Annotated in this window: 112 protein-coding genes, 4 tRNA genes, 1 pseudogene and 3 riboswitches (2 of these 120 cut by a window edge); of the genes and pseudogenes, 51 read left to right on the top strand and 66 right to left on the bottom strand. The window is 73.1% G+C overall.

Annotated features, from left to right (window positions below):
* From CPE01_RS05600 to CPE01_RS05590, 3 genes are all read right to left on the bottom strand, one after another.
* Positions 1 to 246 carry the 5' portion of an outer membrane protein assembly factor BamB family protein gene (locus CPE01_RS05600; RefSeq protein WP_146805656.1) on the bottom strand. The gene continues 1236 nt to the left of window position 1, outside the view, so the window shows 246 of its 1482 coding nt (coding positions 1–246); its start codon is at positions 244 to 246; its stop codon lies off the left edge, out of view.
* A 45-nt stretch (positions 247 to 291) separates the two neighbouring features.
* Positions 292 to 798: an NUDIX hydrolase gene (locus CPE01_RS05595; protein WP_146805655.1), complete on the bottom strand. Its 507-nt coding sequence runs from the start codon at positions 796 to 798 to the stop codon at positions 292 to 294.
* Between the two features lie 68 nt (positions 799 to 866).
* A complete protein-coding gene (locus CPE01_RS05590; RefSeq protein WP_146805654.1) occupies positions 867 to 1388 on the bottom strand; it encodes a peptidoglycan-binding domain-containing protein in 522 nt (173 codons plus the stop codon).
* A 318-nt stretch (positions 1389 to 1706) separates the two neighbouring features.
* On the opposite strand from CPE01_RS05590, the gene CPE01_RS05585 reads away from it, so the two are divergent.
* Entirely contained in the window at positions 1707 to 4970 is a 3264-nt protein-coding gene (locus CPE01_RS05585) for a glycoside hydrolase family 48 protein (protein ID WP_146805653.1), read from the top strand.
* Positions 4971 to 5122: 152 nt separating this feature from the next.
* On the opposite strand, the gene CPE01_RS05580 is transcribed toward CPE01_RS05585, so the two are convergent.
* The 4 genes from CPE01_RS05580 to CPE01_RS05565 form a co-directional block, all read right to left on the bottom strand.
* On the bottom strand, positions 5123 to 5386 hold the full coding sequence (locus tag CPE01_RS05580; RefSeq protein WP_146805652.1) for a GlsB/YeaQ/YmgE family stress response membrane protein: 264 nt from the start codon (positions 5384 to 5386) through the stop codon (positions 5123 to 5125).
* A 105-nt stretch (positions 5387 to 5491) separates the two neighbouring features.
* A complete protein-coding gene (locus tag CPE01_RS05575) occupies positions 5492 to 6325 on the bottom strand; it encodes an aldo/keto reductase (protein WP_146805651.1) in 834 nt (277 codons plus the stop codon).
* A gap of 87 nt (positions 6326 to 6412) precedes the next feature.
* Entirely contained in the window at positions 6413 to 7894 is a 1482-nt protein-coding gene (locus CPE01_RS05570) for a glycosyltransferase family 39 protein (RefSeq protein ID WP_146805650.1), read from the bottom strand.
* A 227-nt stretch (positions 7895 to 8121) separates the two neighbouring features.
* The gene (locus tag CPE01_RS05565; protein WP_146805649.1) at positions 8122 to 8727 is read right to left on the bottom strand and encodes a class I SAM-dependent methyltransferase; all 606 of its coding nucleotides are present in this window, start codon (positions 8725 to 8727) and stop codon (positions 8122 to 8124) included.
* Positions 8728 to 9063: 336 nt separating this feature from the next.
* On the opposite strand from CPE01_RS05565, the gene CPE01_RS05560 reads away from it, so the two are divergent.
* Both CPE01_RS05560 and CPE01_RS16695 read left to right on the top strand, forming a co-directional pair.
* On the top strand, positions 9064 to 9318 hold the full coding sequence (locus tag CPE01_RS05560) for a hypothetical protein (protein WP_146805648.1): 255 nt from the start codon (positions 9064 to 9066) through the stop codon (positions 9316 to 9318).
* Between the two features lie 460 nt (positions 9319 to 9778).
* Entirely contained in the window at positions 9779 to 9922 is a 144-nt protein-coding gene (locus CPE01_RS16695; protein WP_246783761.1) for an N-acetyltransferase, read from the top strand.
* A gap of 194 nt (positions 9923 to 10116) precedes the next feature.
* Here CPE01_RS16695 and CPE01_RS05550 read toward each other — a convergent pair whose 3' ends face one another.
* Positions 10117 to 11655, bottom strand: a complete 1539-nt coding sequence (locus CPE01_RS05550) for a non-reducing end alpha-L-arabinofuranosidase family hydrolase (protein WP_146805647.1) — start codon at positions 11653 to 11655, stop codon at positions 10117 to 10119.
* 343 nt (positions 11656 to 11998) lie between these two features.
* On the opposite strand from CPE01_RS05550, the gene CPE01_RS16375 reads away from it, so the two are divergent.
* The 10 genes and pseudogenes from CPE01_RS16375 to CPE01_RS05505 all read left to right on the top strand — a co-directional run bounded on the left by CPE01_RS16375 (position 11999) and on the right by CPE01_RS05505 (position 16853).
* Complete coding sequence (locus CPE01_RS16375) at positions 11999 to 12175, top strand: hypothetical protein (RefSeq protein ID WP_186811419.1); 177 nt, start codon at positions 11999 to 12001, stop codon at positions 12173 to 12175.
* Positions 12176 to 12304: 129 nt separating this feature from the next.
* Positions 12305 to 12886 carry an ArsR/SmtB family transcription factor gene (locus CPE01_RS05545; protein ID WP_146805646.1) on the top strand — a complete coding sequence of 194 codons (582 nt, stop codon included), beginning with the start codon at positions 12305 to 12307 and terminating at the stop codon, positions 12884 to 12886.
* Complete coding sequence (locus tag CPE01_RS05540) at positions 12883 to 13674, top strand: SRPBCC family protein (protein WP_146805645.1); 792 nt, start codon at positions 12883 to 12885, stop codon at positions 13672 to 13674. The genes CPE01_RS05545 and CPE01_RS05540 overlap by 4 nt, the downstream gene beginning before the upstream one ends.
* Positions 13675 to 14365: 691 nt before the next feature.
* Positions 14366 to 14572: an Lsr2 family DNA-binding protein gene (locus CPE01_RS16690; protein WP_307723676.1), complete on the top strand. Its 207-nt coding sequence runs from the start codon at positions 14366 to 14368 to the stop codon at positions 14570 to 14572.
* Positions 14573 to 14833: 261 nt separating this feature from the next.
* A complete protein-coding gene (locus CPE01_RS05530) occupies positions 14834 to 15121 on the top strand; it encodes a transposase (RefSeq protein WP_186811418.1) in 288 nt (95 codons plus the stop codon).
* Positions 15118 to 15411, top strand: a pseudogene (locus tag CPE01_RS17005) (IS3 family transposase); the annotation flags it as partial. The gene CPE01_RS05530 and the pseudogene CPE01_RS17005, both read left to right, overlap by 4 nt.
* Positions 15297 to 15992: an IS3 family transposase gene (locus tag CPE01_RS05520; RefSeq protein WP_146805643.1), complete on the top strand. Its 696-nt coding sequence runs from the start codon at positions 15297 to 15299 to the stop codon at positions 15990 to 15992. The pseudogene CPE01_RS17005 and the gene CPE01_RS05520, both read left to right, overlap by 115 nt.
* Positions 15989 to 16162 (top strand): helix-turn-helix domain-containing protein, encoded by a 174-nt coding sequence (locus CPE01_RS17000; protein ID WP_146805642.1) that lies wholly within the window; start codon positions 15989 to 15991, stop codon positions 16160 to 16162. The genes CPE01_RS05520 and CPE01_RS17000 overlap by 4 nt, the downstream gene beginning before the upstream one ends.
* Positions 16159 to 16476, top strand: coding sequence for a hypothetical protein (locus CPE01_RS05510; protein ID WP_146805641.1), 318 nt, complete (start codon positions 16159 to 16161; stop codon positions 16474 to 16476). The genes CPE01_RS17000 and CPE01_RS05510 overlap by 4 nt, the downstream gene beginning before the upstream one ends.
* A 41-nt stretch (positions 16477 to 16517) precedes the next feature.
* Positions 16518 to 16853, top strand: a complete 336-nt coding sequence (locus tag CPE01_RS05505) for a hypothetical protein (protein ID WP_146805640.1) — start codon at positions 16518 to 16520, stop codon at positions 16851 to 16853.
* On the opposite strand, the gene CPE01_RS05500 is transcribed toward CPE01_RS05505, so the two are convergent.
* On the bottom strand, positions 16844 to 17287 hold the full coding sequence (locus CPE01_RS05500; RefSeq protein WP_146805739.1) for a very short patch repair endonuclease: 444 nt from the start codon (positions 17285 to 17287) through the stop codon (positions 16844 to 16846). The genes CPE01_RS05505 and CPE01_RS05500 overlap by 10 nt on opposite strands.
* A gap of 89 nt (positions 17288 to 17376) precedes the next feature.
* On the opposite strand from CPE01_RS05500, the gene CPE01_RS05495 reads away from it, so the two are divergent.
* Positions 17377 to 18576: an HNH endonuclease gene (locus tag CPE01_RS05495; protein WP_146805639.1), complete on the top strand. Its 1200-nt coding sequence runs from the start codon at positions 17377 to 17379 to the stop codon at positions 18574 to 18576.
* Here CPE01_RS05495 and CPE01_RS05490 read toward each other — a convergent pair whose 3' ends face one another.
* On the bottom strand, positions 18577 to 19548 hold the full coding sequence (locus tag CPE01_RS05490; protein ID WP_146805638.1) for a DNA cytosine methyltransferase: 972 nt from the start codon (positions 19546 to 19548) through the stop codon (positions 18577 to 18579).
* A gap of 347 nt (positions 19549 to 19895) precedes the next feature.
* Here CPE01_RS05490 and CPE01_RS05485 point away from each other — a divergent pair, with 347 nt between their 5' ends.
* The gene (locus CPE01_RS05485) at positions 19896 to 20867 is read left to right on the top strand and encodes an IS481 family transposase (protein WP_146805637.1); all 972 of its coding nucleotides are present in this window, start codon (positions 19896 to 19898) and stop codon (positions 20865 to 20867) included.
* 98 nt (positions 20868 to 20965) lie between these two features.
* On the opposite strand, the gene CPE01_RS05480 is transcribed toward CPE01_RS05485, so the two are convergent.
* From CPE01_RS05480 to CPE01_RS05465, 4 genes are all read right to left on the bottom strand, one after another.
* A tRNA-Lys gene (locus CPE01_RS05480) sits at positions 20966 to 21041 on the bottom strand.
* Between the two features lie 90 nt (positions 21042 to 21131).
* Positions 21132 to 21608 carry a heme-degrading domain-containing protein gene (locus tag CPE01_RS05475; protein ID WP_146805636.1) on the bottom strand — a complete coding sequence of 159 codons (477 nt, stop codon included), beginning with the start codon at positions 21606 to 21608 and terminating at the stop codon, positions 21132 to 21134.
* A gap of 48 nt (positions 21609 to 21656) precedes the next feature.
* A complete protein-coding gene (trhA, locus tag CPE01_RS05470; RefSeq protein WP_146805635.1) occupies positions 21657 to 22376 on the bottom strand; it encodes a PAQR family membrane homeostasis protein TrhA in 720 nt (239 codons plus the stop codon).
* Positions 22377 to 22466: 90 nt separating this feature from the next.
* A complete protein-coding gene (locus tag CPE01_RS05465) occupies positions 22467 to 22925 on the bottom strand; it encodes a nitroreductase/quinone reductase family protein (protein WP_146805634.1) in 459 nt (152 codons plus the stop codon).
* Positions 22926 to 23134: 209 nt separating this feature from the next.
* On the opposite strand from CPE01_RS05465, the gene CPE01_RS05460 reads away from it, so the two are divergent.
* Together CPE01_RS05460 and CPE01_RS05455 are read left to right on the top strand one after the other, a co-directional pair.
* Positions 23135 to 24553, top strand: a complete 1419-nt coding sequence (locus CPE01_RS05460) for an endo-1,4-beta-xylanase (RefSeq protein ID WP_146805633.1) — start codon at positions 23135 to 23137, stop codon at positions 24551 to 24553.
* A 143-nt stretch (positions 24554 to 24696) separates the two neighbouring features.
* Entirely contained in the window at positions 24697 to 25311 is a 615-nt protein-coding gene (locus CPE01_RS05455) for a dihydrofolate reductase family protein (RefSeq protein WP_146805632.1), read from the top strand.
* A 3-nt stretch (positions 25312 to 25314) separates the two neighbouring features.
* Here the strand turns inward: CPE01_RS05455 and CPE01_RS05450 are convergent, their stop codons facing one another.
* Together CPE01_RS05450 and CPE01_RS05445 are read right to left on the bottom strand one after the other, a co-directional pair.
* Positions 25315 to 25827 carry a GNAT family N-acetyltransferase gene (locus tag CPE01_RS05450; protein WP_222592870.1) on the bottom strand — a complete coding sequence of 171 codons (513 nt, stop codon included), beginning with the start codon at positions 25825 to 25827 and terminating at the stop codon, positions 25315 to 25317.
* Entirely contained in the window at positions 25824 to 26195 is a 372-nt protein-coding gene (locus CPE01_RS05445) for an ArsR/SmtB family transcription factor (RefSeq protein ID WP_146805631.1), read from the bottom strand. Before CPE01_RS05445 ends, CPE01_RS05450 begins: the two co-directional genes overlap by 4 nt.
* Before the next feature lie 88 nt (positions 26196 to 26283).
* Here CPE01_RS05445 and arsM point away from each other — a divergent pair, with 88 nt between their 5' ends.
* Together arsM and CPE01_RS05435 are read left to right on the top strand one after the other, a co-directional pair.
* Positions 26284 to 27045, top strand: a complete 762-nt coding sequence (gene arsM, locus CPE01_RS05440) for an arsenite methyltransferase (protein WP_146805630.1) — start codon at positions 26284 to 26286, stop codon at positions 27043 to 27045.
* Entirely contained in the window at positions 27045 to 27245 is a 201-nt protein-coding gene (locus CPE01_RS05435) for a hypothetical protein (RefSeq protein ID WP_146805629.1), read from the top strand. The genes arsM and CPE01_RS05435 overlap by 1 nt, the downstream gene beginning before the upstream one ends.
* Before the next feature lie 45 nt (positions 27246 to 27290).
* Here the strand turns inward: CPE01_RS05435 and CPE01_RS05430 are convergent, their stop codons facing one another.
* Positions 27291 to 27740: an arsenate reductase ArsC gene (locus tag CPE01_RS05430; RefSeq protein WP_146805628.1), complete on the bottom strand. Its 450-nt coding sequence runs from the start codon at positions 27738 to 27740 to the stop codon at positions 27291 to 27293.
* Positions 27741 to 27856: 116 nt separating this feature from the next.
* Between CPE01_RS05430 and CPE01_RS05425 the strand changes: the two genes are divergently transcribed.
* Positions 27857 to 30016, top strand: coding sequence for an acyltransferase family protein (locus CPE01_RS05425; RefSeq protein WP_186811416.1), 2160 nt, complete (start codon positions 27857 to 27859; stop codon positions 30014 to 30016).
* Positions 30017 to 30028: 12 nt separating this feature from the next.
* Here the strand turns inward: CPE01_RS05425 and CPE01_RS05420 are convergent, their stop codons facing one another.
* Complete coding sequence (locus CPE01_RS05420; RefSeq protein ID WP_186811415.1) at positions 30029 to 31735, bottom strand: FG-GAP-like repeat-containing protein; 1707 nt, start codon at positions 31733 to 31735, stop codon at positions 30029 to 30031.
* Between the two features lie 180 nt (positions 31736 to 31915).
* Positions 31916 to 33538, bottom strand: a complete 1623-nt coding sequence (locus CPE01_RS05415) for a methyl-accepting chemotaxis protein (RefSeq protein ID WP_146805625.1) — start codon at positions 33536 to 33538, stop codon at positions 31916 to 31918.
* Between the two features lie 107 nt (positions 33539 to 33645).
* Here CPE01_RS05415 and CPE01_RS05410 point away from each other — a divergent pair, with 107 nt between their 5' ends.
* The 3 genes from CPE01_RS05410 (at position 33646) to CPE01_RS05400 (ending at position 36167) form a co-directional block, all read left to right on the top strand.
* A complete protein-coding gene (locus tag CPE01_RS05410; protein ID WP_146805624.1) occupies positions 33646 to 34191 on the top strand; it encodes a GNAT family N-acetyltransferase in 546 nt (181 codons plus the stop codon).
* A 90-nt stretch (positions 34192 to 34281) separates the two neighbouring features.
* Positions 34282 to 35436 carry a ScyD/ScyE family protein gene (locus CPE01_RS05405; RefSeq protein WP_146805623.1) on the top strand — a complete coding sequence of 385 codons (1155 nt, stop codon included), beginning with the start codon at positions 34282 to 34284 and terminating at the stop codon, positions 35434 to 35436.
* Positions 35437 to 35561: 125 nt separating this feature from the next.
* Positions 35562 to 36167: a sugar O-acetyltransferase gene (locus tag CPE01_RS05400; RefSeq protein ID WP_146805622.1), complete on the top strand. Its 606-nt coding sequence runs from the start codon at positions 35562 to 35564 to the stop codon at positions 36165 to 36167.
* Between the two features lie 154 nt (positions 36168 to 36321).
* Here the strand turns inward: CPE01_RS05400 and CPE01_RS05395 are convergent, their stop codons facing one another.
* From CPE01_RS05395 to CPE01_RS05380, 4 genes are all read right to left on the bottom strand, one after another.
* Positions 36322 to 36987 carry a DoxX family protein gene (locus CPE01_RS05395; RefSeq protein WP_246783760.1) on the bottom strand — a complete coding sequence of 222 codons (666 nt, stop codon included), beginning with the start codon at positions 36985 to 36987 and terminating at the stop codon, positions 36322 to 36324.
* Positions 36988 to 37225: 238 nt separating this feature from the next.
* Entirely contained in the window at positions 37226 to 38323 is a 1098-nt protein-coding gene (locus CPE01_RS05390) for a peptidoglycan DD-metalloendopeptidase family protein (RefSeq protein WP_146805621.1), read from the bottom strand.
* Positions 38324 to 38538: 215 nt separating this feature from the next.
* Entirely contained in the window at positions 38539 to 39666 is a 1128-nt protein-coding gene (locus CPE01_RS05385) for a DNA glycosylase AlkZ-like family protein (protein ID WP_146805620.1), read from the bottom strand.
* A gap of 43 nt (positions 39667 to 39709) precedes the next feature.
* Positions 39710 to 40924, bottom strand: coding sequence for a winged helix DNA-binding domain-containing protein (locus tag CPE01_RS05380; RefSeq protein ID WP_146805619.1), 1215 nt, complete (start codon positions 40922 to 40924; stop codon positions 39710 to 39712).
* Positions 40925 to 41310: 386 nt separating this feature from the next.
* On the opposite strand from CPE01_RS05380, the gene galE reads away from it, so the two are divergent.
* Positions 41311 to 42270 carry a UDP-glucose 4-epimerase GalE gene (galE, locus tag CPE01_RS05375; protein ID WP_146805618.1) on the top strand — a complete coding sequence of 320 codons (960 nt, stop codon included), beginning with the start codon at positions 41311 to 41313 and terminating at the stop codon, positions 42268 to 42270.
* An 804-nt stretch (positions 42271 to 43074) separates the two neighbouring features.
* Here the strand turns inward: galE and CPE01_RS05370 are convergent.
* Positions 43075 to 43980 (bottom strand): LLM class flavin-dependent oxidoreductase, encoded by a 906-nt coding sequence (locus CPE01_RS05370; protein ID WP_146805617.1) that lies wholly within the window; start codon positions 43978 to 43980, stop codon positions 43075 to 43077.
* A 436-nt stretch (positions 43981 to 44416) separates the two neighbouring features.
* On the bottom strand, positions 44417 to 44761 hold the full coding sequence (locus tag CPE01_RS05365) for a metallopeptidase family protein (protein WP_186811428.1): 345 nt from the start codon (positions 44759 to 44761) through the stop codon (positions 44417 to 44419).
* Positions 44762 to 44922: 161 nt separating this feature from the next.
* On the opposite strand from CPE01_RS05365, the gene CPE01_RS05360 reads away from it, so the two are divergent.
* From CPE01_RS05360 to CPE01_RS05335, 6 genes are all read left to right on the top strand, one after another.
* A tRNA-Glu gene (locus tag CPE01_RS05360) sits at positions 44923 to 44995 on the top strand.
* Between the two features lie 42 nt (positions 44996 to 45037).
* A tRNA-Asp gene (locus CPE01_RS05355) sits at positions 45038 to 45111 on the top strand.
* Positions 45112 to 45162: 51 nt separating this feature from the next.
* Positions 45163 to 45235, top strand: a tRNA-Phe gene (locus tag CPE01_RS05350).
* Between the two features lie 154 nt (positions 45236 to 45389).
* Positions 45390 to 45827: a phage holin family protein gene (locus CPE01_RS05345; RefSeq protein ID WP_146805615.1), complete on the top strand. Its 438-nt coding sequence runs from the start codon at positions 45390 to 45392 to the stop codon at positions 45825 to 45827.
* Between the two features lie 87 nt (positions 45828 to 45914).
* Entirely contained in the window at positions 45915 to 46313 is a 399-nt protein-coding gene (locus CPE01_RS05340; protein ID WP_146805614.1) for a phage holin family protein, read from the top strand.
* An 88-nt stretch (positions 46314 to 46401) separates the two neighbouring features.
* Entirely contained in the window at positions 46402 to 46704 is a 303-nt protein-coding gene (locus CPE01_RS05335) for a DUF3618 domain-containing protein (protein WP_146805613.1), read from the top strand.
* A 219-nt stretch (positions 46705 to 46923) separates the two neighbouring features.
* On the opposite strand, the gene CPE01_RS05330 is transcribed toward CPE01_RS05335, so the two are convergent.
* On the bottom strand, positions 46924 to 47130 hold the full coding sequence (locus CPE01_RS05330) for a BldC family transcriptional regulator (RefSeq protein WP_146805612.1): 207 nt from the start codon (positions 47128 to 47130) through the stop codon (positions 46924 to 46926).
* Positions 47131 to 47722: 592 nt separating this feature from the next.
* On the opposite strand from CPE01_RS05330, the gene CPE01_RS05325 reads away from it, so the two are divergent.
* Entirely contained in the window at positions 47723 to 47923 is a 201-nt protein-coding gene (locus CPE01_RS05325; RefSeq protein WP_146805611.1) for a DUF3073 domain-containing protein, read from the top strand.
* A gap of 315 nt (positions 47924 to 48238) precedes the next feature.
* On the opposite strand, the gene purM is transcribed toward CPE01_RS05325, so the two are convergent.
* From purM to gdhA, 9 genes are all read right to left on the bottom strand, one after another.
* Positions 48239 to 49390: a phosphoribosylformylglycinamidine cyclo-ligase gene (purM, locus tag CPE01_RS05320; RefSeq protein ID WP_146805610.1), complete on the bottom strand. Its 1152-nt coding sequence runs from the start codon at positions 49388 to 49390 to the stop codon at positions 48239 to 48241.
* Between the two features lie 110 nt (positions 49391 to 49500).
* Entirely contained in the window at positions 49501 to 51048 is a 1548-nt protein-coding gene (gene purF, locus CPE01_RS05315) for an amidophosphoribosyltransferase (protein ID WP_146805609.1), read from the bottom strand.
* A 60-nt stretch (positions 51049 to 51108) separates the two neighbouring features.
* Entirely contained in the window at positions 51109 to 52479 is a 1371-nt protein-coding gene (locus CPE01_RS05310; RefSeq protein WP_146805608.1) for a glycoside hydrolase family 6 protein, read from the bottom strand.
* Positions 52480 to 52722: 243 nt separating this feature from the next.
* Positions 52723 to 53289 (bottom strand): hypothetical protein, encoded by a 567-nt coding sequence (locus tag CPE01_RS16685; RefSeq protein WP_246783759.1) that lies wholly within the window; start codon positions 53287 to 53289, stop codon positions 52723 to 52725.
* Between the two features lie 64 nt (positions 53290 to 53353).
* Positions 53354 to 55276: an oxidoreductase gene (locus CPE01_RS05300; RefSeq protein WP_146805607.1), complete on the bottom strand. Its 1923-nt coding sequence runs from the start codon at positions 55274 to 55276 to the stop codon at positions 53354 to 53356.
* A gap of 185 nt (positions 55277 to 55461) precedes the next feature.
* Positions 55462 to 55833 carry a sterol carrier family protein gene (locus CPE01_RS05295; RefSeq protein ID WP_146805606.1) on the bottom strand — a complete coding sequence of 124 codons (372 nt, stop codon included), beginning with the start codon at positions 55831 to 55833 and terminating at the stop codon, positions 55462 to 55464.
* Between the two features lie 152 nt (positions 55834 to 55985).
* Positions 55986 to 57086 (bottom strand): ribosome small subunit-dependent GTPase A, encoded by a 1101-nt coding sequence (gene rsgA / locus CPE01_RS05290; protein WP_146805605.1) that lies wholly within the window; start codon positions 57084 to 57086, stop codon positions 55986 to 55988.
* A gap of 165 nt (positions 57087 to 57251) precedes the next feature.
* The gene (locus CPE01_RS05285; protein WP_246783757.1) at positions 57252 to 58283 is read right to left on the bottom strand and encodes a glycoside hydrolase family 6 protein; all 1032 of its coding nucleotides are present in this window, start codon (positions 58281 to 58283) and stop codon (positions 57252 to 57254) included.
* 140 nt (positions 58284 to 58423) lie between these two features.
* Positions 58424 to 59758, bottom strand: a complete 1335-nt coding sequence (gdhA, locus tag CPE01_RS05280) for an NADP-specific glutamate dehydrogenase (RefSeq protein WP_146805604.1) — start codon at positions 59756 to 59758, stop codon at positions 58424 to 58426.
* 195 nt (positions 59759 to 59953) lie between these two features.
* On the opposite strand from gdhA, the gene CPE01_RS05275 reads away from it, so the two are divergent.
* The 3 genes from CPE01_RS05275 (at position 59954) to CPE01_RS05265 (ending at position 62665) form a co-directional block, all read left to right on the top strand.
* Positions 59954 to 60763, top strand: coding sequence for a hypothetical protein (locus CPE01_RS05275; protein ID WP_146805603.1), 810 nt, complete (start codon positions 59954 to 59956; stop codon positions 60761 to 60763).
* The gene (locus tag CPE01_RS05270) at positions 60760 to 61722 is read left to right on the top strand and encodes a hypothetical protein (RefSeq protein WP_146805602.1); all 963 of its coding nucleotides are present in this window, start codon (positions 60760 to 60762) and stop codon (positions 61720 to 61722) included. Before CPE01_RS05275 ends, CPE01_RS05270 begins: the two co-directional genes overlap by 4 nt.
* A 42-nt stretch (positions 61723 to 61764) precedes the next feature.
* Positions 61765 to 61872: riboswitch (SAM riboswitch) on the top strand.
* Positions 61873 to 61897: 25 nt separating this feature from the next.
* Positions 61898 to 62665, top strand: coding sequence for an NAD(P)H-dependent oxidoreductase (locus tag CPE01_RS05265; RefSeq protein WP_146805601.1), 768 nt, complete (start codon positions 61898 to 61900; stop codon positions 62663 to 62665).
* Positions 62666 to 62834: 169 nt separating this feature from the next.
* Here the strand turns inward: CPE01_RS05265 and nhaA are convergent, their stop codons facing one another.
* Entirely contained in the window at positions 62835 to 64136 is a 1302-nt protein-coding gene (gene nhaA, locus CPE01_RS05260) for a Na+/H+ antiporter NhaA (RefSeq protein WP_146805600.1), read from the bottom strand.
* Between the two features lie 132 nt (positions 64137 to 64268).
* Positions 64269 to 66614: a phosphoribosylformylglycinamidine synthase subunit PurL gene (gene purL, locus CPE01_RS05255; protein ID WP_146805599.1), complete on the bottom strand. Its 2346-nt coding sequence runs from the start codon at positions 66612 to 66614 to the stop codon at positions 64269 to 64271.
* 451 nt (positions 66615 to 67065) lie between these two features.
* Between purL and CPE01_RS05250 the strand changes: the two genes are divergently transcribed.
* On the top strand, positions 67066 to 68007 hold the full coding sequence (locus CPE01_RS05250; protein WP_146805598.1) for a hypothetical protein: 942 nt from the start codon (positions 67066 to 67068) through the stop codon (positions 68005 to 68007).
* A 255-nt stretch (positions 68008 to 68262) separates the two neighbouring features.
* Here the strand turns inward: CPE01_RS05250 and CPE01_RS05245 are convergent, their stop codons facing one another.
* Together CPE01_RS05245 and CPE01_RS05240 are read right to left on the bottom strand one after the other, a co-directional pair.
* Positions 68263 to 68538 carry a type II toxin-antitoxin system RelE family toxin gene (locus tag CPE01_RS05245; RefSeq protein WP_146805597.1) on the bottom strand — a complete coding sequence of 92 codons (276 nt, stop codon included), beginning with the start codon at positions 68536 to 68538 and terminating at the stop codon, positions 68263 to 68265.
* On the bottom strand, positions 68535 to 68810 hold the full coding sequence (locus tag CPE01_RS05240; RefSeq protein ID WP_146805596.1) for a type II toxin-antitoxin system Phd/YefM family antitoxin: 276 nt from the start codon (positions 68808 to 68810) through the stop codon (positions 68535 to 68537). Before CPE01_RS05240 ends, CPE01_RS05245 begins: the two co-directional genes overlap by 4 nt.
* Positions 68811 to 68967: 157 nt before the next feature.
* Between CPE01_RS05240 and CPE01_RS16370 the strand changes: the two genes are divergently transcribed.
* Complete coding sequence (locus CPE01_RS16370) at positions 68968 to 69813, top strand: DUF2599 domain-containing protein (protein WP_222592869.1); 846 nt, start codon at positions 68968 to 68970, stop codon at positions 69811 to 69813.
* A 24-nt stretch (positions 69814 to 69837) separates the two neighbouring features.
* Here CPE01_RS16370 and CPE01_RS05230 read toward each other — a convergent pair whose 3' ends face one another.
* From CPE01_RS05230 to CPE01_RS05215, 4 genes are all read right to left on the bottom strand, one after another.
* Positions 69838 to 70548: a DUF1361 domain-containing protein gene (locus tag CPE01_RS05230; protein ID WP_146805595.1), complete on the bottom strand. Its 711-nt coding sequence runs from the start codon at positions 70546 to 70548 to the stop codon at positions 69838 to 69840.
* A 34-nt stretch (positions 70549 to 70582) separates the two neighbouring features.
* Positions 70583 to 70819 (bottom strand): LapA family protein, encoded by a 237-nt coding sequence (locus CPE01_RS05225; RefSeq protein ID WP_146805594.1) that lies wholly within the window; start codon positions 70817 to 70819, stop codon positions 70583 to 70585.
* Positions 70820 to 70977: 158 nt separating this feature from the next.
* A complete protein-coding gene (locus CPE01_RS05220; protein WP_146805593.1) occupies positions 70978 to 73032 on the bottom strand; it encodes an acyl-CoA dehydrogenase family protein in 2055 nt (684 codons plus the stop codon).
* Between the two features lie 13 nt (positions 73033 to 73045).
* Positions 73046 to 73945, bottom strand: a complete 900-nt coding sequence (locus CPE01_RS05215; protein WP_371861983.1) for a TetR/AcrR family transcriptional regulator — start codon at positions 73943 to 73945, stop codon at positions 73046 to 73048.
* Between the two features lie 109 nt (positions 73946 to 74054).
* Here CPE01_RS05215 and CPE01_RS05210 point away from each other — a divergent pair, with 109 nt between their 5' ends.
* From CPE01_RS05210 to CPE01_RS05200, 3 genes are read left to right on the top strand one after another with little or no spacing between them, the layout of a single operon-like run.
* Entirely contained in the window at positions 74055 to 75380 is a 1326-nt protein-coding gene (locus CPE01_RS05210) for an acetyl-CoA C-acetyltransferase (protein ID WP_146805592.1), read from the top strand.
* 2 nt (positions 75381 to 75382) lie between these two features.
* On the top strand, positions 75383 to 76777 hold the full coding sequence (locus CPE01_RS05205; protein WP_146805591.1) for a 3-oxoacyl-ACP reductase: 1395 nt from the start codon (positions 75383 to 75385) through the stop codon (positions 76775 to 76777).
* Positions 76774 to 77661: a MaoC/PaaZ C-terminal domain-containing protein gene (locus tag CPE01_RS05200; RefSeq protein ID WP_146805590.1), complete on the top strand. Its 888-nt coding sequence runs from the start codon at positions 76774 to 76776 to the stop codon at positions 77659 to 77661. Before CPE01_RS05205 ends, CPE01_RS05200 begins: the two co-directional genes overlap by 4 nt.
* An 8-nt stretch (positions 77662 to 77669) precedes the next feature.
* Here the strand turns inward: CPE01_RS05200 and CPE01_RS16965 are convergent, their stop codons facing one another.
* A complete protein-coding gene (locus tag CPE01_RS16965) occupies positions 77670 to 78890 on the bottom strand; it encodes a GNAT family N-acetyltransferase (RefSeq protein ID WP_186811414.1) in 1221 nt (406 codons plus the stop codon).
* A gap of 76 nt (positions 78891 to 78966) precedes the next feature.
* Between CPE01_RS16965 and CPE01_RS05185 the strand changes: the two genes are divergently transcribed.
* Complete coding sequence (locus CPE01_RS05185) at positions 78967 to 79554, top strand: pentapeptide repeat-containing protein (protein ID WP_146805589.1); 588 nt, start codon at positions 78967 to 78969, stop codon at positions 79552 to 79554.
* 25 nt (positions 79555 to 79579) lie between these two features.
* Here CPE01_RS05185 and CPE01_RS05180 read toward each other — a convergent pair whose 3' ends face one another.
* Positions 79580 to 80116 carry a TetR/AcrR family transcriptional regulator gene (locus tag CPE01_RS05180; RefSeq protein WP_146805588.1) on the bottom strand — a complete coding sequence of 179 codons (537 nt, stop codon included), beginning with the start codon at positions 80114 to 80116 and terminating at the stop codon, positions 79580 to 79582.
* An 87-nt stretch (positions 80117 to 80203) separates the two neighbouring features.
* Between CPE01_RS05180 and CPE01_RS05175 the strand changes: the two genes are divergently transcribed.
* Entirely contained in the window at positions 80204 to 80665 is a 462-nt protein-coding gene (locus tag CPE01_RS05175) for a DUF2867 domain-containing protein (protein WP_146805587.1), read from the top strand.
* 2 nt (positions 80666 to 80667) lie between these two features.
* Here CPE01_RS05175 and CPE01_RS05170 read toward each other — a convergent pair whose 3' ends face one another.
* A complete protein-coding gene (locus CPE01_RS05170) occupies positions 80668 to 82095 on the bottom strand; it encodes an aminotransferase class V-fold PLP-dependent enzyme (protein WP_146805586.1) in 1428 nt (475 codons plus the stop codon).
* Between the two features lie 37 nt (positions 82096 to 82132).
* Positions 82133 to 82246, bottom strand: a riboswitch (SAM riboswitch).
* Between the two features lie 119 nt (positions 82247 to 82365).
* Positions 82366 to 82481: riboswitch (SAM riboswitch) on the top strand.
* Between the two features lie 5 nt (positions 82482 to 82486).
* On the opposite strand from CPE01_RS05170, the gene CPE01_RS05165 reads away from it, so the two are divergent.
* Positions 82487 to 82900 carry a rhodanese-like domain-containing protein gene (locus CPE01_RS05165; RefSeq protein ID WP_146805585.1) on the top strand — a complete coding sequence of 138 codons (414 nt, stop codon included), beginning with the start codon at positions 82487 to 82489 and terminating at the stop codon, positions 82898 to 82900.
* Positions 82897 to 84150, top strand: a complete 1254-nt coding sequence (locus tag CPE01_RS05160) for an O-succinylhomoserine sulfhydrylase (protein WP_246783756.1) — start codon at positions 82897 to 82899, stop codon at positions 84148 to 84150. Before CPE01_RS05165 ends, CPE01_RS05160 begins: the two co-directional genes overlap by 4 nt.
* A 30-nt stretch (positions 84151 to 84180) precedes the next feature.
* On the opposite strand, the gene CPE01_RS05155 is transcribed toward CPE01_RS05160, so the two are convergent.
* The 10 genes from CPE01_RS05155 to CPE01_RS05110 form a co-directional block, all read right to left on the bottom strand.
* Positions 84181 to 84720 (bottom strand): LLM class flavin-dependent oxidoreductase, encoded by a 540-nt coding sequence (locus tag CPE01_RS05155; protein WP_146805584.1) that lies wholly within the window; start codon positions 84718 to 84720, stop codon positions 84181 to 84183.
* Between the two features lie 294 nt (positions 84721 to 85014).
* A complete protein-coding gene (locus tag CPE01_RS05150; RefSeq protein WP_146805583.1) occupies positions 85015 to 86010 on the bottom strand; it encodes a GNAT family N-acetyltransferase in 996 nt (331 codons plus the stop codon).
* A gap of 2 nt (positions 86011 to 86012) precedes the next feature.
* Positions 86013 to 86708 carry a phosphoribosylformylglycinamidine synthase subunit PurQ gene (purQ, locus tag CPE01_RS05145; protein ID WP_146805582.1) on the bottom strand — a complete coding sequence of 232 codons (696 nt, stop codon included), beginning with the start codon at positions 86706 to 86708 and terminating at the stop codon, positions 86013 to 86015.
* A complete protein-coding gene (gene purS, locus CPE01_RS05140) occupies positions 86705 to 86968 on the bottom strand; it encodes a phosphoribosylformylglycinamidine synthase subunit PurS (protein ID WP_146805581.1) in 264 nt (87 codons plus the stop codon). Before purS ends, purQ begins: the two co-directional genes overlap by 4 nt.
* A 127-nt stretch (positions 86969 to 87095) precedes the next feature.
* Complete coding sequence (locus CPE01_RS05135) at positions 87096 to 88253, bottom strand: hypothetical protein (RefSeq protein ID WP_146805580.1); 1158 nt, start codon at positions 88251 to 88253, stop codon at positions 87096 to 87098.
* Positions 88253 to 88576, bottom strand: coding sequence for a PadR family transcriptional regulator (locus CPE01_RS05130; protein ID WP_146805579.1), 324 nt, complete (start codon positions 88574 to 88576; stop codon positions 88253 to 88255). Before CPE01_RS05130 ends, CPE01_RS05135 begins: the two co-directional genes overlap by 1 nt.
* Positions 88577 to 88658: 82 nt before the next feature.
* Complete coding sequence (locus tag CPE01_RS05125; protein WP_146805578.1) at positions 88659 to 90131, bottom strand: amidohydrolase; 1473 nt, start codon at positions 90129 to 90131, stop codon at positions 88659 to 88661.
* Positions 90132 to 90159: 28 nt separating this feature from the next.
* Positions 90160 to 91092 carry a phosphoribosylaminoimidazolesuccinocarboxamide synthase gene (locus CPE01_RS05120; protein ID WP_146805577.1) on the bottom strand — a complete coding sequence of 311 codons (933 nt, stop codon included), beginning with the start codon at positions 91090 to 91092 and terminating at the stop codon, positions 90160 to 90162.
* A gap of 226 nt (positions 91093 to 91318) precedes the next feature.
* Complete coding sequence (gene purD / locus CPE01_RS05115; RefSeq protein WP_146805576.1) at positions 91319 to 92581, bottom strand: phosphoribosylamine--glycine ligase; 1263 nt, start codon at positions 92579 to 92581, stop codon at positions 91319 to 91321.
* A 93-nt stretch (positions 92582 to 92674) separates the two neighbouring features.
* Complete coding sequence (locus CPE01_RS05110; protein WP_146805575.1) at positions 92675 to 93367, bottom strand: ArsR/SmtB family transcription factor; 693 nt, start codon at positions 93365 to 93367, stop codon at positions 92675 to 92677.
* Positions 93368 to 93455: 88 nt separating this feature from the next.
* On the opposite strand from CPE01_RS05110, the gene CPE01_RS05105 reads away from it, so the two are divergent.
* Positions 93456 to 94820 carry an MFS transporter gene (locus tag CPE01_RS05105; RefSeq protein WP_146805574.1) on the top strand — a complete coding sequence of 455 codons (1365 nt, stop codon included), beginning with the start codon at positions 93456 to 93458 and terminating at the stop codon, positions 94818 to 94820.
* 79 nt (positions 94821 to 94899) lie between these two features.
* On the opposite strand, the gene CPE01_RS05100 is transcribed toward CPE01_RS05105, so the two are convergent.
* Positions 94900 to 96186 carry an adenylosuccinate synthase gene (locus CPE01_RS05100; protein WP_146805573.1) on the bottom strand — a complete coding sequence of 429 codons (1287 nt, stop codon included), beginning with the start codon at positions 96184 to 96186 and terminating at the stop codon, positions 94900 to 94902.
* 193 nt (positions 96187 to 96379) lie between these two features.
* Entirely contained in the window at positions 96380 to 96808 is a 429-nt protein-coding gene (locus tag CPE01_RS05095) for a DUF3151 domain-containing protein (RefSeq protein ID WP_146805572.1), read from the bottom strand.
* Positions 96809 to 97005: 197 nt separating this feature from the next.
* Here CPE01_RS05095 and CPE01_RS05090 point away from each other — a divergent pair, with 197 nt between their 5' ends.
* Entirely contained in the window at positions 97006 to 97365 is a 360-nt protein-coding gene (locus CPE01_RS05090; protein WP_146805571.1) for an STAS domain-containing protein, read from the top strand.
* Between the two features lie 121 nt (positions 97366 to 97486).
* On the opposite strand, the gene CPE01_RS05085 is transcribed toward CPE01_RS05090, so the two are convergent.
* On the bottom strand, positions 97487 to 99682 hold the full coding sequence (locus CPE01_RS05085; protein ID WP_246783755.1) for an ATP-binding SpoIIE family protein phosphatase: 2196 nt from the start codon (positions 99680 to 99682) through the stop codon (positions 97487 to 97489).
* A gap of 172 nt (positions 99683 to 99854) precedes the next feature.
* Here CPE01_RS05085 and CPE01_RS05080 point away from each other — a divergent pair, with 172 nt between their 5' ends.
* A complete protein-coding gene (locus tag CPE01_RS05080; protein ID WP_246783754.1) occupies positions 99855 to 100187 on the top strand; it encodes an STAS domain-containing protein in 333 nt (110 codons plus the stop codon).
* A gap of 143 nt (positions 100188 to 100330) precedes the next feature.
* On the opposite strand, the gene fbaA is transcribed toward CPE01_RS05080, so the two are convergent.
* Both fbaA and CPE01_RS05070 read right to left on the bottom strand, forming a co-directional pair.
* Positions 100331 to 101353, bottom strand: a complete 1023-nt coding sequence (gene fbaA, locus CPE01_RS05075) for a class II fructose-bisphosphate aldolase (protein ID WP_146805570.1) — start codon at positions 101351 to 101353, stop codon at positions 100331 to 100333.
* Positions 101354 to 101521: 168 nt separating this feature from the next.
* Positions 101522 to 102163, bottom strand: coding sequence for a TrmH family RNA methyltransferase (locus CPE01_RS05070; RefSeq protein WP_146805569.1), 642 nt, complete (start codon positions 102161 to 102163; stop codon positions 101522 to 101524).
* Between the two features lie 170 nt (positions 102164 to 102333).
* On the opposite strand from CPE01_RS05070, the gene CPE01_RS05065 reads away from it, so the two are divergent.
* Genes CPE01_RS05065 through CPE01_RS05055 form a run of 3 tightly spaced genes read left to right on the top strand, consistent with a single transcriptional unit; the run spans position 102334 to position 104829 of the window.
* Positions 102334 to 103071 carry a VTT domain-containing protein gene (locus CPE01_RS05065; protein WP_146805568.1) on the top strand — a complete coding sequence of 246 codons (738 nt, stop codon included), beginning with the start codon at positions 102334 to 102336 and terminating at the stop codon, positions 103069 to 103071.
* Positions 103068 to 103844, top strand: coding sequence for an HAD-IIA family hydrolase (locus tag CPE01_RS05060; protein WP_146805567.1), 777 nt, complete (start codon positions 103068 to 103070; stop codon positions 103842 to 103844). The genes CPE01_RS05065 and CPE01_RS05060 overlap by 4 nt, the downstream gene beginning before the upstream one ends.
* Before the next feature lie 52 nt (positions 103845 to 103896).
* Positions 103897 to 104829, top strand: coding sequence for a YwiC-like family protein (locus CPE01_RS05055; protein WP_146805566.1), 933 nt, complete (start codon positions 103897 to 103899; stop codon positions 104827 to 104829).
* Between the two features lie 118 nt (positions 104830 to 104947).
* Here the strand turns inward: CPE01_RS05055 and CPE01_RS05050 are convergent, their stop codons facing one another.
* From CPE01_RS05050 to CPE01_RS05030, 5 genes are read right to left on the bottom strand one after another with little or no spacing between them, the layout of a single operon-like run.
* Positions 104948 to 105517, bottom strand: a complete 570-nt coding sequence (locus CPE01_RS05050; protein ID WP_146805565.1) for a LemA family protein — start codon at positions 105515 to 105517, stop codon at positions 104948 to 104950.
* A gap of 30 nt (positions 105518 to 105547) precedes the next feature.
* A complete protein-coding gene (locus CPE01_RS05045; protein WP_146805564.1) occupies positions 105548 to 106291 on the bottom strand; it encodes a hypothetical protein in 744 nt (247 codons plus the stop codon).
* Entirely contained in the window at positions 106284 to 107132 is an 849-nt protein-coding gene (locus CPE01_RS05040) for a hypothetical protein (protein WP_146805563.1), read from the bottom strand. The genes CPE01_RS05045 and CPE01_RS05040 overlap by 8 nt, the downstream gene beginning before the upstream one ends.
* 24 nt (positions 107133 to 107156) lie before the next feature.
* The gene (pyrE, locus tag CPE01_RS05035; RefSeq protein ID WP_146805562.1) at positions 107157 to 107735 is read right to left on the bottom strand and encodes an orotate phosphoribosyltransferase; all 579 of its coding nucleotides are present in this window, start codon (positions 107733 to 107735) and stop codon (positions 107157 to 107159) included.
* A 27-nt stretch (positions 107736 to 107762) separates the two neighbouring features.
* Complete coding sequence (locus CPE01_RS05030; RefSeq protein ID WP_146805561.1) at positions 107763 to 108560, bottom strand: SDR family NAD(P)-dependent oxidoreductase; 798 nt, start codon at positions 108558 to 108560, stop codon at positions 107763 to 107765.
* Positions 108561 to 108764: 204 nt separating this feature from the next.
* On the opposite strand from CPE01_RS05030, the gene recQ reads away from it, so the two are divergent.
* Both recQ and CPE01_RS05020 read left to right on the top strand, forming a co-directional pair.
* A complete protein-coding gene (recQ, locus tag CPE01_RS05025; RefSeq protein WP_146805560.1) occupies positions 108765 to 110897 on the top strand; it encodes a DNA helicase RecQ in 2133 nt (710 codons plus the stop codon).
* A gap of 205 nt (positions 110898 to 111102) precedes the next feature.
* On the top strand, positions 111103 to 112144 hold the 5' portion of the coding sequence (locus tag CPE01_RS05020) for a lytic polysaccharide monooxygenase (RefSeq protein ID WP_146805559.1). 143 nt of this gene lie beyond the right edge of the window; the window shows 1042 of its 1185 coding nt (coding positions 1–1042); it begins with the start codon at positions 111103 to 111105; its stop codon lies beyond the right edge, outside the window.

Here is a 112144-nt window from a genome sequence, read left to right as displayed (position 1 = left end):
TCCCGGTAGCGCGGCACGCGCGGCGACCTTCTCCCGGTACGCCGAGTCGAGCACGGCCTGGACGCCGACCAGCGCGAACACCAGCACCCCGACCACACCCACGAGCGCGACGAGCAGGTGCGCGCGCCGACGACGCCGTGCCTCGCCACCAGGGTTCTCGTCGAGGTGGCCGGCGGGCACGACCGACCGCGCGAGCGCGTCGTCCTCGACGAGCTCGACCCGTTGCAGCGCGGGCTCGCCGCCCATCCTCGGACGGTAACCCCACCGCGCAGTCCGCGCATCAACAGGGTCTCAGGCACGCACCAGGGCGCTGAGGCGGTCCAGGAAGGTCTCCTGTGCGGCGACGACGAGCGCGCGCGCGTCGTCGAGGCGCACCCATCCGACCCGGTCGACCTCGGGCACCTCGAGCATGCGACCTGACCGGGGCGGCCACGGGATCGTCGCGGTGGCGCCGCTGACCGGGGTGCCGCCGGTCCCGTCCGGGCCGACGGGTCCGACGTCCACGTGCAGGTCGGCCGCGTGCCGTGCCCACGCGAGCACCGTCTTGCCGCCCGACTGCCGGACGTCGCCCAGCGGTTCGTCGTCCTGCTCGGGCTCAGGCGGCGGGAAGCCGAGCTCCTCCGTGTACTCCCGCAGCGCGGCCGCGTGCGGTTCCTCGTCGGGCTCGATCACGCCCTTGGGGATCGACCACGCGCGCTCCCGCCTGGCCCAGAACGGGCCGCCCATGTGCGCGAGCAGCACCTCGATGCCCTCGTCGTCCACGCGGTAGACCAGCAGACCCGCACTGCGCACACCCATGCCGCCTCCCGCGGCCAGCATGCCGCACGGCTGCGACCGTCAGCACGGCGGCGTGAGCACACCTGACGTCAGCAGAGGGTGGAGCGGTTCGTGTACGCGGCGTAGAGCCACGAGCTGTTCGCCGCGTACTGGAACGCGTAGATGTTGCCGGTCACGCGCAGGAACGAGACCGTCCGCGAGCCGGTCCCGGCCAGCACCTGGTCGTACGAGCCCTTGGGCGCGAGGCGCAGGTAGTCGTCGGCGGCCCCGAGGCTCTGCGGTCCCACGGATCCGTCGACGGTCAGGCCGTGGTCGGACTGGAACGTCCTGGTCGCCTTCGCGGTGTCCGGGCCGAACGCGCAGTCCACGTCGTCCCACGAGCCGAGGTAGCCCTGCGAGAAGAGCAACGCCTGCCACAGGCCGGCGGCTGCGCTGCGGCTCCTCGTCGACTGGTTGACGACGCCCTCGCCCGCCCAGTCGTTCGTCGGGGATCCCCCGTCGCCGTCCACGTACCCGCTGCCGCTGGGCGTCGCCGATGCCGGGAGGGCACCCACGCCCACCGTCAGCATCGCGACCGCCACCGTCACCGCGAGTCGTCCGGCCGGCCTCATGCTGGTCCTCCAGGTGGTCGCCCGCACAGCGCCGAGCGGCGCCGTGAACAACCTGGCACGGGGGCTCACGTCCTCGTGGACCAACCCGTGGTCGCGCTCCCACGTTAATCGATTCGACCGCTTTACGACCGTCTCCGCGCTCGCGAGGGTGAACGCGTCCCGACCGTCGTCAACGGCCGCCCGGCATCGACGCCCGCGCCCGCCCGCCGCACGGGATCAGTGCACCTCCGTCCCGCACCCGCGTCAGCCCGCAGGTGCGGCGGGCCGTCCTGCGCGTCGCTGCGCCGGCCGCGCCCACCAGCCAGAAAGGTACGGACGATGTCCCATTCGACCCGACGGCGACACGCGTGGGTGGCTCTGGCCGCCCTCAGCGTGTCGTCCCTCCTGGCGGCCGGGATCACCCCCGCGTCCGCTGCGACCGGTGGGGGCTCCCTGCCCGCCACGGTCTCCGTCCCGGCGGCGTCGCCCGTGCGCGCCGCCGTCGACGGCGAGTACGCACAGCGCTTCCTCGAGCAGTACGACAAGATCAAGGACCCGGCCAACGGGTACTTCTCCCCGCAGGGCATCCCCTACCACTCGGTCGAGACCCTCATCGTCGAGGCCCCCGACTACGGCCACGAGACCACCTCGGAGGCGTACTCGTACTGGATCTGGCTCGAGGCGCTGTACGGCCAGGTCACGCAGGACTGGGCACCGCTGAACCACGCCTGGGACACGATGGAGAAGTACATGATCCCCGCCTCGGTGGATCAGCCGACGAACTCCTTCTACAACCCCTCGTCGCCCGGGACGTACGCCTCGGAGTACAGCCACCCGAGCAAGTACCCGTCGCAGCTCAACAGCGGCGTCAGCGTGGGCACCGACCCGCTCGCCAACGAGCTGAAGTCGACCTACGGCAACCCGGACATCTACCAGATGCACTGGCTCGCGGACGTCGACAACGTCTACGGCTACGGCGTGACCCCGGGCACCGGCTGCGAGCTCGGCCCGACGGCGACCGGCACCTCGTTCATCAACACGTTCCAGCGCGGCCCGCAGGAGTCCGTCTGGGAGACGGTCCCGCAGCCGAGCTGCGACGAGTTCAAGTACGGCGGCAAGAACGGCTACCTGGACCTCTTCACGGGTGACGCCCAGTACGCCAAGCAGTGGAAGTACACCTCGGCGTCCGACGCCGACGCCCGGGCGATCGAGGCCATCTACTGGGCCAACATCTGGGCGACCGAGCAGGGCAAGCAGTCGCAGATCGCCGGGACGGTCGCCAAGGCCGCCAAGATGGGCGACTACCTGCGGTACACGCTGTTCGACAAGTACTTCAAGACGATCGGCTGCACCTCGCCGTCCTGCGCCGCCGGCAGCGGCCGGAGCAGCGCGCACTACCTCCTGTCGTGGTACATGGCGTGGGGTGGCGCGACCGACACGAGCGCCGGCTGGGCGTGGCGCATCGGCTCGTCGCACGCGCACTTCGGCTACCAGAACCCGCTCGCGGCCTACGCGCTGTCCACCGACCCGGCCCTGACGCCGAAGTCGCCGACGGCCAAGGACGACTGGTCGAAGTCGCTCGAGCGCCAGCTCGAGTTCTACACCTGGCTGCAGGCGTCCAACGGCGGCATCGCCGGCGGCGCGACGAACAGCTGGGACGGTGCGTACGCCACGCCGCCGTCGGGCACGCCCACGTTCTACGGCATGGGCTACACCGAGGCACCCGTCTACGCCGACCCGCCGTCGAACCAGTGGTTCGGCATGCAGGCCTGGGGCGTGCAGCGCGTCGCCGAGCTCTACTACGCGTCCGGCAACGCGAAGGCCAAGGCGATCCTCGACAAGTGGGTCCCGTGGGTCGTCGACAACATCTCGACCGACGGCGCCGACTGGAAGGTGCCCAGCACGCTCGTCTGGAACGGCAAGCCGGACACCTGGAACCCGACCAGCCCGACGGGCAACCCGGGTCTGACGGTCACCGTCAAGGACTACGGCCAGGACGTCGGCGTCGCCGGTGACACCGCCCGCGCCCTGCTCTTCTACGCCGCGAAGTCCGGCGACACCGAGGCCCGCGACACGGCCAAGGCGCTGCTCGACGCGATCTGGGAGAACAACCAGGACCCGCTGGGTGTCTCCACGGTCGAGAAGCGTGAGGACTACCTGCGCTTCGACGACCCGTACGTCGCGAACGGCAACGGCATCTACATCCCCTCCGGCTGGACCGGCACCATGCCCAACGGCGACGCCATCAAGCCGGGCGTGTCCTTCCTGGACATCCGCTCGTTCTACAAGAACGACCCGCAGTGGTCGAAGGTCGAGACCGCGCTGCGCACCGGCGTGGCCCCGGAGTTCAGCTACCACCGCTTCTGGTCGCAGACGGCCATCGCGGCGGCTCTGGCGGACTACGACCGCCTGTTCGACGACGGCACCACGCCGGGTGACACCGAGGCGCCGAGCGCGCCCACGGGTCTGAAGGCGAGCGGCGTCACCAGCACCTCGGCGACGATCTCGTGGACCGCCTCGACCGACAACGTCGGCGTGACGGGTTACGACGTCTACCGCGGCACGACGAAGGTCGGCTCGTCGACCACCACGTCGTACGCCGACACCGGCCTGACCCCGGCCACCGCGTACTCGTACACGGTCCGGGCGAAGGACGCCGCGGGGAACGTCTCCGCCGCCTCGTCGGCGCTGTCGGTGACGACGGAGTCCGGCACGGTCGTGGACACGCAGGCCCCGACGGCTCCCACGGGCCTGACGGCGGGCACGGTCACCGAGACCTCGGTGGCGCTGTCCTGGACCGCGTCGACGGACAACGTCGGCGTCGTCGGGTACGACGTCTACCGCGGCACGACGAAGGTCGGGTCGGCCACCGGCACGACCTACACGGACACGGGCCTGACGGCCGCGACCGCGTACTCGTACACCGTGCGGGCCAAGGACGCCGCGGGCAACGTGTCCGCCGCCTCCTCCGCGCTGTCGGTCACGACGAAGACCGGCACGGTCGTCGACACCCAGGCGCCGAGCGTGCCCACCGGTCTGACCGCGGGCACCGTCACGGAGACCTCGGTGGCGCTGTCCTGGACCGCGTCGACCGACAACGTCGGTGTCACGGGCTACGACATCTACCGCAACGGCACGAAGGTCGGCTCGTCGACCGGCACGTCGTACTCGGACACCGGCCTGACGGCGGCGACCGCGTACTCGTACACGGTGCGGGCCAAGGACGCCGCGGGGAACGTCTCCGCCGCCTCCTCGGCGCTGTCGGTCACGACGAAGTCGCCGGTCACGACCGGCTCGTGCAAGGTCACGTACAACGCGTCGAGCTGGAACACGGGCTTCACCGCCCAGGTGCGCGTCACCAACACCGGCACGACCACGCTGAACGGCTGGACCCTGACGTTCCAGTTCGCCAACGGCCAGACGGTCCAGCAGGGCTGGTCGGCCGACTGGAGCCAGTCCGGCTCGACGGTGACCGCCAAGAACGCCGCGTGGAACGGCTCGCTGGCTCCCGGCCAGACCGCCGACATCGGCTTCAACGGTGCGCACAACGGCACCAACACCAACCCGGTGAGCTTCTCGCTCAACGGCGCGGCCTGCAGCTGATCACCGGCTGATCGCAGGACGACGGGGAAGCCCCCGGGGACCACGGTCCTCGGGGGCTTCCCCGTCTGCGTACCGCCAGCGGGGCGAGGCGGAGACGACGAAGCCGCCCGCGAGCGCAGGCTCGTCGGGCGGCTTCGTGTCGCGCGGTCCGCCTACCTGCGGCCGCGCATGTTGGCCACGATCGAGACGCCGATCACCGCCAGCACGATCTGGATGATGAGCTCGATCCAGTCGATCCCGTCCGTGTCACGCACACCCAGCAGACCCGCCAGGAGCGAGCCCAGCAGCGCCGCGACGATGCCGACGACGATCGTCAGCCAGATCGGGATGTCCTGCTTCCCCCTGGCGAACAGGCGCCCCAGCGCCCCGATGATCAGGCCGATGATGAGCGCCGAGATGATCCCGGAAATGGTCATGCGAACCTCCAGAGGCCAGACGAACTCGACCTCTGGAACCTATGTGCGCGCGACCGGTACCGCCTGTCGAGCGACCGATCGCACCGATTCGGGTAAACCGTCCGCTCAGCCGACGTAGGCGAAGGTGTCCGGGTCGGGTCCGGTGCGGTGGCCGCGGTCGAGCGCGTCCAGCGCCGCGACGTCGGTCGCCCCGAGCTCGAAGTCGAACAGCGCCAGGTTCTCCTCGATCCGCGAGCGCGTCACCGACTTCGGGAACACGATGTCCCCGCGCTGCACGTGCCAGCGCAGCACCACCTGCGCGGGCGTGCGGCCGGTCTCCCCCGCGATGCGCTGCACGACCGGGTCACCGAGCACCTCACCCTTGGCGATGGGCGACCACGCCTCGGTCGCGATGCCGTGCTCGGCGTCCGCCGCGCGCACCGCCTCGTTGGTGAGGTAGGGGTGCACCTCGATCTGGTTGACGGCGGGGATGACGGTCGTCTCGGCGAGCAGCCGGTTCAGGTGTGGCACCTGGAAGTTGGAGACCCCGATGGCGCGGGCGCGACCCGAGGCGTAGATCTCCTCCAGCGTGCGCCATCGTGCGACGTAGTCGCTCACGGTCGGCAGCGGCCAGTGGATCAGGAACAGGTCGACGTGGTCCGAGCCGAGCGCCTCGAGCGTGCGCTCGAACGAGGCCATCGCGTCGTCGTGCGTCAGGTGGGAGTTGTTCAGCTTGCTCGTCACGAACACCTCGTCACGCGCGAGCCCGCTGGCCGCGAGCGCGTCGCCCACGCCCTTCTCGTTGCCGTAGCCCTGCGCGGTGTCGATGTGCCGGTACCCGACCTCGAGCGCGGTCAGCACGGCGTCCTTGGTCTCGTCCGGCGGGACCTGGAACGTCCCGTAGCCGAGCTGCGGGATCGTCACACCGTTGTTGAGCGTGATCGTGGGGACGGACGTCATCGTTCCTCCTGTGATGGTGCGGTGCTCCAGTCTCACCCCGTTGCGCGGCACGTTCGCGGCGAGCGCGCGGGCGAGGGTCGCGTGCCCTCACGCCGAGAGGTGCACGACCTGCGGCCACACGTCCGCCCACGTGCTCGTCGGTCCGTCGCACACGAAGAGCGGGCTCTGCGACGCCTCGTTGTCGGCACCGGTGTCCACCGGGTCGAGCCGCACGCACCCGCGCATCCAGGTGGGCGCCTGCCGGAACCCCGTCACGACGACAGCGCGCTCGTCGTCCGGCGGCGGCCCCCAGTCCCCGAACCCGTTGTGCCCGCTGGCCACGCGCACGTCGGGCGGGAGCACCCGGGCGTGCTCGAGCGCGCCCGCGTCACCGTAGCTGCCGGTCAGCACCAGCCCGGCGTCGTGCTCGTCGACGACCTGCGCGACCCGTGCGGTGAACACGTCCCACCCGATCATCTCGACCTGGTCCTCCCCCACCGCCGCCCACGGTGAGTCGGCGAACGTGCCCGCCGGCAGCACCGGCAGCGCGCCGGGCAGCGCGACGAGACTCGCGGCCACCGCGACCGCGACGAGTCGCGCCATGCGTCGTGCCGGTCGCGTCGCCGCGAGCGCGCACACCCCGGCCGCGACGAGCGCCGGGTACAACCCCGCCAGGTAGTACGCCTTGCCGCCGGTGACCAGCAGGACGACGACGAGCCCGATGTACGCCCACCCGACCGGCTGCGCCCACCGCCGCGTGCGGTCCCGCAGCAGCCGCACGAGCCCGACCACCCAGACCACCGTCACCACAGGGTTGAGCAGCACGAGCGAGAGCCCGACGAACTCCAGTCGCCCACCGAGCGTCAGGTACTCGTCGCGGATGTCCGCCGCGAGCTCGAGCTGCGGCCAACGGTGCTGCGCCTGCCAGACCAGGTTCGGCAGCCACAGCGCCAGCGCGATCCCCGCGCCCGCCCACGCCCACGGCGAGCGCGCGTGGTGGCGGGTCTCGCGCGTGGCGAGCACGCCCGCGGCGAGCGCGACGAGCAGGAACGCGACGAGGTGCTTGTTCTCGAGCCCGATCCCGGCGACCACTGCGACGACCAGCCACCCGCGCGGGTCGTCGCGCCGCAGCGTCCGGAGCGTCAGCCACACCACCAGCACCCAGAACAGCGTGTCCGTGGTGGTCGTCGAGAGCATGTGCCCGAGGACGAGCGTCACGATCCCGGTCGCGACGAGGACCGCCGTCACGACCTGCTCCGCCCGGCCGCCGCCGAGCTCGCGCGCGGTCAGGGCCGCGACCAGCACGAGCGCTCCGACGACCAGCGCGGGGATCACGTGCAGCCCCCACACGCTCCCGGGCGCGACCTCGTCGGCGAGGCGGGCGAGCAGCGGCGTCAGCGCCGGTTGGTCCGGGTACCCCCACGCGAGCCGATGCCCCGCGGCGACGAAGTAGAGCTCGTCCCGGTGCGCCCCGTACCGCCCCGCGAAGGCGAGCAGCACGACGACGAGCCCGCCGACGACCGCGAGCACAGGCCGCCACGCGATCGGCTTCGGCCCGTCGACGTCCATCTCCTCCTGCATCCGCATCATCCGACGAACGTCGCAGCCGCAGCGGCCAGCAGGGGAGACGCGACGAGGAGGCCCGCTGCGTCGCGAACCGCACCGAGGCACGCGACGACCGGCACCGGCCGCGCCCACGGGCGGACCGGCCGCGGGGGCTCGTCGAGCGGGCGTTCGGCCATCGGGGCCTCCGGATGCCGGGTTCGGGTGTCCGCAACTCTAGGAACCAGGCACACCGCCTGTCCGGGGTTCCGCGGTCATGCGCGACATGCGGCGACCCGCTCGACCAGGCGGTAGCGGCCGGCGGTGTGCTCGACCGCCGTCAGGCCGGCTTCCGAGAGGCGCAGCAGCGGTCGACGACGGTGGTGCTCGCCGTGTCGTCGGCCGGCGACGTCGAGCCCGCGCTGCACCAGGCGCCCGAGCCAGGCGGACGACTCGACGTGGTCCGCGAGCAGCACTGCTCCCTGCGGGTGCACCACTCTCGCGAGCTCGCGCAGCACCACGACCTCGTCGGGCACGCAGCACAGCGCGAACGTGCAGACCACGGTGTCGAAGTGCGCGTCGGGCCACGGCAGGCGCGACGCGTCCGCCTGGACCGCGGTGACCTCGACGCCGAGGTCACGTGCGCGGCCCCGCGCCTCGGCGAGCATCGCTCCGCTCGAGTCGGACACCACCAGCTCGTCGTACCGGCCCTGGAGGTACGGCAGGTTCGCGCCGGTGCCGGCGGCGACCTCGAGCGTGCGGCCCCGCACGCGCTGCGCGACCCACTCGCGGGCGGGAGCCAGCAGGCGCGGCTCGATCCAGGCGGTCGCCCGGTCGTACGTCGCCGCCTGCGTGTCCCAGTACGCCTGCCCCTCCACCACTGCAGCTCCCCTCCCCGCGCCCGGCCAGCCTAGGCGCGGCGTCGGATCGGCCGCCTCGCCGGTACGGCATGCTCACACCATCGGGGCGGTCAGCCCTGCTGGCACTCAGGTCGGCCTGGCGGGAGCGTGTCCGCGAGGACGACCGCGCACTCGAGGGGGACTTCACGCGTGAAGCGAACGGCACGAACCGAGGTGGACCAGCCGCTGGGGCCCGGCTCGACGGGCGAGGGCGTGACCGCGGCGATCGCTGAGCTGGGACCGCCCGAGGCTCTCGCGACCAGCGTCGAACACCCGAGGACGCTGACCGCAGACGACCGGCGTGCGGTGACAGGTGCCGTGGTCACCGCTGTCACGGGCCTGGTGCTGCTGGTGCTGCTGCCGCCCGCTGGGGCGGTGGTGTCCCTGCTCGCACTCGGAGTGGGCGTCTGGCTGCAGGTCAAGTGCCCCGACCTGCGTCGCAACGTGTGGTTGGGCGTGGGCGTCGTCCTGGCTGCGGTGGGTGTGGCTGCGGCTGTCTACTGGTTCGTGCTGGCTCGCGGCAGCTCCACCGAGGTGGTGCTGCACGACCCGGTACCTTCCGCAGCGCCGTAGCGGTCGCGGGTGCGCGTCGTGCAGCCGGCGTACCGACCGTCCGGCGGGCCCCCTCGACGACGAGCGAGCGTGTGGAGAGCCGCACCTCCGGAGTCTGCGTGCGACGGGCGTCGACCCACGCCCTTGCGGCATGCACGGCCGCTCGCGACACTGCGTCGATGCCGCAGAACCCTCGCCCGCTCGTCCGCGTCGCGCGGGCGGCCGACTCCGACCAGGTCTGGCCGCTCGCTCGCGACTTCGCGACGTCGTTCGCCCCGCGGCGCGAGGCCTTCGAGGCGACGTGGCGGGCCTTGCGCTCGGCCCCGGGCGCGCTGGTCGCCGTCGCCGAGTCCGACGAGGTCGTGGTGGGGTACCTGCTCGCCCACCGGCACCTGACGTTCCTCGCCAACGGCCCGGTCGCCTGGGTCGAGGAGGTCATGGTCGCTGACACCGCCGCCGGTCAGGCGTGGGCCGAGACCTCATGCGTCACGCCGAGCAGTGGGGACGCGACAACGGCGCCGCCTACCTCGCGCTCGCGAGCCGACGAGCAGGCGCGTTCTACACCGCGCTCGGCTACGAGGAGTCCGCCACCTTCTTCAAGAAGCCCCTGACCGACGCGCCCTAGACAGACGACGAGCCGGCGCCTGCCCGGGACCATGCTCGTGAGCCGGAGCCAGACGCGGGGTCGTGGCTCAGGCGCCGACGAGCGCGTGCGGACGCGGAGGCGCCCGCCTCGCGCCGTCCGGCAGAACCGGGAACGGGTGGCGCGAGGCGGGCGCATCGTCCGGGCGGGCCTCAGCCCTGACCAGCCTGGACGGGTTACCGCTGCAGGGTCAGCAGACCCGGCCGGTACGGCAGGAGGCCGTAGTCGCCGCCGGAGCTCGGGCTGCGGCCCTGGTACAGCAGCTGCAGGTTGCAGGGGTCGACCGTCATGGTCTGGTCGGCGTTGGTACGCAGCAGCTCACCGTGGCTGATGTCGTTCGTCCACGTCGCACCGGAGTTCGCCTTGCCCGCGAACGGGTTGCTCTCCGAGGTCGCCTGCGGGGTCCACGAGCCGTCGAGCCGGTCGGCCGTGAAGGACCGGAAGTAGCGACCCTGCGAGCCGATGGCCTCGACGATCATCAGGTACTTGTTCTGGTTCTGGAGCTTGTAGACCTGGACGGCCTCGAACAGGTTGTTGGTCGAGTCCGTCATGACCGTCGTGTAGTTCGACCCGAAGCTGCCCGGGAAGTTCCCGATCGGCATGGACGCACGGTAGATGCGGCCGTTGTCACCCGCGAAGAACAGGTACATGTTCTGGCTGTCACCGATCAGCGCCTGGTCGATCGGGCCGGTCCCCGAGTTGGAGATGGAGCCGGTGAACAGCGTCTGCGCCGACGACCAGCTGTTGACGTTGGCGGGGTTCGTCGAGGTCCGGTACGAGAACGCCGGGCCGCCCCACTGGTACGCCAGGACCCAGACGCCCTTCGGTGCGAAGTAGAACAGCGACGGCGCGACCGCGCTGAACGGCATCGCGTTCTGGCTGGCCGAGGCCATCTGCGAGTAGTTGGTGAACAGGCCGAAGTTCATCGAGCCCCACGAGCTGCCGGTGTCGTGCGTGGTGGCGTAGACGAGCTGCTGGCCGTTGTACGGCGCGACCGTGAAGTCCTTCAGGGACGCCCAGCCCGAGCGCGGCTGCGCGAGCACACCGGAGGAGGACCAGCGGTACGACGACGGCAGCTGGCACGTGCCGCCGGGGTTGGGGTTCTGGGTCTGCGTCGGGGTGGGCGACGGCGAGGGGCCGGGGTCGGTGCCGCCGTCCACACGCACGAGCTGCCACTGCTGGTTGTTCCCGCCCCAGCTGGAGTACTGGACGACGTTCGCGCCGTCAGCGGTGGACGCGCCCTGCACCTCGACGGCCTTGCCGGAGTGCCGGCTGATGAGCGTCACGTAGCCGTTGGACGTGTCCTGCAGGCGGAACTGCTGGTTGTTCTGGTTGTAGTCGGTGTACTGCACGATCGCCCCGCCGTCGGACGTCGACCAGTTGTAGACGTCGAGGACCTTGCCCGACAGCCGCGACTTCAGCCGGTAATACCCGTTGCCGGAGTCGACGAACTGCCACTGCTGCTGCGCGCCGTTGTTCCGCGACCACTGCACGATCTTCGCGCCGTCGTTCGTCGCGAGGTTGTACACGTCGAGCGCCTTGCCGCTCCCCCTGTTGAGGAGGACGTACGAGGCGTTGGTGTCCACGGTGGCCGCCGTGGCCGCGGGTGCGACGACGAGCGCGAGGACGCCCGCCGACACGGCTGTGGCCGCCGCGACGAGGACCGCGGCCACCTTGCGGCGGCGCCTCGTCGGGGCGAGATGTGCTGCTCTCATGAGGTGCTCTCCTTTGAGCCGTTCAGGCGCGTCGGGCGACCGTTGCCCGCTGCGGACAGGTCCGACGATCGTCGGTGCAGGTGCGTTGCGCGCCCGTTCGACCGCCGATGTGAGCCTTCACATTGCACCGTGAAAGAGCGCTTTCCGAGAGGTGCGCGACGACCCGAACCGTTTCGGCACCCGAGAGACCGGTTCCGACTTTCGCCCCGAGGCGAGCCGACCTGCCCTCGGGGCCGAGCGCGGTGCGGCGCAGGGTTGTCGACGCCGTCGCGGCGCCCGGTGGCGACCGCCGGCCCCGGGTGCGAGCGTGGAGACGGACGACGAATACGACGAGGAGACGACGATGAGCGAGCAGAGCCAGCCGGACTACGACCCTCGCACCGACCCCGACTCCGACCCGGGCTCGCTGAACCCCCGCACGGGAGCCGCCGCCGCCGGCAGCGCGACCGAGGACGAGGACACCGACGCCGAGGCCGCCAACCTCAACCCGCGCGACGACGGGGTCGCCGACGAGGCCTGAGCTCGTCGACCCACCCCTGCTCCCCTCTCCCGGCCGCCGCCGGTCGACTCCCGACCGGCGGCGGCCGTGTGCGTCCTGGGACCGGCCGCTCCTATTGACAGATCTTGTTGTCAAGAGGACGTTGGTGTCATGCAGGACGTCGAAGTCATCGAGAACGCCAGCGCCGCCGCTGCGGCACTGGACCCGATCCGCGCGCGACTGCTCGCCGAGCTGACCGTGCCGGCCTCGGCTGCCGGGCTCGCCACGCGCGTCGGGCTCCCCCGCCAGAAGGTCAACTACCACCTGCGTTCGCTCGAGGCCCACGGCCTCGTCGAGCTGGCCGAGGAGCGTCGTCACGGCGGACTGACCGAACGCGTGCTGCAGGCGTCCGCGACGCGCTACGTCGTCTCGCCCGCCGCCGTCACCGCGAGCGCCGCAGACCCCGGTTCCGCCGGCGACCGGCTCTCCGCCGGCTACCTCGTCGCGCTCGCCGGCCGCGTGGTGCGCGAGGTCGGCACGCTCGTCCGTCGCGCCGCCGCCTCGGGCGCACGCGTCCCCACGCTCACGATCGACACGCAGATCGGCTTCCGCTCCGCCGCCGACCGCGCGGCGTTCGCCGACGAGCTCACCGCCGCGGTGCTCGACCTGGCCGCGCGCTACCACCACGACGACGGGCGCCCGCACCGCCTCGTCGTCGCCGCCCACCCCGTCCCCGAGGAGGAGACGCCATGAGCACGAACCCGAACGTCCCGTACCGCATGCAGTTCAGCGTCGAGGTGCCCGGCACGCCCGAGCAGGTGTGGCAGGCCATCGCCACCGCACCGGGCCTGAGCTCGTGGTTCCTGCCCACGGTCCTCGAGGAGCGCGAGGGCGGCGCCCTGCGCTTCGAGATGGGCGAGGGCATGGGCTCCGACGGCCACGTCACGCGGTGGGACCCGCCGCGCGTCCTCGCCTACGAGGAGGACTGGGCGACGCTCATGGGCAAGAGCCCAGACGAGCTCAGCCCCATGACCTCGGAGTTCGTCATCGAGTCGAACTCGGGTGGCACGTGCGTCGTGCGCGTGACCACCAGCGGCTTCGGCATCGGCGCCGACTGGGAGCAGGAGTGGTGGGACGACATGCAGCGCGCCTGGATGCCGTCGTTCGACGTCCTGCGGCTCTACCTCGCGGGCTTCGCCGGCCAGCACGCCACCCCGCTCGAGGCCTCCGCGTCCCACCCGGGCGACGAGACGACGCTGTGGACCCTGGTCCGCGACCAGCTCGGCCTCGCCGAGGAGGGCCAGGCGTTCGAGCTGCGCGGCAGCACCGGGACCGTCGAGGGCCTCGGCGACCGCCACGCGCTCGTCCGGCTCCACGCGCCGGTCCCCGGCCTGCTCACGGTCGGCGTTCACGGGGCCGACGAGGGTGAGGTCTCCGTCGGCGTGCGCGGCTACCTGTTCGGCCCGGACGCCGCCACGTACGCGCGCGACGAGCAGCCCGCCTGGCAGACCTGGCTCGACGGCCTCGTCGTCCCGGCCTGAGGCGTCTGCGCGCGCACGACGCACGCGCCGTGCACGCAGGCGACAGAGGTCTGCGCCGTGGCGACACACCCTCGGGACCGGCGGTGCGACTGTGCAGCTGGGCCGACCCGAGCGGGCCGGCCGACACGGTCGGAGGCCGCCCGGCGGCCCACCGGACCAGACGGGTGGACCACCCCGGCCACGCTGGCGGCCCGGGCCGAACGGGACCGGGCGGCCGCCCGGCGCGGACCGCAAGACCGCGGCCCTCGGGGCTGCGCGTCGCCCGCGATGCCTCGCAGGGCGCAGCCGCCACGAAGACAAGGACGGCTGTGCGCATCGCTGCGGCCGAACCGTCGGCAGCACGGCGGACCATGGCGCTCCCCGTCGGCTTGCTCGAGGCAGGCGGCGACGAGGATGCGCTTCGGCGGGCACTCGCTGCGCGCGGCATGACGGTGCGCCTGGCGCGACGCCGGGGTCTACTTCCTGCCCTTCTCGCCCTTCGCAGGGCGACCCGTGCGCCGCCTTACCGACAGGTCGGCCAGGCGCGATCAATCCGCTAGCAGGGCGTGCCCACCGTGCACGGCGGGTCGTCGACGCGGTAGGTGAACTTCCAGTTGTTCGTCGCTGTCCCCTTGACGCCGGTAACTACCACGGGGAAGGTCCACACGCCAACCATCACCTGAGTCTTTGCCCATGGCGTCATGCACCCCCAGTGCCACGAGTAGTAGACCGCTTGGGTCTTCCCGTAAGAACAGAACGCCTTCTCGGCGCAAGTGTCCGACGGTCGTCGCGTCGCCCCGCTGGTGACGGTCCGAGCCCGACCGAGCTGCGTGACTGGGCGAAGGCGAACGGGCACACCGTTTCCGAGCGGGGACGGATCTCCGCCGAGGTGCGCGCGGCGTACGCCGCAGCGCACTGACCACTCGCTGCGCCAACCTCAGGAACGCCCCGCCGGCAGCACTTTCGGCGGGGCGTTCCGCATGTTTACGCGCGTCTCGACTTGCGTTCTGCCCAACAGGGGGGTCGCCAGGGGGATTTTCGGGGTCTGAAGCGCCTGCCGTGATCTGCTTTTGGGCGTTGCCGCTCAACCGGAGAGGCAGCACACCACTCGGAGGGAGCCTGCCCCGGTTTCCCGGACACCTGCCGTGAGGTGACGATGTCACCTTCGAGAGGAGTCCTTGTGCCTGCAGCCAAGCCGCCGGAGTTCCGGCGCCGAGCAGTGGACCTGGCCCGCAGTGGCCAGCAGCCGGTCGCGAAGGTCGCGGCCGACCTAGGGATCAGCGAGTCGTGCCTGCGTCGGTGGATGGCCCAGGACGACGTGGACACCGGCCGTCGGGAGGGTCTGACCAGCGAGGAACGCAAGGAGCTGGTCGAGCTGCGCCGCCGGACCCGGGTGCTGGAGATGGAGAACGAGATCCTCAAGCGCGCCAGCGCCTACTTCGCCCGGGAGAACGTCCTCCCAAAATGACGTTCCGGCTGGTCCGTGAGCTCGCCGAGGACGGGGTGTCCGTCACGGTGCCCTGCCGGGTGCTGAAGGTCTCCAGGTCCGGCTACTACGACTGGCAGGTCCGGCCGCCCTCGGCCCGGTCGCTGGCCGACGCCGAGCTCACCGCGACGATCGTGGCGGTCCACCAGATGTCGCGGTGCACCTACGGGGCTCCCCGGGTCCATGCCGAGCTGCGGCTCGGTCTGAGTCTGGCCTGCGGGCGCAAGCGCGTGGCCCGGCTGATGCGCTCCGCGGGCCTGGCCGGGGTGTGTCACCGGCGCAAACGTCGTGGACAGCGGCCGCTGCCTGCACCGCACGAGGACCTGGTCCGCCGGCGCTTCCCGCCGACAGCCCGGACCGGTTGTGGTGCACCGACATCACCGAGCACCCCACGAACACCGGGAAGGTCTACTGCGCCGCGGTCCTGGACGTGTTCACCCGCAAGGTCGTGGGGTGGTCGATCGCGGACCACATGCGCTCCGAGCTGGTCGTCGACGCCCTGCAGATGGCCATCTGGACCCGCCAGCCCGCGCCGGGCGTGATCGTCCACGCGGACCGCGGAGCCCAGTACACCTCGTGGATCTTCGGGCACCGGCTGCGCTCGGCCGGCCTGCTCGGGTCCATGGGCCGGGTCGCCTCGAGCGTGGACAACACGATGATGGAGTCGTTCTGGTCGACCATGCAGCGCGAGCTCCTGGACCGGCGCACCTGGGCCAGCCGCGAGGAGCTCGCCGCGGGGATCTTCGAGTGGATCGAAGGCTTCTACAACCCCCACCGGCGCCACTCCGGCCTCGGCTACCGGTCCCCGAACGACTTCGAGGACCTTCACACCACCGCTACCGCGGCGGCATGATCAACCAACCCGAACTGTCCGGGAAACCGGGTCAGGCTCCTCTCGCAGCGGCCCGTCGACTCATCGATGGCGGGCAGTCCGTGGTCTCGGTGGCTCGGACGCTCGGCGTTGGTCGCAGCAGCCTGTACCGCGCGCTCGAGCGCGAGCGGGCCACGGCCGGTGCCCGGTGAGCGCACGTATCGCGGACGCCGAGCTTGCCGCCGCCGTCGCCACGTCGCTGTGCGCCAGCGGGATCGACGCGCTGCCGGACCTCGACGACGACGGCACCGTGTGGCTCGCGCTGTTGCTCGACATCCATGCAGGGATCGTGGCGTGGCTCGACGTCAGCGATCTGTCCTATGCGGTCGCGGTCCACCGGGTCGGCGTGCGCCGGGTCATCCCCGACGGCCCGCTGGCCGGCCTCGAGCGTTGTGACGAGGGCCAGGGCGTCGCGGGCCAGATCGTCGCGTGGGTGCTGAGGCAGCGTGCCGGAGCGCATCGATGAATGACGAATCCGTGTCCCCTGCGCCCCTCGAGGAGCAGTATGTGAGCGGGAGCGGCGACGTCCCGACCCGGTCCATTCCGGAGGACTGCCCCTACGCACTTCGGCGCATCCGGGTCTCCGAACTCGGTGGCCAGGAGACGCTTAGGTTCGAGGCGATCCTTTGCTATGGCGGCGTCGACATCGCGATCACCAGCAACGACGGGACGGGGGGCTGTCACTTCGTCCGCCCTTACGGCGGGGCTGACTACGCGGCCCTACGAGCGTTCGAGCTGTACGCCGAGCGATGGGGTACGGCACAGATACCGCCCGTCGCATTCGAGCCGGGCGACGCACTCATTGACGAACTCCTGTGGCAAGCGTTGATCATCTACTTCTGACCGGTCGCACGTCGCGCCCCTGTGCAGTCCTGGACGGTCGCGCGGATTGCAATCGCACACGTCGCCGCGTCGTCATGCTCCCAGAAGCGCAGGACCGTCCACCCGGCGTCACGAAGCACGCGCGTCGTCTCAGCGTCGCGTGCCCTGTTCCGTTCGATCTTCGGACCCCAGTACTCAGTGTGCGAGGCGGGAGCCTTGAAGTGCACGGGGCACCCGTGCCAATAGCAGCCGTCGACGAACACGGCGACTCGCGCGCGAGGGAACACCATGTCCGCCGTACGTCTCAGCGTTGGGATCGGGCGGACTGCGACGGAGTAGCGCATCCCGAGCGCATGAGCAGCGCGGCGGACCGCTAGCTCCGGTGCCGTGTCTCGTGAGCGATTCCCGAGCATCGAGCGGCGGACCCCGGGACTGCTCGCCCAGGACGAATCCATGGTCGCCACCTGGCCAAGCCTATGGCTGCGGCGTCGCCCGCGGCGCGGCCCATGCCTGTAGACGCTGTCGCGTCGCTAGGGTCCCGATCATGACCACGTTCGGCGACGTCGACACACTCTCGATCCACAAGCGTCCAAGCGGCGGTAGAGGCGAGTACGAGCTTGTCGGTCGCCAGGGTCCGCGCGTGGCGTCGGACTTCGAGGGCGTGTCCTTTCAGTTGGAGACGCCCTGGGGTGAGAAGCCGTCGAACCTGCGAGTCGACAAGCAGGGAGGAAAGTTGCGGCTGCGGCTGGTGGAGAGCCGCCGCGATGGACACCTCGCTCCCCAGATGGCGTCCCTCCTCCTCATGCCGCCACCGACGCGGGAAGAGGACCGGATCTCTCGCGCCTTGCCGATCGTCATCGACCAGCGCTACATCCTCGATATCGACATCGTGGTCGTGCGGCAGACGGGTAACAGCGCCTTGATCCGCCCGACCTCATTGGTGAGCAGGTCTGGCGACATCGAGGACGGCCGACTAAGGGAACGTATCGCGTTCGCGACTCGTGCCGCTCAGGTCCGCCAGCTACACAATGCGGCAGACAACCTGCCCGACGGTCTCGCGAGCCTAGTGCGGCAGCACGCGGCACTGGTCGACGGTGCGTCCGAGATCGGCGCCGCTGTGCGCGCGGTTGTCGACGAGATCATCGGCGCGCTGGACTGGTACGACGCGTACTACCTGCCGGGTACAGATCCGTTGCCCGCATTGCGGGTACTGGCCGGCGTGAGCGGTCTCGACGAAATCACTGTCCCGACACCGCCAGAGACGCCGGAGGACGCCCCCGACGTCCGGCTGCGGGCCGAGCACATCTATCGACTGCGGCGCGCGCGCGGCGCAGCCGCCTCAGCCTTCCGGATCAAGGTCCAGGCTGCCTACGACTACCGATGCGTGTTCTGTGGGCTGCGCGCACCCCGTCAGCAGGGGCGGATGAACAGCGGCGTCGACGCTGCACACATCTTGCCGTGGGGTGCGTACGACCTGGACGTCGTTCCGAACGGTCTGATGCTGTGCAAGCAGCACCACTGGGCGTTCGACAACCGCGTGCTCCGCCTTGACCTGGCTGGCGGCATCTATCGAGTCTCGCTGATCGACGACGCGAGGGCGCTGCTCGCGGCAGACGCGCGGACGGTCGAGCTGCTCGACGCGGTGTGCGGCGCGGTTCCGGACGCGCGCCTACCGCAAAGGCTGGTTGACCGGCCAGCGCAGCGCTTCCTGGACGAATACAACGATCTCGTGGTCCACGTCTAGCTAGGCGACGGCCTCAGCGTCCGTCGCGGACACGCTGAAGGCAGAAGCCATGAGGCGCTCTCCGAGCCACTCGATGACGTTGACCGTGACTGCGTTCCCGCAGGCGTGGTACCTAGCCGAGTCGAGCTTTTCGGGGTCGTCCGCGTACTTCGGCAGGTAGGTCCAGCCCTCAGGGAACCCCTGCAGTCGCTCCGCTTCAAGCGGCGTCAGCCTGCGGACGCGACCGTCCGGATAGGAGACGTAGTTTCGCGACCAGTCGGTACCCGTGTGACGGGCCGACTCAGCGTAAAGGCAGTGCGCTAGCTTCTTGACGAAGCCCCGCTTAGGATCTCCAACGCTGATCGCAAAGGGGGAAACAGATTTCTCCCCATTCGGTCGGCTCTTCTCAGAATCCCGGTCGCCGCATTCGGGCTCAAAAAGTACCGCTGCGGCGGCGTCCGGACCTCCAAGAGATCCGACAATGAAGACTCGCGTTCGACTTTGGGGGACGCCGAAGTGTCGACTGTCAAGAACTCGCCACGCCACGCCATACCCGAGGTCGGCCAGCGTCCGAACGACGAGCCCGAAATCTCTTCCTTCGTTGGAAGAGAGGAGACCCGCAACGTTTTCGAGGACGACAACCTTGGGGCGACGCGCTTCAAGGAGGCGAGCAAACTCAAAGAAGAGGCCCGACTGCGATCCGTGAAGTCCACTGCGGGGCCCCATTCTTGCTAGTGAGATGTCCTGGCAGGGAAACCCTCCGGCCCAGATGTCGGCGTCGGGGATGTCCGTTGGTTCGACGTGGCGAATATCCGTGGCCCTGGGAACGTCCGGCCAATGGTGGGCGAGAACGTCCTGGCAGAAGGGCTTGATCTCGCACTGCCAGACCGTCTCCATGCCAGCCCGCTCGAAACCCAGATCGAATCCGCCGATGCCAGCGAAGAAGGAGGCGACCCGGGGCCGCGTCACCCCTTCGGGTAGCAGGTCAGTCATCGGTGGTCCCTCCATCTGGCGTTGCGCGTGTAGCCGCAACTGCGTCGACCATAGCCAAGCGGGAGCCTCGATCCGGGGAGGGCCCACGGTGCGTTCGTCACGTGTCGTGACCCTAGAGATGGGGTCTGACATGCGACGGGTGCAGGTCGCGACCTCGCCAAGCGCGCTTGCAACTGACTCGAGACGCGAGTCCCGGAGTCTAGCCGTCGCGCGCCGGACGACTGGCCGGGCCCTGTGGACTAGGTGTACCCGGTCAGGACGTTGGTGACGTCGTGGGTTGTTGACGACAAGAGAACCTCCGGTTGGGCTGTGGCTTGTCGAAGGCCCACACCCTCCCGGAGGTTCTCGTGGCTCACGCTAACGCCCGCCTCAACTCCTATGGACGCCAGCTGCTGATCGACCGTGTCGTGCACCAGGGTCGACCGGTCGCCCACGTCGCCCACGAACTGGGGATCTCCCGGCAGACCGGGTATCGGTGGGTGCGCCGCTGGCGCATGGAAGGCCCGGCTGGCCTGCTGGACCGGTCATCGAGGCCGCGGTCGAGCCCGACCCGGACCCCAGCGGTGGTCGAGGACGCGATCTGCGCAGCGCGAGCTCGCGAGCGGTCCGGCCCTGACGTGCTCAGCGGTGAGCTCGGTGTCCCTGCCAGGACGATCACCCGGGTCCTGCGCCGGCGCGGCATGCCGCTGCTGCGCGACCTGGACCCGCTGACCGGGCAGGTGATCCGCGCATCCAAGGCCACGGCTGTCCGCTACGAGCGTGACCGGCCCGGCGACCTCGTGCACATGGACGTCAAGAAGCTCGGACGCATCCCCGACGGCGGCGGCTGGCGCGCCAGCGGAGGCACTCTGGCCAACCACCAGGCACGAGTGGACAAGACCCCGATCGGGTTCGACTACGTGCACTCGATGGTCGATGACCACTCGCGCCTGGCCTACTCCGAGATCCTGCCCGACGAGAAGGGCCCCACCTGCGCCGCCTTCCTGGCCCGGGCCGCCGCATACTTCGCCGCCCACGGCATCACCCGGATCGAACGGATCATGACCGACAACGCCTGGGCCTATCGCTACTCCCTACGCGCCGTCGCCGCCGACCTCGGCGCCAAGCAGGTGTTCATCAAGCCGCACTGCCCGTGGCAGAACGGGAAGGTCGAGCGCCTGAACCGCACCCTGCAGACCGAGTGGGCATACAGGCAGGTCTTCACCACCAACGCCGAACGCGCCGCAGCCCTTGCCCCCTGGCTCGAGCACTACAACACTCGCAGGCGCCACAGCGCCCTCGGAGGACTCCCACCGATCAGCCGCCTGTCACCAACCTGATGGCCGGGTACATCTAGATGCGGACTAGCGGCTCAAATGATCTTCGACGCGAGGGTCTGCGACAGCCCTTTGCAGGCGCCTGACCTGCACAAACACCCTGGTGGGCCCCGTGGGGATCGAACCCACAACCCGCGGATTAAAAGTCCGCTGCTCTGCCAGTTGAGCTAGAGGCCCGGGACCGGCATACCGACTGCCACCCTGAGAGAAGGCTCGGGTGGCACTCGGTCGTCGGCCGTCCGCGGTACAGGTTACGGGGGGCGCCCATCAGGACGGGCGCGACTCCAGGTAGCGGCGGATCGTCTCCGCGGAGACGGCGTGGTCGACGACGTCCGGCTCGCCCGACGTTGTCAGGGTGCCGACGACCTCGCCGGCGACGCGCAGCGGCACCGAGCCGCCGTGCGCCTTGAAGCGGTCGTGGTCGACGTCGGGAAGCTGGTCGAAGGGCGTGCCCGCGGCCTCGTGGCGCCGGCGGACCAGCAGCGACGCCTCGCCGAAGCGGTGCACGACCCGCGACTTGCCCTCGAGCCAGGGCAGGTTGTCCGCGCCGGTCGAGCCGGTCAGGGCCTGGAAGACCGTCTCGCCGTGCATCTCGACGCGCACCGCGAGGTTCGCGCCGCGCTCGCGGATGACGGTGACGGCCAGCAGACCGAGGTCCACGGCGTCGTCCTGCGTGAACGCCGGCAGGTCGAGCACGGGCTCGGCCTCGAGGTCGGCGACGGTGAAGGTGGGGAGGTCAGTCACGGGACCATCCTGCGGCATGCCGGCAGGCGACGGCCGCAACGAGGGCGGTCAGGCCGGCAGCACGTACCGGTACATCAGCAGGTAGTGCAGCACGGCGGCGAGCACGACGAGGATGTGCCAGATCTCGTGGAAGCCGAGCACGCCGGGCACGGGGTTGGGCCGTTCGATCACGAAGATGACGAACCCCACGCAGTAGACCAGCCCACCTGCGGCCAGCAGCAGGTACGCCCCGACGGGCAGGGAGACACCGGAGCCGACGAGCAGCACGGGCATCCAGCCCATCGCGATGTACAGCGTGTTCGTCACGTACTTGGGCAGGTCGCGCAGCGACGACCGCAGCGCGATGCCGACCGCGGCGACCGCCCAGACGGCTCCCAGCACGGTCCAGCCGTACGCGTTGCGGAACAGCACCAGCACCATCGGGGTCGTCGTCCCGGCGATGAGGACGAACACCGTTGCGTAGTCGAGCGTGCGCAGCACGCGGTTGACGCGCGGGCCGCCGTCGATGCCGTGGTGCAGCGTGCTGGCGACGAACAGCAGGAGCACGGACGCGGCGTAGACGCTGAGCCCGACGATCTTCCAGATGTCACCGTCGGCGACGGCCTGGGTGACGAGCAGCGCACCGCCGACGAGTGCGAAGCAGCTCGCCGCGAGGTGCGAGATCGTGTTGATCCGCTCGTCGGTGACGTGCACGCTGCCGTCGCGGCTGAGCCGCGGCAGGGCCGTCGCCCCTGGCGCCGCCGTCGTTTGCGCGGACGTGCTCTCCACCGTGCGTTCCTCCCGGTGAGCCGTCGACCAGCTCGTGGCGGAGCCTACCCGCGCCATCCGACTGCCCCGGCGGGATGCAGGGTGCGGCGGTCAGCGCGGTTCGAGGACGACGATGGCGGTGCGGCGCGAGCGGCGGGCGGCGTAGGCGTCGAGGCCGTCGTCGACGGCCTGGTAGGCGGCCCAGAGGCGCTCGCGCTCGGCGCCCTCGGCCTCGCGGGCACGCACGCGCAGGGTGCCGTCGGCGAGCTCGACGGTCGCGTCCGGGTGTGCCTGGAGGTTGAGCCACCACGCGGGCTCGGGGTCGGCCCAGCCGTTCATCGCCATGGTGACGAGGTTCGGTCCGTCCTCGAGGTAGCCGACGATCGCGACGCGTTCGGCGCCGGTTCGTCGTCCCGTGGTGCGCAGGACGATCGTTCCCCACTTGCCGGGCTTGGGCTTCCAGAGCCCGCGGCGCCCGCGCGTGACGCGGTAGATCGCGCGGTGCACCACCCACGCGGTGCGGATGAACCAGCGCGGAGGAAGTCGCTTCGTCGGCGCGTCACCGGTCACGTGAGCCCCCTCGTCGGAATGGGCGCGACACGGCCGACAGTACCGACGACCGCTGCCTGCGCACACCCTTCATCGATGGCGAGACGTTTCGGCTCGTCACGCGAAAGCCAAACGTTTATGTCCGTTGACCGCATGTGCGGCCGGTCAGAGAGTGACGTTCGCCGACCGGCTCAGAGTTGATCCGGCGCTCGGCCGATCAAGGAGGAACGATGACCCCCCCAACCACGCGCAGACGCGGGCGTGGGCTCGGCGCTCGAGGCGCCGCGGGCCTTGCCGTCCTGACCCTCGCGGCGACGATCGCAGCGACCCTCCCGGCCCAGGCTGCCGGCAGCACCCTGCAGGCGGCTGCCGCCCAGAGCGGCCGGTACTTCGGCACCGCCATCGCCGCGTACAAGCTCAGCGACTCGACCTACTCGTCCATCGCGAACCGTGAGTTCAACATGATCACGGCCGAGAACGAGATGAAGATGGACGCGACCGAGCCCAACCAGGGGCAGTTCAACTTCAGCCAGGGCGACCAGATCCTCAACTGGGCCCGCCAGAACGGCAAGCAGGTCCGTGGTCACGCCCTCGCGTGGTACTCGCAGCAGCCGAGCTGGATGCAGCGCATGGAGGGCTCGAGCCTGCGCCAGGCGATGATCAACCACGTCAACGGCGTCGCGTCGTACTACAAGGGCAAGATCTACGCCTGGGACGTCGTGAACGAGGCGTTCGCCGACGGCTCGTCGGGCGGCCGCCGCGACTCGAACCTCGAGCGCACCGGCTCCGACTGGATCGAGGTCGCGTTCCGCACGGCCCGCACCGCGGACCCGAACGCGAAGCTCTGCTACAACGACTACAACATCGACGACTGGTCGCACGCCAAGACCCAGGGCGTCTACCGCATGGTCCGTGACTTCAAGTCGCGCGGTGTGCCGATCGACTGCGTCGGCCTGCAGTCGCACTTCAACGCGCAGAGCCCGGTCCCGAGCAACTACCAGACGACGATCTCGAGCTTCGCCGCTCTCGGCGTGGACGTGCAGATCACCGAGCTCGACATCGAGGGCTCCGGCTCGCAGCAGGCGGACAACTACCGCCGCGTCGTGCAGGCGTGCCTCGCCGTCGACCGTTGCACCGGCATCACGGTGTGGGGTGTGCGTGACAGCGACTCGTGGCGCTCGTACGGCACGCCGCTGCTGTTCGACAACAGCGGCAACAAGAAGCAGGCGTACACGGCGACGCTCGACGCGCTGAACAGCGCGCAGCCGACCCAGTCGCCCACCGCCACGCCGACGCCGACGCAGACGCCCACCGAGGAGCCGACGAGCACCCCGACCCCGACGCCCACGCCGACCTCGACCACGCCTCCGCCGCCGGGCAGCTGCACCGCCGCCCTCACGGTCGTGAACAGCTGGCCGGGTGGCTACCAGGCCGAGGTCAAGATCACCGCCGGCTCGTCCGGGCTCAACGGGTGGCGCGTCACGCTCCCGTCCGGTGTCTCGACGAACAACCTCTGGAACGGTGTGGTCTCCGGCAGCACCGTGACCAACGCCCCGTACAACGGGTCGGTCGCCCCGGGTGGTTCGACCACCTTCGGGTTCCTCGGCAACAGCACCCCGCCTGCAGCGGCCACGCTGTCCTGCAGCTGATCCGCTGCCCCTGACGGGGCGGGAGCACGACGAGGGGCGTCGCACCACCACGGTGCGGCGCCCCTCGTCGTGCTCCCGGGCGTTCGCCCGCCCCCTCCGGTTAGGCTCGGACGTCCGCCCGGAACGGAGCGAGGGAGCACGCCATGGGCCGCCTGTTCATCGACCTGTTCGTCACGCTCGACGGCGTCGCCCAGGCGCCCGGCGGGCCCGACGAGGACCCGTCCGGCGGGTTCCCGTTCGGCGGGTGGCAGGCGCCGCTGTTCGACGACGCCGTCGGCCGTCAGGTGATGGCGGGGATCCAGGCGATGGACGCGCTGCTGCTCGGGCGGCGGACGTACGACATCTTCGCCGGGTACTGGCCGCACCACGCGGACGACATCGGGCGCAAGCTCAACGCCGTCCCGAAGTACGTCGCGAGCCGCGGCACCCCGACCCTCGAGTGGAACGGGTCCACCCTGCTCGGCCCCGACCTGGTCGCCGAGGTCCGTGCGCTGCGCGAGCGGCACGAGAGCACGCACGTGATCGGGAGCCTCGACCTCGTCCAGACGCTGCTCGCCGAGCGGCTGTTCGACGTGCTGACGCTGTGGGTGTACCCGGTGCTGCTCGGGCAGGGCAAGCGCGTCTTCCCGGAGGGTGTGCGCCCGTCCGAGCTGCGGCTGCTCGAGCCCCCGGTGTCCGGCAGCGGCGGCGCGGTGGCGCTGCGCTACGCGCCCACGGGCAACGACCCGCGCACCGGCGACATGACCGACGACCAGTAGCGGCTACAGGCGCTTCTCGAGGAGCACGACGTCGAGCCACGTCCCCGCGAGCGGACCGTGGGTCATGAGGCCGAGCCGCTCGCGCGTGCCGACGACGCGGAAGCCGACCGCCGCGTGCAGCGCGAGGCTCGCGGAGTTCTGCGGGAACACCCCGGACTGCACCGTCCACACCCCGCCCTCACGCGCCGAGACGAGCAGGCCGTCGAGCAGCGCGCGGCCCACGCCTCGGCCACGCGCGTCGTCGCCGACGTAGACCGACGCCTCGATCACGCCGGCGTACACGCAGCGCCCGGACACGGGCGACGCCGCCGCCCACCCGAGGACGCGGTCGTGCTCGTCGAGCGCGACGAGCCGGTGGTCGGCCAGGTGGTCCCGGTCGAAGTCCTCCCAGCTCGGCGCCTGCGCCGTGAACGTCGCCGTGCCCGTCGCGATGCCGGCGGAGTAGATCGCGAGGACCGCGTCCGCGTGCGCCGCGGTCATCGGCGCGAGGCGCACGTCCGTCCCCTGGACCGTCATGCGGACGCCCCGGGCGTCAGGTGCTGCGCGAGGTGACCCGCGAGCTCGTCGGCCGCACCCGGGACGAGCGTGAAGTACGCCCACACGCCGCGCTTGTCACGCGTGACGAAACCGGCCTCCGCGAGCACCTTGAGGTGGTGCGACACCGTCGGCTGCGAGAGCCCGACGGGGTCCGTCAGGTCGCACACGCATGCCTCGCCGCCCTCGTGCGACGCGAGGATCGACAGCAGCCGCAGCCGCGCCGGGTCGGCGAGCGCCTTCAAGGTGCGCGCGGTGCGCTCGGCGTCCTCGGCGCTCATGGGCGCGCCCGTGACGGGCGTGCAGCAGGCGGCCGACGAGGCGACGACCGGCAGGAGGTCCAGTGCCATGACGGCAGGATGCCACGAGGTATTGACAGATGTCGATATCTAGGTCCAGGCTCTGGTCCATCGACACCCGTCAATATCTGGAGGAGCCATGACGCAGGACATCCGCGAGCAGGTCCGAGCCCGTTACGCACTCGCCGCCGTGCAGGGCAGCGGCGACGCCGGGTGTTGCGGCGGAGGCTGCGGCCCGTCCGACGTCGTCGTCGACGAGCGGTTCGGCGCGAGCCTGTACGACGAGCAGGACGCCGCAGCCGTCCCCGCCGAGGCGCTGGCAGCCTCGCTGGGCTGCGGCAACCCGCTCATGGTGGCCGAGCTGCGTGAGGGTGAGCGCGTGCTCGACCTCGGCTCGGGCGGCGGCATCGACGTGCTCCTGTCCGCGCGTCGCGTCGGCCCCACCGGGTTCGCGTACGGCGTCGACATGACCGACGAGATGCTCGACCTCGCGCGCGCCAACGCCGCCAAGGCCGGGGCGACGAACGCCGAGTTCCGCAAGGGCACGATCGAGGACCTGCCGCTCGACGACGCCTCGGTCGACGTCGTCATCTCCAACTGCGTCGTCAACCTCTCCCCCGACAAGCCGGCGGTCCTCGCCGAGGCGTTCCGGGTGCTCGTCCCCGGCGGCCGGTTCGGCATCTCCGACGTCGTCGCCGAGGACCACCTGACGCCCGAGCAGCGCGCCGAGCGCGGCTCCTACGTCGGGTGCATCGCCGGAGCGCTGTCCCGCGCGGAGTACCTCGACGGGCTCGCCGCGGCGGGCTTCGTCGACGCCGAGGTCCAGTTCACGCACGCCGTCGCCGACGGCATGCACGGCGCGATCGTCCGCGCCCGCAAGCCCGAGCCCGAGGAGTCCTGATGCACCCCGACCTGTACGTCGTCGTCCAGCAGCAGCGCGACCGTGAGCTCGCGCGCGAGCTCGAGCTGCGGCTCGCGGCCCAGGAGTGCCCCGGCTGCGTGGTGCGCGCCCGCCGCCGCCTCGTCGGGCTCGCGCAGCGCGTACGCGCACGGTTCGCCGGCATGACCGCGACGGCAGCCCCGGCCTGCTGCCCGGCCTGATCGCACGGCGAGCGAGGACCGCGCCCAGCGGCCCTCGCTCGCCGGTCAGACGTCGACGGGGGCGACGCCGAGCTCGGCGAGCAGCACCTGCACCCGGCGGCGGATCTCGTCGCGGATGGGCCGCACCGCCTCGAGACCCTGACCGGCGGGATCGGCCAGCGCCCAGTCCTCGTAGCGCTTGCCGGGGAAGATCGGGCACGCGTCGCCGCAGCCCATCGTGACCACGACGTCCGAGGCCTGCACGGCGTCGGCGGTGAGGACCTTGGGGCGCTCGGCGCGGATGTCGATGCCCGTCTCGAGCATCGCCTCCACAGCGACCGGGTTGATCTGCTCGGCGGGCATCGACCCTGCGGAGCGGACCTCGACCGCACCACCGGACAGCGCGCGCAGCCACCCGGCCGCCATCTGGGAACGGCCGGCGTTGTGGACGCACACGAACAGGACCGACGGCGTGACCGTCGCGGGGGCGCCGGGGCCCGGCGAGTCGTTCGACATGTCCCCATCGTGGCACGCCAGAGGGGACGGAAGAGGCCTCGACGGCGGGCGCGCAGTGGGAAGGTGGACCACGGCAGGACCATCATCATCCGGTCATTCCACCCGGAGGAGCACGCGTGCCACTCGGGCACCCCGCGACGGACGTCGCCACGGACACGCCGGTGCGTGCGCGTGCCGACGTCGACCGCTTCCGCCCCGACATCCAAGGGCTGCGGGCGTTCGCGGTGCTGGCCGTCGTCGCGGACCACGTCCTGGGCTGGCCGGGCGGTGGGTTCGTCGGGGTCGACGTCTTCTTCGTGATCTCCGGGTTCCTCATCACCGGGCTGCTGCTGCGCGAGTACGAGCGGACGGGGACCATCTCGCCCCGCCGCTTCTACGTGCGACGCGCGCGCCGGATCCTGCCGGCCTCGCTCGTCGTGCTGGTCGCGACCGTCGTCGCCGCCCGGGTGCTGTTCTTCGCGGGGCGGGCCGACGCCGTCACGGGCGACTCGACGTGGGCCGCCGTGTTCCTGTCCAACTGGCACTTCGCCGCGCAGGGCACCGACTACTTCCAGGCCGGCCGGGCCGTCTCCCCGGTCCAGCACTTCTGGTCGCTGTCGGTCGAGGAGCAGTTCTACTTCGTCTGGCCGTGGCTGATGCTCGCCGTGCTGGTCTGGCTCGCGCGCAGGCGACGAGGGTCGTCGGCCCGGCGCGTGGCCGGGGTGCTGCTCGTCGTCGTGTGCGTGGCCTCGCTCGCGTGGGGCTGGTGGGCGACGGCCGACAACCCGACGTCGGCGTACTTCTCGACGTGGACGCGCGTGTGGGAGCTCGGCGTGGGCGCGGCGCTCGCCGCCGGCCTGTACCGGCTCGCGCGGCTCGGCGTCCGGACCCGCACCACGCTCACGTGGCTCGGGCTGCTCGGGCTCGTCGCCTCGCTCGTCGTCATCCGGCCCGAGACCCGTTTCCCGGTGCCGGGCGCGGTGCTGCCCGTGCTCGCAGCCGCCGCCCTCATCGCCGCCGGAGTCGGGGGCGACGGCGCACGCGTCCTGCGCACGCGACCGGCCGTGTACATCGGGACGATCTCGTACTCGATGTACCTGTGGCACTTCCCGGTCCTGGTGCTCGGCGGCGCGGTGTGGACGGCCCGCGGACCCGGTTGGTCCCTGGGCGTGCTCGCCGCGATCGCGGTGGCGTCCGTGCTGAGCTACCACCTCGTCGAGAAGCCCGTGCTGCAGTCCCCGCTGCTCCTGCCGCGCGACCCGGCGGTCCCGCGCGCGGACCAGTGGCGGTCCTGGTGGCGCGCGGGCCTCCCGACGCTGCGGGTCGCGGGGCCGGCCGCCGGGGTCGTCGTGGCGGCGCTCGTCGTCGGCGGGGTGGTCACGTCGACCGCGTCCGGCGACGACGAGGCGCAGCAGCCGCCCGCGACGGACGGCCCGACGCCCGTGTCCGCGGCAGCCGCGCTCAGCGCCCGGCTCGAGTCCGCGGCGCGTGCCTCACGCTGGCCGTCGCTCACGCCGGCGCCCGACGAGCTCGACAAGGACGACCGCGCCGACGAGTGGGTCGAGGACGGCTGCCTGCGGATGGCCACCGTCGACGAGCTCGCCGAGCACTGCACGTACGGCGACGGCCCCCGCACGGCCGCGATCCTGGGCGACTCGATCGCGATCAGCTACGCGCCCGCGATCCGGCGCGCGCTCGGCGACGGCTGGACGGTGCGGATCATGACCGCCGGGCAGTGCCCTGTCGCCGACGTCCCGGTCCGCAACGGCGACGGCTCCGCGTACGAGCGCTGCCCCGGGTTCCGCGACACGACGTTCGAGATCCTGCACGACGAACCCGTCGACCTGGTGCTCGCGAGCGAGTCCGACGACACGACCGACCGGATGGCGGCAGGCGACGACGACGCCGAGCGCCTGGCGATCCTCACCGAGGGCTGGGTCGCCTCGCTCGAGGAGCTCACCGAGACGGGCGCCGAGGTCGTCGTCCTGAGCGCACCCCCGCGCGGCCAGCCGCTCGCCGACTGCGCGACGACGCTCAACGCCCCCACGGACTGCAACGTGCGCGTCGAGCCCGTGCACGACGGCATCAACGAGGCGACCCGCCGCGCGGTCGCGGCGCTCGACGACCCGGACGCGCTGTGGGTCGACGCCGACTCGTGGTTCTGCACGGCGGCCGGGATCTGCCCGCCGTTCGCGGGCACGGCACCCGTGCGTGCCGACCGCATGCACCTCACGGACACCTACGCCGAGTCCCTCGGCCCGGTCCTGCGCGACGCGATCACCCGCCCCCGCGGCTGACCCGCCGCGACGTCAGCCGTGGTGGCCGATCCTGCCCCCGAACCTCGACATCCACCGGTCCGGCACGTTGACGCCCGCATCCACGCCACCCCAGGACGACCCGGGCTTCAGCACGCCGGACACCGTGCGAAAGATCGTGACGCTCCCGGACCGGTTGCCCGGACGGTCGCCTTGCGCGTGGTCGTGATCGGCTCCCACGACGAGGTCGCGCCGCTCGGCCCCGTCCACGTCGAGGAAGGCGACGGCACCGCCGAACCGGTCCCCCCCACCCGGGTAGCCGTCGACGCCTGGGCTCAGCTGCGTGAGCGCGACCGAGCCGAATCCCGTGAGCCCGGACCGCGACCCCTTGAGCACGTACACGGCGCCCGCCCTGACCTGTCCTGCGACGGCCCGCCCTGGTGCACCGATCGCCACATCGAGACGTCCGTCGTCGTCGAGGTCCGTGGCCGCGAGCGACGCCCCGAAGGCGTCGCCGTACTCGGGATGCCCGGGCACGTCTGCGGACGCGAGGTCCACCCACGTGACGTCGTCGAACGCGAACGTCGAGCCTGGGACGTCGAGCACGACGACCACCCCGCTCTGCTCGCTCGACCGCGCGCGAGGCACCCGGTCGACCCACGAATCGGGAGCGCCGACCAGCACCTCGTCGACACCGTCGCCGTCGACGTCTGCGGCCAGGACCGCCGCGCCGAGCTGCTCCAGGTGCGGGGCGCGCGCGTCGGCGCTCAGCGCCTGACCGACCCGCGTGCTGCCAGCCATGCGCGTCGACGCGACCGCCAGGCCGCGCGCGCTCCCGGGCACCAGCAGCACGGCACCCTCCCTGCCGTACGCCCACGAGTGCCCGGGCGCCCCGACCACGAGGTCGCGGTACCCGTCGGACGTGACCCGCCCGATGCTCAGGCTCGTGCCGAGCCGGTCCTCACCTCGGGCCTTGCCCGGCACGCCGGCGGTGCTGCGGTCGAACGCCTGCGCACCCTCGCCCGACAACCCGGATCGCCCGCCGAACAGGACCGCGACCTTCCCTGCACGCTTCGCCGACCCGACCGTCGCGCGGGGCATCCCGACCGCGAGGTCGTCGTACCCGTCGCCGTCGAGGTCCCCGGCCGCGAGCACCTCACCGAACCGCTCGCCCGGGGTCGCCCTGCCGGGCACCCCGGCAGTCGACCGGCTCAGCCGTCGTGCCGTCGTGAGCGTCAGCCCGGTGCGTGATCCGGGGAAGACGAAGACGGCGCCGGAGTTCCTCTTCGCGTAGCTCCCGTCGGGACTCTCGCACGTGCTCCCGACCGCGAGGTCGTCGTAGCCGTCGCGGTCGAAGTCCCCCGTGGCGAGGGCGGACGCGAAGCTCCCGGCACAGCCGCTGCGGGTCGCCTCGGTGATCCCGGCGAAGACGTCGCGCCGCTGCAGCGAGGAGTACCGGACGGCGACCGCCCCGTCGACGACGTGCCCGTCGTGCGTCCAGCCGGGACCGCTGCCCGCCACCGCCAGGTCGTCGACGCCGTCACCGTCGAAGTCGGACACCGTCACGGCGGCGCGCTTCGTCGGCTTCGCGTGCTTGCGCGGCTCGGCGGTGGCCAGGAGGACGGACGAGCCGATCCTGCGCCGTTCCGGCTCGGGACTCGACGCGGCTGTGGCCGCGCCGGGGGTCTGCGTCAGGACCAGCGCGACGAGCGCCGCCGACGCAGCAGTCAGACGAGCAGTGGTACGGCCGGACGTGCGCACGTGTCCCCCTCTGGGCGGTGCCGTCACCGTAGTGCCGCCCGCACCGCGCAACCGACCGCTTCGCGGAGGTTCAGCCGATCGGCCGTGCGACATCGCATCCGCGCGACCGACCGCCGCAGTACCCCGACGGCCCGGTGATCTGGTGGGCGGACCAGGTCACCGGGCCGCAGGCCCGCGCCGTCAGGCCTTGAAGCGGCCGACGAGCTCGTCGAGGTGCTGGGAGTTGCGGGCTAGCTCGTCGGCGGACGAGCGGACCTGGTCGATGTTGCCGACCGTGGACTTCGCGGACTCGGCGATCGAGCGGACGTTGTCCGCGATGTTGGTCGCTCCGACGGCCGCCTCGGCGACGCCCGCGGCCATCGCGCTCGTCGTCGCGCTCTGCTCCTCGACGGCTCCGGCGATGCTGCCCTGGTGGTCGTTGACCTGCGCGATCACCTCGGTCGTCGTCGTGATCGCGGAGACGGCCAGCTCGACGTCGGACTGGATCTGCGCGATCCGGGACGTGATCTCCTCGGTGGCCTGGGCGGTCTGCTGCGCGAGCTCCTTGACCTCGCCGGCGACCACCGCGAAGCCCTTGCCGGCCTCGCCCGCACGCGCGGCCTCGATCGTCGCGTTGAGCGCGAGCAGGTTGGTCTGCTGCGCGATCGTGTTGATGAGCGTGACGACGCCGCCGATCGCGGCGGACGACTCCCCGAGGCGGCTGATCGACTCGTTCGCCTGATCGGTGCTGGTCACGGCCGTGCGCCCCGCGTCGCTCGCTTCCGTGGCGCTGCGGGCGATCGCCTGGATGGACGCACCCATCTGCTCGCCGGCGGCGGCCACGGTCTGCACGTTCGACGAGATCTGCTCGGCTGCGGCTGCGGCGACGGTCGCCTGGTGCGCGGCCTCGCTGGACTGCTCGGTCATGTCCGCGGCGATCACCGAGAGCTCCTGGGCGGCGGCCGACGAGGTCGCCGCAGTCTCCCCGATCTGGCGCACGAGCGTCGCGATGTTGTCGACGAACCGGTTGAACACCTCCGCGAGGTCACCGACCTCGTCGTGGCGGGTGTTCTCGATCCGCTGCGTGAGGTCGCCGTCCCCGTCGGCGATCTCCCGCAGCCGGCCGGTCAGCAGGTTGATCGGGCGCGCGATGCTGCGCGTCAGGAGCGCACCGAGCAGCACGACGACGACGGCGGCCAGCCCGGTGCCGATGAGCACCGCAGCCTTGGTCGTGTTGGCGGTCGCGGTCGCCCTCGTGTCGCGCTCGTCGAGCAGCGCGCGCTCGGCGCCCTCCATCTCGTCGACGATCCGGTTGATCTCGTCCATGACGAGCGTCCCCTGCGCGGTCCGCATGAGCGTCTGTGCGGCCTCGAAACCCTTGGACTTGTAGGTGTCGATGGCCTGCTGCATCTCCGCGAACTTCGAGGCCACCAACGGCTCGAGCTCGGTCAGCCGTTCCTGCTGCTCGGGGTTGTCGGCCGTGAGCTCCTTGAGGTTCTCGACGCGCTGCTTCACCTGGCTCCTCGCCGCGTTGTACGGGGCGAGGTACGCGTCCACACCGGTCAGGAGGAACCCGCGCTGGCCGGCTTCTCCCTCCGTGAGCTCGGCGAGCAACGCCTCGGTCTCGCCCAGGACCACGTACGTGTGGTCGACCTCGTCGCTGTTCTCCACGAGGGCCTGCGTGTTGGTGAAGGACACGACGCCGACCGCGGCCATCAGGACGAGGATCACCGAGTACCCGACCGCGAGTCGTCGTCCGATCGTCCAGCTCCGCCACTTGCGGCGACGAGACGTGCTGGCCACGACCGGGGTTTCGCTGCTCACTGAGCTGCTCCTTTGCGCACAGGGGTGTCGGCCTGCTGATCGGCTGTCCAGGTGCGGTTGTGAGCGCTTGACGGTCACTCGATCGTGGCGGTCGGTACGGTGCCCGGATGACCGTGTGGGAGCTGCGCCTGCCCGTCACGACCCCGCGCCTGACCCTGCGGGGGCACCGGGACGACGACCTCGACGACCTCGTCGTCTTCCACGGCGACCCGCAGGTGACGCGGTACATCCCGTGGCCCGTGCGGACGCCCGAGCAGACGCGCGCGGCGCTCGCCGCCAAGCTCGACCGCACCACCGCGGGGCCGGGCGAGTGGATCATCCTGGCGGTCGAGGAGTCGGCCACGGGCACGGTGATCGGCGAGGTGCTGCTCAAGCACGACGAGGACGCCGAGGTCGGCTACGTGCTGCGGACCGACCGCCAGGGGCGGGGCCTGGCGTCGGAAGCGGTGAGCGCGCTGCTCGACGCAGCCACGACCGAGCTCGGTGTCACGGCGGTCGTCGCGGTCGTCGTCGACGGCAACGACGCCTCCGTGCGGCTGCTCCGCCGGCTCGGGTTCACGCCCGACGGCCCGGGCCCCCGCACGGTCGACGGCGAGCCGACGACCCGCTTCCGTCGCGCCTCCGCGGGAGCGCAAGGGTCCCGCCACCCTTGACACTCCCGCCCGACAGGCGGACGGTCGAACGTCCCGTTTGTCCGTTCACGCGCCCGACACACGATGCCGGACGGGTACTGGGAGGTCTCGATGACGAGATGGAAGACGTTCACGGGAGTAGCGGCACTGTCCCTCGGCCTGGCGGTCGCCGGCGCGGTCCCCGCCTCGGCCCACGGCTCCGACACGTGGGGGCACGGGTCGTCGATCCGCGCACTGCACCGGTCGTGGCACCCGGGTCACCACCACCCGGGCAAGGTCCCCGTGCTGCGCGGCACCACGACGGTCGCCGAGCACCTCGCCGGGCCGCTCACGTTCGACGTGGGCCCACGCGGGTCGCTCGTCGTCGGACAGGCCTTCGCGGCCCAGCTCACCTCGATCCCCCGCGGCGGCGCCCCCGTCAGCTGGTACCAGGGTGACGAGGGCACCGACGTCGCGGCCGTGTCGGTGCACGGCGGCACGACGACGTTCGCGACGCGCGTCGGCGACGAGATGAGCGTGTCGTCGTCGCTGCTCCTGCAGCGCTCGCCGAGGGGCACGATCCGCCAGGTCGCGGACCTGCTCGCGTACGAGCGGGCGGCGAACCCCGACCAGGTCAACACGTACGGCTTCACGGACCTGCCCGCCGGGTGCGCCGCGACGCTCCCGCCGGAGTTCGCGCCCTACCCCGGCGCGGTCGACTCGCACGCCTACGGCTCGGTCACCGTGCACGGCGTCACGTACGTCGCGGACGCCGGCGCCAACGCGATCCTGTCCGTCGACCGTCGCGGCACGGTCCGCACCGTCGCGGTCCTGCCTCCCGTCGAGGTCACGGTGACCGCCGAGGCCGCCGCGCTGTTCGGGCTGCCCGACTGCGTCGTCGGCGAGACGTACGCGTTCGAGCCCGTCCCCACCGACGTCGAGGTCGGCCGGCACGGCGCGCTGTACGTCACCACGCTGCCCGGCGGCCCCGAGGACGGCAGCCTGGGCGCCAACGGCGCGCTGCACAAGATCGACCCGCGCACCGGGAAGATCCGCACGCTCGCCACCGGGTTCGCCGGGGCGACGGGTGTCGCGCTCGACCCGAAGGGCAACGCGTACGTCGCCGAGCTCGTCGGGAACCAGGTGTCCGTCGTGACGGCGCACCACAAGGTCCGCGTGCTGGGCGCCTTCACGCAGCCCGCGGGCATCGAGTGGGCGCACGGCACGCTCTACGTGTCGACGAACGTGTTCGGTGACGGGTCGATCGTCGCCGCCAAGGTCCGCTGACGCACCCACGAAGGCCCCGGTACGACGAACGCTCGACGCACCGGGGCCTTCGTCGTGCCGGTCGCCCGTCCGAGGCTGCGAAACTGCGCAGGACAGACCCCGGACGACGAGAAGGACGACCACCCGTGCACCTCGACCTCGCCGCGGCCCTCGCGGACGCACGCAGCGAGTACGACAAGATGGTCGCGGGCGACTGGTACCGCTACCGGTTCGGACCCGAGCTCGCGGACCTGACGACCGCCACGCAGCGGACGTGCCGCCGGATCACCGCGCTGTACGACGACGACCGCGACGCCGCCGCCGCGCTCTTCCGCGAGCTGCTCGGCACCGTCGGCGACGGCGTGGACTTCCGGCCGCCGTTCTACCTGGACTACGGGCACCGTCTGCACGTGGGCGACCGCACCTTCATCAACGCGGACTTCCTCACGCTCGGCGGCGGCGAGATCCGCATCGGCGCGGACGTGCTCATCGGCCCGAGCGTGCGGCTGTACACCCCGACGCACGTGCTCGATCCCGAGCTGCGGCCGCAGGGCTGGGAGCGGGTGTCGCCGATCACGATCGAGGACGGCGTGTGGCTCGGTGGCAGCGTCGTCGTGTGCCCGGGCGTCACGATCGGGGCTCGGTCGGTGATCGGTGCGGGGTCGGTCGTGACCAAGGACGTCCCGCCGGACGTCGTCGCTGCCGGCAACCCCGCGCGCGTCGTGCGCCGGCTCGACGGCTCACCCGCCTGACGAGGACCTCCGACGAGGGTGCCCGACGAGGGTGCGGTGGCCGTTCGTGACGGCGACCGCACCCCCCGTCGGGCGTCTGCGGTTCAGGCGCGCCGAGCCGGACCGGCTGACCCACGCCGGCTCGCGTCGGCCCGCGCAGGTCAGGCCGGACGGCTCACGCGTCGCGGCGCAGCCGGGCGCCCAGCGCCCACGCCCCGACGACGGCACCCGCCGCCGCGAGGATCAGGTCCTTGAGGACGTACTGCGCGGTGAGCGTCGGACCGCCCGCGGGGAACAGCTCGTCGAAGAACAGCACGAGCGGGGACATGATCCCGACGAGCGCGACGGCCAGCAGGACGAGACCGGCGCGCAGGAACCGGCCGGTGAGCAGCGTCAGGCCGATGACCGTCTCGATGACCGCGGTCATGAGCAGCGCCGCGCTCGGGCCGACGAGGTGCAGCGTGAGCTCGCCGATCGTGCGCTGCGCCAGGTCCTCCGCCGGGCTCACGCCGGGGAAGAACTTGAGCACGCCGAACCCGAGGAAGACGAGCCCGAGCGCGACCCGCAGCGCGGTGATCGAGTACCTCGCGAGGATCTCTGCGAGCGTGTCGACCCCGCGCTCGACGAGCGCCCGCGAGCGCCGCATCAGCGTCTGCGCCGGTGCGGTCGTGGCCGCGTCGCTGCCGGCGGTGGGCGTACTGCTCGACGGTGCGGTCGTCGTCGGGGTCCACGTGTTGGCGGGGACGAGCGCGTCCGCGGCCGGGTCGGCTGCGGGCTTCGTCGGCGTCGCGTACCTCGTCGTGCGGGAAGCCGGACGGAACTTCTGGGAGAGCGCAGGCATGGAGCTGCCCTTCGTGTCGCGGCCCGGGGGCCGAGTGGGGGGAGCCCGGACGGCGCCGTCGAGGCGCGGGAGACGTACCGGGTCGCTACCGGTCGGTAGCTTTCGGCGGACGAGGAGAGCCGCGCCCCGATGTCTGATACGTCCGTTTCCTGATTCACCCGAGCTGGACGCTGGTCCGAGTTCAGCCAGGCCCCAGCTTCACCCGCGCGTCAGCTGAGACCCGTCAGCTCCAGACCTGTCAGCTGAGACCCGGAGCGACCGACTCCTTCGGCACCCACCCGACCGTGCCGCTGATCGCGACCTTGCGCCACCCGCCCGACAGCTCCTTCGGCGACACCTGCGTCCCCGCCTTCGCGACGAACATCGCGGACGCCTTCGCGCTCGGCCTCGTCCGCACCGTCACCGCGTACGCGAGGTGGTACGTCCGGCTCTGCGAGATGTAGTCCGTGTGCACCCAGCCGCGCGTCTTCGTGCCGTTCACCACGGCCCACACCGGGATGAACCCGTTGGTCTTGGTGCCCGGCTTGTTCGTCAGCTTCGTGTTGGGCGCGAGCGTCGCCAGGACGCGGTAGCTCGTCGACGGCCCCGTGCGCAGGTTGAGGTTCGTCGTCGAGTAGTACGTGCACTTCGTCGGTGCGGGCGACCGGCGGTCCGCCGTGGCACGCTGCACGACCGGGAGGCGGTAGCTCGCCAGCCACGTCGCCGGGTCGACCGACGTGCCCGAGCCGTAGAAGGCGTTCTCCCACACCTCGAGGTGCAGGTGCGGGGCGGTCGCCGGGCCTGACGCCCCCACGTCCGCGATGCGCTGGCCGACCTTGATCTTCTGGCCCACGCGCACGTACTTGCCCGGGTTCCACGGGTGCACGTACGCGATCCAGGTCGGCGTGCCCTCGATCACCGAGTGGATCGTCACGTAACCCGCGTTGCCGTTCTTCGGCGCGACGACGTGCGTCACCACCCCGGACGCCACGGCGTAGACCGGCCTGCCGTCGGGCGTGGCCATGTCGAGGCCCAGGTGGAACGTCGACCCTCCCCGCACCGGGATGCACCGCGGGCCCCAGCCCGAGGTCAGCGCGTACGACTCGTCCGTCAGCGGGAGGATCAGCACGCGCCCGCTCGCCGTCCGGCGGCGCGTGACGTCGTCGGGGACCTTCATCGCGGCGTCGTCGGCGACGCTCCTGGCGCTCTGCCCGCCGACGACGGCGTCCGCGGTCGACGAGGGCGGCGGCTCGGTCGTCGCCGACGCGGGCGCGACCCCGACGACCGCTGTGGCCCCGACGGCGAGAGCGACGGCCAGCGCGCCGAGTCGGCGCGACGCGTGCGTGCGGATACGCATGGTGGTGCTCCTTGCCCAGGGGTGTCAGGTACTGGTTCGGCACACAGCCCAGTGACTTGAGCGTTTCGTCGCCTTCCGCCTGCCCGAGCACCAGCGTGCCCGGGTCACCAGGAGGCGGCGACCCGAGCAGCGCGGCTGCTCGGCGGTCATGCCGTCAGCCGTCGGAAGTCAGCGCGTCGCCGGCCGGGCGTGCTCGCCCCGCCACGGCCGGGGAGTCACCGGTCCGCGGTCTCGCGGACGAGGTCGAGCTCGAGCCAGGCGGCGAGGTCGGCGATCTCGGCGTCGACGGCCGCCCGCACGTCGGGCGTCCAGTCGCCGTCCTCGTGCACCGCGTGCACCAGCAGCCGGCCCGCGCGCCGGTCGGCCGTCGCGTCGAGCTTGCCGACCAGCCGGTCACCGTGCAGGACCGGCAGCGCGTAGTAGCCCCACCGGCGCTGCGCGGCGGGCTTGTACATCTCGAGGACGTAGTCGAACTCGAACAGCTCCGCGACGCGCTTGCGGTCGAACAGCAACCGGTCGAGCGGTGCGACGAGCGCGGTGCGCGGCTCGGACGTCGCGTCGAGCAGCTCCGGGTCGACACGCCACGTGCCCCGCACGCCCTCGACCCGCGCGACCACACCCGCGCCTCCCGCGTGCAGCGGCTCGACCCTCGTCGCCTGCGCCTTCTCCCGCAGGATCCCGAGCGACCGGAGCCGTCGTGCGTCGCGGATGCGTCGCGCCTCGTCGAGCGGGACCGGCTCGTCGGGCGGGTAGACGCGCTCGGCGAGGTCCCACAGCTTCTCGCGGCCCCGCCGCCCCGCCGCCGCGACCTCGCCCGCCTCGACGAGGAGACCCAGCAGCATCGTCACGTTCTTGCGGTTGTTCCAGCCCGACGAGCGCCACGGCCGCACGCACGTGTCCGGCAGCTCCGCGGCGGTCAGCGGGCCGTCGGAGCGCAGCAGCTCGAGGATGTCGTCGCGGCAGCCGCGGTTGTCGTCGAGCCACCGGGCGTTCGCCTGCTGCCACGCGGGGGCGTCCGGGCCTCCGGGCCACGCGGCCATCTCGGCCGTCAGCAGCCGGACGTCGTGCGCGGGCATCAGCCGCCCCTGCACCTCGACGATCCGCTGCTGCGCGACGAGGTCCTCGAGCTCGCGCGGGTCGTACGCGGACCCGAGACGGCTGAACAGCACGAGGTCGGCGCTCGGCGCGACCGCGGCGATCGGGTCGTGCTGCAGGAACGTCAGGCGCTCGACCGCGTCCATGACGCCGTCCGGGCGCTGCGCGGTGAGCACCTGCGCCCGGACCGCGAGCCGACGCGCGTCCTGGCGCGTCAGCTCGAGCACGCGCCCGCCGTCCCCGCTCATGCCTTCGCCCGCGCGTCGCACGTGCTCGCGTGACCGGCCCGCCTCATGCGTCGACCGCCTCCTTGTGGCGCCGCCCGCCGAACATCGGCGACGGGAACGAGGGCGCGACCCTGGCGCCCGCGAGCCACTGCGTCAGGCGCTCGACCTCGTCGTCGATCGCTGCCCTGGCCGCGCCGCCGACGTCCTCGAGGAGCGCGAGCTCGACGGTGCCGGTCGTCGCGGCCCACGCGCCGACGACCCGGCCGTCGACCCAGATGGTCGGTCCCGCGTTGCCCACCGAGTCCACGACCTGGCGCGCATGCGGCCCGAGGTACCAGTCGCGCTCGGCCCAGCCCATCGTCGTCGGGTCGAGTCCGGGCAGGAGCGCGACCCACGGCCCGACCGGCTCGACGGGCTCGAGGTCGTCGGGCAGGAGCCACCCGACGCTCTCGGTGCCCTCGAGAGCGACCGGCACCGCGCCGAGCGTGGCCAGCGACCGTCGTACCGCGGTGAGCGTCGAGCCGAGCCACCACTGCACGTCCCGCTCGGTCCCCGGCCCGAACGCGCGCAGCCACCGTGCCACGAGCTCGTCGTGCGCCGCGGACTCCTCCACCGGCTCGAGCGCACTGCCCAGCCACGTCTCCATGAGCGTCCAGGTGGGGCGCGACGCGGTCCAGCCCCCGCGGTTCTCGCCGCGCACGACCACGCCCGCCGCCCCGAGGTACGTCAGGATCCGGGGCATCACCGGGATGACGGTCGCCCACTTCGAGCCCGGCGCGGCCGTGAACGTGCCGCCGGCCTCGGGCAGCTCCGCACGCAGCTCGGTCGCGGTCCGGCAGCGCCCGTCCGCGAGCAGCGCGACGACCTGCGCCGCCACGTCGTCGACCCACGCGTCCGCGTCCCCGAACCGGCCGTCGAGGTCGAGCTCCTTGACGAGCCTGCGGCGCTCCACGCCCGCGACCCGCGCGCCGGGCGAGGCCACGATCGCGGGCAGCAGATCCGTCCCCGCGACCCACAGCGTGCGGCGCATCGCGAGCTGCCGCACGTGCGAGCGCCGGCCGAAGAGCTCGTCGTCCAGGTCCGCCGGGACGAACCCCGGCACGCGCGCCCAGGTCGCGACGTACGGGCCGGACGCATCCGTCCCGTGCAGCGCGACCATGGCGCGCACAGCCGCCTGCACGTCCGGGAGCGGCTCGACGAGGCCGTGCCGGCGCGCGAGCCGCGCACGGCGCTGCGCGGTGTCGACGACGAGCACGGGCTGAGGGCGTGCGCGGACCATCCGCCGATCATGCCCCGAACCACCCACACCCTCACCCACCTCGATCCGACGCCTGCGGCCTGCGCGAGGCCGCCCGCGTGCCCCGTTCAGGCGCTCGGCCGCCCGCTGAGGTGCGTCAAGCCGGCCGCACGGCGCGGCCCGCACCTGAGAAGCGTCACGCCGGACGGACGTCTCCACCCACAGCCGCTGTCGTGGGGCGCAGGCGGGCGCCGCTCACACGCCTGCTCACGTGCGTCAGGCGACGGTTCATCGCTCAGATTCCAACACGCGCCCGGGCCGCCGTGACCGCATTGGCATCGGCGAAGCGCGTGCGTTTGCGTGTGTTCGTGTTCGATCATGCTCGAATGCGCTACCTGTGGTGCCCTTCGCGCGCTACTCTCGCGGTCATGACATGGCTGGTGACGGGCGGGGCGGGGTACATCGGAGCGCACGTGGTGCGCGCGTTCACGCAGGTGGGTCTGGAGCCCGTCGTCCTCGACGACCTGTCCAGCGGGCACGAGGAGTTCGTCCCGCAGGGCGTGCCGTTCGTGCGCGGCTCGGTCGACGACGCCGACGTCGTCGCCGACACGCTCGCCCGGCACGGCATCGAGGGGGTCGTGCACCTCGCCGGGTTCAAGTACGCGGGCGTCTCCGTCGAACGTCCCCTGCACACCTACCGGCAGAACGTCGCGGGCACCCTCACGCTGCTCGAGACCATGGCCGAGCAGGGCGTCGACAAAATCGTGTACTCCTCGTCGGCCGCGGTCTTCGGCACCCCGGACACCGAGCTGGTCACCGAGCAGACGCCCACCCTGCCTGAGTCCCCGTACGGCGAGTCCAAGCTCGTCGGCGAGTGGCTGCTGCGCGACCAAGGGCGTGCGCTGGGCCTCAAGCACACCAGCCTTCGGTACTTCAACGTCGTCGGCTCCGGCACCCCCGACGTCTACGACACGAGCCCGCACAACCTGTTCCCGCTGGTCTTCGAGGCCCTGATCGCCGGCAGGACCCCGGTCATCCGGGGCGACGACTACCCCACGCCCGACGGCACGTGCGTGCGCGACTACATCCACGTCGCCGACCTCGCAGACGCCCACGTCGCGGCGGCCCGCACGCTCGCCGAGGGCGGCACGCTCGAGCCCGTCTACAACCTCGGCTCGGGCGAGGGGCTGTCGGTGCGCGAGATCATGACGGCGGTCGCGGAGGTCACAGGCATCGACTTCACGCCCGAGATCACCGCGCGGCGCCCGGGCGACCCCGCGCGGATCGTCGCCTCCGGCGAGCTCGCCGCGCGCGACCTGGGCTGGCGCATGACGCACACCATCCAGGACATGGTCCGCACCGCCTGGGAGGCCCGCACCACCCACTGACCAGCACCGCCGCCCCCACCACCTCCACCGCCCACCCGACGCGAGCGCCACACTCCCGCACCCACCCACCCTCGTTCCACATCCGCGAGCGCGGCAGAACGAGTCCGAGCGCGGGCGCTACCGAGCCGCGCTCGCGACGGATCTACAGCGCTCGCGACCGATCCGCCGCACTCGCCGCCGGCGAGCCCGGGTCCGATCGCGCTGGTCAGGCAGAGCGAGGATCCGCACGCCGAGCGGCAGCTCAGTGCCGCGCACCCGCAGCGCGAGCGCGGTAGATCGGGTTCGAGCGCGGGCGCTGCCGAGACGCGCTCGCGACCGACCAACCGCGCTCGCGACAGATCTACCGCGCTCGCCACCGGGCCGAGCCTCGGCGGGCGCACCGCTCGCCGTCGCGCACCTGCCACGCGAGCGCGGTAGATCGGGTTCGAGCGCGGGCGCTGCCGAGACGCGCTCGCGACCGACCAACCGCGCTCGCGACAGATCTACCGCGCTCGCACCTCGAGGCGGGCCTGGGGACGGGCGCGCTGGTCACGAGCAGAGATGGGCGCGCGCAGGCCCGCAGAAGCTGCCTGGTGGCGCGCCTGCCAACGAGCGCGGTAGATCGAGTTCCAGCGCGGGCGCAGCAGCCACGCGCTCGTGGCCGATCTACCGCGCTCGCGGCCGATCTACCGCGCTCGCCAGCGGTTTCGCGCTCGCGGCGGTCTGCCCGGGGGCTCCGCCGGACTACCGGGCGCCGGAGGGCGTGGGCGCTCGTGGCTGTTCGGGCGTGCTTGGCGTCGGCGCCGGCCAGGGTGCGGCGCGGGGTCAGTGAGAGAGGTGGGCCGCGAAGGTCTCGAGGGACTTCTCGGTGCCCGCGTAGATGCCCTCGCGGCGCGGCCAGTGGATGACGACGTCGGTGAAGCCCAGCGCCTCGGCCCGCTCGACGCCCTCGACCGCCAGGTCCGGCGACGTGAGCGAGTAGACCGGCGCGCCGTCCAGGCTCAGGTAGCGCCGCAGCGGCTGGCCGCCGGGCCGGTGCTCACGCTCGATCTCGTCGAACGCCGCGACCTGCTCCGCGAGCGCCGCCCACCAGCGCTCCTGCGCCTTCGTCGGCTCGTCGTCGAGGTCCTCCGTCGCATAGGACGCGCCGTACGTCACCCAGCCCTGCCCGTACCGCGCCGCGAGCCGCATGGTCCGCGGGCCTGCGGCGGCGACGACGAACGGCGTGCGCGGGCGTGCGATGGTGCCGGGCACCATGCGCGCGTCATGCGCGGTGTAGAACTCGCCCGCGTGCTCGGTCACCGGCTGGGTGAGCAGCGTGTCGAGCAGTCCGACGAACTCCTCGAACCTCCGGGTCCGCTCGCCGCGGGAGGGGGCGGGGCCGGTCACGGACGCGTCGAACCCCTCGCCGCCGGCACCGATGCCGAGCAGGAAGCGACCGCCCGAGATGTCGTCGAGACCCATGACGTCCTTGGCGAACGGAACGGGGTGACGGAAGTTCGGCGACGCGACGAACGTGCCGAGCTCGATGCTCGTCGTCGCCTCGGCGGCGGCCGCGAGAAGGGGGACCGTGGCGAACCAGGGCTCGTCGGCGAGCGTGCGCCACGCCAGGTGGTCATAGGTCCACGCGTGCGCGAAGCCCCACTCCTCGGCCTGCCGCCACTTGGCCCGCTGTGTCGCCCACCGCTCCTGCGGCAGCAGCACGATCCCGACCCGCACACCCGTCGCCATGCCGCCGACCCTAGCCGCGCCACCCCCACGGCCGCCCGCACCAGGCCGACGCCCGAGCGCGGTGATTCCGCACCGAGCGCGGTAGATCAGCACCCAGCGCGGCTTCGGTACCACCGCGCTCGCGCCCGATCGACCGCGCTCGGAGACGAGGGGCGCGTCGCGGAGACGGGCCCCGCGGCGCCGGTCGATCCGCGACGAGCGCGGTCGCTCTGCACCGAGCGCGGTAGATCAGCACCGAGCGCGGATTCGCTACCACCGCGCTCGCGCCCGATCGACCGCGCTGGGGCACGAGGGGCGGGTCGCGGAGAGGAGTCCCGGGGCGCCAGCCGGTCTGGGCCGGGGGCGGTGGGTCGGCGCCGGGCGCGGGGTGCGGACGGGCGCGCTGGCGACTGGGCTACCGCGCTCGGGGAGGTGCGTGCCGGCGACGCGGGTGGGGTCAGGCCCAGCCGAGGGCGTGGAGGCGGTCGTCGTCGATGCCGAAGTGGTGGGCGATCTCGTGCACGACCGTGATCGCGACCTCCTCGACGACGTCGTCGCGGGTGTCGCAGATCTCGAGGGTGGGGTTGCGGAAGATCGTGATGCGGTCGGGCAGCGACCCGGCCGCCCACGAGTCCGTGCGCTCGGTGAGCGGGACGCCCTCGTACAGGCCCAGGAGGTCCTCGTCGCCCGGCGGCGGCTCGTCCTCGACGAGCACGACGACGTTGTCCATCATCGCGGCGAGCTCGGCCGGGATCTCGTCGAGCGCGTCACGGACGGCGTCGTCGAACTCGTCGCGCGACATCTCGAACACACGCCCATCCTGCCCGGCCACCGAGGGACTCGTCGCCCCACGGGCCTCACCGACGGGCGTGTGAGCAGCGTCGCGAGGGGCCGCTTTGGAGTTCCGGCCAAGTCCCCGTATGCTCTTCCACGGTCAACCGACGCCTCGACGTCTGGGGCGACGCCCTCATCGTCTAGCGGCCTAGGACCCCGCCCTTTCACGGCGGTAGCACGGGTTCGAATCCCGTTGGGGGTACGAGAACGTGTAGTGAAAGATGCAAGAAAGGTCTCACCACGAGGCCCCGTAGCGCAGTTGGTTAGCGCGCCGCCCTGTCACGGCGGAGGTCGCGGGTTCAAGTCCCGTCGGGGTCGCTCGACAATGCCGGTCCTTGTGGCCGGCATCGTCGTTGGAGGCGACTCCACGGCTCTGTAGCTCAGTTGGTAGAGCGTTCGACTGAAAATCGAAAGGTCACCGGATCGACGCCGGTCGGAGCCACCGTACGAAGCCCGCCAGGGAGCAGCCTGGCGGGCTTCGTCGTCTCCGGGCATGCGCGCGGGACAAGTGCGCAGGTGACGACGCCCGCGCGTCCCGTCCCGCGAGAGCCCCGCCTGGCTAGGCTGGCGCCACACCGCAGCCCCTGGAGGAGCCCGTGACGACCGACCGCGGTCCCGAACGCCGCCGATTCCTCGACCGCCTCACCGAGCCGATCGCCGAGCGCGCTCGCGAGAAGCTGGGGCAGGCGGAGGACAAGGTCCGCTCGTCGATCCAGGCCGAGATCGACGCGGTCAGCGCGAGCGTGCGGGCGCGCGCGGTGCAGGTCCGGCCGTCGGCGATCGCGTTCGGCGCGGCCGCACTGCTCACGTTCTTCGGGCTGGCGCTGTTCGTCACCGCGGCGGTCATGGGCATGGCGCACGTCGTCGAGCCGTGGCTCGCGGCGCTGCTCGTCGGCACCGCGCTCCTGCTCGTCGCCGCCGGCTTCGCCGCGTGGGGGCGTAGCCACCTCCCCCGCACGCCTGCGCCTCGTCTGACGGCCCTGCCCGAGCCGACGCACCCGGCCGAGGAGCTCGTCCACCCCTGGGACAACTGAGCGGCCTCGCCGAGCGGTGCGCGGACGCCGACAGCACACTGGGTGTCTGCGCCGCAGGACACGGCAGGACGACGAAAGGCAGCACCGATGACGACGAACGCGCAACCCCAGCGTTCGCTCGGTCAGCTCGTGAGCGACCTGAGCGAGCAGACCTCACGGCTCGTGCGGGCCGAGATCGAGCTCGCCAAGACCGAGATCGCCGAACGCGCCAAGATCCTGGGCGCCGGCTCGGGCATGCTCGTCGCGGCGGGCGTGCTCGCGCTGTACCTGCTCGCCGCGGTGCTGACGACGCTGGTCATCGTGCTCGACCTGTGGCTGCCGCTGTGGGCGGCGGCGCTGATCGTCACCTTGCTGCTCCTGATCGTCGTCGTGGTCCTCGCGCTGCTCGGCGTGAAGGCGCTCAAGAAGGCCTCCCCGCCCGCACCGCAGGCCGCGATCGCGAGCGTGCAGGACGATGTGGCCGCTCTGAAGGGTCCGTCGGCATGAGTGCGGCGGCGACGCCTCCGACGAGGAGCAGCGCGCGCATCCGCACCGGGGCGACGGCCCGGACCGCACACCCGCTGGGAGGAGCCCGATGACCGACGAGAAGCGCCCCGAGCCCTTCACCACCCCGGCGATGCAGGCGATCGAGGCCGAGATCGCGGTGACGCGTCAGCAGCTCGTGTCCACGGTCGACGAGCTCACCGCGCGACTGGCGCCGCGCGCACAGGCCGAGGCTGCCGTGGCGACGGCGCGACGGCTCGCGTCCGACGCGACGAGCGCCGACGCGAGCCCGCAGGACCGTGCGCACGCGCGCAAGGTGCTCGCCGGCGCCGCGCTCGCGGCCGCGTTCGTCACGACGATCGTCGTCGTGCGCATCGCGCGCCGCTCCCGCTGACGGCCGCGAGCCGACACGCGAGCCTGCCGGCTCGCGCACACGCGAAGGCCCCGGGAGCCATCCCGGGGCCTTCGTGGGTCCTGATGTGTGGGGAGCCGAACCGACGCACCTGGCGGAGGCGTCACGCGCGTGGCGTCGTACGAGCTCGCCCGACACCGGCGGCCTGGGGTTCGAGCGTCGGCCTCAGGGGCCGAGCCGTCGACCCGTCCGCGCCGCGGGTCAGGCGGTGCCGCGCTGCTGGGGGATGCCCTGGAGCAGCGCCTGGACCTCGGACTCGAGGTAGCGCCGGTGCCCGCCGAGAGTGCGGATCGACGAGAGCTTGCCGGCCTTGGCCCAGCGCGTCACGGTCTTCGGGTCGACGCGGAACAGGGTCGCGACCTCGGACGGGGTGAGCAGGTTGTCGGTGACTGCGGGCTTGACGGTCATGGGGGTGCCTCCTGGCTATCGGGTGGGCCGGGACTCCCCTTCCCGACGATCACCTGTTCGGTGCAGCTGGTGGCGAGGGCGGCGTCACGAGGGACGTCGCACTCGCGTCACTAGCATGTGTGAACCCGGCATGCGGCGCATTCCGGGACACGATTTCGTTACGAAAGCGTACAACCCGGTCCTCAGAACCGACGAGTCCGCTGGTGAGCGGCACGCAAGGTCAGCCTAAACCGGACTTTTCACCCTCGCTCGCCGAGACCGCGCCGGTGCGCACGGGCCCCGGCGGAGGAGCACTCAGGCCCGACCGGGGGCCCAGGTGCGAGGGGCAGTCGCGGGGCCCGCCGTCGACCACCAGGCCCCCTCGCGCGGGTCGCGAACCGGACGAGCCGGACACGGCGACCGCCCCGGTCGCGCACGCGGTCGTGGGGGACTCGTGCGCCCTGGGTGAACGTGACGCGAGTCGCCCCCTCGCGAGTGGCCGGAATAACGGAATTCCATGTAGCGTTGCCGAACGAACAGACGATTCAGCATCCCGGGGCCGCACGTGTGAGCACGGTGCCGCCCCGCTTCCACGTTAGAGGGGGTCGATGCCATGGGGCGCGGCCGTCAGAAGGCTAAGCAGACGAAGGTGGCGCGGGAGCTGAAGTACTTCAGCCCGGACACCAACTACCGCGCGCTGGAGCAGGAGCTGTCGCGGCACGTCGACCCCATCGAGCGCCGGAGCGTTGCTGCGGTCGACACGGACGACGAGCCTGACGACGACTACCGCCGGTGGCTCGACGACGACCGCTGACCCTCGTCCCGCCGTCGACGGTGGTCCGACCCGCGCGGTCGCCTGACCGACGAGGCGCCCGGACCGGCCTCGTCTGACCGGCCTTGTCCGAGCGAGCGCGCCGGACGACCTCGTCGTCCGGCGCTGTCGTCCGACGATCCGTCGGGCCCGACCCGAGCCGTCAACGGCACCCCGGGGGTGACGCTCGGGACGTGGTCTGACGACCGCCCGTCGTCCGACCACGCAGCGGTCCCACGACGTGCCGTCCGCGACCTGTCGCCTGCCGAGCCCCGCCCGGCAGGCGACAGTCGTCTCAGGGCCGGACGCCCCCGGTTGTCAGGCCGTGCGGTACTCGCCCGTGAGGCGCACTGCGCCGCCGTCGACACCCTTGGTGCCGGACACGAACCCCGGCGCGCCGACGACGTCGCGCGACGGGTCCAGGTCACGCACCGCGCCGAGCTCCCACGCCGGCAGGCCGAGCTCGGCCGCGTGCGCGAGCACGCCGCCCACGGCGTCGGCCGCGACGACGGCGACCATGCCCACGCCGAGGTTGAGCGTCCCCTCGAGGTCCGTCCACGGGACCTGGCCGAGCCCCTGCACCAGGGAGAACACGGGCGGCAGGGTCCACGCGCCGCGATCCACGTCGGCGACGAGCCCGCCCGGCAGGATGCGCGCGACGTTCGCGGCGAGCCCGCCGCCCGTCACGTGGCTGAAGGCGTGCACCCCGGCGACGCCGGCGCGGCGGGCGATCGCGAGGCAGTCGGACGCGTAGACGCGCGTCGGCTCGAGGAGCTCCTCGCCGAGCGTGCGGCCCAGCTCGTCGACGTGCCGCTCGAGGCCCCAGCCCGCCTGCCGGACGACGGCCCGCACGAGCGAGTACCCGTTGGAGTGCAGCCCGCTGGAGGCGAACGCGACGAGCACGTCGCCCGCGCGCACCCGCTCCGGGCCGAGCAGCTCGTCGGCCTCGACGACGCCTGTCGCGGCGCCCGCGACGTCGTACTCGTCGGGCGCCAGCAGCCCCGGGTGCTCCGCGGTCTCGCCGCCGACCAGCGCGGTCCCGGCCACCTGGCACGCCTGCGCGATGCCGCGCACCACGTCCGCGATGCGCTCGGGCACGACGCGGCCGGTCGCGATGTAGTCGGTCATGAACAGCGGCTCGGCGCCGACCACGACGATGTCGTCGACGACCATGCCGACGAGGTCGAAGCCGATGGTGTGGTGGATGTCGAGCGCCTGCGCGATCGCGACCTTGGTGCCGACGCCGTCGGTCGACGTCGCGAGCAGCGGGTGCCGGTACCGGGTGAGGAAGCTCGCGTCGTACAGGCCGGCGAAGCCGCCGACCCCGCCGAGCACGCGCGCGCCGTGCGTCGCGCGCACCGCGTCCTTCATGAGCTCGACGGCCTTGTCCCCCGCCTCGGTGTCGACGCCCGCGGCGGCGTACGTGATCGGCGCGGGGGTGGCGGTCGCGTCGTCGGGCTGGGAGGTCACGGTCGCTCCAGGGGTTCGGCCGGGCACGGGCGCCACGGCGCGGGGTCGGTCGTCGGCTCGGTCGGTGGTGGCTCGTGCGGTGGTGGCTCGGTCGCTCGTCGGCTCGGCGCTCAGGGGTGGTCGAGCGCGGACGCCGCACCGCCGCCGGGCAGGATCGCGACGAGCCCGTCCTCGGGTGCTCCCAGCGGCAGCTCGTTCTGCTCGAGCAGGTTCTTGCCGAGCCGGTCGGCCGGAGGCAGCTCGATCGGGTAGCGGCCCGAGAAGCACGCGGTGCACAGCTGGCTCGCAGGCTGCTCGGTCGCCTCGATGAGGGCGTCCTCGGAGATGTAGCCGAGCGAGTCCGCGCCGAGCGAGGCGCCGATCTCGTCGGGCGTCAGGCCGTTGGCGATGAGCTCGGCGCGGCTCGCGAAGTCGATGCCGTAGAAGCACGGCCACTTCACGGGCGGCGACGAGATGCGCACGTGCACCTCGGCGGCCCCGGCCTCGCGCAGCATCCGCACGAGCGCGCGCTGGGTGTTGCCGCGCACGATCGAGTCGTCGACGACGACGAGGCGCTTGCCGCGGATGACCTCGCGCAGCGGGTTGAGCTTGAGCCGGATGCCGAGCTGGCGCAGCGTCTGCGACGGCTGGATGAACGTACGGCCCACGTACGCGTTCTTCGTCAGGCCCTGCCCGAACGGGATGCCTGACTGCTGCGCGTACCCGACCGCAGCGGGCGTACCCGACTCCGGGACGGGGATGACGAGATCCGCCTCGACGGGGTGCTCGATCGCCAGACGGCGACCCATCTCGACGCGCGCCGCGTGGACCGAGCGGCCCGCGATCGTCGTGTCCGGACGCGCGAGGTAGACGTACTCGAAGACGCAGCCCGCGCGCTCGGCCTGCGCGAACCGCGTCGAGCGCAGCCCGTCGGCGTCGATCGCGATGAACTCGCCGGGCTCGACCTCGCGCACGTAGCTCGCGCCGACGATGTCGAGCGCCGGGGTCTCCGACGCGACGACCCACCCGCGCTCGAGGCGCCCGAGCACCAGCGGGCGCACACCCTGCGGGTCACGCGCCGCGTACAGCGTGCGCTCGTCCATGAAGACCAGCGAGAACGCGCCGCGCAGGCGCGGCAGGACCTCGAGCGCCGTGGACTCGAGCGTGTGGTCCGGGTCCCCCGCGAGGAGCGCCGTGATGAGCGCCGTGTCGGTGGTGTTGCCGCGCGCGAGCTCGCCGCGCCGCTGGCTGCCGTACCGCTCCGCGACGAGCTCGACGAGCTCGGCGGTGTTCGTCAGGTTGCCGTTGTGGCCGAGGGCCACGGTGCCGGCGGCCGTGGGGCCGAGCGTCGGCTGGGCGTTCTCCCAGTTGCTCGCGCCGGTCGTCGAGTACCGGGCGTGCCCGATCGCGATGTGCCCCTGCAGCGCGTTCAGCGCGGTCTCGTCGAACACCTGCGAGACGAGCCCCATGTCCTTGTAGACCAGGAGCTGCGAGCCGTTGCTCGTCGCGATGCCTGCGGACTCCTGTCCGCGGTGCTGCAACGCGTACAGCCCGAAGTAGGTGAGCTTGGCGACCTCCTCGCCCGGAGCCCAGACACCGAAGACGCCGCAGGCGTCCTGGGGGCCTTTCTCGTCCGGGAGGAGGTCGTGGTTCAGTCGTCCGTCAGCGCGGGGGGCCACGCGTCCATGGTCGCACATCGACCGTGGACGCATGGCCCCCCGTTCAGGCACTGACTCAGGTCACCACTTGGCGTTGCGTGCGAGCTCCAGGGCGATCTCCTGCCACCACTGGCCGGCGGCCGGGCCGCCGTTGCACGAGCCGTCGGACTCGCCGGGCAGCTTGACCCACAGCAGCGCGTCGAGACCGGTGGAGTCGTTCACGAGACGCGGCTTGTCGCCGAGCGCACGGCCGCGCGGGTTGCACCACTCGCCGTTGCTGCCGTTGCCGTTGCGCGACGTGTCGATGACGTAGCCCCTGCCGCCGAGGCGCTGCGAGATCTGCTCGCCGTAGCGCTGTGTGTCGGAGGTCGTCTGGTAGTTCGACGTGTTGAGCGCGAAGCCCACCGCGTACTCGAAGCCGATCTGGTTCAGGCGGCTCACCGCGGTGTCGACCGACAGCCAGCCCGAGTGGCCCGCGTCGATGTAGACCCGGCCACCGGCCTGCGTGAGCGACTTCGCGGCGTACTTCAGGAAGCCGACCCGGTCGCCCTGGCCGCTGCAGTCGCCCAGCTGGGCGAGGGCGTCGGGCTCGAGCACGATGATCGGACGGCCGACGATGCCGCGCGCGACCGTGTCGACCCACTGCGCGTACTCGCTCTCCGGCACGCCACCACCCGAGTGCGAGCCGCAGTCACGGCCCGGGATGGCGTAGATGACGACCGAGACGGTCTTGCCGGCCGCCGACGCGCGGCTCGTCGCGTCCCGCATCTGCTGCTGGGACACCGACGGGCTGTTCCAGTTGCCGATCCACACCGACTGCGGGGTCAGCGCGATCTTCGCCAGGAGGTCCTTGGTGCTGCCGGACGCGGCCTGCCAGGCGGCGTACGACTGGTTCTCCGTGTCGACGTACAGGTCGCCCGACGGCTGCGGGGGCGGCGTCGTCGGGGTGGGCGTGGGCGTCGGTGTCTGCGTGGGGGTCCGGGTGGGGGTCGGGGTCTGCGTGGGGGTCGTGGGGTTCGTCGTCGGGACCGTGCCGGTGCACGCGACGCCGTTCACGGTGAAGGAGGTCGGCGCGGGGTTCGCCGAGCCGGACGTGCCGATGAAGCCGAACGACGCGCTCGCGCCGGTGCCGAGCGAGCCGTTCCAGCCGACGCTCGTCGCGGAGACCTGCGAGCCCGACGTGACGACGTCGGCGTTCCAGGCCTGCTGGATCTTCTGCTCGGAGGACGGCCACGTCCAGGCGACCTTCCACGACGAGATGGACGAGCCGAGGTTGGTGACCTTCACGTCGCCCTGGAACCCGCCGGGCCACTGGTTCTGGACGGTGTAGTCGACGCGGCAGCCCTCGGCTGCGGTCGCCGAGCTCGCCGCGACGGTGAGGCCGCCGATCACGAGCGTGGTGGCGGACAGCAGCGCGGCGGCTGCCCGGGTGGACCTGCTACGGGCGGACATGAACGCTCCTCGGTCTGGTGGACACGGTCTGTCCGGCCCTCGGGAGCGGCCACGGGTCGGCGGTGCCGTACCCGTCCAGCGCATCGACGTCGACGCGTGAGCCCGCCCGGGACCGGTACCGACGAGGGAACCCGACCAGTCCCGTCGTCGGCCACACCACCGGGCCGACCTCATCGATTAGGTGCCCGACGCACGCGCTTCGACGGCGCGCGCCGCCGCATGGTGGAGCAGGTCGCCGTCGGCTCAGGCGAGCGGGTCGCGGCTGCGCCGGTCGGCCCGGGATGCGAGCGCGCCCCCGACGAACCCGCCGACGACCGCGCCGGTCAGCCCCATCACCGCGCGGATGGCGCCCTGGCCGTCGAGGAACGAGATGAACCCCTGCCCCGAGGCGACGTCCGAGGCGCCCGCGTCGTCGCTCAGCCAGCCGACGAGGGCCGTGGCGAGCAGCGCGACGACGGCACCGACGACCGCGCCGGCGACGATGAACGCACCGAACTTCGGCGCGCGGCGGACACGCGCGGGCACCGCGACGCGCTCGAGCTCGTCCTCGGCGGGCAGCTCTGCGGCCTCGTCGGGAAGCTCTGCAGCCTCGTCGGGAAGCTCTGCGGCCTCGTCGGAACCGCGCGCGGTCTCGTCGGAACCGCGCGCGGTCTCGTCGGAACCGCGCGCGGTCTCGTCGGACGACTGCGAGGCCTCGACGGACGCCGGCTCGTGCTGCGCCCCCGGAGCCTGCGGCCGGGCGTCGGGCGTCAGGGCGTCCTCGCGCGTGGGCCGCGGGTCCTGCTCGGGGGTCTGGGGGTCGTCCGGCACCCCGCGATCCTAGGCCAGAGCCGGGACGTGCCGACCCGGGGGCGGGGCCGGCACGTCCCGGGGCTCACAGCGCGAAGGCCGCCTCGAAGCCGGCGTTGACCGCCTCGGCGACCTTCGCCGGGTGGACGCAGTCACCGACCGCGTGCACCTTGGCCCGGCCCTCGAGCGCGTCCGCCAGGCTGCGCGCCGCGCGCACGCCGAACGCGGCGACGACCGTGTCCGCCGCGAGCTCGACCGGACCGTCCGGGCCCTGCGCCGTCGCACCCGAGTCGCTCACACGCACCACCGAGTGCCCGGTCAGCACGCGGACACCCGCGGCGTCGAGCCGGCGCAGCAACGTGATCTTGTTGATGATCAGCAGGTCGGCGGCGATCTCGTCGGCCATCTCGACGACGGTCACCTCGTGCCCGTCCTCCGCGAGCTCGAGCGCGAGGTCCACACCCGACAGCCCGCCGCCCGCGACCACGACCCGGCGGCCGAGCCGCGTACGGTCCAGGTGCGCGTCGACGACGTCGACCGCGAGGTCGATCCCGGGGATCGACTGCGGCACCACGGGGCTCGCGCCCGTCGCGACGATGACGTCGTCGACGCCGTCCAGCTCCGGCGAGTCCGCGGTGATCGTCGTGCCCAGGTGGATGCGCACGGGCAGGGCCGCGAGCTGCCGCTCCCACCAGCCGATCATCGAGCGCAGCTCGGACTTGAAGTCCGGCGTCGCGGCGGGCCACAGCACACCGCCGAGGTGGTCCTCGGCCTCGTACAGGTCGACGTCGTGGCCGCGGACGGCCGCCACGCGCGCGGCCTCGAGGCCCGCGGGTCCGCCACCGACGACCGCGACGCGGCGCGGCTGGTCGACGGGCGTGAGCACGCGCTCGCGCTCGAGCCCGACCTGCGGGTTGACCGCACAGCCCAGCGGGAGCGCGAAGAACGCGTTGCCGACGCACAGCTGGTTGCACCGGATGCACGGGCGGATGTCCGCGCGGCGGCCCGCCGCGATCTTGCCCGCCCACTGCGGGTCGGCGATCAGGCCGCGCCCGATCCCGACGAAGTCCGCGTCACCGTTCTCGAGCGCCGCGACCGCGTTCTCGGGCGTGAGGTTGCCGACCGCCATCACGGGGATCGTCAGGACGTCCTTCATCGCGCGCGCCGCGGGCACCATGGGTGCGTCGCCCAGGTAGTACGGCGGGAAGACGTAGTCCATGGCCTCGTACGAGCCCTCGTCGGCCATCATCAGGTCGATGCCGGCGTCCTGGAGGATCCGCGCGATCTCCTGCGACTCGGCGACCCCGCGACCGCCCGGGTAGCGGTGGTCCACCGAGAGCCGGAAGCTCACCGGCAGGCCGGGCGCCGCCTCCTTGACCGCCTGGATGATCTCGACGGCGAACCGGCACCGGTTCTCGGTCGAGCCGCCGTACTCGTCGGTCCGGCGGTTCCACTGCGGGCTCATGAACTGGTCGATCAGGTAGCCCGTGTGGCCGTGGATGTCGATCGCGTCGATCCCCGCGGTCGCGGCGCGCGCGGCGGCCTCACCGAACCGCTGCACCAGCACCCGGATCTCGTCGGTCTCGAGCGGGCGGCACAGCACGTCCGGCGTCGCGTAGTGCGGGTTGTCCGACGCGGAGATCGGCAGCCGCTGCGGGTCGACGACGTTGATGTTGCGGCCGAGGCCCGCGGTGAGCTGCAGCGAGATGAGGCCGCCGACCTCGTGCACCGAGCGCGCGAGCGCGGTCAGGCCGGGGATGCAGTCGTCCGTGTCGACGCGGCACAGGCCGGGGTTGATCTGCTCGTAGTCCTGCGAGACCGCGCTGATCCCGGTCACGACGAGGCCCGTGCCGCCCTTGGCACGCTCGGTGTAGTACGCGATCTCACGCTCGGTGAACAGGCCCTCGTGCGTACCCATCTCGGTCCCCATCGGGGCCATGATCACGCGGTTCGGAAGGGTGAGGGAGCCGATGCGTCCGGGCTGCAGGAGGGGTGAGAAGTCGGTCATGGTGGGGCCTTTCCGGGCTGGCGTGCGGCGCCGGATGCGGCCACGGCGCCTCCTCGAGTTTCTTACCGCCCGGTCGGGATTTGCCGGGACAAGAGTCCCGGCCCCACCCACCGGGCCTGCCCCTCCGCCCGCCGCGTGGGCCGGGGTGGCGCACGGGCGGGCCGGGCGGCGCGCGGTCGGGGTGGTCAGCGGATGCGGGTGGCCTGGAGGGGGAGCCAGTCGGAGAGGTCTGCGCGCTCGCCCGAGGCGTGGACGCGACCGTCCGCGAGCGCGTCCGGCCAGGCCAGCGCGCCCGTGGCGAGCTCGAGCCAGGTCTGCGGGTCGGTCTCGACGACGTTCGGCGGCGTGCCGCGCGTGTGCCGCGGACCGGCGACGGCTTGAACCGCACCGTCGGGCGGGACCCGCACCTCGACGGAGTTGCCGGGCGCCACCTCGGCGAGCTCCTCGAGCGTGAACCGCACGGCGGTCCGGCGGGCGACGACGGACGACAGGTCCGCGCGCCACGCCGCGAGCGCCGCGCGGCCGGCGGCAGGATCGGTACGACGACGAGGTGGCACGGCCCGATTGTCCCCCGCAGACGAACACAGCACCGCACCACTGGGCGGACCGCGCGAGCGGTGCGTGCGCACCGGACCAGGACGCGTCAGCCATGTGTGCGCGGCCGCACCAGGACGCGTCAGCTGTTCATGGGCGGCAGGACCGGGGCGGGTCAGGGGCGTGGAGCGCCGGCTCCTCGTTGGCCGCGGTGGTAGGCCTGGGTGATCCGCTTCCAGCGCGCCTTCTCGGCGGCGGCCAGACGCGCGTCGACCCGGCGCTCCTGGTAGGCGGCCTCACGCTCGAGCTTGCGCCAGCTCGCGAAGCGGCGCTGGTCGAGCTCGCCGCCGTCGAGCGCGGCGAGCACCGCGCAGCCCGGCTCCCTCGTGTGCGAGCAGTCCGCGAACCGGCAGCGGGCCGCGAGCTCGGCGACGTCCGCGAACGTGTGGTCGAGCGCGTCGGCGTCGGCGACCAGGCCCACGGCTCGCAGGCCCGGGGTGTCGATGAGCATCGCGCCGCCCGGCAGCGGGACCAGCTCGCGGTGCGTGGTCGTGTGCCGACCGCGCCCGTCCTGCCGACGCTCGCCCGTGGCCATGATCTCGCGGCCCGCGAGCGCGTTGACGAGCGTCGACTTGCCCGCACCCGAGGGCCCGACGACGACGAGCGTCACCCCGGGGCCGAGCAGCGCGCGCACCGGCTCGAGGCCCTCGCCCGTCGCGGCGGAGACGACGTGCACGTCGACCGCGAGCGCCGCGGCCGCGACGTCCTGGGCCATGCCGTGAGGGTCGGGCACCAGGTCCGCCTTGGTGAGGACGACGACCGGCTGCGCGCCCGACCGCCACGCGAGCGTCAGGAGCCGTTCGACGCGCCCGAGGTCGGGGTCGGGGTCGAGGTGCTCGACGACGAGCACGACGTCGACGTTCGCGGCGAGCACCTGCACGTGCGACGTGCGGCCGGCGGTGTCGCGCACGAGCGCGGAGCGGCGCGGCAGCACCGTCGCGACGAGCCCGGACTCGGGGTCCAGCGCGACGAGGTCCCCCACGGCCACGGTCGTCCGGCCCTCGTCGGAGTCGGCGAGCCCGTCCCGTGCCAGACCGGCGCGCAGCGGCTCGGGCCGGCCGTCACCGGAGTCCGCGAGCCCGTCGTCGGCGCGGGGCGCCTGCACCGGCTCGGCCGCCGCCTCGGCGGTGTCACCGGGGTCGCCGGAGGGACCGGCGGGTACGACGAGCACCGCGGTCCGCTCGGCGCGCACCACGCGCCACTGGCCAGAAGTCACGCCCCGACGCTAGGCCGCCCCCACCGACCCTCTCCAACGATTTCCGGGCCGTCGCCGCCGACGCGACGTCAGAAGCACGCGACGTCGTCGGCGGCACCTGACGACCTCACGCGCACCTGACGACCTCACGCCGGCGTGCCGATGTCGAGCACCGTCGGCCCCGCGTCACCCGGCCGCGTTGCGGGCCAGCTCGAGGGCGATCTCCTGCCACCAGCGGCCCGCCTCGGGGCCGCCGTTGCACGCGCCGTCGGACTCGCCCGGCGCCTTGACCCACAGCAGCGCGTCGAGCGCCGTGCCGTCGTCGACGAGGCGCGGCGCGTCGCCCAGCGCGCGGCCTCGTGGGTTGCACCACTCGCCGTTGCTGCCGTTGCCGTTGCGCGAGGTGTCCACGACGAACCGCAGCCCGCCGAGCGCCGCCGACACCTGCTCGCCGTAGGCGCGCGAGTCGGCCGTGGTCTGGTAGTTCGACGTGTTGAGCGCGAACCCTGCGAGGTGCTCGGTGCCGACGAGCGCGATCCGCCGCGCGGTCTCGGCGGCCGGGTGCCAGCCCGAGTGGCCCGCGTCGAGGTAGACGCGCGCACCGGCCTCGTCGAGCACGCGCGCCGCGTGCGCCAGGAAGCCCACGCGGTCGCCCTGGCCGTCGCAGTCGCCGAGCTGCGCGAGCGCGTCCGGCTCGAGCACGACGATCGGGGAGCCCTGGATCCCGCTCGCCACCGTCTCGACCCACGCCGCGTACTCGCTCGTCTCGACGCCGCCCGCCGAGTGCAGGCCGCAGTCCCGCCCGGGGATCGCGTACACGACGAGGACCGCGGTCGCGTCGGCCTCGACGGCACCCGCGGTGAGCGCCGCGACCTGGTCGCGTGCGGTCGCCGCGTCGACCCAGTCCCCGATCCACGTCGCCTGCGGCTGCTGCGCGATCCGCGCGAGCAGCTCCTTGTCCTGCCCGGCCGCCGCCTGCCACGCCGCGGCGGCCTGCGAGCCCGGCGCGAGGTAGAGCGCGCCCGGGCTGGCCGCGTCGGGGGTCGGGCCCGCGGCCGACGAGGTCGGGGTCGCGTCGGGCGTCGCGGCGCCGGTCGCGGGCGGGGCCGGGTCGTCCGACGACGAGGTGGGCGGGGTCGTCGGGCCGTCGGTGGCGCTGCATGCGGCGAGCAGCACCGCGAGCGCGACGAGGGCCGCTGCGCGGCGCACGGATCTCACGGGGCAGATCCTGCCGTTCCGGCGGGGGTGTCCGGGCGCAGACACGACGAAGGCGGCGAGGACGTGCTCCTCGCCGCCTTCGTGCCTGCTCCGCCCTGCTCGGCGCGTGCTGCGCCGAGTCCGGAGCCTCGCGGACCGGATCAGACCAGGCCGAGGGCCAGCATCGCGTCGGCCACCCGGACGAAGCCCGCGATGTTCGCGCCCGCGACGTACGAGCCGGGCACGCCGTACTCGTCGGCCGTCGCGAGGCAGCGGTCGTGGATGTCGCCCATGATCGCGGCGAGGCGGTCCTCGGTGTGCTCGAACGACCACGAGTCACGGCTCGCGTTCTGCTGCATCTCGAGCGCGGACGTCGCGACACCGCCGGCGTTGGCCGCCTTGCCGGGCGCGAACTTCACGCCCGCCTCCTGCAGCAGCGTCACGGCCTTGGGGGTCGTGGGCATGTTCGCGCCCTCGGCGACGATCTTGACGCCCGACGTGATCAGCGCGCGTGCGTCGTCGTCGTCCAGCTCGTTCTGCGTGGCGCACGGCAGTGCGACCTGCGCGCCGACCTCCCACACCCGACGACCCGCCACGTACACCGCGCCGCGGCGCTCGGCGTAGTCCGAGACGCGCCCGCGCTCGACCTCGCGCACCTGGCGCAGCAGGTCGAGGTCGATGCCCTTCTCGTCGAGCACGTAGCCCTGCGAGTCGGAGCACGCGACGACCTTCGCGCCGAGCTGCTGGGCCTTCTCGATCGCGTAGAGCGCGACGTTGCCCGCACCCGAGACGACGACGCGCTGACCGTCGAACGACTCGCCGAACGTCTTGAGCATCCGGTCGGCGAACATGACGGTGCCGTAGCCCGTCGCCTCCTTGCGGACCAGCGAGCCGCCCCACGTCAGGCCCTTGCCCGTGAGCACACCCGACTCGTAGCGGTTGGTGATGCGCTTGTACTGGCCGAACAGGTAACCGATCTCACGCCCACCGACGCCGATGTCACCGGCCGGGACGTCGGTGTACTCGCCGATGTGCCGGTACAGCTCGGTCATGAACGACTGGCAGAAGCGCATGACCTCGCCGTCGGACTTGCCGCGCGGGTCGAAGTCGGAGCCGCCCTTGCCGCCGCCGATCGGCATGCCCGTGAGCGCGTTCTTGAAGACCTGCTCGAAGCCCAGGAACTTCACGATGCCCAGGTAGACCGACGGGTGGAACCGCAGGCCGCCCTTGTACGGGCCGAGCGCCGAGTTGAACTCGACGCGGAAACCGCGGTTGATCTGCACGTTCCCGGAGTCGTCGACCCACGGGACCCGGAAGATGATCTGCCGCTCCGGCTCGCACAGGCGCTCGAGGACCGCGGCGTCGGTGTAGTCGGGATTGCGGACGAGGACGGGTCCGAGGCTCTCGAAGACCTCGTTGACCGCCTGGTGGAACTCGCGCTCACCGGCGTTGCGCGCGAGCACCTGCTCGCGGGCACGCTCCAGCTGCACCTGCATTGTTCGGCTCCGCTCTGCTCCGCGTACCGGGGATGAAGGACGCGGTCAGGCTAGTGATGACCGGCCGAGCCCGTCCGGGACTCCCGCCCTGTGGACACCGAGGCGTCGGGCCTCGGCTGACGTTCCTCAGTATCACGCGCACCGTCTCGGGGCACCTCTCGGGTACGCAGCGAGCACTCCGGACGGGGAGGAGCCATGCGACCGACGACCGTCCCACCCAGCGGCAGCCCGCCGATCGTGGCCCGGCACGGTCCGGCCGCGCCCCGCAGCACCGTCAGGCCCACCCGCCCGGCCGCCCGGCTCCTCGTCGTCCTGGCGACCCTTGCCGTCGTCGCGGCGTGCGCCGGGCCGCCCGGGGAGCCGACGAGCGCGACGGTGGACGCGGTCACGCAGGCGAGCGGACCGGGCGGGACGCCCGACGAGCCGTCCGACGAGCGCGAGCCCGCGACGCCCCGCGGCGGCGAGGAGCCGCAGAAGCCGCCTGGCCGGCAGCCGGTGGTCACGACGGCACCGCCCGTCGACGGGATCGCGAGCTTCGACGGCGTGGCGTCGTGCGGCACGCTGTTCTGGAACGGCGGCGTCGCGGGCGTCGAGCTGACCGACGGGATCACGTTCCACGTCGAGCGGCTGGAGCTCAGCGGCGACGACTGGCGTTTCGACGACGCCGCGTGCGGCGACCTCGCGTCCGGCGGGGTGTGCGTCGACGTGGACCTGCCACCCGACGGGTGCCGGCTCTCGGCGGTCCCGGTCGACCCCGAGCACCTGGACCTCGAGGCGACGGTCCGCGCACGCGGGTGGCTGCGGTGCGCCGAGACGGTCAGCGACGCCGACTGCGCGCACGCCGTCGAGCTCATGCTCGCCGCACCGGGCGGGCCGCTCCCCCTCGTCGACGAGAGCCAACGTCCCTTCTTCGACGACGGGTCCGACGAGCCGTCCGACGAACCCTCCGACGACCCTTCCGACGAACCGGTTGAGGACCCGGGCGACGACGGGGACCAGGGATGAGCGACGAGCCGCGGCGTGCGCTGCCCGCGTGGCTCCCGGTGGTGACGCAGTTCGTCGCGCCCGCGACGTTCGTCTCGGCGTTCCTCTTCTACTACGGGTACGCGTTCACGCGGTCCGAGCTCTGGTACTTCGGGCTGGACGTGGACACGGTAGGGCTCTCGCCACGCGAGTTCGTCATGCGCTCTCCGAAGTCGCTGGCCGTGCCGCTCGTCGTGCTGACCACGCTGTTCGTCGCGACGGCGGCGGTCCATGCACGGCTCGAGGCGCGGGCACGCGCGCTGCGGGCGGCCCCGGACGGCGTCGAGCGGCTCGCCGAGCGTGCCCGGGCGGCCACGGCCGCGGGTGCGAGCGTCCTCGGGATCGGGGTGCTGCTCCTGCTCGCGTACGCGTGGTGGGGGTCGTGGGTGTGGCTGCCGCTCGTCGCGGCGGCCGTGATCGCCGCGGGCGCCCTCGCGACCGCGGGTGCGCTGCGGTACGTGCCGGACCGGCCGACGGGCGTCGTGCCGGGCCTGTGGGTGCTCGTCGTCGCCGGGGTGCTGTGGGTCGTGTCGATCACGGCGGGCTGGGCGGGCGTCGGGTTCGCGCAGCAGACCGCTCGCCACCTGGACGACCTGCCGCTCGTCGTGCTCGACACGACGACGCCGCTGCGCCTGACGGACACGACGATCACCGTCGAGGACCTGTGCGTCGTCGACGACCCCGACGACGAGGTGGCGCCCGCCCCGGACGAGGCCTGCGTGGCTGCGCAGGCACCGCGCTGGCGGCACCGGGGCCTGCGGCTGCTCGTGCAGGGACCGGACGCGATGTTCCTCGTCCCGTCGTCGTGGGACGCGGGTGCGACGACCGTCATGGTGCCGCGCGACCGGCCCGCCCAGTGGCAGTTCCAGTTCGTCAACCTGCCGCCGGGCGACGCCCGTGGACCGTCCGGTCCCGGTCCATCTGACGAGATTTCCGACTGATCCAGTACACATTTTCAGCGCCGCTGCTATACCCCTCTGCCAGGTCACGAGAACCAGCGCCAAGCCCCGGCTCGCTGGTCGGCAACCCCGGTCACGACGGGGTGCTCCCGGGGAAGACCGGGCCGGCCCGCGGGCCGGCAACCGTGACGGACGAGGGAAGTGCGAGGGCACGCAGATGAGCACGCAGACAGTCCGACCCACCGTGGTGGTGGTGTCCGGGAACCCGCGCGAGGGATCGCGCACGCTGGGCGCCGCCCAGCAGGTCGCGGCCGCGGTCGCCGCGCACGTCGCCGGCGAGGTCACCGCGACGATCGACCTGGCGGGCATCGCCGCCGAGATCCTCACGAGCGACCACCCGCGCGCCGACGCCGCGCGCACCACGCTCGCGGACGCCGACGTCGCGGTGGTCGCGACGCCGGTCTACAAGGCGTCCTCCACCGGCCTGCTCAAGGCCTTCCTCGACCTGTACGGGCCCGACGGCCTGGCCGGTGTGGTCGTCGTCCCGCTCGTCGTGTCGGGCAACCCGGCGCACGCGCTCGTCGGGGAGGTGCACCTGCGGCCCGTGCTCGTCGAGCTCGGCGCGGTCGTGCCGACCCGCGCGCTCAGCGTCACCGAGGCGGACCCCGGCCTTCGCCGAGTTGTAGCCACAGCCCTGCACGTGTGCCGTCGTGAATGCTGTCTGGCTCAGCCACCACCGGTAGCTGACGCGGGCGGTCGAGTCATCGCCCCACCCGCCGCACCCGCTCGTCGAGGCCGCGCTCCACGCTCCTCCGATGGGGCCCCACGCGGTGCCCCCGTGGGCGGCCGCAGCTTCGATCGCATCCTCAGAGCGGCCCGGTACGACCGTCCCATCGGTATAGATCAGCGGTGTGCCGAGCGCCATCTCCGGATCGACTGTCACCGTGGTGCTCTGCTGGGCCACGGGCGGCAGAGAGGCGATTAGTTCCAGGCTCAGCGCGGGGTTCCGCTCGGTCACTGGAAGGCTGCGCAGGTGAGCGGCGGTCGCCGCTGAGGGCCCGTCGTCTGTCGGCGGTGCGGCCGTCGCCTGCAGCGTCCCACCGATCCAGGTGCTCACGACGACCAACTCAGTGGGCAGATCTGCCGCCGGGTGCCTAGACCCCGCGCCCCTGGAAGACGTCCGGGACACCGTCCGCGTCGGCGTCCACCGCCTCCGCCTCCTCGATCGCCCGGTAGGCACGGTTGCGCGCCCGCAGCAGCGCGGACGCCAGCAGCGACGCCACGACCGAGCCCACGAGCACGCCGACCTTGACGTGCTCGGCACGGAGCTCGGAGTCGAACGCGAGCTCACCGATCAGCAGCGAGACGGTGAACCCGATCCCGCCGAGCACGCCGATCGCCACGACGTCCCACCAGCTCAGCGACGGGTCGAGCCGCGCACGCGTGAGCCGGGCGACCACCCAGGTGGTGCCCAGGATGCCGACGAGCTTGCCCACGACGAGACCCGCCACGATCCCCAGCGCCACCGCATCGGTCAGCGCCGATCCCAGGCCGCTCAGGCGGCCGAACGTCACCCCCGCCGCGAAGAACGCGAACACGGGCACCGCCACCCCCGCGGACAGCGGGCGCAGCCGGTGCTCAAAGTGCTCGGCCAGCCCGGGGCCCGCGTCCGGACCGCCCGCGCGCCGGCTGCGCAGCACCGGGACAGTGAAGCCCAGCAGCACGCCCGCGACGGTCGCGTGCACCCCGGAGGCGTGCATGAGCGTCCAGGCACCGAACGCGAGCGGGAGCAGCAGCCACCACGACCGGATCCTGCGCTGCACCGCCAGCGCGAACAGGGCGATCGCCGCGAGCGACCCCAGAAGCGGCACGACCTGCACGGTGTCGGTGTAGAAGACCGCGATCACCGTGACCGCGAGCAGGTCGTCGACGACGGCCAACGTCAGCAGGAAGGTCCGCAGCGCCGCGGGCAGGTGCGTGCCGACCACGGCCAGGACCGCGAGCGCGAACGCGATGTCGGTCGCCGTCGGGATCGCCCAGCCGTGCAGCGCGTCGCCGCCGGCGCGTGAAGCCACCGCTACGTAGATCACCGCGGGGACGGCCATGCCACCCACGGCCGCCAGGATCGGCAGCGCGGCGCGGCGCGGGTCGCGCAGGTCGCCGGCGACGAACTCGCGCTTGAGCTCGAGCCCGACGACGAAGAAGAAGACCGCCAGCAGGCCGTCCGCCGCCCACGTCCCCAGCGACAGGTGCAGGTGCAGCGCGTGCGGGCCGACCTCCAGGTCGCGCAGCGCGGTGTACGAGTCGGCCGCCGGGGAGTTGGCCCAGACCAGCGCGGCGACCGTGGCCAGCAGCAGCAGCGCGCCGCCGACGGTCTCCTTGCGCAGGATCTCGGAGATGCGGCGGGTCTCGGGCCACGAACGGCGCGACAGGAGCGACGGGGCGGAGCTGGGCATGCGCGAGGGTCCTCACGGGTCGACGACGATGACGCCGACCAGACTTCCCGGCACTCCAGCGCCCATCGTAGGGCGTCTGGTCGACGCCGCCGAGCTGGCTCGGTGCCGCAGGCGCCCCGGGCGCCCGAGGTGTCAGCCGAAGTGGCGCGGGAGCGTCGCCTCGAACACCTCGCGGGCCTCGGCCAGCGGGATCGTGAACAGACCCTCGACCTCGAGCGCGGGGCCCGCCTCCTCGTCGTCGGACGCGACCTCGGCCGTCTGGCCCAGCTTGAGCGCCGGCACGCCGCGCGCGACGCACAGGTCCGCGAAGCGCACCTCCTCCGAGCGCGGCACCGCGACGAGCGCGCGCGCCGTGGACTCCGAGAACAGCGCCTCGAACGGCGTCACGCCGTCGCGCTCGCACAGCGCGTCGAGCGACACGCGCGCCCCCACGCCGAACCGCAGCGACGACTCCAGGAGCGCCTGCACGAGGCCGCCCTCCGACAGGTCGTGCGCCGCGTCGACCAGGCCGTCGCGCGACGCGTTCTGCAGCACCGCCGCGAGCGCACGCTCGGCCGCGAGGTCGACCGCCGGCGGCAGGCCACCGAGGTGCCCGTGCTCGACGTCCGCCCACGCGGAGCCGTCGAGCTCGGCGCGCGTCGTGCCCAGCAGGTACACGGCCACGCCCGGGGCCGTCCAGCCCGACGCCACCGCGTCCGCGACGTCGTCGAGCACGCCCAGCACACCGACGACGGGCGTCGGGTGGATGGCCGAGTCGATCTTGCCGGGCTCGCCCGTGCCGTTGTAGAGCGAGACGTTGCCGCCGGTCACCGGGACCTCGAGCACCTGGCACGCGTCGGCCAGGCCGCGGATCGCCTCGACGAGCTGCCACATCGAGTCGGGGTGCTCGGGGCTGCCGAAGTTGAGGCAGTCGGTGACGGCGAGCGGGCGCGCGCCGGTCGTCGCGACGTTGCGGTACGCCTCCGCGAGCGCGAGCTGCGCACCCGTGTACGGGTCGAGCTTGCCGTAGCGGCCGTTCGCGTCGGTCGCGAGCGCGACGCCCAAGCCGGTGGCCTCGTCGACCCGGACGACGCCCGAGTCGTCGGGCTGGGCGAGCGCGGTGTTGCCCTGCACGAAGCGGTCGTACTGCTGGGTCACCCACTCCTTGGACGCGAGGTTCGGCGAGCCGAGAAGCCGCAGCGCGGTCGCGCGCAGCTCGTCGGGGCTCGTCGGACGCGCGAGCGACGCGGACGTGTCCGCGTTCAGGCCGTCCTGCCACGCGGGGCGCGCGTACGGACGGTCGTACACCGGACCCTCGTGCGCGACGGTCTTGGGGTCGACGTCGACGATCCGGTGGCCGTGGTGGTCGATCGTCAGGCGCCCCGTGCCCGTGACCTCGCCGATGATCGCGGTCTCGACGTCCCACTTCGAGGTGATCGCGAGGAACTCCTCCAGCTTGGCGGGCGTGACGACCGCCATCATGCGCTCCTGCGACTCGGACATGAGGATCTCGCCCGCCGTGAGCGTGGGGTCGCGCAGCAGCACGTTCTCGAGGTCGACGTGCATGCCGCCGTCACCGTTCGAGGCGAGCTCGCTCGTCGCGCAGGAGATGCCGGCCGCACCCAGGTCCTGGATGCCCTCGACGACGCGCGCGGCGTACAGCTCGAGGCAGCACTCGATGAGCACCTTCTCCATGAACGGGTCGCCGACCTGCACCGACGGGCGCTTGGACGGCTTGGTGTCGTCGAACGTCTCGCTCGCGAGGATCGAGGCCCCGCCGATGCCGTCGCCACCCGTGCGCGCGCCGAACAGGACGACCTTGTTACCCGCGCCGGACGCGTTCGCGAGGTGGATGTCCTCGTGCCGCAGCACGCCCAGGCACAGGGCGTTGACCAGGGGGTTGCCCTGGTAGCTCGCGTCGAACACGAGCTCGCCGCCGATGTTCGGCAGGCCGAGCGAGTTGCCGTAGCCGCCGACGCCCGCGACCACGCCGTGCACGACGCGCGCGGTGTCGGGGTGGTCGACCGCGCCGAACCGCAGCTGGTCCATGACCGCGACGGGACGGGCACCCATCGAGATGATGTCGCGCACGATGCCGCCGACGCCCGTGGCCGCACCCTGGTACGGCTCGACGTACGACGGGTGGTTGTGCGACTCGACCTTGAACGTCACCGCCCAGCCGTCGCCGATGTCGACGACCCCCGCGTTCTCGCCGATGCCGACGAGCAGGTGCTCCTTCATGGCCGGCGTCGTCTTGTCGCCGAACTGGCGCAGGTGCGTCTTGGAGGACTTGTAGGAGCAGTGCTCCGACCACATCACCGAGTACATCGCGAGCTCGGCGGCGGTGGGCCGGCGGCCGAGGATGTCGCGGATGCGCTGGTACTCGTCGGGCTTGAGCCCGAGCTCGGCGTAGGGCTGCGCGAGGTCGGGGGTCGCGGCGGCGTCCTCGACCGTGTCGTAGTGCTGGTCGCTGCTGGGGCGCGCGGGTGCGGAGGTCATCGGTTCCCTTGGGGCGAGATCGCTCGCGGCCTGCGCTGGTCGGCAGGGCACGGCCGTCGTCGGAGGACGCCCCCAGGATAGCGACGCCCGACGAGCCCCCGGGCCGGTGTCCAGACCGGCGCAGGCACGTCGGCCGGGCCGCCGACGCCCGTGCGCGCACCTCGCGTCGCACCACGCCGCAGCCTGCGGTCGAGGCCTCCGCGACCCTCGTCGCAGGAGCCCGGCCCCGAGCGATCCGGACGCGCGTCCAGTGCGGCGGCGACCTCGCGCCCTGGGCCGCTCACGCGACCGGGTGACACGTGTCTTGCACCCATCGGGTGACCACCCCGGCCCGTACGGCGTTTCGCACCCGACACGCCGATGGGGCAATTGTGCGTTTTGCCTGCTCAGCCCTACAGTCTGGCGCGGCTGGATGTCCGTTTGGTCTGCTTTGTCGAGGATTCGAGGTCCGATGCTCCGCCGCGCCGTCGCTGTCGCTGCCGTTCCCGCCCTGTCCGGCCTGTTGCTGCTCGCGAGCGCCGCGGGCGCCTCCGCGGGCGGGTCGGACGCCCCTGTCCCCTACGACGTCTCCGCGGACGCCCTCACCCTGCCCGCCGGTGACTCGTTCCAGGTCCACGACCACGTCAACGTGCGCTACACGCACCAGGGCCGCACCGGGTACGCGAACATCCACGTGGAGCCCGGCCGCTCGAGCGTCGCGCTCGTCGGGCAGCACAGCGTGCGCTGGCAGACGATCGGCGTCCCGCAGGGCTCGTGCATCGAATGGGTCCAGGTCAGCGGGTACGACGAGCACTTCGGCGAGGGCGGGCAGAAGCCGGTCTGCCACACGACGTGCAAGCCGAACCCGTACCCGCCGTCGCCCTCGCCCAGCCCGTCGCCCTCGCCGACGACGAAGCCCAACCCGTACCCGCCGACGCCGAAGCCGACGCCGTCGCACCCCGCGCCGACGCAGCCGCCGAGCCCGACGCCCACGCCGACTCCGCCCGGGCCCGTCGAGACGCCGTCGCCCGAGCCGACCACGCCCGCGCCGGAGCCGACCACACCCGAGCCGACGACACCCGCGCCGGAGCCGACCACGCCCGAGCCCACGACGCCCGCCCCCGAGCCCTCCGCGCCCGGCCAGCCGTCGGACGAGGAGACGCCGGTCCCGTCCCCCGAGCCGTCGCAGCCCGGTGACGACGACGAGGAGGTCGCCGGACCCACACCGAGCCCGACGCCGAGCATCCCGTCGGAGGTGCTCGTCGACGGTGACGACGACGAACCGCCGCTCGCCGTGACCGGCAGCGACGGCGTCCTGCCCGGGCTCGTGCTCGCGCTGACGGCGCTCGTCGCCGGGGTGGTGCTGCGGGTGATCCACGTGCGTCGCCGCCACGTCCCCGCGCACCGCGTCTGACCCGCGACCACTGAGCGGCAGGTCGACCGGTCACCGGTCGGCCTGCGCTCGGCCGGACGGGTGCTGATCAGGCCCGCACCCGATCAGCACCACGTCCGGCCGTGTGCTCGGAGCTTCCCCGTTCGAGCTCCGAGCCCGGGCGTCCCCTCCTCGTTCGCGCCCGGTCACGAGCCCGACGAGCTCGAGTCTCACGGCTCCGCTCGTCGGGCTCGTGCGCGTCACGAGCGACGTCCGCGCCGCCTGCGCGCTCGCTCGTCAGCGGTACGCGTCCGCCCGGTGCGAGATCCGCACCACCAGGAGCGTGCGGACGTCGGGGTCCAGGGTGAACAGGACGCGGTAGTCGCCGCGCCGCGCCGAGCGCAGCCCATCCAGCTCGTAGCGCAGCGGCTTGGACATGCGTTCGGGGTTGGCGGGGAGCGTCAGCGTCACGAACTCCACGACGGCCTGTGCGACCCGCGGGGGCAGGCGTTCGAGCGAACGCACCGCGCTCGGCGCGACCTGCACCCGCCACGGTTCGGCGGCCTCGCTCACAGGGACGGCAGGCCGAACCGGGCGCGCAGATCCTCACCGGCCGTCGTCGCGCCGTCGGCCGTCGCCTGGCGCGCAGCGGCGACGTCCTCACGCACGCCTGGCTGCGAGAGCCAGAAGAGCGTCTCGTGCAAGGAGTCCAGGTCGTCGGCAGACATCAGCACTGCCGCGCCGCGACCGTGCTTCGTGATCTGGATGATCTCGTGGGTGCGGTCGGCCTCGTCGACGAGCGCCGACAACTTGTCCTTCGCCTCACTCAGTGCAACGGTCCGCATGCGTGCGATGGTAATCCGAAAAATGGCCTACGACTAGCCCAGATACTGGCCACATTGCAGGATCCTTCTCCTGGCCGTTCCCGCGCAACGCATCGTGACGAGCGCCAGGTCGACATCGCCAGCGAGTCGCCTCCCGTGGCTCGGCTACCGTCGGCGCATGCCCGCGCCCTGCTGCGACCTCCGCCTGCGTGCGGCGAGCGCCGTCGCGCTGCTCGCCCTCGCGGCGGGTGGCTGCAGCACCGGTCCGGCGACGCCGGGGACGCAGAGCTCGAGCGCGGACGCGAGCGCAGGCGCCACCGCGAGCGCCGCCGCGTCGCCGAGCGAGCCGGACGCCTCGGCAGATCTGGCCGCCATGGCGCTGCGCGAGGGCGTCGTCATCACGTCGCACGGTGTGGCGCTGCGCGTGCTGGCCGCGAGCACGCCGCGTGTGCTGGACGACAGCAGCGTCCGCGTCGACATCGCGCCGACGCCGAGCACTGCGGCGAGCGGCGAACGCCGCGACACGGGCTCCACCGAGGCGGCCCCTCCCACCCCCGCGCGCACGCTCGTCGTCGCGGCGCCCGCTCCGCTGCGGCTCGCCGTGCTGGGCGACGGGACCGCGCTCGTGCTCGACGGCGACGTCCCGGTCGCGGGTCTGCGCGCCGACCCGTCGGGCAGGCTCGAGGCCCGCGGCGAGGCCGCCGTGCTGGTCCCGCAGGACGAGCCGACGAGCCTGTGGTTCACGGGACGCTCGATCCTGGACCTCGTGTGGGGCGAGCGCGAGGGCGGCCGCTCCCTCGCGGTGACGCCGGCCGACTGGACGCGCGCCGGCGGGCGCGCCGCCGAGGAGCTCGCGGCCGCGCAGCTCGCGGCGGCGGACGCGGAGGCGGGGTCGCCGACCATGCTCCAGCAGCTCGCGTGCCACCAGCTCGGCGCACGCTCGAAGGCCACGTGGAACCTCGAGCCGTGGCGCCCGGACGTGGACCCTTTCGAGATGATCGCTGCGCGCTGCAACCCCACCTGACCAGGCACTGCGCGGACCGGAGGGTCAGCGGGCCTGCTCGATCAGCACGAGCCCGCGGATCACCGGGCCGATGACCACGAGGTACATCAGCCCCAGGAACAGCGCGGTCAGCAGCGTGAACCACACCATGCCCGCGAGCCCGCCCGGCTGGCGCACGTGCCGGACGACCTTGCGGACCAGTGACGACGGGTGCCGCACGTCCCACGAGTTGAGGCGCACGTCGCGGCCGAGGTAGATGCCGAACCCGACGAGCAGCAGGATCCCGACGCAGAGCGCGACCGAGCCGCGGTCCGCGAGCGCCCGGGCGTCGTCGCCCGAGGTCACGAGCACCCACTCGAGCTGCACGACGAACACGTTGAGCACGGTGTTGAGCACGCCGGACATGGCCAGGACCAGCACGAGCAGGACGTCGTACCAGAGCGGCACGCGCTCGTGCGGCTGGCGGTGGCTGAGGTTGAGCTCGGTGATGAGGTAGGCCGCGTTCGGGAGCAGGAGCAGCCAGACGACCGCACCCACGGCGAGCACCACGTACCCGACGGCGGTCCAGCCCTCGTGCAGCAGCAGCACCCAGACGAGCGCGACCACGCCCAGCAGCACGAGCGGCGCGACCGACAGCGCCAGGTTGAGCAGCATCGGGCGGTAGACGCGCGTGCCGAACGCGGGCCCGCGCGCGAGCACCAGCGCGAGCGCGAGGGCGTTCATCAGCACCGCGCCGACCACCAGGCTGGTCAGCACGCGAGGTCCGTCCCGTCACCCACGGTCGCGGCGGTCAGCCCTTGCGCCGGGCGCGGCGGGTCTTGAGCATCCAGCCGACGACGAGTCCGAGCACGAACGTGATCGCGAGCAGGACCCACAGCGGCATGGTGACCGTCGCCCAGAACAGGTGGACGGTGTACTCGTCGGCGTTCTGGAAGATCAGCACGAGCGCCGCCGCGAGCACGACGACCCCGAGGACCAGCCGCCAGGGGACGGGCCTGCGCTCGGCCGGTTGCGCTCCCGTGGACATCGGACCTCCAGTGGTCCGGGCGGTCCCGCGCCGCCCCCTTGCGCGTCATCCTGCCGCGCGCAGGCAGATGCGGCACGTCAGGGCAGGGTGCGGGCGCACCGACGGTTAGGGCGGAGGAGAGTGCCTGCACCCTGGCCGTCGGCGGATCCGTGCGGCCGTCAGCGCACGTGCTTCTCCGGGATCGGCAGACGGCCCGCCGCCCGCTCGGTGCGGTAGTGCGCGCGCGCCTCCTCCTGGCGGACGGCCTCGGCGCCCGACGCGATGGGTGCACGCAGGTGCTCAGGCCCGTAGCCGAACGCGTCGACGAGGTCCTTCGCGTGCGGGCGCAGCCGCACGAGCAGGCGGTCGATGTACGACGAGACGGTGCGTGCACGGCCCGCGGACAGACGGCCGTTGACGAGGTACCACGCGAGGTGGCGCTCGACGAGGGCGAGCCCGAAGAGGTCGCGCAGCCAGGTCAGCACCTGCCGCGTGCCCGGGTCGGCGGTGGCGTGCACACCACGCGTGAACGCCTCCCACAGCACGCGCTCGGCGTGTGCGCGGGCGGCCTCGATGAGCTCGTGCTGGTGGGCGTTGACCAGCGCGGCGGCCTCGGCGGGCGGCAGCTTGGTCGCGGGGCGCAGCGCGGCCGCGAGCTCGGCGACCATGACCTCGACCCGGTCGGTGAGCAGCTCCCGCTGCGTCTCCTCGTCGCGCAGCTGACCCGCGGAACGACGCGCGTCGCCGACGTCGGCGATCGTCTGGACCGCGCGCACCAGCGGGGTGCGGTGCACGGCTCGGTCGGCGACGAAGCGCGCGACGTCACCCGCGCCGCCGGCCTTGAGCGCCTTGGCGTAGTCACCGAGGAGCCGCTTGCCGACGAGCTGGTAGAGCACGGTGTTGTCGCCCTCGAACGTCACGTAGACGTCGAGGTCCTGGTGCAGCCCGACGAGCCGGTTCTCGGCGAGGAAGCCCGCGCCGCCGCACGCCTCCCGGCACTCCTGGATCGTCGTCATCGCGTGCCACGTGGACGTGGGCTTGAGCGCGGCGGCGAGCGTCTCGAGGTCCTCGCGGTTCTCGGGCGTGTCCCCGCGGCCGGAGAAGACCTCGTCGAACGCGGCGAGCAGCTCCTCGTGCGCGAACGTGGACGCGTACGTCTGCGCGAGCAGCGGCAGCAGGCGGCGCTGGTGGCGCTGGTAGTCGAGCAGGACGACCTCGTCCTCGCCCGCACCCGCGAACTGCCGACGCTCGGCGGCGTACCGGACCGCGATCGCGAGCGCGATCTTGCTCGCGTTCACCGCGGCGCCGTCGAGCGAGACGCGACCCTGCACGAGCGTGCCGAGCATCGTGAAGAACCGGCGGCCGGGGCTCGCGATCGGCGAGGAGTACGTGCCGTCGGGGGCCACGTCGCCGTACCGGTTGAGCAGGTTCGTGCGCGGGACGCGGACGTGGTCGAAGTGCAGGCGGCCGTTGTCGATGCCGTTGAGCCCGCCCTTGAGCCCGTCGTCCTCGCCGCCGATGCCCGGCAGGAACTCGCCGGTGGCGGGGTCGCGGAGCGGGACGTAGAACGCGTGCACGCCGTGGTTGACGCGCGGGCCACCCTCGGGGGCGGTGATGAGCTGCGCGAACACGACCGCGGCCGTGCCGTGCAGCGCCGCGTTGCCGAGGTAGTCCTTCCACGCCGCACGGAACGGCGTGTGGATGACGAACTCCTGCGTGGCCGGGTCGTACTGCGCGGTGGTGCCGATCGACGCGACGTCCGAGCCGTGGCCCGTCTCCGTCATCGCGAACGCGCCGGGCACGTCGACCGACATCGCGTCGGGCAGGAACGTGTCGTGGTGGTGCTCGGTGCCCAGGTGCAGGATCGCGCTCGCGAACAGGCCCCACTGCACGCCGGCCTTGATCTGCAGCGACGGGTCACCCGCGACGAGCTCCTCGAACCGCGACAGGCTGCCGCCGTGGTCGTCGGCGCCGCCGAGCCGCGTGGGGAACGCGCGCAGCACGTCGTGGTGGGCGACGAGGTCCTTGAGCTGGTGCAGCACGCGCTCGCGGTGCTCCGCCATCGACAGGCCCTCGATCTTGTGGAAGTCGGGGCTGCCGGCGACGGCGCGGGCCTCACGGCGCAGCGGCGCGTAGGTGCCGAGCAGCTGGTCGGTCAGCGCGGCGACGTCGACGCGCGGGTCCTCGTGGACGGACAGTGCGGGTGAACGGCGGTCGGCCGTGGTGGCGGTCATCGGGTCTCCCGGGTCATCGGATCTCCCATGCGGTACGAGTGGTGCGTTCGCGTGCCAGCAGGCCGACCGGCCCGGCCCAGAGCCAGGCGGCGACCTGCGCGGTCAGGGTGGTGCGGTCAGGGGTGCCGGGCTCGCCGCGGTGCGCCATCCACCACTCGCCCGCGCCGCGCACGAAGCCGACGGCTCCCGCAGCCCAGGCCTCGGCGAGCGCCTCGCGCGAGGCGCGGGCGGCGTCGGCGGCGTCGTCGTGCGGCTCGGCCTCGTCGCGCTGCCCGGGGTCGACGTGCTGCGCGGGCTCGTCCCGCTGCGCGGGCTCGTCCTGCTGCGCGGGCTCGTCCTGCTCGCCCAGCTCACGCGCGAACGGCAGGGCGACGAGGTGCGTCACGGAGTCGAGGAAGTGACCGAGCGGGCCGCCCGACTCGACCGAGCCGTCGCGCGTCACGAACGCGTAGACGTTCGGGGAGGACTCGATCATCTCGAGGTAGACCGCGACCATCGCACGCAGGCCCTCGCGCGGCGTCGGCGCGACGCGCAGCACGCCCTCGAGCGCGCCCTGGATCTGCAGGACGACGGCCTCGGCGACCGCGATCTGCAGCCCCGTCTTGTCCGAGAAGTAGCGGTAGACGATCGACTTCGAGGTGCCCGCGGCGGTCGCGATCTCCTCCATCGAGACGTCCGGCCCGCGGTGGTGGACCGTGCGGCGTGCGATGCGGACGAGCTCGGCCCGGCGGGCCTCGCGGTGGTCGGCCCAGCGGGCCGAGCGGCCGTCGACGACGAAGGGGTCGTCGCGCCGCACGTCGTCGCGTCGCGGGTCCCGCGGGTCGCGCGCAGCGGGGCCTGCGCCGGCGCTGAAGGCGGCGGCGGTGCCGGTGGTGGCCGTCGTCGTCGACGGGCCACGTGTGATCGGGCTCACGAAACCGAAGGTATCAGGTACTGTGGGTTCTGGACACCACTTCGGGACGAACGTCCCTGGACCTGCGGGTCCGACGCTGATCGCGACGACGCGAGAGGAGCGCCATCCGATGGCACTCGAGAAGACGGCCCCGACGAACGTGCCCCGACGCGCGCTGGTGCTCGGAGGCAACCGCATCCCCTTCGCACGCTCGGGCGGTGCGTACGCGCACGCCTCGAACCAGGACATGCTGACGGCCGCGCTCGAGGGCCTCGTCGCGCGGTACGGCCTGCAGGACGAGCGGATCGGCGAGGTCGCCGCGGGTGCGGTGCTCAAGCACAGCCGCGACTTCAACCTCACGCGCGAGGCCGTGCTCGGCTCGTCCCTGTCCCCCACGACCCCTGCGTACGACGTGCAGCAGGCGTGCGCGACCGGCCTCGAGACCCTCGTCGGCCTGGCGAACAAGATCCGCCTGGGCCAGCTCGAGTCCGCGATCTCGGGCGGTGTCGACTCCACCTCGGACGCCCCGATCGTCGTGACCGACCGCCTGCGCCGCGCGCTGCTCGACCTGTCGCGCGCCAAGACCGCCGCGCAGAAGCTCGCCGCGCTCGGGCGCATCCGCCCGAAGGACCTCGCGCCCGTCGCCCCGTCGACGAGCGAGCCGCGCACGCACCTGTCGATGGGCGAGCACCAGGCGATCACCACCGCGCAGTGGGGCATCACGCGCGAGGCGCAGGACGAGCTCGCGCTCGTCTCGCACCAGCGCCTCGCCGCCGCGTGGGACGCCGGGTTCTTCGACGACCTCGTCACGCCGTACCGCGGTCAGACGATCGACGGGAACCTGCGCAAGGACACCTCGCTCGAGAAGCTCGCGACGCTGCGGCCCACGTTCGGCACGCGGCTCGACGCCGAGCCGACCATGACCGCCGGCAACTCGACGCCGCTCACCGACGGCGCGTCCACCGTCCTGCTCGGCTCCGACGAGTGGGCCGCGAGCCACGGGCTCACCCCGCTGGCCGCGGTCGTCGACGCCGAGGCCGGTGCGGTCGACTTCGTGCACGGCGAGGACGGCCTGCTGATGGCACCCGCGTTCGCGGTGCCGCGCCTGCTCGCGCGCCACGGCCTGACGCTCGACGACTTCGCGTACGTCGAGATCCACGAGGCGTTCGCGGCGACCGTGCTGTCCACGCTCGCCGCGTGGGAGTCGCCCGAGTTCGGCCGCGAGCGCCTGGGCCTGGACGGCGCGTTCGGGACGGTCGACCGGGCGCTGCTCAACGTGCACGGCTCGTCGCTCGCCGCGGGCCACCCGTTCGCCGCGACCGGCGGCCGGATCGTCGCGACCATCGCCAAGGAGCTCCACCTGCGCAAGCAGCGCGACGGCGGCACGCCGCGCGCCCTGGTGTCCATCTGTGCGGCCGGCGGGCTCGGCCTCACCGCGATCCTCGAGGCGGCCTGACCATGCCGAACCCGATCACGACGACCCTGTCCGCGAAGCTCTCCGAGCTGCTGGGCTTCTCCCCCGCCGCGCCGCTGCGCCGGTGGGCGCCCGGGCAGCCGCTCGTCGACGGCAAGGTCCTGGTGCTGGGCTCCGGGGCCGGCCCGGACGCCGACGCGGACGCGATCGCCGCGCTGCTGTCCGGCTCGCCTGCCGAGCCGTCGGCCACGCCGGACGCCTCGGGCGACGAGGTCCTCGACGGCTGGGGGCTCGACGTCTACCGGCACCCCGTGCCCGACGAGCGGTACGCCGCGGTCGTCGTCGTGCTCACCGAGGTCGACCACCCCGGCGACCTGCACGCGCCGCTGCTGGCCGCCGCGAGCACCGTGAAGAAGCTCGCGCGCGGGGGCCGCGTCGTGACGATCTCGCGCTCCGCCGCGGACGCCTCGCCCGCGGTCGCGGCCGCGCGGCAGGGCATCGACGCGGTCGTGCGCAGCATCGCCAAGGAGTCGCGCGGCGGGACCACCGCCAACGGCATCGTCCTGGCCGACGGAGTGCCCGTCACCGCCGCGTCGGCCGTGGGCGCGTTGCGGTTCCTGCTGTCCACGCGCTCGGCGTTCGTGCACGGCCAGCTCCTGCCCGTCGACACGACGGCCGGCGCCCTGCCGACCGACTGGGACGCGCCGCTCGACGGCCGCGTCGCGGTGGTCACCGGGGCGGCGCGCGGGATCGGCGCGGCGATCGCCCGCACGCTCGCGCGGGACGGGGCGACCGTCGTCGCGGTCGACGTCCCCGCCGCGGGTGAGCAGCTCACGGCCGTCGCCAACGGCATCCGCGGCACCGCGCTGCAGCTCGACATCACGTCCCCCGACGCGGGCGCCGCGATCCTCGAGCACGCGCTCACGCGGCACGGGCGGCTCGACGTCGTCGTGCACAACGCCGGCATCACGCGCGACAAGCTGTTCGCGAACATGACCGACGCGCAGTGGGACGCGGTGATCGCCGTGAACATCGCCGCGCAGCTCGCGATCAACGAGGCGCTGCTCACGTCGGGCGACTTCACCGACGCACCGCGCATCGTCTCGATCTCGTCGACCACGGGCCTCGCGGGCAACCGCGGGCAGACCAACTACGCGGCCACCAAGGGCGGTGTGATCGGCATGGTCCGCGCGACCGCTCCGCTGCTCGAGCCGTTCGGCGGCACCGCCAACGCGGTGGCGCCCGGGTTCATCGAGACGGAGATGACCGCGAAGATGCCCGCGCTGCCGCGGCAGGTCGCACGGCAGATGAACTCGCTGCAGCAGGGCGGGCAGCCGGTCGACGTCGCCGAGGCCGTCGCGTTCCTGTCCTCACCGCAGGCGGGCGGGATCGTCGGGCGGACGCTGCGGGTGTGCGGCCAGCACGTGGTGGGCGCGTGACGCTCGTCGACCTGCCCGCCGTCCCCGGGCTCGGCGGCCTGTACGTCCGCGGCGCAGGTGCGTCCGGCCGGCTCGCGCTCGCTCGTCGGACGGGCCACGCGCCCACGTCCCTGCCGGACGTCGGCTACCGCGTGCGGGGCGTGCGACCCACGATCGAGCACCTGACCGCGTTCCAGCGGCTCGTCGGCGAGACCGCGACCGACACCCTGCCGGCAGGGTTCGTGCACGTGCTCGCGTTCCCCGTGGCGATCGCGCTCATGGCGCGCACCGACTTCCCGCTGCCGCTCGCCGGGATGGTGCACCTGGCGAACGTCGTCGATCAGCACCGGCCCGTCCGGTACGACGAGACGCTCGACGTGGTCGCGACCGCGCACGGCCTGCGACCCCACCGCACCGGTACACAGGTCGACCTCGTCGTCGAGGTCACCGTGGACGACGAGGTCGTGTGGCGCGGGACGTCCACGTACCTCGCCAAGGGCGTGCGGCTGGGCGGTCTCGTCCCGGACGACGACGAGCGCGACCCGTTCACGCCGCCGCTGCCGACCGGCCAGTGGCGGCTCGGCGCCGACACCGGCCGCCGCTACGCCGCGGTGTCCGGCGACCGCAACCCGATCCACCTGTGGCCGCTGACCGCCAAGGCGCTCGGCTACCCCCGGGCGATCGCGCACGGCATGTACACCGCGTCGCGCCTGCTCGCGGACGTCGGCGCGGCCCGCGGGGAGGCGTTCGTGTGGACGGTGGACTTCGCCAAGCCGATCCTGCTGCCCGCCACGGTCGCGACCGCGACCCGGCGCTCGTCGGACGGCTCGTCGTTCACCATGGCGGCCTGGCACCCCGGCACGGGCAAGCCCCACGCCCTCGCCTCGCTCGTCCCCATCCCCTGACCTCGCGGCTACTGCGGGAGTCCGAGCCCGGTGCCGGAGCCAGCAGCGGGTCGGTCCGGCTGTGCGGGGAGCCAGCCTGCGAGCGCGGCGATGCCGCGGGCGATCTCGTCGGGCGTGCGGCCCGCGGTGCCGACGCGGTGCACCGACGGCGGGCAACCTCGTTCGAGCGCGCGCGCCGCGGCGTCGCTGCGCGCGACGTGCGCGTCCAGCTCGGCGCCGCTCTCGCGCTGCGCGAGGCGCTCGTGGGCCGTGGCGTCGTCGGCCGTGAGCAGCACGGCGGTGACGCGCGGGGTGTCACCCATCGCGGCGGCCAGGTCGTCGGCGTACTGCGGGCTGACCGTGTTCGTGTAGACCAGGCGCCGGTAGCCGAGGTCGCGGTACGCGGACCACACCGCGCGCAGGTTGCGCTCCGCCAGGCGTTCCGCGTGCGGTGCCGGGTGCGCGAGGTCGAGGTAGTCGCCCTCGATGACCGCGTGCCGGACGTCCGCGCCGGTCAGCAGCGCGTGCAGCGCGTGCGCGACGCTCGTCTTGCCGACGCCCGAGCGACCACCGACGAGGACTACGTGCGACCGCTCGTCGTCCGCGGCGCTCGCGCCGGCCCGCGCGATCTCGTCGGGAGCCGCAGCCTCGTCGGACACGGCAGCGTCGTCGGGCACGGGCAGACCCAGGCGCTCGCGGAGCCGCGCGCGGGCCGCCGGCCACTCGTCGGCGACGACCGAGAAGTAGACCGAGTCGCCGCGTGACCCGTCGGGTGCGAGGCGGTGTCCGCGCAGCCGCCCCTCCTCGACCGCGCCGAGCCGCGCCACCGCCGCGAGCGACCGCGCGTTGCGCGCGTCGACCCGCAGCGCGACACGGTGCACGCCCCACACCTCGAACGCGTGCGTCATGAGCGTGAGCTTGCACGCCGGGTTCACGTGCGTGCCCCACACCGCGGGGTCGTAGAACGTGTGCCCGATCTCGAGGCGGCCCAGGCGCAGGTCCACGTCGTAGAAGGAGGTCGTCCCGAGCACCGCGCCCGTCGCGTCGTCGAGCACCGCGAACGCGTAGCGCCCGGGCGTCGCCAGGGCCGTCTCGACGTCGGCCCGCATCTCGGCCTCGTCGCGCGGGGTCGGCGTCGTCATGCCGCGCCACACGCGGTCGTCGACGAACGACACGAGGTCGCGCGCGTGCTGCGGTCCCAGCGGGACGAGGCGGACACCGGGGCCGACGAGCGTGAGGTCATGCTGCACGGGCGCGATCGTGCCACGGCGCGCGGGCCGGCCCGGAACGGATATCGCCGTCGGTCCGTCGTGGCAGGGTGGGCGCATGCTGCTGGAACCCGGTGGGGACTACGACGGCCTGACGCTGAGCGGCGAGCGGTTCGACGCGCAGGACGGCAGCGAGGCGCGGTTCCTCGACTGCACGTTCGAGCAGTGCACGTTCGACGACACGGACCTGTCCCACGCACGGCTCGTCGACTCGTCGTGGACCTCCGTGCGCGCCTCGACGCTCGGCCTGTCGAGCGCGACCTGGCAGGACGGCACGCTGACCGACTGCCGGCTCGGCGCGGTGCAGGCGTACGGCGGGCGCTGGACGCGCGTGCACGTCGTCGGCGGGAAGGTCGACTACCTCAACCTGCGCGACGCGACGCTCGAGCACGTGCGGTTCACGGGCGTCGTGATCGACGAGCTCGACCTGGCGCGGGTCCGTGCGACGCACCTGACGTTCGAGGACTGCCGCGTGCGGCGGCTGGACGTCACGGGCGCGACGCTCACGGAGGCCGACGTGCGCGGCATCCGCGACCTGCAGCACCTCGACGGGGTCGCGGGCCTCGCGGGCGCGACCGTCAGCACCGAGCAGCTCGTCGAGCTCGCACCGGCGCTGGCCGAGCACCTGGGTCTGCGCGTGCGCTGAGCCGTCACCATTGGGCCGGCCTGCGTCAGGCGAGCACCATCCGCATCGCGGTCGCGATCAGGGCCTCGGGGTCGGGCGGGGTCACGTCGACCGCCGCGAGCTGGGCAAGGCCGACGACCGTCGACAGGGCGACGAGCGAACGGCGCTGCGCCTCGTCAGGTGCGTGCCCGAGCTCGACGAGCAGGTCGGCGAGGTAGTCCACGCGTCGCCGGGACACCCGGGCCACGGCCCCGTCGACGCCCTCGGCCGGGGCCTGGACGTAGAGCGTGGCCGGGTCGTGCCGCTGGTGGGCCACGGCGGTGAACAGCGCCTCGAGCCGACGACGCGCGTCGCCCCCGGCCTGCGCGAGCGCGATGGTCGCGTCCGTGCGCTCCTCCTCCCACCGCGCGACCACCGCGGCGACGAGCTCGGCACGGTCGGTGAAGTGCCAGTAGAACGAGCCCTTCGTCGCGCCGAGCGCGCGGGCGAGCGGTTCGACGCGCACGGCCGCGAGCCCGTCACGCTGGAACGTCGCGTAGGCGGCGTCGAGCCACGCCTGCCGGGTCGTCGACGCCTTGACCATGATCCGTACGCTACCGTACGGTCGATTCCATACGGCGCCGTACGGTCGGGGCCGCCGCGACTCACGACACGTTCGAGGGGGACGACGATGACGCAGGCACGCTGGTCGCTCGCGATGCGGGACTTCCCGCCGGACTACGCCGACGTCACGATCATCCGGCTCCCGACGGGCGCGCCGACGGATCCCGGCACCTGGGCGACGACGACCTTCTCGCCCCGCACGGCGCCCGCCTGGGTCCGCGTCGCGCTCGGGCTGCGCCAGCTCCTGGTCCCGCTGATCGGCGTTCCGCGCGCACCGCGGGAGACGTTCGCGGTCGACGAGGTCGTCGCGGAGCCGGCCGGCGGCGAGGCCCTGATCGTCGCCGACGACCGGCACCTCGACTTCCGGTGCGGTGTCGCGGTCGACGCCACCGCGGGCCTCGTCGCCGTCACGACGAACGTGCGGCTGCACAACCGCCGCGGGCGGCTGTACTTCCTGCCCGTGCGCGCGCTGCACCCGGTCGTCGTGCGCAGCATGCTCAAGCGGGCCGCACGCGTGCTGGCCGCCTGACGTCAGTCCAGCGCGGGACCGCACGCCGCCGCGGCGGTCGCGGCCAGGTGGTCCAGGCCGTGCACCTCGATCAGCGGACGCGTGTCGTCGACGACCGCCCAGCACCCGTCGACCACCTCGTACCGCGAACGCGGCCCGTCGGTCACGTAGGCGTGCAGCGCCGCGACCAGGCGGTCGACCGCCTCGCTCGGCGTGCCGACGCCCACCGACGCGCGGATCGCACCCTCGGACGCACCCAGGCGGGACAGCAGCGGGTGCGCGCAGAACCGGCCGTCGCGGACCCCGATGCCGTGCTCGGCCGCGAGGTAGGCGGCGACGAGGCCGGGGTTGTGGTCGGCGACCGTGAACGTCACGACACCCACGGGCTCGTCGGAGTCCGGCCAGATCCGCACGACCTGCACGCCGGGCACCTGCTCGAGCCCGGCCACGAGCCGCGAGCGCAGCGCCGACTCGTGCTCGGTCAGCGCACCCGTCGGCAGCGCGGCGAGCGCGTCGCACGCCTCGGCCAGCGCGATCGCGCCGACGACGTTGGGCGAACCGGCCTCGTGCCGCGCGGGCGCCGGCTGCCACACCGTCCGATCGGTCCGCACGTCGCGCACCGCACCTCCCCCTGCGAGGTACGGCGTGCCCGTGTCGAGCCAGTCGCGGCGGCCCACGAGCGCTCCCGCACCGAAGGGTGCGTAGGTCTTGTGCCCGGAGAACGCCACGTAGTCGGCGCCCGTGCGGGCGAGCGAGAAGCCGCGGTGCGGGACGAGCTGCGCGCCGTCCACGGCCACGCGCGCACCGGCGGCGTGCGCGATCTCGACGACGCGCTCGACCGGCAGCGCCTCACCGGTGACGTTCGATGCCCCGGACACCGTGACCAGCGCGTACGGGTTCGCGGCGAGCTCGGCCGCGAGGGACTCGAGCGTCAGCGCGACCGTCGCGGCGATGGGCAGGATCGTCGTGCGGTGCGCGTGCCGGTCGGACGTGCGCACCCACGGGAGCAGGTTGGCGTGGTGCTCGAGGTCGAGCACGAGCACGCGTCCGCCCGCGGGGACGACGCCCGCCAGCAGGTTCAGGGAGTCGGTCGTGTTGCGGGTGATGACCGCGACGTCGTCGTCCCGTGCGTCGACGAACCGCGCGATGGTCTGGCGCGCGGACTCGTACAGCGCGGTCGAGACCTGCGAGAGGTAGCCCGCGCCGCGGTGGACCGAGGCGTACAGCGGCAGCACCTCGGTCACCCGGTCCGCGACCGCCTGCAGCGCGGGCGCGCTCGCGGCGTAGTCCAGGTTCGCGTAGACGCGCTGCGTGCCGTCCACGAGCGGCACCGTGGTCGTGCCCCCGACGACGGGGAGCAGCGCCTCGACGGGCGCAGGGTCGGCCGTCGCGCTCGTCGGGCTGCCCGACGGGACGACCTCGAGACACGACTGCTCGGCGAGAACGGTCATGGAGGTACCTCCGAGGATCCGGGGACCCCGTGGGGGTGTCCCGCGCTTGCCGTCACCGGTCGGTGCACGGCCTGGTCGTCACCCGGGGCACCCCACCGCGGAGGAGGGTTGCCGGCCAGCGAGCCGGGGCTTCGCGCTGGCGCTCATGACCTGACGGAAAGACTGGCGATCGCGCCGCGCGACTGTCAACGCCGAACCGTGCACGTCTCACAGCGCGGGACGTGATGTTCAACAGGTGGATGCCTGTCCGTTCATGGCGTTACGCTCCTGCCACCATCCAGAGCGGCCGAGAGATCTGGCTCGACGACGCCGCAGCAACCCGCGGTCCCGCGCCTCGAACGAGGCGGGCGACCGGCCGAGGGTGCTACCGCCAGGACCGATGGAGGAGAACATGGCCTACGCAGGCGACCTCACCCCGCAGGAGGCCTGGGACCTGCTGACGTCCGACGAGCGCGCGCTGCTCGTCGACGTCCGCACCGAGGGCGAGTGGCTGCAGATCGGCGTGCCCGACGCGTCGGAGGCGGGCGACCGCGCGGCGTTCGTCGAGTGGCTCACGCCCGCCGGCCCGAACCCCGCGTTCCTCGACCAGCTGGCCCTCGCCGGCCTCGAGCCCGGCGACGGACGCCCGGTGGTGTTCCTGTGCCGGTCGGGCGTGCGCTCCGTCGCGGCCGCGCAGGCCGCGACCGCCGCCGGCTTCGGCCCCGCGTACAACGTGCTGCGCGGTTTCGAGGGCGACATCGGCCCCGACGGCCAGCGAGGCCACTGGGGCTGGCGCGCCGAGGGTCTGCCCTGGCGGCAGGCGTGAGCGCGCGCGTCCCCGGCCCCGGCGACTGGGACGCCCGCCGCGTCGACCGCTCCGCGCTGCGCCCCGACACCCTCGCGGTGCGTGGCGGGCAGGTGCGCTCGCAGTTCGGCGAGTTCGGCGAGGCCCTGTTCCTCACGCAGGGCTTCACCTACGACTCCGCCGGTCAGGCCGAGGCCGCGTTCGCCGGCGACGTCGACCGGTTCCTGTACTCGCGCTACAACAACCCCACCGTCTCCACGTTCGAGGAGCGCCTGCGCCTGCTCGACGGCGCCGAGGCCTGCTACTCGACCGCGTCCGGGATGTCGGCGGTGTTCACCGCGCTCGCCGCGCTCGTCGGCCAGGGCTCGCGGATCGTCGCCGCGCGTGCGCTGTTCGGCTCGAGCGTCGTGATCTTCGACGAGATCCTCGCGAAGTGGGGCGTGCGCACCGACTACGTCGACGGCCACGAGCTCGCGCAGTGGGAGGCCGCTCTGGCCACCCCCGCCGACGTCGTGTTCTTCGAGACGCCGTCCAACCCCATGCAGGACCTGGTCGACATCGAGGCCGTCGCGCGCCTCGGACACGCGGCGGGGGCGACCGTCGTCGTCGACAACGTGTTCGCGACGCCCGTGTTCTCCCGCCCGCTCGACCTGGGCGCGGACGTCGTCGTGTACTCCGCGACCAAGCACATCGACGGGCAGGGCCGCGTGCTCGGCGGCGCGATCCTGGGCTCCGAGGACTTCGTGCGTGGCCCCGTGCAGACGCTGATCCGCAACACCGGCCCGTCGCTCTCCCCGTTCAACGCGTGGGTGCTGCTCAAGGGCCTCGAGACGCTGTCCGTCCGGGTGCGGCACCAGGCCGCGTCCGCGCTGACGCTCGCGCAGTGGCTCGAGGACCACCCGGCCGTCGAGTCCGTGCGCTACCCGTTCCTGCCCTCGCACCCGCAGCACGACCTGGCGCGCCGGCAGCAGACCGGCGGCGGGACGGTCGTGACGTTCACGCTGCGCACGCCGGAGGGCACCACGCCGGAGATCGCGAAGAAGGCCACCTTCGGCGTGCTCGACGCGCTGCGCGTCGTGGACATCTCCAACAACCTGGGCGACGCCAAGTCGATCGTCACGCACCCCGCGACGACCACGCACCGCAAGCTCGGCCCCGAGGGCCGCGCCAAGGTCGGCATCGGCGAGGCGACCGTCCGCTTCTCCGTCGGTCTGGAAGACGTCGCCGATCTCAAGGACGACCTGGCCCAGGCCCTCTCCACCCTGGCCTGACCCGCTCACCGCGGCACGGCCGCTGCGGGTTCAGCCGGTGAGGGCTGCGGTGACCTGGGGAGCGAGGCGACGGGAGGCGCCGACCAGGGCGAGCTCGACGGCGTCGACGCCCGTCCGGCGCACCACCTCGTCGACCTCGACCGCGAGCGCGTCCAGCGGCGCGACGATCATCGTCTCGCCCGGCTGCCAGGACAGGTGGCTGAACGCCGCGGCATAGGCCAGGTGCCCACGCCGGCGCTCGGCGTCCGCCTCGTCGGCGGCGACGACGGTCTCGACCTCGAGCACGACGAGCACGTCGTCGCGGTCCCGGCCCACGGCGGCGACCTCGTCGTCGAGCATCCGGACCAGGGCGCGGACGGCGGCGTACGTCGGCAGGCCGGCGCCGTGGCGCAGACGGATCACGTCGGCGCGCGCCGCGGCGAGGGCGATCGTGGTGGGGTCGAGCGTCGAGTCGTCGATGACGAACTCGGGTCCGCGTCGCGGCGCCGGCTCGTCGTGCGGGGCGCGGACGACGGGACGGTCGACGTGGAGCGTGCGGGGAGCGCGGACGTGCGTGAGGGGCTGAGCCACGGGAGGAGTCCTCGGGTCGTGCGGGGTGCGCAGCGAGGGCCGTCGGGCCGCGGGCGCGCGGGGTCGTCAGCTCAGCGACAACACACCCGGACCGAGAACATGCCGGACAGGCTAACCGCCACCCCGACCCGCTGACCACCCCCTGTCCAGAACCACCCCGCACTTCACCCCCGGGACCCGGTCCTGCACCGGCTTCACCGCTCCGCAGCCTGAGCAACCGCTGCCTCACGCGAACGCCCAGCACCGGCCCAGCGGCTGATCCGGCTACCGCACCCGGGGGGGCGGGTCGGGTGGTCAGAGGAGGGGGCGGGTGAGCCAGAGGGAGATGGCGTCGTCCGTGGCGTCCGTGAACGGACGGGTCGGGCGGTAGCCGCTCGAGAGGTAGAGCGCGACGGCCTCGGGCTGGCGGATGCCGACGACGAGGAGCGTGGACGTGCAGCCACGCGTCCGCGCCTCGTCGTGCGCAGTGGTGAGCAGGGCGCGTCCGACCCCCTGGCCACGCGCGTCGTCGGCGACGTAGAGCTTCTTGAGCTCGGCGCTCCCGGCCGGGTAGCCGTCGCGCGGCGCGCGCAGCGTCACGCAGCCGACGGGTGTGCCGTCGAGCCGCGCGACCCAGGTGGCCAGCTCACCGACGACCTGACGTGCGTCGTCCGACGCGAAGCCGAGGTCCGGCTCGTCCCGCACGAGCTCGGGGTAGGTCCGCATGTTCCAGGCCCACATCGCCCGGCGCAGCGCCACCGCGTCCTCGTCGCCCCACGGCCGACGCTCGATCGTGAGCGTGCCTGCCGTCGTGCGGGCGGTCGCCGGGGCCGAGCCGTCGAGGGCCGCGGGCGTGAGGTCCTTGGCGAAGCAGCGCGACGACGGCTCGGCGACGTACTCCGCGTAGTTCGGGATCGAGCGGTAGCCCAGCGAGAGGTACAGGCCGATCGCCTCGGGCTGCAGGACACCGGTCTCGAGAACGAGCCGCTGCCGGCCCTGCTCGCGCGCGAGGCGTTCGAGCTCGAGCATCACGCGCCGGGAGTGCCCGCGTCCGCGCGCCCGGGGGACGGTGTAGAGACGCTTGACCTCGCCCACGCCGGGGCCGAAGTCGGACGACGCGTCGCGCAGCGCGACGCACGCGACGGGTTCGTCGTCCTCGTGCAGGACGACCATCGCGACGATCGACTCGCCGGTCATCTCGTGGCCGATGTCGTCGTCGCCGTACCGCTCGCGCAGCTCGGCCTGCTGCGCGGCGCGCAGCCGTGTCGCGTGCTCGTCGTCCCAGCCGACGTGGGCGAGCGCGACCGCCATCCTCAGCCGACGAGCGCGCTCAGGACGGAGGTGAAGAAGCGCAGACCGTCCGTGCCGGACCGGGGACCCTTGGCGCCGTCGGGTCCGAAGCCCGGCTCGACCGCGTGCTCGGGGTGCGGCATGAGGCCGACGACGTTGCCGCGCGCGTTGCTGATGCCGGCGATGCCGCGGCGCGAGCCGTTCGGGTTCACGTCCTGGTAGCGGAACACGACCCGACCCTCGCCCTCGAGCTCGTCGAGCGTGTGCTCGTCGGCGACGTACTGGCCGTCCTGGTTCTTGAGCGGGATCGTGATGCGCTCGCCCTGCGTGTAGTCGCGCGTCCAGGCCGTGTCGGCGTTCTCGACGGACAGGACCTGCTCACGGCACACGAAGTGCAGGTGGTCGTTCTTGATCATCGAGCCCGGCAGCAGATGCGCCTCGGTGAGGACCTGGAAGCCGTTGCAGATGCCGAGCACCGGCAGGCCGCGGTTCGCGGCGTCGACGATCTCGCTCATGACCGGCGCGAACCGGCTGATCGCACCCGCGCGCAGGTAGTCGCCGTACGAGAAGCCGCCCGGCAGCACCACGGCGTCGACACCGCGCAGGTCCGCGTCGCCGTGCCACAGCGCGACGGGCTCACCGCCCGCGAGACGGACCGCACGGGACGCGTCCCGGTCGTCGAGCGTCCCGGGGAACGTGACGACGCCGATGCGGCTCACGCCGTGACCGCCGTCTCGTCGGCGTAGACCGCGACGACGTCCTCGATGACGGGGTTGGAGAGCACCTGCTCACCCGCGGCACGCGCGGCGTCGAGCGCCTCCTGCGTGACCTCGCCCTCGACCTCGAGCTCGAACCGCTTGCCCTGCCGCACGCTCGCGAACTGGTCGAACCCCAGCCGGCTCAGGGCGGCGGCGACGGCCTTGCCCTGCGGGTCGAGGATCTCGGGCTTCGGCATGACGTCGACGACAACTCGTCCCACGGGTCAGCTCCTGGTTGCGCGGCGGGGGTGTCGCGGCGAGTCTACCGATCCCGGCAGACCTCCCCTCCCACGCGCCCGCGGCTCGGACAGCGCGGGGCGGTGGACCTCGCGGCGGCCACCCTGCGGCTCAGCGCGGGTCCGGCTGCCCCGGCCCGCCGTCCGGTGCCGCCGACCACGGTCCGCCGTCCGGCGCCGCCGACCACGGTCCGGCGACCGCGCAGCCGCGCGGGGCGTCCACGTCCGGCGCGCGGCCGCGCAGCAGGGCGACGACGTCGACGAGCGCGACGGCGTCCGGCCGCGGACCACGCGTCCGCAGCGCCGCCCGGGCGACGGCCAGGACCGGCAGGACGACGAGGCCCCCGGCGGCGACGAGGTACGCGAACGCCGGCGCACTCGTCAGCTCGAGGCCGAGGACGGCCAGCACGGGGAGCACGATCAGGAGCACGACGAGGGCGGCCGTCAGCCCGGATCGGACGACCACGCGGTGGGGCTGCTCGGGCAGGGCAGGCGCGCCCGCGCGCAGGTGCCTCGTGCCGACCCCAGCCAGGACCGCACCGACGAGAGCGGCGACGGCCAGGGCCGCGCCACCGGCCGGGCCGAGTCCACCCGGAGGGACGGCGGTCGCCTCCACGCACGCCTGGCCGCACCCGCGGACGTCGTAGTGCCCCGGGGCGACGAGCACGACCGTCACGGCCGCTGCGGTCGCGACCACCCCACCGACGAGCACCCACGTGAGTGCCGCCCGCGCCGCCAGACGCGGGCGGGGTCCCCAGCCCCAGCCGAGGTCCCACGCCGTGGGCGGCTCGTCGGGCTGGCGGACGAGGTGCTTCGCGCGGTGCCGCGCACCGTGCAGCGAACGCCGGACGAGCACGACCGGCAGCATCACGAGGGCCATCATCGCGAGCGTCGGCACCCGGGTCACGGCTGCGGCCGCGCCGAACGCGACCGCCGACCACATCCACTCACCGAGCGCGCCCAGCACCGTGCTGCGCTCGTCGTGGACCCAGCCGCGGTAGCGGGCCGGGACGCGCGAGTCGAGCATCCGGTAGGCGGCGCGCGTGCGCAGCGGCGGCCCGGTGCGCAGACGCGTCGCGATCCCGCCCCGGACCAGCCCGGCCGCCTCACGCACGGACACCCGCGGACCCGCTCCCGGCGCGGGGTCGCCGGGCTGCGACGCGACGGCCTGGGCCTCGGCGAGGAACTCGGCGACCTCACGCGCTCGCAGCGCGCGCCAGCGCGGCGGGTAGGCGGCGAGGCACCAGGCGAGCGGGATCCCCCGGGTCATCACGCACCGCCCAGCGCGGGTCGCGCGGCCAGGATCCGCCGCGCGCGCGTCGCGAGGGCCCGCAGCCGCTCGGTCTCGGCGGCGACCTGGGTCATCCCGTCGTCGGTCAGGCGGTAGTAGCGCCGCAGGCGGCCGTCGACGACGACCTCGTCGGACATCAGCGCCCACCCGCGCTCGACGAGGCGGTCGAGCACGCCGTAGAGCGTGCCCGCGCCGAGGGTGATGCGTCCGTCGGACAGCACCTTCACCTCGTGCGCGACGGCGTACCCGTGCCGCGGCTGCTCCGCGAGCGCGAGCATCACGAGATAGGTCTGCTCGCTCATCCCCCGTGCCATGCTCGATATATATCGTCTATCGATATATGGCACAAGCCCCTGGGCGGTCCGCACCGGCACGGTCCGGACGTCAGCCCAGGCCGTCCCGGAACGCCCACCGCCCCGCGACCAGCGTCCCCGCCACGCGCACTCCCCTGAGCCCGCCGGGCTCGGCGGCGAGGGCCACCGGGTCGTCGTCCAGCACGACGAGGTCGCCCGGACCACCGACGCGCAGCCCCAGCGGCTCGCCGTCCACCGACGACGCCAGCGCCACCGACGCCGGCAGCGCCTCGTCGCCGTGGAACGGCTGGTCACCCGGCGCGGCCCGGTGCACCGCGGCGTCGATCGCGAGCCACGGGTCGAGCGCCGCCACGGGCGCGTCCGAGCCGAACGCGAGCGCCACCCCGGCGCGGTGCAGCGTGCCGTACGGGAAGGCGCGCGCCGTCCGGCCCGCCCAGTGCCGGGCCGCCACGTCGCGGTCGTCGAGCAGGTGCGCGGGCTGCACGCTCGCGACGACGCCGAGCGCCGCGAACCGCGCCACGTCGTCGGCCGCCACCAGCTGCGCGTGCTCGACCGAGCCGCGTGCGCCGGTCGCGGCGATCGCGTCGAGCGCGAGTCGCACCGCGGCGTCACCGATCGCGTGCACCGCGACGCGCAGACCGTGCCGCGTGGCGTGCGCGAGCAGCGGGACGAGCTCGGCTTCCGGGACGGACAGCACGCCGTGGTGGTCGGTCCCCGGGTACGGCTCGTCGCACCAGGCTGTGCGGGTGTTGAGCGAGCCGTCGACGATCACCTTGAGCGGGCCCTGCACGACGAGCGAGCCCGCCGCCACGGGGTCGGTCGTGCTCAGCTCCTCACGCACGACGCGGTCGAGGTACGGCTGCCACACCCCTGCCCGCACCCGCATCGGCACGGACCCGGCCGCGACCCGCCGCCGCCACACCGCGAGGTTGTCGGCGATCTCCAGGTCGACGACGCCGACGACACCCCGCGCGGCCGCCGCGGTCAGCGCCTCGTCGACGAGCGCGTCGACCGTCGCGTCGGGCAGGTGCTCGACGCGGCCCTGCAGCGGCATCCAGTCGGTCTCGCGCAGCAGGCCGGGCACCGGGCGCGCACCGAGGAACCGCAGGCCCGCGCTCGACACCCACGCGCAGTGCAGGTCACCGGAGACGAGCACCACGGGCACGTCGCCGGCGACGGCGTCGAGGCCGGCCACGGTCGGCTCGTCGGGCCACAGCCCGTCCCGGAAGCCGTGCCCGACGAGCGGTTCGCCCGCGGCCGGCGGTGCGGCGGCCAGCCGGTCGGCGACGAGCGCGAGCACCTGCGCGGCCGACGTCGCCGACGACAGGTCCAGACGACGACGCACCATCGCCCACTGCGTGAGGTGGGTGTGCTGGTCCCACAGGCCGGGGACGACGAACCGGCCCTCGCCGGCGACCTCGGGGACACCTGCCGCACGCGCGAGCCCGGGCGCGACCGCGGCGACGCGACCGCCCCGCACGAGCACGTCGACGGGAGCGTCGTGCCCGACGCGTCGGACCTCGCGGATCAGCACGTCGCTCACGACCGGCCCCGCCCCGCGACCAGCGGCGTCAGAGCGCGAGCGGGACGCCGGTGAGGCGCTCGTACGCCTCGAGGTAGCGCTCGCGCGTCCGGTCGACCACGTCGGCGGGCAGCGGCGGGGGCGGCGTGTCCGACGCCCGCTCCCAGCCCGAGGCGGCCGACGTCAGCCAGTCGCGCACGAACTGCTTGTCGAAGCTCGGCTGCGGGTGGCCGGGCTGCCACTGGTCGGCGGGCCAGAACCGCGACGAGTCCGGCGTGAGCACCTCGTCGCCGAGCGTGATGGCGCCCGTGGCCGGGTCGGTGCCGAACTCCAGCTTGGTGTCCGCGAGGATCACGCCGCGCTCGCGCGCGATCGCCTCGGCGCGCGCGTAGACCGCCAGGGTCAGGCTGCGCAGCGCGGCGGCGTCCTCCTCGCCGACGACCTGCTCGACGACCGAGTACGGCACGTTCTCGTCGTGCTCACCCAGCTCGGCCTTCGTCGCGGGCGTGAAGATCGGCTCGGGCAGGCGCGAGCCGTCGACGAGGCCGGGCGGCAGCGCGATGCCCGTGACCTCGCCGGACGCGCGGTACTCGGCCAGCCCCGACCCGGTGAGGTACCCGCGCGCGACGCACTCGACCGGGAACATCTCCAGGCGCCGGCAGATCATGGCGCGGCCCGAGAGCTGCGCGGGCACGTCCGTCGAGACGACGTGGCTCGGCACGAGGTCCGCAAGCTGCTCGAACCACCACAGCGACAGCTGGGTCAGGACCACGCCCTTGTCGGGGATGCCCGGGCTCAGCACGTGGTCGTACGCGGAGATCCGGTCGCTCGCGACGACGAGCACCACGTCCCCGTGCGCGTCCCGGATCGCCTGGCCGGCGGCAGTCTCGTCGGGCACGTACAGGTCGCGGACCTTGCCCGAGTAGGTGTGGGTCCAGCCGGGGACGGTCGCGGTGGGGGTGCCCGTGGCGTCGAGAGTCACGGCCCTAGTGTGACGGCACGGCTGCGCGAGGTCACGTCGCGCCCGCCGGCCGGACGGCCCGCGCGTGCGACGAGGCCCGCGGGCGCGTCCGACGAGCTCGGCAGTCGTGCGCGAGCTCGTGCATCTGGACTGCCGAGCTCGCGCATCTGTGCCGAGCTCGCGCATCTGTACCCGGCTCGGCGCAGGCGCACCGCCGCACCGAGCCGGCGCCGTCGGAGCGGCGGGGTCAGACCGAGGCGGCCTTGAGCGCGATGTCGGAGCGGTGCTGCGAGCCGTCGAGCGTGATCCGCGCGACGCCCGCGTAGGCCGCCTCGCGCGCCTGCGCGAGGTCCGCGCCGGTCGCCGTCACGGACAGCACGCGGCCGCCCGCGCTGACGACCCGACCCTCGTCGTCCACCGCGGTTCCCGCGTGCAGCACGTGCACGTGCGGGACGGCGTCCGCGTCCCCCAGGCCCTCGATCACGTCGCCGGTCCGCGGCTGCGCCGGGTACCCCTGCGACGCGACGACGACCGTCACGGCGGCCTCGTCGGACCACTCGAGCGGCGGCAGCGCGCCCAGCGCGCCGGTCGCGGCGGCGAGCAGCACCCCCGCGAGCGGCGTGCGCAGCCGCGCGAGCACCACCTGCGTCTCCGGGTCGCCGAACCGCGCGTTGAACTCCACGACGCGCACGCCCTTGCTGGTCAGCGCCAGCCCGCAGTACAGGACGCCGACGAACGGGGTGCCGCGCCGCGCCATCTCGGCCACGGTCGGGCGGGCGACGGTCTCGAGCACCTCCTCGACGAGCCCGGCGGGCGCCCAGGGCAGCGGCGTGTACGCGCCCATGCCGCCCGTGTTGGGGCCCTGGTCGTCGTCGAGCGCGCGCTTGAAGTCCTGCGCGGGGACGAGCGGGACCACGTCCGTGCCGTCCGAGAGGACGAACAGCGAGACCTCGGGGCCGTCGAGGTACTCCTCGACGACGACCGCGCCGCCCTCCTTCGCGAGGCATGCGCGCGCGTGCTCGATCGCGGCCTGGCGGTCGTCGGTCACCACGACACCCTTGCCGGCCGCGAGGCCGTCCTCCTTGACGACGTGCGGTGCCCCGAGCTCGTCGATCGCGGCGACGGCCTGCTCGACGGTCGTCGCGACGCGCGGCTCGGCGGTGGGCACGCCCGCGGCGGCCATGACCTCCTTGGCGAACGCCTTCGACCCCTCGAGCCGGGCGGCCTCGCCGGACGGGCCGAACACCGGGATGCCGGCCGCGCGCACCGCGTCGGCGACGCCCGCGACGAGCGGGGCCTCGGGACCCACCACGACGAGGTCGGCGGTGAGCTCGCGGGCCAGGTCCGCGACCGCCCGGCCGTCGAGCTGGTCGACCGCGTGCAGCGTCGCGAGCGCGCCGATGCCCGGGTTGCCGGGTGCGGCGTGCAGCTCGGTGACGGCCGGGTCGAGCGAGAGGGCCCGGGTGATCGCGTGCTCACGGGCACCGGTTCCGACGACGAGGATCTTCACGGCCGCGAGCGTACCGGGGTGCGCCGGGCGCCCGCGGCGGCGTCCGTCTCCGTCCGGGGTGACGCGGGGACGCCGTGTCACCGACCGCTTCGGTCACCCGTCGGCGGGGAGCGGGAACACGTCGAGGTAGACGCGCACGCGACGACGGACCACGCCGTCGCCCGCATCCTTGCGCGCCTTGGCGGCGTCGGTGTGCCGGTCGAGCACCGCCTGCAGCTCGACCCCGAGCGCCTGTGCCTCCTCGACCGAGAGGCTCGACGTGGACGAGGTGTGCAGCGCGGCGTCGTCCCAGGGCGCGGCGGTGTCGATCGAGTCGAACCACTCCTGCAGCGTCTCGGCGCGCTCGGCGATGACGGCGCGCAGCGTCGTCTCGATCGCGAGCCGCGCCCCGGGTTCCTGGATGTTGCGCCGGTCGAGGCTGAAGCCCACCGGCCGCCACCAGCGCTCGCGCCCGCCGGGAGCGGCGTTCGGGTCGTCCTCGATGATCCCGTGCCGCTCGAGCTGGCGCAGGTGGTAGCTCGTCTGGCCCGTGCTCTCCCCGAGCGCGCGCGCGATCTGGCTCGCGGTGCCGGAGCCGTGGGCCGACAGGTAGCGGTACATCGCGATCCGCAGGGGGTGGGCGAACGCCTTGAGCGCCTCGGCCCCGAGGGGGTTCGGCAGCTCGACCGCCGGGCCGCCAGGACGCGCCTGCTCGGCCGGCGCAGGAGGCACGGACACAGCCGGGATCGGGGGCACGTCGGCGGTACCGGGCGTGCCCGCGTCGTTCTGACCCTTGCGCTCCGTCATATGCAGAGATACCTTTGCATCGCTTCCTTTGCAGAGAGAACTTTGCATCGAACTCTCTGCATCCTTCCACCAGCGTAACGGGGCAGCCATGACGACGAGCACGCACGCGCCGACCACCGAGCCGACCACCGCGACGACCTCGACGGCCACCACGCCGCCGACCCGCACCACGCCCGGCCCGCCGCCCGCCGACGCGACCGAGACCGCGCCGCTCGAGCCGCTCGGCGGCCGGTTCCTGGCGCTGCTCACCTCGACCGGCCTGGCGAACCTCGGCGACGGCGTCGTGCAGATGGGCGCCCCGCTCGTCGCGCTGACGCTCACACGCTCCCCCGGCCAGCTCGCGCTGCTCGCGGCGGCCACGTGGCTGCCGTGGCTCCTGCTCGGCCTCCTCGGCGGCGTCGTGATCGACCGGACCGACCGCCGCACCGCGCAGGTCGTCGCGCTGGGCGTCCGCGGCGCGCTCCTGGCCACCGGCGCCGCGCTCGCGCTCACGGGCCACCTGACGATCCTCACCCTCGTCCTGCTGGTGCTGGGCTACGGCGTGACCGAGGTGTTCGCCGACCTCGCACAGACCGCGCTCGTGCCCGACCTCGTCCCGCGCAGCCGGCTGCAGGCCGCCAACGGACGCGTGCTGGCGACGCAGCAGGTGACCAACACGTTCGTCGGGAGCCCGCTCGCGGGCGGGCTGCTCGCGCTCGGCACCGGCTGGGTGCTCGGCGTCCCCGCGGCGATGGCCGTGATCGCGGTCGTCGTGCTGCTGCGCGGCATCCCCGGCCGTTACCGCGCCGAGCGGTCCACCCCCACCCGCGCGAGCGCCGACGTGCGCGAGGGCGTGCGGTACGTCGTGCACCACCCGGTGCTGCGCCCGTTCGTGCTGGCCGGCGGCGTCATGAACATGGCGAACACCGCGTACATGGCCGTGTTCCTGCTGTGGGCGGTCGGCCCGGGGTCGCAGGTCGGGGTCCGCGCCGAGCACTACGCGCTGCTCGCGACGCTGTTCGCGCTCGGGGCCATCGGCGGTTCGCTGCTGACCGAGCGACTCGTGCGCCGCCTGCCCGAGCTCGGCGTCATGTACGTGTGCTGGGGCGTGATCGCGCCCATGCTGCTCGTGCCGGTGCTCGTGCCGCGGGTCGCGGCGATCGGCGCGGTCATGGTGCTCCTCGGCGCGACCAACACGATCGGCAACACGATCTCGATGTCGCTGCGCCAGCGCGTCGTCCCGCGCGAGCTGCTGGGCCGCACGTCCGGCGCCGGCCGGACCATCGCGTACGGGCTCATGCCGGTGGGTGCGCTGCTCGCGGGCGTGATCGGCGAGCAGGCGGGCATCCGGCCGGTGCTGGTCGGCGCGGCGGTCGTCACCGCGCTGGCCGCCCTCTACCCCGTGTTCACGGTGCGTCGCGCCACGGTCGCCGCGGCCGAGGCGGCCAACCCGGACCTCACGCCCACCGCCTGACCGACCGCCACCCGCCCCGACGACGGACAAGGCCCGGACCCCTCAGCGGGTCCGGGCCTTGTCGACGCCCGTGCCTGGCTCAGTCGAGCAGGTCGTGCTTGATGATCGTCGCCTCACGGCCCGGGCCGACGCCGATCGCGCTGATCCTCGTCCCGGAGACCGACTCCAGGAACTCCAGGTAGCGCTGCGCCGCGACGGGCAGGTCGTCCCACTCGCGCGCGCCCGTGATGTCCTGCGTCCAGCCGTCGAGGTGCTCGTAGACGGGCTTCGCGTGGTGGAAGTCCGTCTGGTCGAGCGGCATCTCGTCGACCCGCTGCCCGTCCACGTCGTACGCGACGCAGACCGGGATCCGGTCGCGGCCGGTGAGCACGTCGAGCTTCGTGAGCACGATGTCGGTGAGCCCGTTGACGCGCGACGCGTAGCGCGAGACCACGGAGTCGTACCAGCCCGTGCGACGCGGCCGCCCGGTCGTCGTGCCGAACTCGCCACCGGTCTGCCGCAGCCACTCGCCGTCGTCGTCCAGCAGCTCGGTCGGGAACGGCCCTTCGCCGACGCGCGTCGTGTACGCCTTCGCGACGCCCACGACGCGGTCGATCCGCGTGGGGCCGATGCCCGAGCCGGTGCACGCACCGCCCGCGGTCGCCGACGACGACGTCACGAACGGGTAGGTGCCGTGGTCGACGTCGAGCATCGTCGCCTGGCCGGCCTCGAAGACGAGCGTCTTGCCCGCGTCGAGCGCGCGGTTGAGCTCGAGCGGCGTGTCCGCGACGAACGGGCGCAGGCGCTCGGCGTAGCGCAGCAGGTCCTCGACCGTCTCCTCGACCGTGATGGCGCGACGGTTGTAGACCTTCACGAGCAGGTGGTTCTTCTGGTCGAGGGCGCCCTCGACCTTCTGCGCCAGGATCTTCTCGTCGAACAGGTCCTGGATGCGGATGCCGACGCGGTTGATCTTGTCCGCGTACGTAGGGCCGATGCCGCGGCCGGTGGTGCCGATGCGGCGCTTGCCGAGGAACCGCTCGGTGACCTTGTCGACCGTGCGGTTGTACGGCGCGATGACGTGCGCGGCCGACGAGACCAGCAGGCGCGAGGTGTCGACGCCGCGCGCCTCGAGCGCGTCGATCTCGGAGAACAGGACCTCGATGTCGATGACGACACCGTTGCCGATGACCGGGACGACGCCGGGCGACAGGATGCCCGACGGCAGCAGGTGCAGCGCGTACTTCTCGCCGCCGACGACGACCGTGTGACCTGCGTTGTTGCCGCCGTTGAACTTGACGACGTAGTCGATGCGCGAGCCGAGCTGGTCGGTCGCCTTGCCCTTGCCCTCGTCGCCCCACTGGACGCCGAGCACCACGACGGCGGGCATCTGATCACCACTCCTACGCTGCCTGACGGGCCGGAGGGGCACGGGGCGGCAGGTACCCGGTACCTCCGAGAGGGTACCCGACGGCCACGAGGCGGTCAGGCCCGGGCCAGGTCGTGAGCACCCCTGACGGACCGTCGGACCGGGCTCGGCGCCGCTCCCGGCGCGGGCCCGGACGACGACGAGCGAGCGCGGGTCAGCGCAGCCCGGACACCTCGTCGAGGGACGTCCCGGAGTCGACGAGGAGCTGCGCGCACCGCTCGGCCTCGTCGTTCTCCCCGATCGCGTCGGCCGCCTCGGCGAGCGCCAGCACCGAGCGCAGGAAGCCCTGGTTCGGCTCGTGGTCGACTGGGATCGGGCCGCGACCGCGCCACCCGGCCCGGCGCAGCGCGTCGAGGCCGCGGTGGTACCCGGTGCGCGCGTAGGCGTACGCCGCGACGGGGTCGCCCGCGTCCTGCAGCGCGCCCTCGGCGAGCAGCGCCCAGACGATCGACGCGGCCGGGGCCACGCGCACCGCGGCACGCGCGTCGTCGCCGGCACCCAGCGCGGCCCGGGCCTCGGCGTCCGGACCGTCGGCGGGCAGGAGCGTGGGCTCGGGGCCACCGAGCAGGTTCTCGTGCGTCATGGCCTCAGTCTGCCGCGCCCGCTCGCCGATCGCGCAGGCCAGCGCGCCCGAGCCGTGTGCGCGCTCCCACCGGAGGCCGGCCGGGCACGCCCGTCCTGTCGGACGTGCGTCCGACTTCGCGGCGCGTTCGGCGTGCGCAGTCCCCAGGGGGCAACTAGGGTCGAGCAGCCGAGCCACCACACCCCCTGGGGACGGACATGATCGAGATCTCCACGTCGCCGACGAGCACCACGCTCGTCATCACCGGCGACCTCGACCTCGCCGAGCGGGACCAGTTCCCGGAAGTCGCCGCGAGGGTCGTCGGCCTGCGCCGTCAGCTCGTGGTGATCGACATGTGCCGCGTGACGTTCATGGACTCCACGGGCGCGGCGTTCCTCATCGCGCTCGCCGACTCCGCGCGCAAGCGCGGCGGCGCCGCGGCGCTGCGGGGTGCCGACCCGCGTGACCTGTTCGTGCTCGAGGTCTGCGGCGCGCTCGAGATGTTCCGGCTCGACCCGGACCACCGGTGCGAGGACGCCCGGCCCGCGTCCGACTTCTCGGCGCCCGCCACCACCTGAGCCGTCGCCACCTGAGCCCGTCTCGCCGCCTGAGCCGACCGCGATCCTTCAGGCCGCTCGCGCGATCTGCGCGGACCTCGTCGTGCCCGTGCGCGTCACGCCCGTCGCGCGACGGGCGACGTCAGCGGCCCGTGGGCGGCAGCGCACCCGGGCGCACCTTCGCCCACACGACCTTGCCGCGGTTCGACTGCCGCCAGCCCCAGTCCGCGAGCCGCTCGACGATCTGCATGCCGAACCCGCCGACGCGGCCGGGGTGCCCGTCGGTCGTGACGGGCGGCGCCGGGTTGCCGTCCTCGACCTCGATGCGCAGGCCGTCGCCCGTGTCGTAGAGCTGCAGCGAGACGTGGCCGAACCCGTGCAGCACCGCGTTCGCGACGAGCTCGGACACGACCAGCTCGGCGTTCGCGGCGTCGGGCATGTCCCACGCGTGGCACGTGCGGACCACGGCGTGCCGCGCGCGGGCCACCGAGGCCGCCTCGCTCGGCAGCGACCACCGGCGTCGGCGCGGGCTGCGACCGCGCTCCGCGGCGTCCCGCGGGTCGGGCACGCGCACGACGACGACCGCGACGTCGTCCTCGGGGTGGTCCGCGAGGCGGGACAGCAGCTCCTCGCCGATGCCCGCCGAGTCCCGCGCGGTCACGCCCGCGACGACGTGCTCGAGCGCGCGCAGACCCTCGCGCAGGTCGCGGTCGCGCCGTTCGACGAGGCCGTCCGTGTGGTAGACGAGCACGTCCCCGGGCTCGAGGACGAGCTCCTCGGTGTCGCGCTGGCCGCCGCCGAACCCGACGAGCGGACCGCCCGCTCCCAGCAGCGGCGTGACCTGCCCGCCGCGCGCGTGCAGCACCGGCAGGTGCCCCGCGCGCGACCAGCGCAGGCGCCACGCCTCGCCGTCGCGATGCAGCGTCGAGAGCACCAGCCCGGCCGCGCGCGGGATGCGCATCCCGGCGACGAGCTGGTCGACGCGCTCGAGCACGGGACCGGGCAGCGTCACGTCGTACGCGTAGGACCGCACGACCGAGCGCAGCTGCCCCATCGCCGCCGCGGCCTCGACGTCGTGGCCCACGACGTCGCCGATCACGACCCCCACGACGTCCGGGGCGATCTGCAGCACGTCGTACCAGTCGCCACCCACCTGCGCGTTCTCCGAGTTCGGCGCGTAGTACGTCCAGACGTCCAGGCCCTCGACCTCCGCCTGCTGCGGGAGCATCGCGCGCTGCAGCGTCTCGGCGAGGCGGTGCTCACGGTCGTACAGGCGCGCGTTGTCCAGCACGAGGCCGACGCGGCGTGCGATGAGCTCGAGCACGGTGGTCGTCGAGGCGTCCAGCCCGCCCTCGTCTCGCGGCTGCACGACGAGCACGCCGATCACCCGGCGCCGGCCGGGCACCGGCAGCACGAACGCGCGACCCCCGGCGGTGTCGCCGCGACCCGTCACGTCCTGGCTCGACGCCTCGATGCTCGTCTCGCGGGCGATCTGCTCCACGAGCCAGTGCGACGCCGACGCGCGCGGGTGCCGGTGGTCCAGCCAGAGCTCGACCGGACGGTCCTTGTCGCCGTCGAGGAGCTGCTGCACGGCGTCCTGCGGCGCGTGCGCCTCGTCTCCGCCGTCGGCCCGGCGCGACTCGCCGTGCCGGTTGCCACGGCCCGACGGCGGCCGCAGGTCGCTCGACGCGTCGAGCGGGCGCAGACCCCCGTCGTTGACGTAGAACGCCGCCCAGCGCACGACCGTGCGCCGCAGCAGCGCGGCGATCTCGTGCAGCGGCGTCACGCGGTCGGTGACGTCCATGAGCAGGTCCGAGACCTGCACGATGATGTTGACGCTGCGGCGCTCCTGCCGCTCGGCCTCGACGATCCGCGCCTGCTCGGCGTCGTGCGTGAGCCGCTCGGTGCGGTCCTCGAACGCCACGATCCACCGCTCGGGTGCGCCGTCCGGCAGCGGGACCGGCGAGAAGTACACCTTGCACCGGAACACCGAGCCGTCCGCGCGCGGGATCGACAGCTCGGCGACGGTCGGCTCGCCGCGCCCCAGCCGCTCGCGCAGGCGGGCCATCTCCCCGTGCCGGCGCGCCTCGGGCGGCACGGGTCGGCGCTGCCGCTCGCGCGCCCCCGCGGCGTCGTAGCCCATCGTGCGCTCGAAGGCGGCGTTCGCCCAGACGACGTCCAGGTGCGCGTCGCACATCGCGTACGGGACCTGGGTCGCCTCGAGCGCGCGTGCCAGGACGTCGACCGAGGGCGACTCCGGGGTGTCCCCGGGACCACCTGCGCCGGGACTCGCGACAGATCCGGACGTACTCGTCGTGCCCTGGGTGTTGACCGCCACCACCTCCGATCGTCTAGCGTGCCGAACGGGAGCTACGCCATCCGGCGTCGCCCTCGCCGGAAGGAGCACCGTGCGCGACGGTAACAGCACGATGGAGGGCGGGCCTGTCCAGCCGACGGCCGGCTCTGCACGAGACCTGTCGCAACGAGACGGGGAGCAAGGGGGCGTCCACGTGATCGTCGGGGCTGACGCCACGAGGATCGTCCTGTCGGGGGAGGTCGACGCAGATCTCGGGGCAGAGCTGCACGAGGCGACGACGGAGGCCGAGAACGTCGGTCTGCCGATCGAGGTCGACGCCCATCACGTCACGTTCATGGACTCGTCGGGCGTCGCGTTCCTCGCACGCCTGTCGATCCGTTCGCAGCACCGGGTGCGGTTGCTGCGTGTCCCGCCGACCGTGCGCTTCCTCCTCGAGGTGACGCGCATCGGAGAGCTCCTCGACGTGGTCGAGGAGAGCGACGAGCGCGAGTTCCAGCCCGTCGCCCCGGAGGTCGGCACCAGCTGACCCCGGCACCACCGCCGACCGGCGCCCTGCCGGGCCCGGCACCCGCCGGGACTCGGCACCACGAACGCACGAGCCGCGCGGCCCCCACAGGGACCGCGCGGCTCGTCCGTGCGTGACGCGGCGCGTCCGTCAGGCTGCGTGCGTCAGCGGATCTTCTGGCCCGCCGAGCGCAGCTGCTGCGCGGCCTCGACGATGCGGGCGGCCATGCCGGCCTCGGCCAGCTTGCCCCACGCGCGCGGGTCGTAGGCCTTCTTGTTGCCGACCTCGCCGTCGATCTTCAGCACGCCGTCGTAGTTGCGGAAGAAGTGGTCCGCGACCGGGCGGCTGAACGCGTACTGCGTGTCCGTGTCGATGTTCATCTTGATGACACCGTTGTCGACCGCCTCGGCGATCTCCTCGGCCGTCGAGCCCGAGCCACCGTGGAAGACGAGGTCGAACGGCGACTCCTTGCCGATCTCGGCGCCGACGGCCTTCTGGATGTCCGCGAGGATCGACGGGCGCAGCTTGACCGCACCCGGCTTGTACACGCCGTGCACGTTGCCGAACGTGAGGGCCGTCAGGTAGCGGCCCTTCTCGCCCGCACCGAGCGCCTTGACCGTGGCCAGGCCGTCCTCGGCGGTCGTGTAGAGCTTGTCGTTGATCGCGGCCTCGTGGCCGTCCTCCTCGCCACCGACGACGCCGACCTCGATCTCGAGGATCGTGCGCGCGGCCTGCGAGAGCTCGAGGAGCTCCGCGGCGATGACCAGGTTCTCGTCGAGCGGGATGTCCGAGCCGTCGAACATGTGCGACTGGAACGTCGGGTTCTCGCCGCGCTTGACCTGCTCCGCCTCGATGGCGAGCAGCGGGCGGACCCACGAGTCCAGGTTCTTCTTGACGCAGTGGTCGGTGTGCAGCGCGATCGTCACGTCGTAGTTCTTGGCGACCTCGGTCGCGTACGCCGCGAGCGCGAGCGAACCGGCGATGCGGTCCTTGATCGTCGAGCCCGACGCGTACTCCGCGCCACCGACCGAGACCTGGATGATGCCGTCCGACTCGGCCTCCGCGAAGCCCTGGATGGCGGCGGTGACGGTCTGCGACGACGTGATGTTCACGGCCGGGTAGGCGAACTTGCCCGCCTTGGCCCGGTCGATCATCTCCGCGTACACCTCGGGGGTGGCGATAGCCATCTGCTCACATCTCCTGTGGCTGGGTATGGGGTGGTGTCGGCATCGAGTTTGCCACTACCGGGCGATCACGCGTCCGGGACGTCCTTCCCATGGACGTCACGGTCCGTCCACGGGCCCCTCACGGACCGTCCTGCGACACCCTGAGGCGTGCCGTCGGGTCCGACGAGCTCAGCCGTCGAGCCCCGTGCTCGCGGGCAGACCCGCGTGCTGCGTGACCCACGCGTGCATCGCGATCGCCGCCGCGGCGCCCGCGTTGATCGACCTCGTCGACCCGAACTGCGCGATGTGCAGCACGTCGACGGCCGCCGCGCGGGCCTCGTCGGACAGACCCACGGACTCCTGACCGAACAGCAGGACGCACGCCCGCGGCAGCGGGTAGCCCTCGAGCGGCACGGACCCCGGGAGGTTGTCGACGCCCAGCACCGGCAGGTCCTCGGCGTTCGCCCACGTGATGAGGTCGCTCACGCTCGCGTGGTGCTGCACGTGCTGGTACCGGTCGGTGACCATCGCGCCGCGGCGGTTCCAGCGTCGTCGTCCGACGATGTGCACGCGCGCCGCGAGGAACGCGTTCGCGGTGCGCACGACCGACCCGATGTTGAGGTCGTGCTGCCAGTTCTCGATCGCCACGTGGAACGTGTGCCGACGCGCGTCGAGGTCCGCGACGATCGCCTCGAGGCTCCAGTACCGGTACCGGTCCGCGACGTTGCGGCGGTCGCCGTGCGCCAGCAGCTCGGGGTCGTAGCGCGGGTCGTCGGGCCACGCCTCCGGACCTCCCGGCCACGGAGGGACCCCGACCTCGGACTCCTCCACGACGCCAACGTAGCCCGCACGGGGCTGCCGTTCGCGTCGCGGCGGGCCCGTGTCGCGAGCCCGCGCCGCGCTCCCCGCCCGACCGGGCACGCGCGTCGTCGGCGCGACGTCCACACCATGCGCACACCGGACCCGCAGCCAGGTCACAGCCCGCCCCGTAGGGTGGTCACATGCTCACGACGACCGCGCTCGCGGCCATCGCGCCTGCCTCCGGCCCGCTGCATGCCCTCGGACCCGACTTCCTGAACGCCGAGCACCTGATCGAGTCGTTCGGGACGTTCGCGCTGCTCGGCATCGTCGTCGTGGTCTTCATCGAGACCGGGCTGCTGTTCCCGTTCCTGCCGGGCGACTCGCTGCTGTTCACCGCAGGAGCACTCGTCGCGCAGGACATCCTCGACTTCCCGCTGTGGCTGCTGTGCCTGCTGATCTTCCTGGCCGCGTTCCTGGGTGACCAGAACGCGTTCCTCATCGGCCGCAAGCTCGGGCCCAAGGTGTTCAACAAACCCGACTCGCGCTTCTTCAAGCAGTCGTACATCGACCAGACCTACGCCTACTTCGACAAGTACGGCGGGCGCACGATCATCATCGCGAGGTTCGTGCCGATCGTGCGCACCTACGCGCCCGTCGCGGCCGGCGTCGGGAACATGCGCTACCGGCACTTCGTCTCCTACAACGTCGTCGGCGCGCTGCTGTGGGGCGTCGGCGTGACGCTGCTGGGGTACGCGCTCGGCAACATCACGTTCGTCAAGGAGAACATCGAGGCGCTGCTCGTCGCGATCGTCCTGGTCTCCGTCGTGCCGATGGCCGTCGAGGTGTGGCGCTCGCGCCGCGGCCGCACCGCCCCGCGCGACCCGCGGTACGACGAGCCCGACGAGCGCGCCGAGGTCGAGAGGAAGTCGTTCGAGTGACCCGCGAGATCAAGGCCTGGCTGTCCGACATGGACGGGGTCCTCGTGCACGAGGGCATCGCCGTGCCCGGTGCCGCCGACTTCGTGCGCGCGCTGCGCGACGCCGAGCGCCCGTTCCTCGTCCTGACGAACAACTCGATCTTCACGCCGCGCGACCTGCGCGCCCGGCTCGCGACCTCGGGCATCGACCTGCCCGAGGAGGCCATCTGGACCTCCGCGCTCGCGACCGCGAGGTTCCTCGTCGACCAGATGCCCACCGGGTCCGCGTACGTGATCGGCGAGGCGGGCCTGACCACCGCGCTCTACGAGGCCGGGTACACCCTCACCGCCGCCGAGCCGGACTTCGTGGTGCTCGGCGAGACGCGCACGTACTCGTTCGAGGCGATCACCAAGGCCATCCGCCTGATCCAGGGCGGCGCGCGCTTCATCTGCACCAACCCCGACGTGACCGGCCCGTCCGTCGACGGCGACCTGCCCGCGACCGGTGCGGTGGCCGCGATGATCCAGGCCGCGACGCGGCGCCAGCCGTACTTCGTCGGCAAGCCCAACCCGATCATGATGCGCACCGCGCTCAACCGGATCGGCGCGCACTCCGAGACGACCGCCATGGTCGGCGACCGCATGGACACCGACGTCGTCGCGGGCATCGAGGCGGGCCTGCGGACGTTCCTCGTGCTCACCGGCTCGACCCGCCCGGCCGACGTCGAGCGGTTCCCGTTCCGTCCGTCGGAGATCGTCGACTCGGTCGCGGACCTCGTCGACCGGGTGCGCTGAGCCGGGACCTAGGTCCCACGTCCGGACGAGGCTGGTTGGGGAGATTCGCCCGATGACGTCACGTGCGACGACCCCCGCTGCCGGGCGCTCCCGCGACGCCGGCCGAGGTGCCCGCTCGGGCTCGACGAAGCGGCGCAAGCGGCTCGGGCCCGGCTGGGTCCCGCGCGAGCACGGCGCGTGGGCGATGCTCGTCGTCCCGGCCGTCGTCGGGGCGGTGCTCACGGGCGCCACCTGGCGCAACGCGCTCCTGCTGGTCACATGGCTCGTCGCCTACCTCGCGTTCCACGCCACGGGGCTCTGGCTGCGCGCGTCGCGCCGGCCCCGCTACTGGCCGCCCGTGCGGGCGTACGGCGTCGCGCTGCTCGTGCTGGGCGCCGCGCTCGTCGCGAGCGCGCCCGGGCTGCTGCGGTGGGCACCCGCGTACGCGGTGCTGCTCGCGACGAGCCTCGCGTGCTCGGTCCGCCGCGCCGACCGCTCGTGGCTCAACGACGGGGTGACCGTCGGCGCCGCGATGCTCATGACGGTGGTGGCCGCCGGGCTCGGCCACGACGCCGACCCGACCGCCGCACAGCTCGGCGGCACGTGGGTCCCGCCCGGCGCGGGCGACGCCGCGGTGTGGGCCGCGACCGCCGTGCTCGCCGCGTACTTCTTCGGCACCGTCCCCTACGTCAAGACGTTGCTGCGCGAGCGGGGCAACCGCGCGGTGCTGACGTTCTCGATCGCGTACCACGCCGTTCTCGTCGTGATCGCGCTCGCGGTGCTCGTCGCGACGGTCGCCCGCGACGCCGAGCCCGGTGGTGTGGCCGTCTCCGTCGCGCTCGTCGCCGTGGCGGTGGGCCTGCTGCTGCGCGCCGTCCTGGTGCCGCGCCACAGGCCGTGGCCGTCCGCGCAGGCGATCGGGGTCGGCGAGATCGCCGCGTCGACCGTCGTGGCCGTGCTCGCGTGCGTGATTCCCGCCCTCGTCGGCGTCCCGACGGTCGCCTGACCCCGTCCGTCGCCGACCTGCCCGGGGACCGGGCGCCCGCCCCGGCTGCAGCCAGGGACGACGACGGCCGGCCACCCCTCGTGGGATGACCGGCCGCGGGTCGATCGAGCGCGGGGCCTCAGAACTGGACGGTCGGCGCCTGGCGGACCTGCGGGTCCTCGACCTCGAAGTACTCGGCCCGCTCGAAGTGGAACATGCCCGCGATGACGTTCGTCGGGAAGGTCTCGATCTTCGTGTTGAGGCTGCGGACGTTCGCGTTGTAGAACCGCCGCGCGGCCGCGATGCGGTCCTCGGTCGTCGACAGCTCGTTCTGCAGCTGCTGGAAGTTCTCGCTCGCGCGCAGCACCGGGTAGTTCTCCGCGACCGCGAACAGGCGACCCAGCGCCTGCGTCAGCACGTTCTCCTGCGCGGCCTGCTCCGCGACCGACGCACCCGCCCCGGCGGCGGCCGCCCGCGCGCGCGTGACCTCGTCGAACACCGCGCGCTCGTGCGCGGCGTAGCCCTTGACGGTCTCGACGAGGTTCGGGATCAGGTCGTGCCGGCGGTGCAGCTCGACGTCGATCTGGCGCCACGACTCCTGGACCAGGTTCCGCAGCCGTACGAGCGCGTTGTACTGCGCGACGGCCCACAGCAGGACGATGAGGACGAGCGCGACCACGACGATCGCGACGATGGCTCCAGCGGGCACAGGTGCTCCTTCTCCGGGGTAGTCGTGAGCCTAGCGGGCCAGCGGGTCGTGCCCGTGGTCCAGCCAGACATGTCGGGGGACCGAGCCGGCGATCGCGGCGAGCATCGCGATGCGCGCGTCCAGCCGCTGCAGGTTCGTCCGCCCCGACGCCCAGGTCAGGAGCGTCGTCCCCTCGATGCGCCACGCGACGCGACCCTCGCGCAGCAACCGCTCGACGAGGCGCGGGTGCAGGATCGCGTGGCCCACCGCCAGGTCCGTCGCGCGCACCACGAAGCGCTTGTTGAACTCGTCCGACTCGACGTCCAGGTCGACCTTCCCGAACGCGGTGGCCAGGCGCGAGCCCACCGACTCGGGCGTGACCTCCAGGTCCGGCAGGAACGCCGGGAGCTGCAGCGTGAGGACGTGGAACGTGTGCGTCGTCGTCGAGCGGCTGCCGTCGCTGTCGGTGCTCGACGTCTCGTACGAGTACACGAACGACAGGAGGTCGTAGCCCTGGAACGACCCCGCGATCACGTCGGTGACCTTGCGGTTGTCGCCCGTCCCGAACGGCGTGCCACGCCAGCGGCTCACGAGCGAGCGGTCGGCCGCCGGGAGCCGGCGCCAGCGACGCGGCTCGAGCCACGCGTCCAGCGCCTTCTGGTGCTTGCGGTGCGAGATCACGGACCAGGTCAGCAGCCCGCCCATGAGCACGAGCCCGACGACCAGGACGAGCACCACCGGGTTCGGTCCGCTCTCGAGGAAGCCGGCGTCGAGGAACGCGTCGGGCTCACCCACGCCGCGCGTCCGATCGGGCGTCGAGCCACACGTGCCGCGGGATGTGGTCGACGACCGTGTCGAGCAGGCGCAGGCGGTCGTCGAGCACGTCGACCCGCGTGCCCGTCGCGTCCCACGTGCGGATCCAGCGACCGTTGATCTCCCACGACCCGCCCGCGAGATCCGGCTCCAGGAGCCGCTGCGCCAGGCGAGCGTTCAGGATGGCGTGCGCTGTGCGCGGGTCCTCGGCGCCGGCGAAGTACGCGTCGTTGAAGTCCGCGGACTCGATCAGGTGGTCGATCGCGCCGGCAGCCTTGGCCACCGCGGTGCCGACGCCCTCGGGCTGCACGAGCATCCTCGGCAGCGCGACCGGGAGGCGCATCGCCACCATGTGCACGTCTGCCCAGACCTTCAGGCCGTACTTCTCCCGCACCAGGTAGGCGAACGTGAACGAGATCGTGTCGCGACCCTCGCCGGCGTCCCCCTCCAGCATGGCGCCGCCCCACGACGGCCTCCCCGTCACGCGGCACGCCCGCACGACATCGACCGCCATGTGCTCACCGCTCGCGTACCGCGTCTCGAAGGGCGAACCCGTCAGCACCGCCAGCACCGAGTCGTCGCGAGGCGCGTACGCCCAGCCCCGCTCCTGCGCCCACTGCTGCACCGCCCGGGAGAGGACACGGTGCCGCCGGGACTGCGAGGTGTACGCGAGGTAGATGAGCGTGCCCGCGCACAGCCAGAACAGGGGACTCAGCGCGTCGAGGAGCGGCCCGTCCCCCGCGATGCGGCCGACGACGATCACGAACGCGGCGCCACCCGCAGCGGCCCAACCCAGGCGTCGGTGCGTCAGCCACGCGGGCATCGTCGTCTCCCCCTGCGCGCCCGGTCAGGCCAGACCGAGGTCCGTCAGGTCGAACAGGAAGTGGTACGGGACGCCGAGCGCCTCGATCGCCTCGCGCGCGCCCGTGCCGCGGTCGACGATGACCGCGACGCCCGCGACCTCGCCACCGGCCTCGCGCACGGCCTCGACCGCGGTGATCGCGGAGCCACCGGTCGTCGAGGTGTCCTCGAGCACGACGACTCGTCGGCCCGTGACGTCCGGTCCCTCGATGCGCCGCTGCAGCCCGTGGGCCTTGCCCTGCTTGCGGACGACGAACGCGTCGACGTCCTGACCGCGGCTCGCGGCCGCGTGCAGGACCGCGGTCGCGACCGGGTCGGCGCCGAGCGTCAGACCGCCCACGGCGTCGACCTCCGCGGTGCCGAGGCCGACCTCCTCGAGCAGGTCGAGCATGAGGTGACCGATGAGCGGCGCGGCCCGGTGGTGCAGGGTCACGCGGCGCAGGTCCACGTAGTAGTCGGCCTCGCGGCCGGACGAGAGCGTGACCTTGCCGTGCACCACGGCGAGGTCGGTGATGAGCTGGCGGAGCTGGTCGCGCGGGCTGGCCGCGAGGGCGTCATCGGTCACGCCGGGAAGGCTACCGGGGCGGCGCGCTCAGGCGGTGGGTTCGTCCACAGGGTCCTGCCCGCGCTCGATGGCCTTGCGGTACCGGCCCACGGCCCGGATCGCCGAGCGGGGCGCGATCCGCGCGGCCGCCGCGACCGTGCGGTAGCGCAGGCTCGGCGTCGAGATCACCACGCCGCGCCGCACGTCCGCGAGCGCCTTGGCGACCACGTCCTCCGCGTTGAGCCACGCGACCTGCGGGTACGCCGACACGTCGATGCTCCCGCGCTCGTGGAACTCGGTGTGCACGAACCCCGGGCACAGCGCCGTCGCCGTCACGCCCGTGCCCTTGAGCTCGACCGCGAGACCCTCGGTGAACGACCGCACCCACGCCTTGTGCGCCGAGTACGTGCCCGAGGCCAGCAGCGCCGCGATCGACGCGACGTTGAGGATCGCGCCGCGGCCGCGCTGCACCATCGCGCCCGCGGCCGCGTGGGACAGGACGAGCGGCGTGCGGACCATGACGTCCAGCGCCGCCTCCTCGCGCTCCAGGTCGCCGCCGACGAAGCGCTGGTTCAGCCCCAGCCCCGCGTTGTTGACGAGCAGGCCGACGGGGCGCTCCTCGTCGCGCAGGCGTTCGGCGACGCGCTCGACCTGCGCGCGGTCGGACAGGTCGGCGACCAGCACCTCGGCGCGGACGCCCGCGCCCGCCTCGAGCTGCGCGGCGAGCCGCTGCAGACGCTGCTCGTCGCGCGCGACGAGCACGAGGTCGTGCTTGGCCGTCGCGAGCTGCCACGCGAACTCCAGGCCCAGGCCGGCGCTGGCGCCGGTGACGAGTGCGGTTCCCACGCCGCCACCCTACGGACGCCGGGCCGCCCCGGTCATCCGCAACCGCGTGTCGCCGCCGCCGCGTCCGTGGACGCCCGGCCGGCCAGCCTGCGAGCCGACCAGCCTGCGAGGGCTGCGGGCCACGGGCACCGCGGCGGTGTGCGGGCGCCGGGACGTGTGGACGAGCGGGAGGGGGGTGTGGGCGGAGGCTCGTAGGGTGGGCGCGTGCATCCGGACGACGCCCCGCCTCAGGACCGGTTCGCGGACGAGCCGTGGCCCGACGAGCCGCCGTTCGACCCCTTCTACGACGACGCCCCGCCCGACCTCGACGCCTGGTCGCACGGCGTCCCCCACGACGCCGGGTCCGACGAGCTCGCCGCGGCGGTCGCAGCGAGCAGCGGCGGGCGCCGCGCGGGTTCGTCGTCCGGGCGTTCGTCGTCTGCAGGCTCGTCGTCCGCGCGCTCGGCGGGGGCGGCGCAGGGCTCGCTGCTCGGTGGGTCGTCGCCAGCGGTCGTGCGCGCGGCCGCCGCCGCGTCCGGGCCGCCGCTCGAGGTGCTGCGGCGCGTGTGGGGGTACGACGAGTTCCGCGGCGACCAGGCGGAGATCATCGACACGGTCGTCGGCGGCGGGGACGCACTGGTGCTCATGCCCACCGGGGGCGGCAAGTCGCTGTGCTACCAGGTGCCCGCGCTCGTGCGCGAGGGGACGGGCGTCGTCGTCTCGCCGCTGATCGCGCTCATGCAGGACCAGGTCGACGCGCTGTCCGCGCTCGGCGTGCGGGCCGGCTTCCTCAACTCGACGCAGCAGTCGTGGCAGCGCCGCGAGGTCGAGGAGGCGTACCTCGCGGGCGAGCTCGACCTGCTCTACCTCGCCCCCGAACGCCTCAACGTGCCGGACACGATCGAGCTGCTCGACCGCGGGACGGTCGCGCTGTTCGCGATCGACGAGGCGCACTGCGTGTCGCAGTGGGGTCACGACTTCCGGCCGGACTACCTGCGCCTGTCCATGCTGCACGAGCGCTGGCCGGACGTGCCGCGCATCGCTCTGACGGCGACCGCGACCGCGGCCACCCACGCCGAGATCGCCCAGCGCCTGCAGCTCGAGGACGCGCGGCACTTCGTCGCGAGCTTCGACCGGCCGAACATCCAGTACCGGATCGTGCCGAAGGACAACCCGCGTGCCCAGCTGCTCGAGCTGCTGCGGACCGAGCACGTCGGCGACTCGGGGATCGTCTACTGCCTGTCGCGCGCGTCGGTCGAGCAGACGGCCGAGTTCCTCGTCGGCCAGGGCATCGCGGCGCTGCCCTACCACGCGGGGCTCGACCGGCAGGTCCGCGCGCACAACCAGGCGCGGTTCCTGCGCGAGGACGGGATCGTGATGGTCGCGACCATCGCGTTCGGCATGGGGATCGACAAGCCCGACGTGCGGTTCGTCGCGCACCTGGACCTGCCGAAGTCCGTCGAGGGCTACTACCAGGAGACCGGACGCGCGGGGCGTGACGGGCTGCCGTCGACGGCGTGGATGGCGTACGGGCTGGCGGACGTGGTCCAGCAGCGACGCCTCATCGACACGTCCGAGGGCGACGCCGCGCACAAGCGCCGGCTCACGCAGCACCTCGACGCGATGCTCGCGCTGTGCGAGACGGTCTCGTGCCGTCGCGTGCAGCTGCTCAACTACTTCGGGCAGAGCGCGCAGCCGTGCGGCAACTGCGACACGTGCCTGACCCCGCCGGTGACGTGGGACGGCACGGTCGCTGCGCAGAAGCTGCTGTCGACCGTGGTGCGCATGGCGCAGCGCGGGCAGCGGTACGGCGTGGGCCACGTCGTGGACGTGCTGCGCGGCAAGCGCACGACGCGCGTGGCGCAGCTGCGGCACGACGAGCTGTCGACGTTCGGCGTGGGCACGGACCTGTCGGACGCCGAGTGGCGCGGGGTGGTGCGTCAGCTCATCGCCGCCGAGCTGCTCGCCGTGGACACCGAGGGCTACGGCACGCTGCAGCTCGTCGAGGCGTCGGGCGACGTGCTCAAGGGCACGCGGACCGTGCCGATGCGCCGTGAGCCGGAGCGGACGCGGCGCCGGTCGTCGTCCGGCTCGTCGTCGGGCTCGTCGGGCGGCTCCAAGGCCGCGGCGGACCTCGACGGCGACGCGCTCGAGCTGTTCGAGAAGCTGCGCGCGTGGCGTGCGGGAGCGGCCAAGGAGCAGGGCGTGCCCGCGTACGTCGTGTTCCACGACGCCACGCTGCGCGACATCGTCCTGCGGCGTCCCTCGTCGATCGAGGAGCTCGGCACCATCGGCGGCGTCGGTGCGACCAAGCTCGACCGCTACGGCGAGGGCGTGCTGGCGACGCTCGCCGGCTGACGCGCGGCCGGCTCCGCACAAGGGTCCCCGACGCGCGTCGTGCCGTGGTTCGCGTACCTGGCGGGGACGCGCGTCGTGGCTGCCGGAAACGATTTGCCTGGTTGTCGCGCTCGTCGTCCGGTCCGCAGCCTGGACGGACACCGCTCCCGCCGGTGTCCAGCCCCCTGCGGCGACGAGGCCGCGCTGACGAATCAGGTGATCCGACATGACACGACATCGCGCCATGCTCAGGACCGGGCGAGGCCTCGCCGCGGTCGTCGTCGCGGCGGTCGCTCTCGCCGTGGTCCCGAGCGCCGCGCAGGCGCACGGCGGTCTCACCGACCCCGCGACCCGCACCTACGCCTGCTACAAGGACGGCCTGGAGGGCGGGGCGGCCGCGGGCGAGTCCGGCAACATGAAGCCCCGCAACGCGGCGTGCGTCAACGCGTTCACCAACGAGGGCAACTACTCGTTCTACAACTGGTACGGCAACCTGCTCGGCACGATCGCCGGCCGCCACGAGACCATCCCCGACGGCAAGCTGTGCGGCCCCGACGCGCGCTTCGCCTCGTACAACACGCCGTCGACCGCGTGGCCGACGACGAAGGTCACGCCAGGTCAGCAGATGACGTTCAAGTACGCGGCCGTCGCGCGGCACCCCGGCTACTTCACGACGTGGATCACCAAGACCGGCTGGAACCCCGCCGAGCCCATCGGCTGGGACGACCTCGAGCCCGCCCCGTTCGACCGCGTGCTCAACCCGCCGCTGCGTGAGGGCGGCGTCGCGGGGCCCGAGTACTGGTGGAACGTGACGCTGCCGTCGAACAAGACGGGCAAGCACGTGCTGTTCAACATCTGGGAGCGCACGGACAGCCCCGAGTCGTTCTACAACTGCGTGGACGTCGACTTCGGCGGGACCGGCACGACCCCGACGGCCACCCCGACCCCGACCCCCACGCCGACGCCCACCCCGACCGTGACGCCGACGCCGACCGTGACGCCCACGCCCACGGTGACGCCCACGCCGACGCCCACCGGCACGCCCCACACCAGCCCGTCGCCCGTGGTGACCACGACGCCGACACCCGTCCCGGACGGTCAGTGCGAGGTCGAGGTCAGCTCGGTCAGCAGCTGGCCCGGCGGGTACCAGGGCAACGTCACGGTGTTCAACGGGACGATGCAGCCCGTCAACGGCTGGAACGTGACCTGGACGTTCGGCAACGGTGAGACCGTGCAGCAGGTGTGGAACGCGTCGGCCACGCAGGCCG

The organism is Cellulomonas persica, from assembly GCF_007989825.1.
Lineage (GTDB): Bacteria > Actinomycetota > Actinomycetes > Actinomycetales > Cellulomonadaceae > Cellulomonas > Cellulomonas persica.
The sequence above is the reverse complement of the archived record's forward strand: the minus strand, read 5'-3'. Positions and strand labels throughout refer to the sequence as shown.

Bases quoted from the DNA above. Each gene is read 5' to 3' on its own strand.
- CPE01_RS05065 (WP_146805568.1), top strand. From the start codon at position 102,334: ATGCTCACGACGACCGCGCTCGCGGCCATCGCGCCTGCCTCCGGCCCG.
- CPE01_RS05430 (WP_146805628.1), bottom strand. From the start codon at position 27,740: ATGTCGAACGACTCGCCGGGCCCCGGCGCCCCCGCGACGGTCACGCCG.
- CPE01_RS16375 (WP_186811419.1), top strand. From the start codon at position 11,999: ATGAGCGAGCAGAGCCAGCCGGACTACGACCCTCGCACCGACCCCGAC.
- CPE01_RS05545 (WP_146805646.1), top strand. From the start codon at position 12,305: ATGCAGGACGTCGAAGTCATCGAGAACGCCAGCGCCGCCGCTGCGGCA.
- CPE01_RS05205 (WP_146805591.1), top strand. From the start codon at position 75,383: ATGCCGAACCCGATCACGACGACCCTGTCCGCGAAGCTCTCCGAGCTG.
- CPE01_RS05380 (WP_146805619.1), bottom strand. From the start codon at position 40,924: ATGGTCCGCGCACGCCCTCAGCCCGTGCTCGTCGTCGACACCGCGCAG.
- CPE01_RS05405 (WP_146805623.1), top strand. From the start codon at position 34,282: ATGACGAGATGGAAGACGTTCACGGGAGTAGCGGCACTGTCCCTCGGC.
- CPE01_RS05220 (WP_146805593.1), bottom strand. From the start codon at position 73,032: ATGACCGCCACCACGGCCGACCGCCGTTCACCCGCACTGTCCGTCCAC.
- CPE01_RS05460 (WP_146805633.1), top strand. From the start codon at position 23,135: ATGACCCCCCCAACCACGCGCAGACGCGGGCGTGGGCTCGGCGCTCGA.
- CPE01_RS05240 (WP_146805596.1), bottom strand. From the start codon at position 68,810: ATGCGGACCGTTGCACTGAGTGAGGCGAAGGACAAGTTGTCGGCGCTC.
- CPE01_RS05170 (WP_146805586.1), bottom strand. From the start codon at position 82,095: ATGACCGTTCTCGCCGAGCAGTCGTGTCTCGAGGTCGTCCCGTCGGGC.
- CPE01_RS05570 (WP_146805650.1), bottom strand. From the start codon at position 7,894: ATGATGCGGATGCAGGAGGAGATGGACGTCGACGGGCCGAAGCCGATC.
- CPE01_RS05310 (WP_146805608.1), bottom strand. From the start codon at position 52,479: ATGTCCGCCCGTAGCAGGTCCACCCGGGCAGCCGCCGCGCTGCTGTCC.
- CPE01_RS05105 (WP_146805574.1), top strand. From the start codon at position 93,456: ATGACGACGAGCACGCACGCGCCGACCACCGAGCCGACCACCGCGACG.
- CPE01_RS05055 (WP_146805566.1), top strand. From the start codon at position 103,897: ATGACGTCACGTGCGACGACCCCCGCTGCCGGGCGCTCCCGCGACGCC.
- purL (WP_146805599.1), bottom strand. From the start codon at position 66,614: ATGACCTCCGCACCCGCGCGCCCCAGCAGCGACCAGCACTACGACACG.
- CPE01_RS05580 (WP_146805652.1), bottom strand. From the start codon at position 5,386: ATGACCATTTCCGGGATCATCTCGGCGCTCATCATCGGCCTGATCATC.
- CPE01_RS16695 (WP_246783761.1), top strand. From the start codon at position 9,779: ATGCGTCACGCCGAGCAGTGGGGACGCGACAACGGCGCCGCCTACCTC.
- CPE01_RS16370 (WP_222592869.1), top strand. From the start codon at position 68,968: ATGCCCGCGCCCTGCTGCGACCTCCGCCTGCGTGCGGCGAGCGCCGTC.
- CPE01_RS05325 (WP_146805611.1), top strand. From the start codon at position 47,723: ATGGGGCGCGGCCGTCAGAAGGCTAAGCAGACGAAGGTGGCGCGGGAG.
- CPE01_RS05435 (WP_146805629.1), top strand. From the start codon at position 27,045: ATGCACCCCGACCTGTACGTCGTCGTCCAGCAGCAGCGCGACCGTGAG.
- CPE01_RS05165 (WP_146805585.1), top strand. From the start codon at position 82,487: ATGGCCTACGCAGGCGACCTCACCCCGCAGGAGGCCTGGGACCTGCTG.
- gdhA (WP_146805604.1), bottom strand. From the start codon at position 59,758: ATGCAGGTGCAGCTGGAGCGTGCCCGCGAGCAGGTGCTCGCGCGCAAC.
- CPE01_RS05450 (WP_222592870.1), bottom strand. From the start codon at position 25,827: ATGACGGTCCAGGGGACGGACGTGCGCCTCGCGCCGATGACCGCGGCG.
- CPE01_RS05135 (WP_146805580.1), bottom strand. From the start codon at position 88,253: ATGACCCGGGGGATCCCGCTCGCCTGGTGCCTCGCCGCCTACCCGCCG.
- CPE01_RS05365 (WP_186811428.1), bottom strand. From the start codon at position 44,761: ATGTCGCGCGACGAGTTCGACGACGCCGTCCGTGACGCGCTCGACGAG.
- CPE01_RS05590 (WP_146805654.1), bottom strand. From the start codon at position 1,388: ATGAGGCCGGCCGGACGACTCGCGGTGACGGTGGCGGTCGCGATGCTG.
- CPE01_RS05110 (WP_146805575.1), bottom strand. From the start codon at position 93,367: ATGACGGAGCGCAAGGGTCAGAACGACGCGGGCACGCCCGGTACCGCC.
- CPE01_RS05250 (WP_146805598.1), top strand. From the start codon at position 67,066: ATGCTCCGCCGCGCCGTCGCTGTCGCTGCCGTTCCCGCCCTGTCCGGC.
- CPE01_RS05595 (WP_146805655.1), bottom strand. From the start codon at position 798: ATGGGTGTGCGCAGTGCGGGTCTGCTGGTCTACCGCGTGGACGACGAG.
- nhaA (WP_146805600.1), bottom strand. From the start codon at position 64,136: ATGCCCAGCTCCGCCCCGTCGCTCCTGTCGCGCCGTTCGTGGCCCGAG.
- CPE01_RS05330 (WP_146805612.1), bottom strand. From the start codon at position 47,130: ATGACCGTCAAGCCCGCAGTCACCGACAACCTGCTCACCCCGTCCGAG.
- CPE01_RS05395 (WP_246783760.1), bottom strand. From the start codon at position 36,987: ATGCCTGCGCTCTCCCAGAAGTTCCGTCCGGCTTCCCGCACGACGAGG.
- fbaA (WP_146805570.1), bottom strand. From the start codon at position 101,353: ATGGCTATCGCCACCCCCGAGGTGTACGCGGAGATGATCGACCGGGCC.
- CPE01_RS05340 (WP_146805614.1), top strand. From the start codon at position 45,915: ATGACGACGAACGCGCAACCCCAGCGTTCGCTCGGTCAGCTCGTGAGC.
- CPE01_RS05040 (WP_146805563.1), bottom strand. From the start codon at position 107,132: ATGCCCGCGTGGCTGACGCACCGACGCCTGGGTTGGGCCGCTGCGGGT.
- CPE01_RS05445 (WP_146805631.1), bottom strand. From the start codon at position 26,195: ATGGCACTGGACCTCCTGCCGGTCGTCGCCTCGTCGGCCGCCTGCTGC.
- CPE01_RS05270 (WP_146805602.1), top strand. From the start codon at position 60,760: ATGAGCGACGAGCCGCGGCGTGCGCTGCCCGCGTGGCTCCCGGTGGTG.
- CPE01_RS05100 (WP_146805573.1), bottom strand. From the start codon at position 96,186: ATGCCCGCCGTCGTGGTGCTCGGCGTCCAGTGGGGCGACGAGGGCAAG.
- CPE01_RS05225 (WP_146805594.1), bottom strand. From the start codon at position 70,819: ATGTCCACGGGAGCGCAACCGGCCGAGCGCAGGCCCGTCCCCTGGCGG.
- CPE01_RS05575 (WP_146805651.1), bottom strand. From the start codon at position 6,325: ATGACGTCCGTCCCCACGATCACGCTCAACAACGGTGTGACGATCCCG.
- CPE01_RS05455 (WP_146805632.1), top strand. From the start codon at position 24,697: ATGGGCCGCCTGTTCATCGACCTGTTCGTCACGCTCGACGGCGTCGCC.
- CPE01_RS05385 (WP_146805620.1), bottom strand. From the start codon at position 39,666: ATGAGCGGGGACGGCGGGCGCGTGCTCGAGCTGACGCGCCAGGACGCG.
- CPE01_RS05095 (WP_146805572.1), bottom strand. From the start codon at position 96,808: ATGACGCACGAGAACCTGCTCGGTGGCCCCGAGCCCACGCTCCTGCCC.
- CPE01_RS05275 (WP_146805603.1), top strand. From the start codon at position 59,954: ATGCGACCGACGACCGTCCCACCCAGCGGCAGCCCGCCGATCGTGGCC.
- CPE01_RS05390 (WP_146805621.1), bottom strand. From the start codon at position 38,323: ATGCGTATCCGCACGCACGCGTCGCGCCGACTCGGCGCGCTGGCCGTC.
- CPE01_RS05495 (WP_146805639.1), top strand. From the start codon at position 17,377: ATGACCACGTTCGGCGACGTCGACACACTCTCGATCCACAAGCGTCCA.
- CPE01_RS05265 (WP_146805601.1), top strand. From the start codon at position 61,898: ATGAGCACGCAGACAGTCCGACCCACCGTGGTGGTGGTGTCCGGGAAC.
- CPE01_RS05585 (WP_146805653.1), top strand. From the start codon at position 1,707: ATGTCCCATTCGACCCGACGGCGACACGCGTGGGTGGCTCTGGCCGCC.
- CPE01_RS05410 (WP_146805624.1), top strand. From the start codon at position 33,646: ATGACCGTGTGGGAGCTGCGCCTGCCCGTCACGACCCCGCGCCTGACC.
- CPE01_RS05370 (WP_146805617.1), bottom strand. From the start codon at position 43,980: ATGGCGACGGGTGTGCGGGTCGGGATCGTGCTGCTGCCGCAGGAGCGG.
- CPE01_RS05550 (WP_146805647.1), bottom strand. From the start codon at position 11,655: ATGAGAGCAGCACATCTCGCCCCGACGAGGCGCCGCCGCAAGGTGGCC.
- CPE01_RS05500 (WP_146805739.1), bottom strand. From the start codon at position 17,287: ATGGATTCGTCCTGGGCGAGCAGTCCCGGGGTCCGCCGCTCGATGCTC.
- CPE01_RS05130 (WP_146805579.1), bottom strand. From the start codon at position 88,576: ATGAGCGAGCAGACCTATCTCGTGATGCTCGCGCTCGCGGAGCAGCCG.
- CPE01_RS05540 (WP_146805645.1), top strand. From the start codon at position 12,883: ATGAGCACGAACCCGAACGTCCCGTACCGCATGCAGTTCAGCGTCGAG.
- CPE01_RS05335 (WP_146805613.1), top strand. From the start codon at position 46,402: ATGACCGACGAGAAGCGCCCCGAGCCCTTCACCACCCCGGCGATGCAG.
- CPE01_RS05180 (WP_146805588.1), bottom strand. From the start codon at position 80,116: ATGGTCAAGGCGTCGACGACCCGGCAGGCGTGGCTCGACGCCGCCTAC.
- CPE01_RS05210 (WP_146805592.1), top strand. From the start codon at position 74,055: ATGGCACTCGAGAAGACGGCCCCGACGAACGTGCCCCGACGCGCGCTG.
- CPE01_RS05150 (WP_146805583.1), bottom strand. From the start codon at position 86,010: ATGGCGGTCGCGCTCGCCCACGTCGGCTGGGACGACGAGCACGCGACA.
- galE (WP_146805618.1), top strand. From the start codon at position 41,311: ATGACATGGCTGGTGACGGGCGGGGCGGGGTACATCGGAGCGCACGTG.
- arsM (WP_146805630.1), top strand. From the start codon at position 26,284: ATGACGCAGGACATCCGCGAGCAGGTCCGAGCCCGTTACGCACTCGCC.
- CPE01_RS05185 (WP_146805589.1), top strand. From the start codon at position 78,967: ATGCTGCTGGAACCCGGTGGGGACTACGACGGCCTGACGCTGAGCGGC.
- CPE01_RS17000 (WP_146805642.1), top strand. From the start codon at position 15,989: ATGATCAACCAACCCGAACTGTCCGGGAAACCGGGTCAGGCTCCTCTC.
- CPE01_RS05490 (WP_146805638.1), bottom strand. From the start codon at position 19,548: ATGACTGACCTGCTACCCGAAGGGGTGACGCGGCCCCGGGTCGCCTCC.
- CPE01_RS05300 (WP_146805607.1), bottom strand. From the start codon at position 55,276: ATGACCGACTTCTCACCCCTCCTGCAGCCCGGACGCATCGGCTCCCTC.
- CPE01_RS05090 (WP_146805571.1), top strand. From the start codon at position 97,006: ATGATCGAGATCTCCACGTCGCCGACGAGCACCACGCTCGTCATCACC.
- CPE01_RS05175 (WP_146805587.1), top strand. From the start codon at position 80,204: ATGACGCAGGCACGCTGGTCGCTCGCGATGCGGGACTTCCCGCCGGAC.